At 42.5% G+C, this 115,343-nt stretch carries 112 protein-coding genes, 1 pseudogene and 2 riboswitches (1 of these 115 cut by a window edge); of the genes and pseudogenes, 49 read left to right on the forward strand and 64 right to left on the reverse strand.

Translation table 11 applies throughout. The features are described 5' to 3' along the window. The 5 genes in view from HMPREF1536_RS21755 to HMPREF1536_RS21775 are tightly spaced (at most 54 nt apart) and all read right to left on the reverse strand, a layout consistent with a single transcriptional unit that may run on beyond the window. A protein-coding gene (locus tag HMPREF1536_RS21755; RefSeq protein ID WP_028729052.1) for a GtrA family protein crosses the window boundary here: on the reverse strand, positions 1 to 254 show its 5' portion. Its footprint begins 130 nt before the window's first position; 254 of the gene's 384 nt are visible here — the first part of the coding sequence; the start codon lies at positions 252 to 254; its stop codon lies off the left edge, out of view. A 35-nt stretch (positions 255 to 289) separates the two neighbouring features. After that, complete coding sequence (locus tag HMPREF1536_RS21760; protein WP_028729051.1) at positions 290 to 1,012, reverse strand: LytR/AlgR family response regulator transcription factor; 723 nt, start codon at positions 1,010 to 1,012, stop codon at positions 290 to 292. 8 nt (positions 1,013 to 1,020) lie between these two features. Next, positions 1,021 to 2,064 (reverse strand): sensor histidine kinase, encoded by a 1,044-nt coding sequence (locus HMPREF1536_RS21765; protein WP_028729050.1) that lies wholly within the window; start codon positions 2,062 to 2,064, stop codon positions 1,021 to 1,023. Next, positions 2,061 to 3,152, reverse strand: coding sequence for a histidine kinase (locus HMPREF1536_RS21770; RefSeq protein ID WP_225608040.1), 1,092 nt, complete (start codon positions 3,150 to 3,152; stop codon positions 2,061 to 2,063). Before HMPREF1536_RS21770 ends, HMPREF1536_RS21765 begins: the two co-directional genes overlap by 4 nt. A 54-nt stretch (positions 3,153 to 3,206) precedes the next feature. Further along, entirely contained in the window at positions 3,207 to 4,112 is a 906-nt protein-coding gene (locus tag HMPREF1536_RS21775) for a DUF6268 family outer membrane beta-barrel protein (protein WP_028729048.1), read from the reverse strand. A gap of 211 nt (positions 4,113 to 4,323) precedes the next feature. On the opposite strand from HMPREF1536_RS21775, the gene HMPREF1536_RS21780 reads away from it, so the two are divergent. Then, positions 4,324 to 5,565: an Hsp70 family protein gene (locus HMPREF1536_RS21780; protein WP_028729047.1), complete on the forward strand. Its 1,242-nt coding sequence runs from the start codon at positions 4,324 to 4,326 to the stop codon at positions 5,563 to 5,565. A 37-nt stretch (positions 5,566 to 5,602) separates the two neighbouring features. Here HMPREF1536_RS21780 and HMPREF1536_RS21785 read toward each other — a convergent pair whose 3' ends face one another. The 5 genes from HMPREF1536_RS21785 to aspT all read right to left on the reverse strand — a co-directional run bounded on the left by HMPREF1536_RS21785 (position 5,603) and on the right by aspT (position 14,178). Then, a complete protein-coding gene (locus tag HMPREF1536_RS21785; protein WP_028729046.1) occupies positions 5,603 to 6,949 on the reverse strand; it encodes a citrate/2-methylcitrate synthase in 1,347 nt (448 codons plus the stop codon). A 19-nt stretch (positions 6,950 to 6,968) separates the two neighbouring features. Next, positions 6,969 to 8,228: an NADP-dependent isocitrate dehydrogenase gene (icd, locus tag HMPREF1536_RS21790; RefSeq protein WP_028729045.1), complete on the reverse strand. Its 1,260-nt coding sequence runs from the start codon at positions 8,226 to 8,228 to the stop codon at positions 6,969 to 6,971. A 34-nt stretch (positions 8,229 to 8,262) separates the two neighbouring features. Next, on the reverse strand, positions 8,263 to 10,509 hold the full coding sequence (locus tag HMPREF1536_RS21795) for an aconitate hydratase (RefSeq protein ID WP_028729044.1): 2,247 nt from the start codon (positions 10,507 to 10,509) through the stop codon (positions 8,263 to 8,265). 266 nt (positions 10,510 to 10,775) lie between these two features. Then, positions 10,776 to 12,440 (reverse strand): bifunctional aspartate transaminase/aspartate 4-decarboxylase, encoded by a 1,665-nt coding sequence (locus HMPREF1536_RS21800; protein ID WP_028729043.1) that lies wholly within the window; start codon positions 12,438 to 12,440, stop codon positions 10,776 to 10,778. A gap of 37 nt (positions 12,441 to 12,477) precedes the next feature. After that, positions 12,478 to 14,178, reverse strand: a complete 1,701-nt coding sequence (gene aspT, locus HMPREF1536_RS21805) for an aspartate-alanine antiporter (RefSeq protein WP_028729042.1) — start codon at positions 14,176 to 14,178, stop codon at positions 12,478 to 12,480. A 143-nt stretch (positions 14,179 to 14,321) separates the two neighbouring features. Further along, positions 14,322 to 14,516: riboswitch (cobalamin riboswitch) on the forward strand. Positions 14,517 to 14,625: 109 nt separating this feature from the next. Here aspT and HMPREF1536_RS21810 point away from each other — a divergent pair. From HMPREF1536_RS21810 to cbiD, 7 genes are read left to right on the forward strand one after another with little or no spacing between them, the layout of a single operon-like run. Further along, entirely contained in the window at positions 14,626 to 15,510 is an 885-nt protein-coding gene (locus tag HMPREF1536_RS21810; RefSeq protein ID WP_225608090.1) for a sirohydrochlorin cobaltochelatase, read from the forward strand. 4 nt (positions 15,511 to 15,514) lie between these two features. After that, a complete protein-coding gene (locus HMPREF1536_RS21815) occupies positions 15,515 to 17,902 on the forward strand; it encodes a TonB-dependent receptor (protein WP_028729040.1) in 2,388 nt (795 codons plus the stop codon). Next, complete coding sequence (locus HMPREF1536_RS21820; protein WP_028729039.1) at positions 17,899 to 19,365, forward strand: PepSY domain-containing protein; 1,467 nt, start codon at positions 17,899 to 17,901, stop codon at positions 19,363 to 19,365. The genes HMPREF1536_RS21815 and HMPREF1536_RS21820 overlap by 4 nt, the downstream gene beginning before the upstream one ends. Positions 19,366 to 19,412: 47 nt before the next feature. Next, positions 19,413 to 20,825, forward strand: coding sequence for a precorrin-3B C(17)-methyltransferase (gene cobJ / locus HMPREF1536_RS21825; protein WP_028729038.1), 1,413 nt, complete (start codon positions 19,413 to 19,415; stop codon positions 20,823 to 20,825). Beyond that, a complete protein-coding gene (locus tag HMPREF1536_RS21830; RefSeq protein WP_028729037.1) occupies positions 20,822 to 22,030 on the forward strand; it encodes a bifunctional cobalt-precorrin-7 (C(5))-methyltransferase/cobalt-precorrin-6B (C(15))-methyltransferase in 1,209 nt (402 codons plus the stop codon). Before cobJ ends, HMPREF1536_RS21830 begins: the two co-directional genes overlap by 4 nt. 7 nt (positions 22,031 to 22,037) lie before the next feature. Beyond that, complete coding sequence (gene cobM, locus HMPREF1536_RS21835) at positions 22,038 to 23,882, forward strand: precorrin-4 C(11)-methyltransferase (protein WP_028729036.1); 1,845 nt, start codon at positions 22,038 to 22,040, stop codon at positions 23,880 to 23,882. A 7-nt stretch (positions 23,883 to 23,889) separates the two neighbouring features. Further along, positions 23,890 to 25,707 carry a cobalt-precorrin-5B (C(1))-methyltransferase CbiD gene (cbiD, locus tag HMPREF1536_RS21840; RefSeq protein ID WP_028729035.1) on the forward strand — a complete coding sequence of 606 codons (1,818 nt, stop codon included), beginning with the start codon at positions 23,890 to 23,892 and terminating at the stop codon, positions 25,705 to 25,707. Here cbiD and HMPREF1536_RS21845 read toward each other — a convergent pair. From HMPREF1536_RS21845 to HMPREF1536_RS21865, 5 genes are all read right to left on the reverse strand, one after another. Continuing rightward, complete coding sequence (locus tag HMPREF1536_RS21845; protein ID WP_028729034.1) at positions 25,694 to 27,250, reverse strand: ATP-binding protein; 1,557 nt, start codon at positions 27,248 to 27,250, stop codon at positions 25,694 to 25,696. The two genes, cbiD and HMPREF1536_RS21845, sit on opposite strands and share 14 nt — an antisense overlap. 458 nt (positions 27,251 to 27,708) lie before the next feature. Further along, positions 27,709 to 28,386 carry a hypothetical protein gene (locus HMPREF1536_RS21850; RefSeq protein ID WP_028729033.1) on the reverse strand — a complete coding sequence of 226 codons (678 nt, stop codon included), beginning with the start codon at positions 28,384 to 28,386 and terminating at the stop codon, positions 27,709 to 27,711. 72 nt (positions 28,387 to 28,458) lie between these two features. Continuing rightward, the gene (locus HMPREF1536_RS21855; protein ID WP_028729032.1) at positions 28,459 to 29,463 is read right to left on the reverse strand and encodes an ABC transporter ATP-binding protein; all 1,005 of its coding nucleotides are present in this window, start codon (positions 29,461 to 29,463) and stop codon (positions 28,459 to 28,461) included. Positions 29,464 to 29,465: 2 nt separating this feature from the next. Next, positions 29,466 to 30,503 (reverse strand): iron ABC transporter permease, encoded by a 1,038-nt coding sequence (locus tag HMPREF1536_RS21860; protein ID WP_028729031.1) that lies wholly within the window; start codon positions 30,501 to 30,503, stop codon positions 29,466 to 29,468. Positions 30,504 to 30,512: 9 nt separating this feature from the next. Next, positions 30,513 to 31,673, reverse strand: a complete 1,161-nt coding sequence (locus HMPREF1536_RS21865) for an ABC transporter substrate-binding protein (RefSeq protein WP_028729030.1) — start codon at positions 31,671 to 31,673, stop codon at positions 30,513 to 30,515. A 48-nt stretch (positions 31,674 to 31,721) separates the two neighbouring features. Next, positions 31,722 to 31,926: riboswitch (cobalamin riboswitch) on the reverse strand. A 59-nt stretch (positions 31,927 to 31,985) separates the two neighbouring features. Here HMPREF1536_RS21865 and HMPREF1536_RS21870 point away from each other — a divergent pair. Continuing rightward, a complete protein-coding gene (locus HMPREF1536_RS21870) occupies positions 31,986 to 32,390 on the forward strand; it encodes an HsmA family protein (protein ID WP_028729029.1) in 405 nt (134 codons plus the stop codon). A 73-nt stretch (positions 32,391 to 32,463) separates the two neighbouring features. After that, the gene (locus tag HMPREF1536_RS21875) at positions 32,464 to 33,168 is read left to right on the forward strand and encodes a precorrin-2 C(20)-methyltransferase (RefSeq protein WP_028729028.1); all 705 of its coding nucleotides are present in this window, start codon (positions 32,464 to 32,466) and stop codon (positions 33,166 to 33,168) included. On the opposite strand, the gene HMPREF1536_RS21880 is transcribed toward HMPREF1536_RS21875, so the two are convergent. After that, positions 33,152 to 33,604 carry a hypothetical protein gene (locus HMPREF1536_RS21880; RefSeq protein WP_028729027.1) on the reverse strand — a complete coding sequence of 151 codons (453 nt, stop codon included), beginning with the start codon at positions 33,602 to 33,604 and terminating at the stop codon, positions 33,152 to 33,154. The two genes, HMPREF1536_RS21875 and HMPREF1536_RS21880, sit on opposite strands and share 17 nt — an antisense overlap. Positions 33,605 to 33,996: 392 nt before the next feature. Here HMPREF1536_RS21880 and HMPREF1536_RS21885 point away from each other — a divergent pair, with 392 nt between their 5' ends. Continuing rightward, on the forward strand, positions 33,997 to 35,664 hold the full coding sequence (locus HMPREF1536_RS21885) for a formate--tetrahydrofolate ligase (RefSeq protein ID WP_028729026.1): 1,668 nt from the start codon (positions 33,997 to 33,999) through the stop codon (positions 35,662 to 35,664). 57 nt (positions 35,665 to 35,721) lie between these two features. Here the strand turns inward: HMPREF1536_RS21885 and HMPREF1536_RS21890 are convergent, their stop codons facing one another. Together HMPREF1536_RS21890 and HMPREF1536_RS21895 are read right to left on the reverse strand one after the other, a co-directional pair. Further along, complete coding sequence (locus HMPREF1536_RS21890; protein WP_028729025.1) at positions 35,722 to 36,531, reverse strand: alpha/beta hydrolase; 810 nt, start codon at positions 36,529 to 36,531, stop codon at positions 35,722 to 35,724. 48 nt (positions 36,532 to 36,579) lie between these two features. Next, the gene (locus HMPREF1536_RS21895) at positions 36,580 to 38,319 is read right to left on the reverse strand and encodes a thiamine pyrophosphate-dependent enzyme (protein WP_028729024.1); all 1,740 of its coding nucleotides are present in this window, start codon (positions 38,317 to 38,319) and stop codon (positions 36,580 to 36,582) included. A 166-nt stretch (positions 38,320 to 38,485) separates the two neighbouring features. Here HMPREF1536_RS21895 and HMPREF1536_RS21900 point away from each other — a divergent pair, with 166 nt between their 5' ends. After that, complete coding sequence (locus tag HMPREF1536_RS21900) at positions 38,486 to 39,847, forward strand: MATE family efflux transporter (RefSeq protein WP_028729023.1); 1,362 nt, start codon at positions 38,486 to 38,488, stop codon at positions 39,845 to 39,847. Positions 39,848 to 39,908: 61 nt separating this feature from the next. After that, entirely contained in the window at positions 39,909 to 40,364 is a 456-nt protein-coding gene (locus tag HMPREF1536_RS21905; protein WP_028729022.1) for a cupin domain-containing protein, read from the forward strand. Between the two features lie 7 nt (positions 40,365 to 40,371). On the opposite strand, the gene HMPREF1536_RS21910 is transcribed toward HMPREF1536_RS21905, so the two are convergent. Together HMPREF1536_RS21910 and HMPREF1536_RS21915 are read right to left on the reverse strand one after the other, a co-directional pair. Continuing rightward, on the reverse strand, positions 40,372 to 41,085 hold the full coding sequence (locus HMPREF1536_RS21910) for a CPBP family intramembrane glutamic endopeptidase (protein WP_044193088.1): 714 nt from the start codon (positions 41,083 to 41,085) through the stop codon (positions 40,372 to 40,374). 344 nt (positions 41,086 to 41,429) lie between these two features. Further along, entirely contained in the window at positions 41,430 to 41,891 is a 462-nt protein-coding gene (locus HMPREF1536_RS21915) for an Lrp/AsnC family transcriptional regulator (protein WP_028729020.1), read from the reverse strand. A gap of 176 nt (positions 41,892 to 42,067) precedes the next feature. On the opposite strand from HMPREF1536_RS21915, the gene HMPREF1536_RS21920 reads away from it, so the two are divergent. Then, positions 42,068 to 43,360, forward strand: coding sequence for an O-acetylhomoserine aminocarboxypropyltransferase/cysteine synthase family protein (locus HMPREF1536_RS21920; protein WP_028729019.1), 1,293 nt, complete (start codon positions 42,068 to 42,070; stop codon positions 43,358 to 43,360). On the opposite strand, the gene HMPREF1536_RS21925 is transcribed toward HMPREF1536_RS21920, so the two are convergent. The 3 genes from HMPREF1536_RS21925 to HMPREF1536_RS21940 form a co-directional block, all read right to left on the reverse strand. Beyond that, the gene (locus tag HMPREF1536_RS21925) at positions 43,361 to 44,320 is read right to left on the reverse strand and encodes a ketopantoate reductase family protein (RefSeq protein WP_028729018.1); all 960 of its coding nucleotides are present in this window, start codon (positions 44,318 to 44,320) and stop codon (positions 43,361 to 43,363) included. It abuts the gene before it with no gap. A 20-nt stretch (positions 44,321 to 44,340) separates the two neighbouring features. Further along, complete coding sequence (locus tag HMPREF1536_RS21930) at positions 44,341 to 45,174, reverse strand: helix-turn-helix domain-containing protein (RefSeq protein ID WP_028729017.1); 834 nt, start codon at positions 45,172 to 45,174, stop codon at positions 44,341 to 44,343. A gap of 408 nt (positions 45,175 to 45,582) precedes the next feature. After that, a complete protein-coding gene (locus tag HMPREF1536_RS21940) occupies positions 45,583 to 46,797 on the reverse strand; it encodes a M28 family metallopeptidase (RefSeq protein WP_028729016.1) in 1,215 nt (404 codons plus the stop codon). An 82-nt stretch (positions 46,798 to 46,879) separates the two neighbouring features. On the opposite strand from HMPREF1536_RS21940, the gene HMPREF1536_RS21945 reads away from it, so the two are divergent. Together HMPREF1536_RS21945 and HMPREF1536_RS21950 are read left to right on the forward strand one after the other, a co-directional pair. Next, the gene (locus HMPREF1536_RS21945; RefSeq protein ID WP_028729015.1) at positions 46,880 to 47,581 is read left to right on the forward strand and encodes an alpha/beta hydrolase; all 702 of its coding nucleotides are present in this window, start codon (positions 46,880 to 46,882) and stop codon (positions 47,579 to 47,581) included. A gap of 122 nt (positions 47,582 to 47,703) precedes the next feature. Continuing rightward, the gene (locus tag HMPREF1536_RS21950) at positions 47,704 to 48,657 is read left to right on the forward strand and encodes a bifunctional helix-turn-helix transcriptional regulator/GNAT family N-acetyltransferase (protein WP_028729014.1); all 954 of its coding nucleotides are present in this window, start codon (positions 47,704 to 47,706) and stop codon (positions 48,655 to 48,657) included. Here HMPREF1536_RS21950 and HMPREF1536_RS21955 read toward each other — a convergent pair. The 8 genes from HMPREF1536_RS21955 to HMPREF1536_RS21990 form a co-directional block, all read right to left on the reverse strand. Next, a complete protein-coding gene (locus tag HMPREF1536_RS21955) occupies positions 48,643 to 49,098 on the reverse strand; it encodes a hypothetical protein (protein WP_147337534.1) in 456 nt (151 codons plus the stop codon). The two genes, HMPREF1536_RS21950 and HMPREF1536_RS21955, sit on opposite strands and share 15 nt — an antisense overlap. Before the next feature lie 328 nt (positions 49,099 to 49,426). Beyond that, the gene (locus tag HMPREF1536_RS21960) at positions 49,427 to 49,795 is read right to left on the reverse strand and encodes a DUF6463 family protein (RefSeq protein WP_028729012.1); all 369 of its coding nucleotides are present in this window, start codon (positions 49,793 to 49,795) and stop codon (positions 49,427 to 49,429) included. A 64-nt stretch (positions 49,796 to 49,859) separates the two neighbouring features. Next, entirely contained in the window at positions 49,860 to 50,657 is a 798-nt protein-coding gene (locus HMPREF1536_RS21965; RefSeq protein ID WP_028729011.1) for a helix-turn-helix domain-containing protein, read from the reverse strand. A 2-nt stretch (positions 50,658 to 50,659) separates the two neighbouring features. Continuing rightward, the gene (locus HMPREF1536_RS21970) at positions 50,660 to 51,592 is read right to left on the reverse strand and encodes a hypothetical protein (protein WP_028729010.1); all 933 of its coding nucleotides are present in this window, start codon (positions 51,590 to 51,592) and stop codon (positions 50,660 to 50,662) included. A 46-nt stretch (positions 51,593 to 51,638) separates the two neighbouring features. Continuing rightward, complete coding sequence (locus tag HMPREF1536_RS21975; protein ID WP_052349885.1) at positions 51,639 to 52,070, reverse strand: GNAT family N-acetyltransferase; 432 nt, start codon at positions 52,068 to 52,070, stop codon at positions 51,639 to 51,641. Between the two features lie 119 nt (positions 52,071 to 52,189). Next, positions 52,190 to 52,462: a TfoX/Sxy family protein gene (locus HMPREF1536_RS21980; protein WP_008777585.1), complete on the reverse strand. Its 273-nt coding sequence runs from the start codon at positions 52,460 to 52,462 to the stop codon at positions 52,190 to 52,192. Between the two features lie 75 nt (positions 52,463 to 52,537). Beyond that, positions 52,538 to 52,750: an SH3 domain-containing protein gene (locus HMPREF1536_RS21985; RefSeq protein ID WP_044193193.1), complete on the reverse strand. Its 213-nt coding sequence runs from the start codon at positions 52,748 to 52,750 to the stop codon at positions 52,538 to 52,540. Positions 52,751 to 52,980: 230 nt separating this feature from the next. Continuing rightward, complete coding sequence (locus tag HMPREF1536_RS21990; protein ID WP_225608041.1) at positions 52,981 to 53,721, reverse strand: DUF6597 domain-containing transcriptional factor; 741 nt, start codon at positions 53,719 to 53,721, stop codon at positions 52,981 to 52,983. A 384-nt stretch (positions 53,722 to 54,105) separates the two neighbouring features. Between HMPREF1536_RS21990 and HMPREF1536_RS27260 the strand changes: the two genes are divergently transcribed. The 5 genes from HMPREF1536_RS27260 (at position 54,106) to HMPREF1536_RS22010 (ending at position 57,399) form a co-directional block, all read left to right on the forward strand. Further along, positions 54,106 to 54,420, forward strand: coding sequence for a helix-turn-helix domain-containing protein (locus tag HMPREF1536_RS27260; protein WP_081693383.1), 315 nt, complete (start codon positions 54,106 to 54,108; stop codon positions 54,418 to 54,420). Next, complete coding sequence (locus tag HMPREF1536_RS21995; protein WP_028729009.1) at positions 54,407 to 54,700, forward strand: DUF3876 domain-containing protein; 294 nt, start codon at positions 54,407 to 54,409, stop codon at positions 54,698 to 54,700. The genes HMPREF1536_RS27260 and HMPREF1536_RS21995 overlap by 14 nt, the downstream gene beginning before the upstream one ends. Positions 54,701 to 54,737: 37 nt before the next feature. Further along, entirely contained in the window at positions 54,738 to 55,031 is a 294-nt protein-coding gene (locus tag HMPREF1536_RS22000) for a helix-turn-helix domain-containing protein (RefSeq protein WP_005778546.1), read from the forward strand. Positions 55,032 to 55,123: 92 nt separating this feature from the next. Continuing rightward, on the forward strand, positions 55,124 to 55,651 hold the full coding sequence (locus HMPREF1536_RS22005) for a GNAT family N-acetyltransferase (protein ID WP_028729008.1): 528 nt from the start codon (positions 55,124 to 55,126) through the stop codon (positions 55,649 to 55,651). A 332-nt stretch (positions 55,652 to 55,983) separates the two neighbouring features. Next, a complete protein-coding gene (locus HMPREF1536_RS22010; protein ID WP_028729007.1) occupies positions 55,984 to 57,399 on the forward strand; it encodes a KAP family P-loop NTPase fold protein in 1,416 nt (471 codons plus the stop codon). A gap of 74 nt (positions 57,400 to 57,473) precedes the next feature. Here the strand turns inward: HMPREF1536_RS22010 and HMPREF1536_RS22015 are convergent, their stop codons facing one another. The 13 genes from HMPREF1536_RS22015 to HMPREF1536_RS22075 all read right to left on the reverse strand — a co-directional run bounded on the left by HMPREF1536_RS22015 (position 57,474) and on the right by HMPREF1536_RS22075 (position 67,488). Further along, positions 57,474 to 58,700 carry a site-specific integrase gene (locus HMPREF1536_RS22015; protein WP_028729006.1) on the reverse strand — a complete coding sequence of 409 codons (1,227 nt, stop codon included), beginning with the start codon at positions 58,698 to 58,700 and terminating at the stop codon, positions 57,474 to 57,476. Positions 58,701 to 59,106: 406 nt separating this feature from the next. After that, on the reverse strand, positions 59,107 to 59,817 hold the full coding sequence (locus tag HMPREF1536_RS22020) for a TatD family hydrolase (RefSeq protein WP_028729005.1): 711 nt from the start codon (positions 59,815 to 59,817) through the stop codon (positions 59,107 to 59,109). Continuing rightward, complete coding sequence (gene qatC / locus HMPREF1536_RS22025) at positions 59,814 to 61,145, reverse strand: Qat anti-phage system QueC-like protein QatC (RefSeq protein WP_150115644.1); 1,332 nt, start codon at positions 61,143 to 61,145, stop codon at positions 59,814 to 59,816. The genes HMPREF1536_RS22020 and qatC overlap by 4 nt, the downstream gene beginning before the upstream one ends. After that, entirely contained in the window at positions 61,135 to 61,869 is a 735-nt protein-coding gene (locus tag HMPREF1536_RS22030) for a hypothetical protein (RefSeq protein WP_028729003.1), read from the reverse strand. Before HMPREF1536_RS22030 ends, qatC begins: the two co-directional genes overlap by 11 nt. Continuing rightward, a complete protein-coding gene (locus HMPREF1536_RS22035) occupies positions 61,869 to 62,492 on the reverse strand; it encodes a hypothetical protein (RefSeq protein ID WP_028729002.1) in 624 nt (207 codons plus the stop codon). Before HMPREF1536_RS22035 ends, HMPREF1536_RS22030 begins: the two co-directional genes overlap by 1 nt. After that, a complete protein-coding gene (locus HMPREF1536_RS22040) occupies positions 62,486 to 63,649 on the reverse strand; it encodes a KAP family P-loop NTPase fold protein (protein WP_028729001.1) in 1,164 nt (387 codons plus the stop codon). The genes HMPREF1536_RS22035 and HMPREF1536_RS22040 overlap by 7 nt, the downstream gene beginning before the upstream one ends. Before the next feature lie 122 nt (positions 63,650 to 63,771). Further along, positions 63,772 to 64,737, reverse strand: a complete 966-nt coding sequence (locus HMPREF1536_RS22045; protein ID WP_028729000.1) for a DUF5712 family protein — start codon at positions 64,735 to 64,737, stop codon at positions 63,772 to 63,774. Between the two features lie 4 nt (positions 64,738 to 64,741). Then, positions 64,742 to 65,326, reverse strand: coding sequence for a BfmA/BtgA family mobilization protein (locus HMPREF1536_RS22050; protein WP_028728999.1), 585 nt, complete (start codon positions 65,324 to 65,326; stop codon positions 64,742 to 64,744). A 239-nt stretch (positions 65,327 to 65,565) separates the two neighbouring features. After that, positions 65,566 to 65,931, reverse strand: coding sequence for a helix-turn-helix domain-containing protein (locus tag HMPREF1536_RS22055; RefSeq protein WP_028728998.1), 366 nt, complete (start codon positions 65,929 to 65,931; stop codon positions 65,566 to 65,568). Positions 65,932 to 66,060: 129 nt separating this feature from the next. After that, complete coding sequence (locus HMPREF1536_RS22060; protein ID WP_028728997.1) at positions 66,061 to 66,492, reverse strand: RteC domain-containing protein; 432 nt, start codon at positions 66,490 to 66,492, stop codon at positions 66,061 to 66,063. Beyond that, positions 66,449 to 66,679: a hypothetical protein gene (locus HMPREF1536_RS22065; protein ID WP_028728996.1), complete on the reverse strand. Its 231-nt coding sequence runs from the start codon at positions 66,677 to 66,679 to the stop codon at positions 66,449 to 66,451. Before HMPREF1536_RS22065 ends, HMPREF1536_RS22060 begins: the two co-directional genes overlap by 44 nt. 86 nt (positions 66,680 to 66,765) lie before the next feature. Then, complete coding sequence (locus HMPREF1536_RS22070) at positions 66,766 to 67,002, reverse strand: hypothetical protein (RefSeq protein WP_028728995.1); 237 nt, start codon at positions 67,000 to 67,002, stop codon at positions 66,766 to 66,768. Positions 67,003 to 67,005: 3 nt separating this feature from the next. Beyond that, positions 67,006 to 67,488 carry a flavodoxin domain-containing protein gene (locus HMPREF1536_RS22075; protein WP_028728994.1) on the reverse strand — a complete coding sequence of 161 codons (483 nt, stop codon included), beginning with the start codon at positions 67,486 to 67,488 and terminating at the stop codon, positions 67,006 to 67,008. A 92-nt stretch (positions 67,489 to 67,580) separates the two neighbouring features. Here HMPREF1536_RS22075 and HMPREF1536_RS22080 point away from each other — a divergent pair, with 92 nt between their 5' ends. From HMPREF1536_RS22080 to HMPREF1536_RS22095, 4 genes are all read left to right on the forward strand, one after another. Further along, positions 67,581 to 68,273: a LuxR C-terminal-related transcriptional regulator gene (locus HMPREF1536_RS22080; protein ID WP_028728993.1), complete on the forward strand. Its 693-nt coding sequence runs from the start codon at positions 67,581 to 67,583 to the stop codon at positions 68,271 to 68,273. A 401-nt stretch (positions 68,274 to 68,674) separates the two neighbouring features. Continuing rightward, on the forward strand, positions 68,675 to 68,989 hold the full coding sequence (locus HMPREF1536_RS22085) for a helix-turn-helix domain-containing protein (RefSeq protein ID WP_028728992.1): 315 nt from the start codon (positions 68,675 to 68,677) through the stop codon (positions 68,987 to 68,989). Then, a complete protein-coding gene (locus tag HMPREF1536_RS22090) occupies positions 68,976 to 69,269 on the forward strand; it encodes a DUF3876 domain-containing protein (RefSeq protein ID WP_028728991.1) in 294 nt (97 codons plus the stop codon). The genes HMPREF1536_RS22085 and HMPREF1536_RS22090 overlap by 14 nt, the downstream gene beginning before the upstream one ends. Before the next feature lie 53 nt (positions 69,270 to 69,322). Beyond that, complete coding sequence (locus HMPREF1536_RS22095; protein WP_028728990.1) at positions 69,323 to 69,616, forward strand: helix-turn-helix domain-containing protein; 294 nt, start codon at positions 69,323 to 69,325, stop codon at positions 69,614 to 69,616. A gap of 284 nt (positions 69,617 to 69,900) precedes the next feature. Here HMPREF1536_RS22095 and HMPREF1536_RS22100 read toward each other — a convergent pair. Next, positions 69,901 to 70,095: pseudogene (locus tag HMPREF1536_RS22100) on the reverse strand (tyrosine-type recombinase/integrase); the annotation flags it as partial. Positions 70,096 to 70,389: 294 nt separating this feature from the next. Between HMPREF1536_RS22100 and HMPREF1536_RS22105 the strand changes: the two are divergent. From HMPREF1536_RS22105 to rhuM, 4 genes are read left to right on the forward strand one after another with little or no spacing between them, the layout of a single operon-like run. Further along, positions 70,390 to 71,619, forward strand: a complete 1,230-nt coding sequence (locus tag HMPREF1536_RS22105) for a site-specific integrase (RefSeq protein WP_028728989.1) — start codon at positions 70,390 to 70,392, stop codon at positions 71,617 to 71,619. Between the two features lie 11 nt (positions 71,620 to 71,630). Further along, positions 71,631 to 72,827: a site-specific integrase gene (locus tag HMPREF1536_RS22110; RefSeq protein ID WP_028728988.1), complete on the forward strand. Its 1,197-nt coding sequence runs from the start codon at positions 71,631 to 71,633 to the stop codon at positions 72,825 to 72,827. Between the two features lie 3 nt (positions 72,828 to 72,830). Next, entirely contained in the window at positions 72,831 to 73,199 is a 369-nt protein-coding gene (locus tag HMPREF1536_RS22115) for a virulence RhuM family protein (protein ID WP_028728987.1), read from the forward strand. Between the two features lie 28 nt (positions 73,200 to 73,227). Further along, the gene (gene rhuM / locus HMPREF1536_RS22120; RefSeq protein WP_028728986.1) at positions 73,228 to 74,199 is read left to right on the forward strand and encodes a virulence RhuM family protein/type II toxin-antitoxin system death-on-curing family toxin; all 972 of its coding nucleotides are present in this window, start codon (positions 73,228 to 73,230) and stop codon (positions 74,197 to 74,199) included. Positions 74,200 to 74,604: 405 nt separating this feature from the next. Here rhuM and HMPREF1536_RS22125 read toward each other — a convergent pair whose 3' ends face one another. Both HMPREF1536_RS22125 and HMPREF1536_RS22130 read right to left on the reverse strand, forming a co-directional pair. Next, positions 74,605 to 74,898 carry a helix-turn-helix domain-containing protein gene (locus HMPREF1536_RS22125; protein WP_028728985.1) on the reverse strand — a complete coding sequence of 98 codons (294 nt, stop codon included), beginning with the start codon at positions 74,896 to 74,898 and terminating at the stop codon, positions 74,605 to 74,607. Between the two features lie 2 nt (positions 74,899 to 74,900). After that, complete coding sequence (locus tag HMPREF1536_RS22130; RefSeq protein ID WP_028728984.1) at positions 74,901 to 75,179, reverse strand: helix-turn-helix domain-containing protein; 279 nt, start codon at positions 75,177 to 75,179, stop codon at positions 74,901 to 74,903. A 523-nt stretch (positions 75,180 to 75,702) separates the two neighbouring features. Between HMPREF1536_RS22130 and HMPREF1536_RS22135 the strand changes: the two genes are divergently transcribed. From HMPREF1536_RS22135 to HMPREF1536_RS22160, 5 genes are all read left to right on the forward strand, one after another. Next, on the forward strand, positions 75,703 to 76,074 hold the full coding sequence (locus HMPREF1536_RS22135; protein WP_225608042.1) for a DUF3408 domain-containing protein: 372 nt from the start codon (positions 75,703 to 75,705) through the stop codon (positions 76,072 to 76,074). Between the two features lie 168 nt (positions 76,075 to 76,242). Next, positions 76,243 to 76,605: a plasmid mobilization protein gene (locus HMPREF1536_RS22140; RefSeq protein ID WP_028728982.1), complete on the forward strand. Its 363-nt coding sequence runs from the start codon at positions 76,243 to 76,245 to the stop codon at positions 76,603 to 76,605. Next, on the forward strand, positions 76,595 to 77,521 hold the full coding sequence (locus tag HMPREF1536_RS22145) for a relaxase/mobilization nuclease domain-containing protein (RefSeq protein WP_028728981.1): 927 nt from the start codon (positions 76,595 to 76,597) through the stop codon (positions 77,519 to 77,521). Before HMPREF1536_RS22140 ends, HMPREF1536_RS22145 begins: the two co-directional genes overlap by 11 nt. Positions 77,522 to 77,549: 28 nt before the next feature. Then, positions 77,550 to 78,125: a hypothetical protein gene (locus HMPREF1536_RS28285; protein ID WP_052349883.1), complete on the forward strand. Its 576-nt coding sequence runs from the start codon at positions 77,550 to 77,552 to the stop codon at positions 78,123 to 78,125. A 365-nt stretch (positions 78,126 to 78,490) separates the two neighbouring features. Then, complete coding sequence (locus HMPREF1536_RS22160; RefSeq protein WP_028728979.1) at positions 78,491 to 78,748, forward strand: TolC family protein; 258 nt, start codon at positions 78,491 to 78,493, stop codon at positions 78,746 to 78,748. Between the two features lie 64 nt (positions 78,749 to 78,812). Here the strand turns inward: HMPREF1536_RS22160 and HMPREF1536_RS22165 are convergent, their stop codons facing one another. Beyond that, positions 78,813 to 80,624 carry a reverse transcriptase/maturase family protein gene (locus tag HMPREF1536_RS22165; protein ID WP_046151773.1) on the reverse strand — a complete coding sequence of 604 codons (1,812 nt, stop codon included), beginning with the start codon at positions 80,622 to 80,624 and terminating at the stop codon, positions 78,813 to 78,815. Positions 80,625 to 81,208: 584 nt separating this feature from the next. On the opposite strand from HMPREF1536_RS22165, the gene HMPREF1536_RS22170 reads away from it, so the two are divergent. The 7 genes from HMPREF1536_RS22170 to HMPREF1536_RS22200 all read left to right on the forward strand — a co-directional run bounded on the left by HMPREF1536_RS22170 (position 81,209) and on the right by HMPREF1536_RS22200 (position 89,527). After that, entirely contained in the window at positions 81,209 to 82,273 is a 1,065-nt protein-coding gene (locus HMPREF1536_RS22170; RefSeq protein ID WP_028728125.1) for a TolC family protein, read from the forward strand. Positions 82,274 to 82,294: 21 nt separating this feature from the next. After that, entirely contained in the window at positions 82,295 to 83,332 is a 1,038-nt protein-coding gene (locus tag HMPREF1536_RS22175) for an efflux RND transporter periplasmic adaptor subunit (RefSeq protein WP_028728126.1), read from the forward strand. Beyond that, entirely contained in the window at positions 83,329 to 86,385 is a 3,057-nt protein-coding gene (locus tag HMPREF1536_RS22180; RefSeq protein WP_028728127.1) for an efflux RND transporter permease subunit, read from the forward strand. Before HMPREF1536_RS22175 ends, HMPREF1536_RS22180 begins: the two co-directional genes overlap by 4 nt. A gap of 81 nt (positions 86,386 to 86,466) precedes the next feature. Continuing rightward, complete coding sequence (locus HMPREF1536_RS22185) at positions 86,467 to 86,679, forward strand: winged helix-turn-helix domain-containing protein (RefSeq protein WP_028728128.1); 213 nt, start codon at positions 86,467 to 86,469, stop codon at positions 86,677 to 86,679. A 10-nt stretch (positions 86,680 to 86,689) separates the two neighbouring features. After that, a complete protein-coding gene (locus HMPREF1536_RS26760) occupies positions 86,690 to 87,751 on the forward strand; it encodes a sensor histidine kinase (protein WP_052349845.1) in 1,062 nt (353 codons plus the stop codon). Between the two features lie 3 nt (positions 87,752 to 87,754). Then, entirely contained in the window at positions 87,755 to 88,522 is a 768-nt protein-coding gene (locus HMPREF1536_RS22195) for a LytR/AlgR family response regulator transcription factor (RefSeq protein ID WP_028728129.1), read from the forward strand. Positions 88,523 to 88,663: 141 nt separating this feature from the next. Then, positions 88,664 to 89,527, forward strand: a complete 864-nt coding sequence (locus HMPREF1536_RS22200; protein ID WP_028728130.1) for an RteC domain-containing protein — start codon at positions 88,664 to 88,666, stop codon at positions 89,525 to 89,527. A gap of 152 nt (positions 89,528 to 89,679) precedes the next feature. Here HMPREF1536_RS22200 and HMPREF1536_RS22205 read toward each other — a convergent pair whose 3' ends face one another. The 3 genes from HMPREF1536_RS22205 to HMPREF1536_RS22215 all read right to left on the reverse strand — a co-directional run bounded on the left by HMPREF1536_RS22205 (position 89,680) and on the right by HMPREF1536_RS22215 (position 92,997). After that, positions 89,680 to 90,786 carry a site-specific integrase gene (locus HMPREF1536_RS22205; RefSeq protein WP_044192405.1) on the reverse strand — a complete coding sequence of 369 codons (1,107 nt, stop codon included), beginning with the start codon at positions 90,784 to 90,786 and terminating at the stop codon, positions 89,680 to 89,682. An 808-nt stretch (positions 90,787 to 91,594) separates the two neighbouring features. After that, positions 91,595 to 92,383, reverse strand: coding sequence for a nucleotidyl transferase AbiEii/AbiGii toxin family protein (locus tag HMPREF1536_RS22210; protein WP_005862063.1), 789 nt, complete (start codon positions 92,381 to 92,383; stop codon positions 91,595 to 91,597). Continuing rightward, positions 92,380 to 92,997 (reverse strand): type IV toxin-antitoxin system AbiEi family antitoxin domain-containing protein, encoded by a 618-nt coding sequence (locus tag HMPREF1536_RS22215; RefSeq protein WP_028728131.1) that lies wholly within the window; start codon positions 92,995 to 92,997, stop codon positions 92,380 to 92,382. Before HMPREF1536_RS22215 ends, HMPREF1536_RS22210 begins: the two co-directional genes overlap by 4 nt. Positions 92,998 to 93,369: 372 nt before the next feature. Between HMPREF1536_RS22215 and HMPREF1536_RS22220 the strand changes: the two genes are divergently transcribed. The 8 genes from HMPREF1536_RS22220 to HMPREF1536_RS22255 are packed head-to-tail and all read left to right on the forward strand — an operon-like array spanning position 93,370 to position 102,970. Further along, complete coding sequence (locus tag HMPREF1536_RS22220; RefSeq protein ID WP_005862061.1) at positions 93,370 to 93,720, forward strand: hypothetical protein; 351 nt, start codon at positions 93,370 to 93,372, stop codon at positions 93,718 to 93,720. After that, positions 93,717 to 94,766 (forward strand): DUF4917 family protein, encoded by a 1,050-nt coding sequence (locus tag HMPREF1536_RS22225; RefSeq protein ID WP_028728132.1) that lies wholly within the window; start codon positions 93,717 to 93,719, stop codon positions 94,764 to 94,766. Before HMPREF1536_RS22220 ends, HMPREF1536_RS22225 begins: the two co-directional genes overlap by 4 nt. A gap of 27 nt (positions 94,767 to 94,793) precedes the next feature. Further along, complete coding sequence (locus HMPREF1536_RS22230; RefSeq protein WP_005862059.1) at positions 94,794 to 96,104, forward strand: hypothetical protein; 1,311 nt, start codon at positions 94,794 to 94,796, stop codon at positions 96,102 to 96,104. Next, positions 96,074 to 96,739 (forward strand): condensin complex protein MksE, encoded by a 666-nt coding sequence (locus HMPREF1536_RS22235; protein ID WP_005862058.1) that lies wholly within the window; start codon positions 96,074 to 96,076, stop codon positions 96,737 to 96,739. The genes HMPREF1536_RS22230 and HMPREF1536_RS22235 overlap by 31 nt, the downstream gene beginning before the upstream one ends. Next, positions 96,732 to 100,028, forward strand: coding sequence for a dihydrolipoyllysine-residue succinyltransferase component of 2-oxoglutarate dehydrogenase complex (locus HMPREF1536_RS22240; RefSeq protein WP_025866445.1), 3,297 nt, complete (start codon positions 96,732 to 96,734; stop codon positions 100,026 to 100,028). The genes HMPREF1536_RS22235 and HMPREF1536_RS22240 overlap by 8 nt, the downstream gene beginning before the upstream one ends. Further along, positions 100,025 to 101,011 (forward strand): hypothetical protein, encoded by a 987-nt coding sequence (locus tag HMPREF1536_RS22245; protein ID WP_008778330.1) that lies wholly within the window; start codon positions 100,025 to 100,027, stop codon positions 101,009 to 101,011. The genes HMPREF1536_RS22240 and HMPREF1536_RS22245 overlap by 4 nt, the downstream gene beginning before the upstream one ends. A gap of 19 nt (positions 101,012 to 101,030) precedes the next feature. Beyond that, on the forward strand, positions 101,031 to 102,524 hold the full coding sequence (locus tag HMPREF1536_RS22250) for an LA2681 family HEPN domain-containing protein (protein ID WP_005868436.1): 1,494 nt from the start codon (positions 101,031 to 101,033) through the stop codon (positions 102,522 to 102,524). Positions 102,525 to 102,532: 8 nt separating this feature from the next. After that, a complete protein-coding gene (locus HMPREF1536_RS22255; RefSeq protein ID WP_223382230.1) occupies positions 102,533 to 102,970 on the forward strand; it encodes a hypothetical protein in 438 nt (145 codons plus the stop codon). 185 nt (positions 102,971 to 103,155) lie between these two features. On the opposite strand, the gene HMPREF1536_RS22260 is transcribed toward HMPREF1536_RS22255, so the two are convergent. From HMPREF1536_RS22260 to HMPREF1536_RS22320, 13 genes are all read right to left on the reverse strand, one after another. Next, positions 103,156 to 104,091, reverse strand: a complete 936-nt coding sequence (locus tag HMPREF1536_RS22260; RefSeq protein WP_005868432.1) for a DUF5712 family protein — start codon at positions 104,089 to 104,091, stop codon at positions 103,156 to 103,158. A gap of 6 nt (positions 104,092 to 104,097) precedes the next feature. After that, positions 104,098 to 104,682, reverse strand: coding sequence for a BfmA/BtgA family mobilization protein (locus HMPREF1536_RS22265; RefSeq protein WP_028728133.1), 585 nt, complete (start codon positions 104,680 to 104,682; stop codon positions 104,098 to 104,100). A 255-nt stretch (positions 104,683 to 104,937) separates the two neighbouring features. Continuing rightward, on the reverse strand, positions 104,938 to 105,288 hold the full coding sequence (locus tag HMPREF1536_RS22270; RefSeq protein WP_005868427.1) for a helix-turn-helix domain-containing protein: 351 nt from the start codon (positions 105,286 to 105,288) through the stop codon (positions 104,938 to 104,940). A gap of 129 nt (positions 105,289 to 105,417) precedes the next feature. Beyond that, a complete protein-coding gene (locus HMPREF1536_RS22275) occupies positions 105,418 to 105,801 on the reverse strand; it encodes an RteC domain-containing protein (RefSeq protein WP_008778329.1) in 384 nt (127 codons plus the stop codon). Continuing rightward, complete coding sequence (locus HMPREF1536_RS22280; RefSeq protein WP_002560578.1) at positions 105,791 to 106,030, reverse strand: hypothetical protein; 240 nt, start codon at positions 106,028 to 106,030, stop codon at positions 105,791 to 105,793. Before HMPREF1536_RS22280 ends, HMPREF1536_RS22275 begins: the two co-directional genes overlap by 11 nt. 118 nt (positions 106,031 to 106,148) lie before the next feature. Further along, positions 106,149 to 107,948 (reverse strand): ABC transporter ATP-binding protein, encoded by a 1,800-nt coding sequence (locus HMPREF1536_RS22285; protein WP_005868423.1) that lies wholly within the window; start codon positions 107,946 to 107,948, stop codon positions 106,149 to 106,151. 4 nt (positions 107,949 to 107,952) lie between these two features. Beyond that, positions 107,953 to 109,773: an ABC transporter ATP-binding protein gene (locus tag HMPREF1536_RS22290; protein ID WP_309296717.1), complete on the reverse strand. Its 1,821-nt coding sequence runs from the start codon at positions 109,771 to 109,773 to the stop codon at positions 107,953 to 107,955. After that, complete coding sequence (locus tag HMPREF1536_RS22295; RefSeq protein WP_005868419.1) at positions 109,727 to 110,290, reverse strand: methyltransferase family protein; 564 nt, start codon at positions 110,288 to 110,290, stop codon at positions 109,727 to 109,729. The genes HMPREF1536_RS22290 and HMPREF1536_RS22295 overlap by 47 nt, the downstream gene beginning before the upstream one ends. 158 nt (positions 110,291 to 110,448) lie before the next feature. Beyond that, complete coding sequence (locus tag HMPREF1536_RS22300) at positions 110,449 to 111,690, reverse strand: YncE family protein (RefSeq protein ID WP_013611617.1); 1,242 nt, start codon at positions 111,688 to 111,690, stop codon at positions 110,449 to 110,451. A 48-nt stretch (positions 111,691 to 111,738) separates the two neighbouring features. Beyond that, positions 111,739 to 114,078, reverse strand: coding sequence for a TonB-dependent receptor (locus HMPREF1536_RS22305; RefSeq protein WP_005868415.1), 2,340 nt, complete (start codon positions 114,076 to 114,078; stop codon positions 111,739 to 111,741). A 29-nt stretch (positions 114,079 to 114,107) separates the two neighbouring features. Then, positions 114,108 to 114,383: a hypothetical protein gene (locus HMPREF1536_RS22310; protein ID WP_005868413.1), complete on the reverse strand. Its 276-nt coding sequence runs from the start codon at positions 114,381 to 114,383 to the stop codon at positions 114,108 to 114,110. Positions 114,384 to 114,431: 48 nt separating this feature from the next. Then, a complete protein-coding gene (locus tag HMPREF1536_RS22315) occupies positions 114,432 to 114,716 on the reverse strand; it encodes a DUF1858 domain-containing protein (RefSeq protein WP_008778327.1) in 285 nt (94 codons plus the stop codon). Next, positions 114,668 to 115,321 (reverse strand): class I SAM-dependent methyltransferase, encoded by a 654-nt coding sequence (locus HMPREF1536_RS22320; RefSeq protein ID WP_005868409.1) that lies wholly within the window; start codon positions 115,319 to 115,321, stop codon positions 114,668 to 114,670. Before HMPREF1536_RS22320 ends, HMPREF1536_RS22315 begins: the two co-directional genes overlap by 49 nt. Positions 115,322 to 115,343 lie beyond the last annotated feature (22 nt).

Here is a 115,343-nt window from a genome sequence, read left to right on the forward strand (position 1 = left end):
TGAAGCCCGTAGGCACAACCGAAAGCGATCAGGAAAAGAGGAATCTCGCGCTGGAATTTTCCGCTACGGGCTGAGAATATCCAGTACTTGCTCCAAAAGAAGTTATTGATAAGGGCTGCAACGTATCCTGCGACATTCGACCAGAGGTAATTACAGTCCAGCCCTTCCATCAATACCCATATAACAAGGGCGGTAATAAGGGCATTCAACGTTCCCACGATGATAAAACGAAGTATCCGTACACTCTCTTTCATGCGGCAAATATACATGATTTTCGAAACAACTGGTTCTAATCCGCCGGATTATTCTTCATAAAGAACGTATCGAAGAAGGCGTCCCGATAGCTATTGCCTATCGATATCTCATATTTTCCGATAAACACGTCGTTATTGTCGAACGAGTCAATATGATCGGTATTAACGATATACGACTTATTGGTACGGAGAAAGATATCCTTCGGAAGCATCTCATGGATAGACTTCAGATTCATCTTCGTCACGATCCGCTGATCGGGCGTCTGGATCACCACATAGTCCTTCAATCCTTCGATAAAGAGGATATTCCTGAACTGTATCTTAAAATAACGCCGTTCGGCTTTCACGAAGATATGGTCGGCGGCGACCGACTCGACGAGGTTCTTGCTGTTGTCCGTCTTTAAGAGGGTGTGATAGACATTGGCTTTCACAACGGCACGTTTGAAGCGTTCTATCTCGATCGGTTTCACCAGGTAGTCGATCGCATCCACTTCGTAACTGTCGAGGGCATATTCCGCATAGGCGGTCACAAAGATCACCAGTGTTTCAGAAGGGATCATCCGGGCAAACTCCAGGCCGTTCACGCCGGGCATCTTGATATCCAGAAAAACAAGGTCGACCGGGCTGGCCTGCATGAACTTTCCGGCCGAAACGGCGTCTCCGAAACTTCCGCATAAGGATAACAACGGAGTATCCTGTACCAATAGCTGGATGGCCTTGCGCCCCAGTGGTTCATCATCTACAATTATGCAATTCATACAACTATTCATTTTATGTTTAAACGGAGATTGATCGTATATGTTATATCGGTGTCGTCTATTTGCAGCGAATGATCGGTATCGTACAACAGTTCGAGCCGTCGGCGGATATTGGCAAGTCCTATCCCTCCGTCTGTGCGCCGTTCCCGCTGTTCGGCCGGTTTGGAGTTGATACAGATAAAGGTGAGACACTTCTCCTCCACTTTGAAATAAAGGTGTACGTACGAGAGCTTCTTATTATCGTTGTTATGCTTCACGGCATTCTCCACAAAGGGAATAAACAGTAAAGGTGGCAGGGTAACATCCTCCGTATTCCCCTCTGTCGATACGATGAAATCGAAGTTATCGCGCCGTATCTTCTCCATATTCAGATAATCGTTCAGAAAAGAGATGTCGTCTTTCAGGCGGACTTTTTCCGAAACGCTGTCTTTCAACTGGTACTTCAGCAGGTCTTTCAGTTTGGAAAGGACAAGGACGGCCTCTGCCGGACTTTCTTTTATCAGCACATTCGCGTTATTCAGCATGTTAAAAAGGAAATGCGGGTTGATCTGGTTCTTCAGCTGTTCCAGTTCGGATTGTATGGTGGCATTTTCCAACTGGCCGATGCGCTGCCCGTTCTTTATGTAATCTTGGAAGACGATCACGGCAGATGCTCCGGCAATAATCAGACTCAACTGGATAACAGACGAAATGATCAGGAAGGAACCCATCCAAAATTGATAAATTTGATACTCTTGTCGGATCGACTCGTTACGCAACAGAAACGAAAAGAGCAGGCTTAGCCCTATACACAAATAAACAGAGAGTATATAAGTACCAATCTTATTTCGCAGCAGAAAACGAGGGGTCAGCACAAAGACACTCAAATAAATGGGAACAAGCAAAAAGACGCTTTGCGCAAAATCTTCTGTCAAGTTCTTTCGTTCTACCAGATCCATGTAATAGTTTAGGCCGATCGTTATCATACTGAAAACAAACAACAGGAGATGTCTGTAAATCCTATAACGAGGATCTACCAACAAACGCAACAGGAAACCGGGGGCATTTATCATAACTTAATATACAGATTTGTTTTATAAAGCGGGCCATCGCCCACCATCGTTAAAGTATAGCTGCCGGCAAATAACAGGTCGAAACGATATTTTACATCTGTCAGTTCCCGGCTGTTTTCAATATCCGCCAGCGATATCCCGGGAGAAAAACAGATACAGGAGAATAATACCCCAGCCTCTTCCACCCGGAAGAAGATCTGAAGATCCATCTGCATTGTCTTTTCCGTCAATAACTTTACATAGCAAATAGCAAAGGGAATAAACAATAAGGGAGGCACCAGTTTACGGTTGACATTTCCTTCCCATGTCAATGCAAAGCTCAGGTTTATATAACGCATCTGAGCCAAAATCAGGAAATTCTCAATAAAGGAGATCTCCGAGATCAGCAACACTTTCTCTCTATTCCCGTCATACAACTGGTAGCGCAATAGCTTACTCAACTTCATCAAGACCTTTGATGCCTGTTCCGGATTACCGACTGTTTGCTCACCGGCTTCATCCAGCATACTGAAAAGGAACTCCGGGTTTATCTGATCTTTCAAACGTTCCAGTTCTGTTTTCAGATTTACCTTTTCCAATTCGTTCTTTCGCATGCTGAATTGCAGCCACTGGCGCAATAACACAGTAAGCGAAGTTCCTGCTATCAGCAAAGCGAACAGAAAGAAATTCCCTATAATTTCTACTGCCATGATCCGGTTTTCATAGAAAAAAGAATAATGGCCCGGCTTCTGTTGATAATAATTATTTATCCAATAATCCACTCCGAAAGAAATTGCCAATATCAATAAAATAAGCAACGATATAGATCCTATGTATAGCTGATATTTATTCTTCAGCAGTAGTTTGGGTAATAAAACATACATATGCAGATAAAGCCCGGTTAAATAAGCCACCAGTAAAAATAGGCCGGCATACAGCACCATGTTATCTATCTTGTCCAGATACTCAGAGCAAATTATATACGGCATATTGAATGACACAAACACAAAGAACAGCACAAGCAACACATGTCTGCCAACCCTGTATTTGGGGGCGATCAGGAAATCGATCAGAAAACTATTATATGTAACTTCCGGTTGGGACATCATTTATTGTTTATCAGTTTTGAACTATCCAAAGAACAAAGATAGTAATATCCCTATTCAGAAACCATACTTAATGGCAACGCTGGCATAGAAGGAAGGCGAGAAATGCGGGTCATAATCTCCCTCCACCTTGAACATGGCCTTCAGCGTACGGTCGTCGTAAAAGGCGGCCCGGTAAGCAGACAGGCCGATCGTGACAGGGACAGACAGCGACTTCGTGATCATAAGCTCCGGTTGCAACCCGGCTATCACATACTGCTGCGTAAATATCTTATCCTTGCCGTCACGTTCAACAAAGGCCAGCATTCCGTTCATCGAGCCGACCAGCTTCAAACGAAACAGCTTATGCAGTTGGATACCGCCCGAAACCTCCACCCCGTCCATCATCGAGACATTGACCATATAACGTCCTTCGATCCGCCAGTCCACAAAAAGCGCCGGGAAGACCATCGGATAACCGAAGCTGGTATTCAATGCCAGCCCCATCCCCAGGTCGAGGTTATCCCGCAGATGCCAGATAGCCGCAGCCATTCCTATACCCATCACATTCTTCCAACGGGCATAAGACAAGCTTCCGGTATCCATAAAGATCCCCGCTTCCACACTAGCCAGTAACGACCACTTCTTACTAAGCGGACGAATATACGAAACAGCCAGCTGCGCATTAAATATCTGTGGGATATCCACATATCCCGACAAATTCTTATTATCCATCGAAGCATAGGAAGCGCCCAGGCCTACCATCCAGGCTGTCGGATGATTGTTCTCATCCATCTTCATCGATACGGGGATATTGACACCTCCCTGTATCACCTTCATATCGCCCTTTCCGTCAACCTTTTTATTATCGACATCCCTAAACCCGGAAGATCCGATATATTCAGCCTTCAGCCAGACCTGTGCGTTTGCTCCCTGGAATACAAAAACCACCAACAAAATCAACAGCAACCATCCTGTTTTCATATCATGCTTCTTTAATTATAATTGAACTTGATGCAAAACTAGGCAAACAGACAATGGCAGAACAGGTTAGTATACGAAGCGGCTGTAATAATATACGAAACGAGGTTTTTCGTAGACATCCGGTAACAGTAATAAAAACTACCGGATGTTTGGTTGCTACATCCGCATTTTATATCTTTGCGCCCCATTTTTCATTAAACAAAAGGCAAAGATGAACATGAACGAGTTGACATGCGGTTTAGATTTCGGAACCTCCAATTCCATTATATCCCTTACGGACAAATCGACACAAAAAGAAGTATTCTCCTATAGCGCCAGTTCGATCCTCTATTTCCCGGACACGAACGAAATGACCTGGTATGTGGGAAAAGAAGCCCACGACAAATATATAGAAGAAGAAATGACCGGCCGCCTGCTGAAATCGGTCAAGACACTGCTCCGGCAAGACAAATTCCTTTCGACCTGGATATTCGGCAAGCGGATGACACCGGATCAGCTCGTTACCTGCATCATCCGCCACCTGAAAGAAAAAGCGGAAGCCTTTACGGGTACGGAGATCACCGACGTGGTGTTGGGAAGGCCGGCTATCTTCTCGGAAGATCCCAAACAGGAAAACCTGGCCGTCAGCCGCCTGACACTTGCCGCCCGCAACGCCGGTTTCCGAAGCATCAAGCTGCAACTGGAACCGATTGCCGCCGCCCTCTCCTACGAGCAACGGCTCGACCACAGCGAGAATGTCCTGGTAGCCGACCTCGGTGGGGGTACTTCCGACTTTACGATCATGAACCTCTCACCCGATAAAGTCAGGAAGGAAGACCGGAAAGACGATATCATCGCACATGGCGGTGTCTATATCGGCGGTGACTTGTTCGACTCGGAGATCATGTGGTATAAAGTGACTCCGCACCTGGGACGGGGCGTGAAATACCAGTCGTACGACAAGGAGATAGAAGTGCCTTCCATCCTCTACCGCGAACTGAAGAATTGGGAAAGGACATTTATGCTGAAGGAAAGTAAGTTGCGCCGTTCGATGGATAACTATTATCACCTTTCGGGCAATAACCCCAAGATCGATAATGTCAGGGTACTGATCGACAACAACTATGTTTTCTCGCTGTTCAAAGGAATCGAACAGTCCAAGATAAACCTGTCGGGGGGAGAAGAGACAACGATCGACTTTGAGAAAGAGACAATCCGCATACACGAGCCATTCACGCCTGCCGAGTTTGCCACGATCATCGAACGGCATACCAGCGAGATCGAACGGTATATCCTTAAATTACTGGAAACAGCGAAATACAGTGCCGACAATATCGACTCCGTCTTTATCACAGGCGGTAGCAGCCTTGTCATTCCGGTAAGGGAGATCCTTTACCGTATCTTTGGAAAGGATAAAATACGTACGGGGAATACGTTTAACAGTGTGGCTTACGGGTTGTCGCTAAGTTATTAAAATAGTAAAGGGCGGTTCACGAACCGCCCCTACGTTGTCAACGTTCCGCAATCGGAACATAAGTCGTTTCTTCCAGCACATTCTTGTAGGCAGGACGGATGATACGTTTGCCGTCGAAATGAAGTTCTTCGATACGGTGGGCAGTCCAGCCGACGATACGGGCCATGGCAAACAACGGTGTATAGATTTCCTGCGGCAGGCCGATCATTTCATATACGAAACCGGAATAGAAGTCTACGTTCGAAGAAACACGTTTCTTCGTTCCTTTATGCTTGGCGAAACATTCGATAGCACGCTCTTCCAACAGTTCGAGGAAAGCAAATTCTTCTTCGCGTCCCTTTTCCTTCGCCAGGTCACGAGCCAGTTCTTTCAGTACGATCGCACGCGGATCGGAGATCGTGTAAACGGCATGGCCGATACCATAGATCAGACCTGTTTTATTATAAGCCTCCTTATTCAGCATACGCATAAAGTAAGTATCGATCTCATCCACATTCTTCCAATCACCGATATTCTCTTTCAGGTGGTTGAACATATCGACTACCTGGATATTGGCACCTCCGTGCAACGGGCCTTTCAGCGAACCGATACCGGCTGCGATGGAAGAATAGGTATCCGTCCCGGTCGAGCTAGTCACGCGAACGGTAAAGGTAGAGTTGTTACCACCCCCGTGTTCGGCCTGCAGGACAAGCAGCAAGTCCAGTGTACGGGCATCCAGTTCCGTGAAGTCTTTCTTCAGCATGTGCAGGAAGTTTTCCGCCAGCGAAAGGTTTTCGTGCGGGTGACGGATATGCAGCGAACGTCCGTGTGTGCTGTGACGGAAGATATTATAGGCATAGGCGATGATAGTCGGGAAACGGGAGATCAGTTCGATAGACTGACGCATCAGGTTGTCGCGGGAAGTATCGTCCGGGTTCGGGTCGAACGTGTACATTTCCAGTACGCTACGGGCAAGGATATTCATGATATTCTGTCCTTCGAGATCCAGGATATTCATCTTTGTTTTCTGTTCAAGCGGCATATTGTCGCAGATCAGGCCTTTGAAAGAGGCCAGTTCTTCCTTGTCGGGCAACTTACCGGAAAGCAACAGATAAGCCACTTCCTCGAAACCGAAACGTTTCTCCTTGATCAGGGCATGAGCCAGGTCTTCCACATCGTACCCCCTGTAAAACAGTTTGCCCGGAATGGCTTTCAGACCCCCGTTATCCGGCAGGCGTTCGTAGCCCACCACGTTACCGATCTTGGTCAGGCCGACCAATACACCGCTGCCGTCTTCATTACGCAGACCGCGTTTCACGTTATACATCGGGAACAGTTCATTATCGATCTTACAGGCATCCTTCGATGCATCCGACAGCTTATAAATAAGATATTCTTTCTTCATGACTATTTGTTTTATGAGGTTACAATAAAGATATGATACAATCACCAAATTCCTTGGTGCCAAGAGATTTTCCTTCCGGCATGAAACGCGCCAGGTCATTCGTCGCTTCTCCTTTCGAGAACGCTTTTTCCATAGCGGCAGTGATCAGGTCGGCCGCTTCATTCCACCCCATATATTCGAGCATCATCACGGACGAGAGCAAGAGCGACGACGGGTTGACGACGTTCTTTCCGGCAATGTTGGGTGCCGTGCCATGTGTCGCTTCGAAGATGGCATAACCGCTGTCGTAATTGATATTGGCACCCGGGGCTATTCCGATACCGCCTACCATAGCCGCCAGCTGGTCGGAGATATAATCGCCGTTCAGGTTGAGCGTGGCAATCACGGAATATTCTTCCGGGATCAGCAGGGTGTTTTGCAGGAAAGCGTCGGCAATGACATCCTTGATGATGACTTTTCCGGCAGCGGATGCTTCGAACATCACCTTAACGGCTTCGGCTTCCCCTTTTTCCTTTTTGATCTTTTCGTATTGCGGCCAGGTGAATGTCTTGTCGCCGAATTCGCGTTCTGCCAGCGCATACCCCCAGAGCTTAAAGCCACCTTCGGTAAACTTCATGATATTGCCTTTATGCACCAGCGTCACGCTCGGCAGTTTGTTTGTCAGGGCAAACTCGATGGCGGCACGTACCAGGCGTTCGGTTCCTTCCACGGAAACGGGTTTTACACCAAATGAAGAGGTTTCAGGGAAGCGCACTTTGGTCACTCCCATCTCTTCGGTCAGGAACTTAAGGAATTTACGGGCTTCGGGTGTGCCCTGCTGCCATTCGATGCCGGCATAGATATCTTCGGTATTCTCACGGAAGATATACATATCCACCTTCTGCGGTTCGCGTACCGGAGAGACAACGCCTTTGAACCAGCGGACGGGACGCAGGCAGACATACAGGTCGAGCGTTTGCCGCAAAGCGACGTTCAGGGAACGGATGCCACCGCCGATCGGGGTGGTAAGCGGGCCTTTGATACCGACCATATATTCGCGGAAAGCATCCATCGTTTCATCGGGAAGCCAGCTTCCGGTCTTATGAAATGCTTTCTCACCGGCCAGTACTTCTTTCCATTCGATGGCACGGCGGCCACCATACGCCTTTTCAATAGCGGCGTTCACTATCTTCTGGCTGACCGGAGTAATCTCAGCCCCTACGCCATCCCCCTCGATAAAAGGGATCGTTACCTTGTCGGGAACGATCAGATGGTCGTTTTGTTTTGTTATTTTATGCATGTTACTAGCTTATTAGTTGTTTTAAATGTCCCTGTTAATGTGCCATATTCAATGCCGATCCGGCCTTAAACCATTGTATCTGCAAATCATTGTAAGTGTGATTTACGGGGAACGACTCCTGTGTGCCGTCGGCATGCGTAAGGACTGCCGTCAACGGCTTGTCGGGTGCAAAGTCTTTCAGGCCGGTGATCGAGATATGGTCGTTTTCACGGATCTTATTATAATCGTCCTTATCTGCGAAGGTCAGGGCAAGCATTCCCTGTTTCTTCAGGTTCGTTTCGTGGATACGGGCGAAACTCTTGGCCAGGATCACCTTTACATTCAGGAAGCGGGGTTCCATAGCGGCATGCTCACGGGAAGAACCTTCACCATAATTTTCTTCGGCAACCACGATGGAAGAAATGCCCTTTGCCTTGTATTGTTTGGCTACGGCAGAAACGGCTTCATACTCGTTATTGAGCTGGTTCAATACTGCATTCGCTTTCCCGTTGAACGCATTTATCGCACCCATCAGCATATTGTCGGAGATATTTTCCAGATGACCGCGGAAACGAAGCCACGGGCCGGCCATCGAAATATGGTCTGTCGTACATTTGCCTTCCGCTTTGATCAGCAGCGGCATATCCAACAAATCGCCGCCGTCCCACGGGGCGAAAGGATGCAACACCTGCAAACGGCTGGACTCGGGATTGATCTTCACATCCGCATTCTTTCCGGTCGGAGCCAGATAGCCATTATCCTTTACATCGAAGCCATTGGGCGGGAAGTCGGTACCCTGCGGTTCACGGAGCTTCACTTCGCGGCCGTCGGCAGTCTTTAACGTATCGGTCAGCGGATTGAAACACAGGTCGCCGGCGATGGTCAATGCCAGCGTCAGTTCCGGGGAAGCGACAAAGGCGTGGGTATTCGGATTACCGTCCGCACGCTTGGCGAAGTTACGGTTGAAGGAAGTCACGATCGAGTTCTTGCGCGTGTTGTCGTCGGTATGGCGTTTCCATTGGCCGATACACGGGCCGCAGGCGTTAGCCATGATCGTGGCGCCCACTTTTTCAAAGTCGCCGATGATGCCGTCTCGTTCGGCGGTATAGCGTATCTGTTCCGATCCCGGATTGATGATCAGCGGGGCGGCGACAGGTATCTTGTCTTCAAAAGCTTGGCGGGCGATGGATACGGCACGGCTCAGATCCTGGTAGGATGAGTTCGTACACGAACCGATCAGGCCTACTTCCATCTTACGGGGATAGCCGTTGGCTTTTACCTTGGCGGCAAACTCGGAGATAGGAGTTGCGGCATCCGGGGTGAACGGTCCATTGATATGCGGTTCCAATTCGGAGAGGTTGATAACGATCACACGGTCGTAATACTCATCCGGCTGTGCCCTCACTTCCATATCGGCCTCCAGGTAATCCTGGATAGCATCGGCCCAGGCGGCAATGGTATCGCGTCCGGTAGCACGCAGGTAAGTAGCCATATTCAGGTCGTAAGGGAATAAAGAAGTGGTTGCGCCTACCTCGGCTCCCATGTTACAGATCGTCGCCTTTCCGGTGGCAGAGATAGAAGAAGCACCCTCGCCGAAATATTCGATGATGGCATTCGTTCCGCCTTTCACCGTCAGGATACCGGCCAGCTTCAGGATCACATCCTTCGGAGAAGCCCAGCCGCTGAGACGGCCTGTCAGCTTGACACCGATCAGTTTCGGCATCTTCAGTTCCCATTCCATGCCGGTCATTACATCGACGGCATCGGCACCGCCTACTCCGATGGCTACCATTCCCAGACCACCGGCATTCGGTGTGTGGGAGTCTGTTCCGACCATCATTCCGCCGGGGAAAGCATAGTTTTCCAAAACCACCTGGTGGATAATACCGGCTCCCGGTTTCCAGAAACCGATACCGAACTTATCGGACACGGAATGCAGGAAATCGTAGACTTCGCTATTCCCTTTCGTAGCCGTTTCTATATCGGCTTTCGCACCGATATTCGCCTGGATCAGGTGATCGCAGTGGACGGTTGCCGGAACAGCGGATTTATCTTTACCCGCATTCATAAATTGCAGCAAAGCCATCTGTGCCGTTGCATCCTGCATGGCTACACGGTCGGGACGGAAGTTCACATAATCGTCTCCACGCCGGAACAGGCGCAGGGCATCTTCGTCATATAAATGAGCATATAAGATCTTTTCGGCCAATGTCATCGGGCGGCCAATCTTTTCGCGGGCAGTATCTACCCTTTTCGGGAAACTGGAATAAAAGCTTCTCAGCATTTCAATGTCGTACACCATATCGTAATCTTATTAGTTGTTGTTTGTCAGAATGTTTTCATGCAAATATACCGGTCTGTCATCGAACGGAATGTAATATATAAGACACTTCTCTCTGTTAGCATATTTGATTTAATTCCTAACAAATATATATTTTATTAAAACATCTCTCATTCGATAATTTCTATGGACGGATAGAGGATGTCTATCATAAAAGAAAGTTCGCCTTACGTCTACTTATAGAACGCAAGGCGAACTCGTTTTGTTCAGCGATTACTGCTGTTTATTTAATTATTGTTTTTATTTCTTTCCGACTCTTTCCATTTATCGGCATAGCTATGAAGAATAGAGGCTATCCCCTCTCCAATCCGTGCATAATCTTCCGCTTTCAGGTTGGCCAGCGACGCGCGGATAGACCATTCGGGAGCATCGAAACCGCCGCCGTTGAGAAGAACCAGCGAAGTCTCCTGCGCCAGACGGAACACCACGTCGACCGGTTCGTAGTTGGCTTTCAGGTATTCCACGAAATCGTCGCCGTAGAATTTCTTTGCCCATACTTCCATATCGATCTCGCTGTAATAACCGGCACGAAGCGGGTCGTCCAGCAAGGTAAACCCGGTGCTTTCCCAAAGCGTATGCAGGCGTTCGTGGATGATCTCGACCATGCGCGACTGATACAGGTTCTCGGTATCCAGCAGGGAGAAAGCGGCAAACAAGGCCATTTGTGTCTGTTGCGGCAGGGATAGTCCGGCAGTATGGTTAAGTGCCACCTGACGGCTGTCGGCCACCATACGGTCGATGAACTTCATCTTCGACGGATCGAGCATGATGCTGCCGTACCGTTTTGTCAACAGGGCTTTCTTGTCATCCGGCAGGCCGGCAATCATCCGGTCGTAAATATTATCTTCGTGCAATGAAACCACCGCCAGACGCCAGCCTGTCGCCCCGAAATATTTGGAGAAAGAATAAACACATAAAGTATTGGCGGGCAAGTCGGCCATCAGCGAACGGAAGCCGGGAACGTAAGTGGCATAGACATCATCGGTAATGATCATCAGGTTTGGATTATCGTTCGTGACGATGTCGACAATACGTTCCGTTAATCCCTGTGTCAACGCATAAGAAGGCGGATTGCTCGGATTAACGATAAAGGCCGCTTTGACGGAAGGGTCTTTCAACACATCCAGGTCTTTTTCCTGATACTGCCAGGTGTGATAACCGTCGCCCGTCATCTTCAGGGCATGGATCTCGGTTACGTCAAACTGGTAACGGATCTGTTCGGGTATTTCGATATAGGGAGTGAAGACCGGAGCGAAAAGGACGATCTTATCCCCTTTGTTCAGCAGGAAGTTTTGTTGCAGGGAGTCGAAAACATAACACATACCGGCTGTACCCCCTTCGGTGGCGAACAGGTCGAACTTGCCTTCAGGCGGAAGATTGTTGCATAAGGCCTGCTTCAGATAGTCTTCGACCAGCACTTCCGTATATTTCAGTATGCGGTCGGGAACAGGATACTGGTCGCCGATCACGCCCTCGGCCCATTCATGCACCAGGTCGTTTTCATCGACACCTTTCTCGTGTACCATATAATTATAGGTATCGCGTAAAAGCCGGGAACCGGGTGTTCCTTCATGTTTGTCGAGGAACTCCCTGAAACGGTAGGCGATACCCGGTTTCTGAGGGATACCGGCCAGGCCGACCATCCCGTCTTCCAGCTTCGTTCCCCGGCGGCATTCTTCCATTCCGAACTGGCCGAGCAGAAAGAAAGCTTCGCGTGGCGTGGTGGCGATCCAGTTAGGATTACCCCGTCCGGCATTCAACATGATATGAGTACTTTTGCGGGCACTCTCGTCGGCCAGTTCAATCAGGATGTTCTTCAGTTCGAAAGGACTGATCTCCGACATTTTCTTTTCGTATTCACGGGTGACTACGATTTTCTTGTTTTCTTCCATATTATATATAATGTATAAGTAATTAGTATCAGGATCGTCAGCTCATCAACAAGACGATGACCACTCCCCAGATGATCAGCAGGGTATTACCTACTGCGTATGTAACGGTATATCCCAGGGCAGGCGTCTGGCTTTCAACGGCATCTTCCACAGCTCCGAGGGCGGCGGTCGTTGTCCGTGCACCGGAAGTACAGCCGAGTGTTATTGCCGGATGGAACTTAAAGAGATAGCGCCCCATCAGGACACCTACGATCAGTGGCAGGGTCGTTGCCAGCGCACCGATCACGAACAGGCTCACGCCCACTTCCTTAAAACCGGTTACGAAACTCGGCCCGGCAGTAATGCCGACAACGGCAATGAACATATTCAACCCAACGTTATTCAGAACCCAAAGCGATGGTTCCGGAATACGCCCGAAGGTAGGATGTTTGGAACGAAGCCACCCGAACACCAGTCCGGCTATCAGGGCACCGCCGCTGGTACTGAGGCTGACAGGTATATCTCCGAAATGAAGTGCCAGCGAACCGATCACACCCCCCAGGAAGATACCCAACCCTACGAAGACCATATCCGTCTGATTGGTCGGACGGTCGGCATAACCTAAAGTGGTTGCCGCTTCATTCACTTCCATCTTGGTTCCGACCAGTTCGAGCATATCCCCCGGATCGATGGTTGTCGCAGCGAGGACGGGAATACTGATGCCCGCCCGTTTAATACTTTTAATGCTGACGCCATGCATCACTTTCTCCTTACGCAGACGGGCAACCGTCATACCGGCAAATTTCTTGCGCGAGATCAGGACGGGCAATGTCTCGGCCGGGAAGTCCAGCAATTCGATATCGTTCACCTCTTCCCCGATCCAGTTTTCCTCACCGATCACAAACTCACGACGGCCGCTCAGTACGACTTCATTCCCTTTCATAAGCATCAGATCGGGTTTTACCTCATAAACGATATTATTGATACGGACACGTTCGACAAACAAACGCCGTCCCTCTGCTTCCAGGTAATCTTCCAGTTCCTGTACCGTTTTACCGGCACCGAACCAGTCGTTACTGATCTTATAGGCACGGAAGGTGATCGGACGGGCGGCCGGCATAAAGCCCGGTTGATCGCTCTCGTCGTCAGTTCCCATCTTAGCTTCCAGCTCTTTGCAGGCTTTCTTCACGGAAGCTAATCCCCCCAGAAAACGCGGGGCGATATCACTCATGATCCAGGCGGAACCGGCCGTACCGAAAATATAGGAAACGGCATAAGCCACAGGCATCACGTTTATCATCGAGGTTTTATCCGCTGCACTCAATCCGCCCTGATTGATCGTATCTTCCGCCACGCCCAATACGGCGGAGATGGTCTGCGAACCGGCCAGTAACCCGGCTGCTTCCCCTGCATTGTATCCCATCAGCTTAGCCAACAGAAAAGGAACGAACAGGCAGAACAGGCACATCAGTGCGGCAAAAAGCACCTGCGGAAGTCCTTCTTTCTTCAATCCACGGAAGAACTGGGGCCCTACACTGTAGCCTACGGCAAAGAGGAACAGCAGAAAGAATACTGATTTGATAGGTGCCCCGATATCGATATGCAGCTGTCCGATCAAAACTCCGACCAGCAGGACACTGGTGACGGTACCCAACGAAAATTTCCCGATTTTAAACTTCCCGATCCAGAAGCCGAAAGCCAGTGTGAGAAAGATGGCCAGCTCCGGATAGTGTTTGAGTAAATCTACAAACCATTCCATATATAAATTGTTTGGCGTTAATACTAAACAGACATTTTATGTCCGGTTTTTTATTTGTTGTAATGAAACAGGAGCTATTACATAGTTGTTCCGAGAGAACCAATTAAGATAGTATAAAATCCCGTTCTTTTTAAATAATTTTCTATCTTTGCCCCCGCTTAGGTGATACGACGACTTCCGGTTGTCGTATAAAAGGGAATCCGGTGTGAATCCGGAACAGTGCCCGCTACTGTGAAGCCCATTATAAAAGGAAAGCATTCTTACACCACTGTCCGCATCAGGACGGGAAGGTCGCTTTCCGGGCAAGTCAGGAAACCTGCCAGGCATATAGTTAATTCGTTCTCCCGGGGTCAGGAGGGCTATTATGAACATACAAACAAATCTCTTTTAATGAAAAAGAAAAATCTGCTGGCAGCCCTTCTTGTAGGCTGTTTGATGAGTATCTCTATGGTACATGCAGGCGTTCCCCACGATGAAGAAGGCAACTTCAAGTCATCCGACTTCTTTGCCTCCATGCAAACCGGCGACAAAGCCGCTGTCCTGATGGTTCATTTCGGAACCACTTACGACGAAACCCGTGCGCTTACTATCGACGCCATCAACGAGAAGGCACGTGAGGCCTTCGAAGGCACGGAAGTGCGGGAAGCCTACACCTCACGGATCATTATGCGCCGCCTCAAAGCACGCGGCATTGAAAAGCTAAACCCGGCCGAAGCACTGAAACAACTGAAAGCGGAAGGCTTCACCCACATCCTTATCCAGTCGACCAACATCATCGAAGGGGTGGAAATGGAATCGCTGCGTAAAGATGTAGCCTCCCTGGAAAAGGAATTCAAAGACGTACGCATCGGCAATCCGCTGCTTTACATGCCTGAAGATTACGAAGCTGTCATTGCCGCCATTGCAAAGAAAGGAGCCAAAGAAGGCGCTACCGTCCTGGTCGGTCACGGAACATACACTCCTTCCACCGCCCAATATGCCATGACCGATTATATGCTGAAAGACAAAGGATATACCAACTTCCACGTCGGGACGATCGAAGGTTATCCTTCATTCGACAACATGCTTGCCAAACTGAAAGCCAGCGGTGTGAAGAAGGTTATGCTCATGCCTTTTATGTTCGTTGCGGGCGACCATGCCAACAACGACATTGCCGGCGACTGGAAGAAAGAGCTGGAAGACAATGGCTACGAAGTTTCCGTCCTGATGGAAGGTCTCGGACAGAATCCCGATATACAGAACATTTTCATCGAACACGCCCGCTTTGTTGCAAAGCATAAGATGATCGACATCATGGATAAAAAGAAAGCATACGCAACTGATAAGGATTGAAAAGATGAAAAAGGTTTTGACATTATTACCGTTGACTGCCCTCTGCATCAATTCGATTCAGGCTCAACAGAAAAAAGAATATACCAATTTCTCGGACACCACATTCAGCATCCAGGAAGTTGTCGTACAAACGGCCAAAAGAAACATTCCGCAGGTAACGAAGCTGAATGTTCCGATGAAATATTTGCCTGTTTCAGTTAATAAAGTATCCGGAAGCAGCCTGGAATTACGGGGTATCCGCGATATTCAGGAAGCTGTGCGCTTTATGCCCGGTGTGCGTATGCAAACCAGTTACGGGGCATTCCAGCAACTGTCGGTACGTGGTTTCGACCATTCCGTATTGATGATAGACGGAGTGCGCGACGAGCGTTCGGCCATCAATAACTCCTACCCTTTCCCCGACCTGTCGGCCATCGAATCGATTGAGTTACTGAAAGGGCCGGCTTCGGTTCTCTACGGACACTCTGCCGTCGGCGGTATATTAAACGTTGTCCGTATTTCCCCGAAAGCGGAACAGACAGTCAATGCACGTGTCAGCTACGGTAGCTACGATAACAAGCAGGCCACAGTAGGTATGGGCGGCCGCCTGATCGGGCCGGTCAACTATTATGCGAACGTGAACTTCTCAGATCAGGACGGCTGGCGCGATAACCAGAACAAACGTTTCTCCGGCTACCTGGCTTTGAGCGCCGATCTGACAGCTAAGGATGTGCTGGACGTACGCGGTGCTTTCAACCGTGACTTTTACGGCACGGAGATCGGTTTGCCCGACCTGATGCCGGGGGATATTTTCGATACGAAAACAAATCAGAAATATCTGAGCGCCCAACAGCAACTACCGGGATTGAACCGTGAAGCCCGCTACAACAACGAATCGGACTTCATGAAGAACCATGCCTGGAATGTGACTGCCCAATACACGCACACCTTCGACAACGGCTTCAAGCTGATCGACAAACTGGCTTACTACAACGATGACATCAACTATTTCGGTACGGAAGCACTGGATTATCTGGAAAGCGAAGATCCGATCTACGATCATTATTATATGAAAAGCGGCAAGAAAAAATATATTTGCCTGGACACCGTATATCTGTCTTACCCGCTCCGCTTCTCGCATATATCGAAAACAGTAAGCAACAGCCTGGAATTAAGCGGCAAGCTGAATACAGGGGAAGTCACTCACAATTTCATAGGCGGTTATTCTTTCTCGCTGATGAACCGTGTAAGCTATACCGGCTATGGACAAGGCACAGACGTTCAGGGCCCCGGATGGCAATCGCATGTATCGGTATACGATCCGCACAGTATGGGATATATGACCAGCAAAATGTCGAAAGCAATCCCATCGCATAATTACTCCAATAGCATTTATGTGCAGGATATGCTGGATATCAACGAACATTGGAAAGCCCTGGTTGCCTTGCGCGGCGATTTCTTCCGTTATTTGCAAGCCAATGCTCCGACACCGACAGGAAAACGGGAATATGACGATGCAGACCGCACAATCTACAACCGCTTGCATAATGCCGCGTTCACCTATCGCCTCGGAGCCGTTTACCTACCTCGTCCGAATACTTCCATCTATGCTTCATTCGCTACCTTCTTCAAGCCGATCCGTACATTCTATCAGGACAACGTGATCTATGTCGATGGTGACGGCTTACGTTCCTATCCGAAAAACAACGAGGAAATATTCAAACCGGAGAGTGGTTACCAGGCAGAAGCCGGTGTAAAATACACATTGAACAAATGGCTGGAAGCAAATGCCAGCATGTTCTACATCCGTAAGTCGAATGCGACACAGACATTGGCAACAAACGTGGAACAGGAGATAAACGGAGTTGCAACCAAAATGTCGATCATCGGACAACTTGGTGTGATGGACTCCAAAGGCTTCGACCTGGAAGCAACTTTTACCCCGGTCGGCTCACTGGCCTTCACTCTCGGCTATGGTTACACCGATGCGCGCATCCGGGAAATGAAAGAGGTTAAAGACCCGGAACTGGCTGAGATCATCTATTCGGAAGCAAACAAAGATCAACTGGAGAAATCGACCAGCCTGGAAGGGAACTACCAGAACAACGTTCCCAAAAACACCTTCTATGCATACGGTAGTTACACGATCCCGAAGGGTATCCTGAAGAATCTCAGTTTCAATCTTAGCACAAGCTATACGGATAAAGTGTACCGGAATACGGCCAACAGCAAATGGTTCGACAGTTACTGGATCACAGACCTCGGTGCCTCTTACGTACTGAACCATCGCATCCGCCTGTCGGTCAACATCAACAACCTGTTCAGTAAAGAATATACCAACCAGGCATTGGGCGACCAGATCGTACCGAGCATGCCGCGCAATTATCAGGTAGCAATATCCTACAACTTATGATACGGATAACCAAACTCATGTTAACAATTCACAGGATACTGGGCTCGCTGCTCAGTATCCTGTTTCTCGTTTGGTTCCTGTCGGGACTGGTAATGATCTATCACACCTTCCCACGCGCCGACCGGGCAGACAAACGGGCAAAGATGGATTATCTGCAGGCAGCGGATCTTCCTTCCCTACACACCATAAAAGATCGCCTACCCAAAGGAGAACCGATAAAGAATATCACCCTCAACAGCTATCTGGGACAAACCGTTTTCCATATCCGCACGGATAAAAACAGTTATGATATTCCCGCAGACTCTACGGAAACGCTGCCGGTCATCGACGGAAAACGTATACGGGAAACGGCCTCGCTCTGGTGCACCGCCCCTGTGGAAAAGGTCGATACCCTGTATACCCTCGACCAATGGATCCCTTTCGGTAACCTAAAGAAGGAGTTCCCTATTTACAAGTTCCATTTCGCCGATCAGGAACGGCACCAATTATATATTTCGTCGAAGTCGGGCGAAGTTTTACAATACACGGATAAAGACAGCCGGCTCTGGGCATGGCTGGGTGCAATCCCGCATTGGGTTTATTTTACCTCTTTACGTCAGGATGCCGAACTATGGATAAAGGTCGTTGTCTGGCTATCGGGCATCGGGTGCATCATGTGTATTGCCGGTATTTATCTGGGTGTCCGCGATTTCCGGCTGGCACGCAAGCGCAAACTGGCTTCTCCCTATAAGAAGTTCTGGTATAAATGGCATCATATCATAGGAACGGTATTCGGTTTGTTCGTCCTTACGTTCACTTTCAGCGGTATGATGTCGCTGGCACGTGTGCAGGACTGGGGGCTTCGTGCCAAGCTGGATATAAACCCGGCACAGGAACTTCAGAAGCTGGCTCCTTCCCCACTCGATTATCCGCTGGATTACCGGGACGTTATACAGGCTTATCCCGGTCAGATCCGCCAATTGGAATGGGGCTGTTTCGGAGATATCCCTTTCTACACGATACTGGCAGATGCAAACGATATCGTTGTAAATGCTAATTCGGAGCACACCGTATCTTCTTTAAAACTGGATACCGAAGATATCCATTCCGTGCTGGCACAAGTTCACGGGACAGAGTGCGCGATGGACATCAGGCTTTTGGAGGAGTACGACACCTATTATATTTCACGTAAAAGAAAACTGGATCTGCCTGTCTGGAAGGTCACCATTGAAGATATAGACAAGAGTTGCTATTACATCAATCCCGGTAACGGGCAATATCGTTATGTGAATACGCCCGCCCGTTGGAACCACTGGATATATCCGGCCTTGCATAGTTTAAACATCAAGATTCTGGTAGACCATCCAATCTTATGGAATATAGTGATGTGGGGGCTGATGCTCGGCGGTACATTCGTTTCCCTGTCAGGAGTTTGGCTGGGAATAAAATTCTTACGCCGGAAAATACATCGTCTAACAAATTAAATACATTATCTTTTTAAATACATTATCTTTGTTGTAAAATCTAAAAGATGAGCACAGGAAAAATAATCGTAGCCGGGATCGGGCCCGGTAGCGAATCAGATATTACTCCGGCAGTTCTCTCTGCCATCCGCCAGTCGGATGTCATTGTCGGGTATAAGTATTACTTTCAGTTTGTAGAATCTGCGATCCGTCCCGATGCAATCTGTATCGACTCGGGGATGAAACGCGAAAAGGTTCGTGCGGAAGAAGCTTACAATTACGCTACCGAGGGCAATGTGGTAACCGTTATCAGCTCCGGCGACTCCGGTATCTATGGCATGGCGCCGCTGATCTACGAGATGAAGCGCGAGAAGGGAAGCGATATTTCCATCGAGGTACTTCCGGGGATCAGCGCTTTTCAGAAAGCCGCCTCGCTGCTGGGAGCCCCGGTAGGACACGATTTCTGCGTGATCTCCCTCTCCGACCTGATGACGCCCTGGGAAATGATAGAGAAACGGATCAAGGCCGCCGCTTCGGCCGACTTTATCACGGCTATCTACAATCCGAAAAGCGAAGGCCGCTACTGGCAGCTCCATCGCCTGATCGAATTATTCCGGCAGGAACGCGATCCGCAGACCCCTATCGGCTTCGTCCGCCAGGCCGGACGGGAGGAAGAAAACGTGACGATCACCACGCTGGCAGATTTCGATCCGGAGCAAGTGGATATGTTCACCGTTATCATCATCGGCAACTCACAGACGTACCGGTTCGAGAATCACATGATCACTCCCCGCGGTTATTATGGGGAGATAAAGATGGGGAAGAAAGAGACAGGTATCGGGCAGGACATCATGATACGCAGTTTCCGGACAATCGAAAAAGAACTGAAGAACAAAGATATTCCGTTAGATAAGAAATGGGCGTTGCTGCATGCGATCCATACGACAGCCGACTTCGACATGGAGAACGTACTGCGTATAGACGACAATGCCGTAGCAACCCTTTACGAGTCGCTCAGTAGCGGCAAAGTACGTACCATCATCACCGACGTAACGATGGCGGCATCCGGCATCCGCAAGGGAGCCTTGCAGCGCATGGGGATTGAGGTGAAATGCTATCTGTCCGACGAAAAAGCCGTGGCGCTGGCTGCCGATAAAGGGATTACCCGCACGCAGGCCGGTATCCGTGTCGCCGTAAGCGAACATCCGGATGCCTTATACGTATTCGGTAATGCGCCGACCGCCCTGATGGAGTTGTGCGACCTGATACGGAAAGGGAAAGCAACCCCGGCCGGCATCATTGCCGCCCCTGTCGGCTTTGTGCATGTGCAGGAATCCAAACATATGGTAAAACCGTTCGCCTCGATCCCCAAACTGATCGTTGAAGGACGGAAAGGCGGCAGTAACCTGGCAGCTACACTAGTAAATTCTATACTTTGTTATAACGACGCTATTAATTTAAAACCCGGAAGAGACGTATGAGAACACAATTTATCGTTATCGGCATGCCCGATAACCAGTGCTATATAAGCAAGAACAAGGAAATATTGGATATAATCAACAGTAACACCCACTTTTCGGGAGGGAAACGGCACTATGAACTTCTTCGTCCGTTCCTTCCTGTCGATGCCGTATGGATCGATATAAAAGTGCCTTTAGCGGATGTTTTCGACGAATACGAATACCACCGGAAGATCGTCGTGTTCGCTTCGGGAGATCCTTTATTCTCCGGATTTGCATCAACCATCTTGAAGCGTATGCCGGAAGCGGAGGTTACGATAATGCCTTCATTCAATTCGTTGCAGATGCTTTCGCACGAATTGAAAATGTCTTATGAAGATATGCTGATGGTGCCCCTTACCGGCCGGCCGTGGCATGAACTGGATCGTGCACTGATAGAGAACAGGATGAAGATCGGCATACTGACCGATCATGTACATACACCGGCCGCCATTGCCATGCGCCTGCTGAAATACGGCTTCACACAATATAAAATGTATATCGGCGAACATCTGGGCAACCCGGAGAAGCAGCGTGTATCGCGTTCGCTCGCCCTGTCGGAAGTGGAAGAGCATTCGATCGAAAGCCCGAACTGCGTTATCCTGCAACGGATGTACAACGATACCACCTACCGGCCGCTGGGAATACCCGACAAGATGTTCGAACTTCTCGACGGCAGGGAACGGATGATCACCAAAGCGCCTGTCCGCGTGCTCGATATGAGTGCACTGATGTTGCCGATGTGCAACCACTTCTGGGATATCGGTTTCTGTACCGGTTCCATATCCATCGAAGCCAAACGGCAATATCCGCACCTGCATATCCATGCCTTCGAGATACGCAAGGAATGCTGGAGACTGATGGAGGAGAACAGTTGCCGCCTGGGAGCTCCCGGCATCGACGTACATATCGGTGATTTCATGGAGGAAGAAGTATCCGACCTGCCTGCACCCGACGCTGTTTTCATCGGGGGACACGGAGGGAAATTAAAGGAGATCGTTGCCAAAGTAGCCCGTTATCTGGCTCCCGACGGCCTACTGGTATTCAATTCCGTATCCGAAGAGAGCGAGAGGCTGTTTATCGATGCGGTGCAGGAAGCCGGACTGAAACTGGATGATCCTTTACATATAACTGTCGGCGATTATAACCCGATAGTGATATTGAAGGCTTTTAAAGAAGCAAAATAAAAGAACTATGAATAAGCGAACTTTAGCCATTGTGGTGGTATCGGCCAGCAGCCTGCCACTGGCACGACAGATAAAAAAGCAGTTTCCCGATGCTGTTATTTACAGCAAGGAATCACAGGAAGAAACAGTCTTGATGGAGTCGATCGACAGCATTATGGGAGATCTTTTCCTGAAAGCGGAGGCCATCGTCTTTATCGGGGCGATGGGGATCTGCGTCCGCTGCATCGCACCTTATGTGATGGACAAGCATACCGACCCGGCTGTCGTCTGCATTGACAGTACGGGTAAATATATCATCCCTGTCCTGTCGGGACATATCGGAGGGGCGAATGAACTCAGCACCGAACTGGCACAACTCCTGGGTGGCAACGCCATTGTGACGACCCAAAGCGACAACACGGGGTTGTGGGCGCTCGATACGCTGGCCGAAAAGTTCGGCTGGTCTGTCGTGGCCGATGACCTGACCGACAACGAGAACGCGATGAATGCCTGTATCGCCGCATTCGTCAATAAGAAACCGACGGCTTTGCTGCTCAATGTGCGCGACAAGGGTACGGATTATTTGGAAAGCTCTCTCCCCGCCCATGTGCAGCAATTCAATAAATTCTCGGATATACCGCTCGATCAGTTCGAATTGGTTATCACCGTAGGGCCGTTCATCTACGAGGCCGACGTGATGATGGTTTCCTACTTCCCGAAGGTCTTGCATATCGGTATCGGTTGCCGGAAAGATATAAAAGGCGATCCGGTGGAACTTCACCAGCATATCATCGGAACGCTGATCGACAACAACATCTGCCCGGAGTCGATCGTCGATATTTCATCCATCGACATCAAGAAGGACGAAGCGATGCTTGCCCTGCTGGCTTACGGCATTATGAACTGTCCGTTCAAGACCTATCCGGCAGAGATATTGAACAAAATACCGGTTCCCAACCCGTCCCCCCGTGTAAAAGAGGCGACGGCATCGGCCAGCGTTTCCGAAGCCGCAGCCATTCACAGTGCCGGAGGCGGTTGGTTGCTACTGGAAAAACAAAAGGGAAGCTTGGGCGAAGGCAACGAATATACTTTCGCCGTGGCCATGGATAAATCCGTACGCCGCCAAGGACATATCGAGATAGTCGGAGCCGGGCCGGGCGATCCGGAACTGGTTTCCATCCGCGGTCGCCGGATGCTGGAGAAGGCAGACCTGATCCTTTATGCCGGCAGCCTCGTTCCGAAAGAGCTGACTTACTGCGCCAAGCCGGGAGCTACCGTGCGCAGTTCGGCCGATATGAATCTCGATGAGCAGTTCGCCCTGATGAAAGAGTTTTACGACAGGGGCAAGTTCATTGTCCGCCTACATACCGGCGATCCCTGTATCTACGGAGCGATACAGGAACAGATGAATTTCTTCGACCGGTACGATATGAGCTATCATATCACCCCGGGAATATCCTCTTTCCAGGCTGCCGCAGCCGCCTTGCGTTCGCAGTTCACCATCCCGGAAAAGGTACAGACAATCATCCTTACCCGTGGCGAAGGCCGTACGCCGATGCCCGAAAAAGAGCAGTTGCACAAACTGGCCGCCAGCCAGAGTACCATGTGTATCTACCTGAGTGCAGGCATAGCCGACAAGGTGCAGGAAGAACTCCTGCAACACTACGCCCCCACTACACCGGTAGCCGCCTGCTACAAGCTGACATGGAAAGACGAGCGTATTTATCGCGGGGAATTGAAAGACCTGGCTCAAATAGTGAAAGAAAACAACCTTACACTGACAACGCTGCTGGTTGTAGGGGATGCTATCGACAACCGCGAAGGCCTTTCCCGGTTGTATGCCGACGAGTTCAAACATCTGTTCCGCAAATAACCGGACAATGATACTGATACTGGGTGGAACAACGGAAGGACGCGCCGCCGTCCGCATAGCCGACGAAGGAAGTGCCCCTTATTTCTATTCGACAAAAGGGTCGCTTCAGGAGATAGACTGTGCGCACGGCATCCGCCTGACCGGTGGGATGGATGCTGCATCTATGGAAACATGCTGCCGCGAAAACAATATCCGCCTGCTGATCGATGCCGCACATCCCTTTGCTTCCGCCCTGCACCGAACGGTAGCGGAAGTCGCCTCCTCCCTCCAACTGCCGGTTATCCGCTATGAGCGGCGTTATCCTCCGCGCAACAACGAGCTGATCTGGTGCGACGATTACCACGATGCCATCGACAAGTTAAACGAGCACGGCATCCGTAACCTGCTTGCCCTGACCGGAGTAAACACCATCGCCCCGCTCCGCCTCTGGTGGGAAAAGCATCCGGCATGGTTCCGCATCCTCGAACGCGAAGAGTCGCTTACCATCGCTATCCGGCAGGGTTTTCCCCCCGACCGACTGTGTTTCTATCGCGATGAAGAGGATGCCGGGGAGTTGATGGATCAGCTTCAGCCGGATGCCGTCATCACGAAAGAAAGCGGACAGTCGGGATATTTCAACGAGAAAGTGGCTGCCGCCCGCAGCCGGTCTATTCCGGTGTTCGTTGTAAAACGTCCGGCATTGCCCGAAACATTCTATATCGTTTACGGGGAAGACGGATTGCGCAAGCAGATTGAACGGCTGCTACCCGAATTTTTCCCCTTGCATCATGGCTATACCACCGGCGCCTGTGCCACTGCTGCTGCTAAGGCTGCCTTACTAGCCCTACTAACGCGGAAAGAGCAAGCCGACTCTCCCATCACCTTGCCCTCGGGTGAAATGATCACCTTGCCAATCGCCGATACCGCCTGGAACGATAACAGTGCCACCTGCGCAGTCGTCAAAGATGCCGGGGACGACCCGGACGTAACGAACGGTTGCCGGATCGTTGCTACGGTTGCTTTCTCTACGGATATTGCCCTGTCAGGCATCCGCTTTCTTGCCGGAAAAGGGGTCGGCACCGTTACCCTTCCGGGATTGGGTCTGGAAGTAGGCGGCCCGGCTATCAACGCCACTCCCCGAAAAATGATAACGGAAGAGCTGACTGCCGTCTTACAGGATTTCCGGCAGGAGAAGTCAGCCGGGTTAACCGTTACGATCTCCGTGCCCGGTGGAGAAGAGATTGCAGCCAGGACATTCAACCCGAAACTGGGTATCGTCGGCGGGATCTCCATTATCGGGACATCCGGCATCGTTCGCCCTTTCTCCACGGATGCGTTTATCGCCTCTATCCGCAAGGAAACGGAAGTTGCCAAAGCCATCGTCTGTACGACGCTGGTAATCAACTCCGGTGCCAAAAGCGAGCGATACCTGAAAGCCCGTTACCCCGAACTCCCTCCACAGGCATTCGTACATTACGGCAACTTTATTGGCGAGACACTAAAGATAGCTTCATCGCTCGGCTTTCAGCAGGTTGTTATGGGTATAATGATCGGAAAAGCGGTTAAACTGGCCGAAGGTTTCCTCGATACACATAGTAAAAAGGTAGTGATGAATAAAGACTTCCTGAAGGAATTGGCCCGTCAATCCGGCTGTCCCGAAACGACCATCCAAAAGATCGACGGCATCACGCTGGCCCGGGAGTTATGGCAGTTGTTCCCCGTGGAAGAACAAGAAGCATTCTTCAATCTCTTATTGAAAAGATGCCATGAACATTGTACTCCACTCCTGCCTAAAGGTGATTTATCTATCTTATTGATAACGGAAGAAGGAGTTATTTGGAAATAACCAACCACTTTTCAATGTTGCGAGTCTTTGCGCTGAAATTCACACCGATACGGAACAACGTACGCGGGTCGGAAGCGAACGGAAGAGCATACCCCTTGTCTTCGATTTGTTGCAATGCCTCTTCTGCTGTACCGTCGAGTTTGAACTCCATGACATAGATAAAACGGTCGGTCTGCAAAATCAGATCTACACGACCTTCGGAGGTATGGTATTCCGCTTTTACATAGAAACCCAACAGCTTAAAGACGATAAAGAGCACATTCTGGTAATGCAATTCCAGGTCACGAACCAACTCATAAGGCGTATCGGCAAAGAAGCTTTGCAGTCGCCGAAAGAAAGCATCATAATCGCCGTCATAAACCTCCCGGGCAAACTTCTTGATCTGGAAAGCAGTATCGACCTGGCTCACCGGAGTATAATAAGGTAGAAGATATTTGATAAACCCTTCTTCTACCTCTTTATTGGGAAATCCCAACCGATAGAGCCCGAAGGTTTTGTCGTACCCTTTGATCGTCAGATAACCGCTTTGATAGATTACAGGTATGGGATTTCTCGAAATGGCATCGATGCTGTTCAAAACATCGGCATCCGTTTCTGTATGTGCCATCCGATAAAGGTCGTAATTTGATTTTTGCAATAACTTTACCAGATAGGTTGGAGTACCGGTTTCGAACCAGTAATTATCGAATTGCCGGTATTTAAATGTATTGAGCAAGCTGAACGGGTTGTAGATTCCGGGAGAGTTTTCAACGAAGTGATAACCATCAAAACTCATTTTCAACTCTGTACAGGTTTCTTCATATGTTATACCGAGCACAGAAGCCAATGTATGAATATCACCATCGAAATCACGATGTAATTCCTCTTCGCTGATACCACAAATAGCTACATATGGCCTTCTCATCGAAAGGTCGTCCAGATTATTTAAATCGCTGAACACGCTCACTTTGCCAAACTTGGTCACGCCTGTGAGGAAAGCAAACTGGATATACCTGTCCATACTCTTCATCACTCCGTAAAAGGCTTTCAGGGTATTGCGGTATTCGTTTTGCAGCTCCTCATTGTCGATAGCTTGCAACATAGGTTTGTCGTATTCGTCAATCAGAATGACTACACGCCGTCCCGCCTGCATGCTGGCCCGTTCAATGACACCGGCAAACCGCAAAGCCTGGCCTTTTTCTGCCGGATCGGAACCATATAATTCTTCCCAGGCAGATAGCTTGCGGTTCAGCATGTCGTCCAAATCGCTTACCTGATCATATTTCGCGGCATTCAGGTCGAGATGAAACACCGGATAAGTCAGCCAATCTTTTTCCAACTGTTCGACAGCTAATCCTTCGAAGAGTTCTTTTTTACCTTTAAAATAAGCTTCAAATGTGGATATCAGGAGACTTTTACCAAAACGACGGGGACGGCTCAAGAAATAGTAGCTACCGGTTTTTACCAATCGATACATCAATTCGGTCTTATCTATATACAGATAACCTTCTTTTCTTATTTTCTCGAAATCCTGTATCCCTATCGGGTATTTTCTGGCATACATTGTTTCCATATATCCACGTGTTTAAAAAGTACAGATACAAAGATAGAAATAATGTAGCAATTAAATACTCTTTCTTCATAGCCAAGATAATTTTATGGTTAAAGCCCATCATCATCTTAATAACGATGGGATAGTAATTGATAGTTCATATTTTGGCAGAAGTGAGTCTTTGATAATAGCGACTGATAGTAACTGGCTCCCCTCTTGAGAGGGGGAAGGGGGTGTGTTATAATCCCGCCTATAAACGGGCCTTAATTAATAACACATTAATATATTTAAGCCATCCCTATGTTTTTTACCGGTTTTATTTACTGGCATTTACACACCCCCTACCCCCTCTCAAAGAGGGGAGCCGGTTACTATCAGTCACTAATCAGATAGCTCAATTTTTTCTAGCTTCGGCATATTGGATCATTATTTTCTAAACATAATCCTATCAGGTATGTATTAGATTTCCTTTACTCCAAGCGTACCTCCTTACTCTGTATATAAGAAACATCCAGTTGCCCGCCGGCATTTCCATTGCTTTCCTGCAAAGGATGAGTCTTGGCACGACTGAGGGATAAGGTGGCTTTGGAAGCGGTCACCTGGTTACCGAGCGTGATACTGATCGATTGGCTGCCTTTATCACGGTTGTAGAGGGTGGTCACTCCGCCATCGTATGAAATGGCAGCTTCCACCATTTCATCGTCCCCGACAGGATCGCCCTCCCAGGTCAGCGTGGTTGAAGTTTTACGGTTGATTGAAGTAAAAGACTCCGGGATGGCAATCGGCTTCACGTCTTTCAGGGTGGCTACATTCGTGAAAACGCTGTCCTTTGCCCGTGTAAAGACGAAAGTCATATCATCCAGTCCGGAGAATGAATAGGTGTAAAAGTAAACACCGACGTTGGCAAAGTTCGGGGTCTTGCCGTTAATCAGGATAGAGGCAGGGCCGTTCAATTTAATGTTTACTCCTGCGCTGTCGTACTTGTTGAAATTCGCTCCGACACGTGTCGTATTATTAGTGATATCGTAAGCGACACCCAGGTTTTGATAGAAAGGAACATCTGCTTCTATATCAGATGAGTCGTCACTGCTGCAAGCGGTAAATGCGGCAGCGGAAATCAGAATGGCGTATAAGAAATACTTTTTCATGTCGTTTGTTTTTAAAATTACTCCTATATAACAAACGAACAGGAAAAAGTTTAATCAGTTTAACATTATCTTTCAGGATTCCAGTTGCAGCAGCAGCTCTTCGATGGTTGCCGCACGCCGGATCTGCCCGTCAGAATCGTGGAGAACGAATGAAGTAGAGGACGGATCACCGGCGTCTATCCAACGCGCCGACTCGATCCCGCTATCCGCATGGATACCGTTCCGTTGAAGAGCCTTCCGTGCCATAGCATATTTCTGCCCCTCACCGACAAGGCGTATTTCGGATTTATACTGGTTGTTGATACGGAACAAGCCGGTTTCGGTATCGAAGATAATCCCCTTGCGGGAGAAGAAACCGCTCAGGTGCCCGCTCAGCGCCAGGTCTTCCGGAGTCCCGGTACTTATGCCTTTGTCGCGATCCATCAGCCAGATCTTATCGGCGATCTGGAGAGCCAGTTCGAGGTCGTGTGTAGAGAGGAAGATCGTTTTATCGGTGGTGCGGGTAAGTTGATGCAGAAGTTGCATGATCTCTACCTTGCTGGGGAAATCGAGGAAGGCGGTCGGCTCGTCCAGGTAGATCACTGGTGTTTCCTGTGCGAGGGCTTTCGCGATCATCACCTTTTGCCGCTCCCCGTCGGAGAGGGTGTGCACCATCCGGGAAGCCAGGTTTTCGATGCGGACGAGGGCGATCGCCTCTTCCACCACCCGCTTGTCTTCCTTTCCCAGGCGTCCCCAAAAGCCGGTGTACGGACTGCGCCCCATCTCTATGAGTTCCCGGACAGACATGTTACGGATGTCACACTTATCTGTCAGCACCACTCCCACTATAGTGCTAAGCTCCTTATCACTATAGTCCTGTATATCGTGACCCAGTAGTGCTATTTCGCCGGACAAACGGGGCTGAAAAGCGGAGAGCGTACGCAATAAAGTAGACTTTCCCACCCCGTTGGCACCCAGCAGGCAAGTTAATTCTCCACTGTATATCGTAGTGGTTATATTGCTTGCTACCAGCCTTGTATCATTCTTGGAACGATAGCCGATAGAAAGGTTGTTTATCCGGATAGTTGCCTCTTTCATACTCATTCGTTCAGTTCGTTTTTGCGTTTGCGGAATAATACGGATGCAACAACGGGAGCACCGACCAAGGCAGTAACCGAGTTGACGGGCAAGGCTCCTTCAAATCCCGGCATACGTGCAATCAGGTTACAGGCCAGCGCCAGGGCGGCACCGACAAACAGGACACCGGGCATCAGCACCCGGTGGTCGGATGTCTGGAAAATAGCCCGGCAGAGATGCGGCACAGCCAATCCCAGAAAGACGATCGGGCCGCAATAGGCGGTAACGATCGCGGTCAGGACACCGGCAGAGGTGATGACGAGCAGGCGTGCCCGTTTAATATTCAGTCCCAGGTTGCGGGCATAGCCGTCACCGAGGAGCATCAGGTTCAATGTCTTTATCAATAGGAACGAAAGAGGGATCAGGATCGCCATAATGATCACGAAAAGCATCATCTGATTACCCGAGACGCGCGAGAAACTCCCCAGTCCCCAGATGACATAGGCCCGTATATCTTCTTCCACACTAAAGAATTTCAATACACCGATCACGGCATTTGCCACGTAGCCGATCATCACACCGATAATCAGCAGCGTCACATTCCCTTTTACCTTCTGTGAGACATAGACGATCAGTGCCATGACAGACAAGGAACCGACTATCGCTGCAACAGACAAAGCGATCTCCCCCATAAAGCCGAGCTTGCTAAGCGCCACACCTCCCAGGCTTCCGCTCAGCAAAACGACAAAGGCCACTCCCATACTTGCACCGGAACTGATCCCCAGCACAGAGGGCCCGGCCAACGGGTTGCGGAAGACGGTTTGCATCTGAAGCCCGCTGATAGCCAATCCGGCTCCGGCAACCAGTGCTGTCAATGCTTGCGGGAAACGTGATTTCCAGATAATATTCTGCCAGGTGACCGGTTCATCGCCATTGCCACATATAATATTCCAGACCGAGTTGAACGGGATGGATACGGAACCCAACACCAGATTAAGGAACAGCAGTACAACGATCGAAACGACGACCAAAAGCATCAGGACAGTGTTAGAATACTTCATCGGCCCTATTTATTTAAGTAGATCATAATAGACAGGGGTGTGATCCGGCAGCAGGTTCGGATGGAAGATATGCAGCAGGTCGCCCAGCACCACTTCCGGTTCGGTCGGCATACTTTCGTAAAAAGGTTTCTCCCGCATATTGCAATAGATCACTCCTTTTTCCTTGAAAGCACGGAAGTCGGCATAACGCGGATCCTGGTCTTTCAGGGCTTTATAGTCATATGTTCCCGGATAGCTGTTCACGATACGCCAGTAGTCGGCCTCGTCAGCCTGGTTATAAACGGTTTCAAAGTCGAGGGTGACACCTCCCGAACGGTCGTCGTCCTTCAGGAAATAGTCGGCACCGGCATCTTTGAATAGTTGCGCCAGGAAGCTCTTCCCTCCTACCGCATACCAGTTACCGCCATGAATCTCACCACTAAAGACGATGGGACGCCGGGTTACCTTACCTTCGGCAGTCAGCTCCTTCAGTTCATTATAGCGGTGCTCGATAGCCGAGAACTTATCATTGGCCTCCTGTTCCATTCCGAGTAACAGACCGACAAATTTGATCCACTCGGCCTGTCCCAGCGGGGTCATTTCCTTATATCCCAGATGCGGGATCAGCGGGATACCGATATCTTTCATTGTCTCATAGCCGCCACGCTTAAAGGGTGAGATCAGGATCAGGTCGGGATTGATACTCATAATCACCTCATTATCGAAGTTGCCTTCGATCCCGATCTTTGCCGTCTTTCCTTCCTTCAACTGGTCGTTGATCGTCCGGTTAAACAGGTGGCGGGTACTGGTGATGCCTACTACTTTATCCTCTGCGCCCAACTTGATGAAATTGGATAGTTGCAGGGAAGTCATACAAATGGCACTACGTACAGGTGTTTCAATCACCATATAATCGGCTGGAATACCTTCCGGCTTCGTCCCACGGGGAACCAACGCATACAGGAAATGAGTGCTTTCTTCATTCTGAGGGTCATGTATATCCATCAGGATATAACCGTCGGCATAGGTCAACTGAAAACCTTCGGCATATTCAGGTGTGATCTGGACCTTACTATCCACCGTAATCGTTTGTTGCGACGATGCATTCTCTTTCTCCTGCTGATTTCCTTTCGATGCGCACGATGCAGCCAATAACGCAAACAGGCAGCAACCTGCCAAATACTTATTCATATTCTATTTGTTTTTATCCGACACAAACCGTCCAAACCCACGAGGACAATCGTTATGCAAAAAATGGCAGGTCTTCTGACTTACTTCCATCCTGAAAGCCTTCCCGATCTCTCCCGGATCAGTGGCAAAAGGTGTTATCAGGATGTTTATAAAGCTTCACAGCAGCGTGGACTGTCCGGGATTTACACCCGGTTCCCTTTTAATCTGTCTCCATGAACAGGAGTTTGACAGAACCTATTTCGATCGCAAAAGTAATAAGAAAAACTGAACCATTCGCATACGGAACTGTTATTTACAGAAAATGGCAGCAATATGGCACTCAATCAGATCGACACTCATTTCTTAATCGCAGCTATCTGCGTAATTTCATCGGCATTAGTGTTTTATACAATCGGTGTTTGGGGCGAACGTATCCAGAAGAAGCTGAAAGCCTGGCACGTGGCCTTCTTTGTTGCCGGACTATTCGCCGATGCGGTCGGAACCGGACTCATGGAACAGATTGCACAGATGACCGGATTGCAGGATAACCTGCACACTATCACCGGAATAATAGCGATCGTCCTGATGTTTATCCATGCCTTATGGGCATTGTGGACTTACTTCAAGGGTTCGCGCAAAGCGAAAGCGCATTTCAACCGTTTCAGCATAGTAGTCTGGTGTATCTGGCTAATTCCCTATTGCATAGGTATCTATCTGGGAATGTCGCTTCATCCGTAATATTGGGCGGCTATTTGTTTGGAGACTTCCGTTATTTTCATCACTTTTGCCCTCCGAATAAAAGCAAAAGCAAATGACACATCCGATCAGTTTCGTTTCATTAGGCCCCGGAGAGCCGGAACTTATTACCGTTAAAGGACTTAAGCAACTTCAGCAGGCAGATATCATCTATTGTCCGGCAACCCGGAATAAACAAGGTACTTCCCTATCGCGTGCGGCAGATATTGTTCGCGCCCTGGAAATCGACGAGACTGCCATCCACTGTTTCATGCTGCCCATGAGCAAAGACCGTACAGAGGCCTGGAAGGTTTACGATACCCTTTACTACGAAGCCGCAGACCGCTACCGGAACGGGCAACGGATCGTTATCGTGGCCGAAGGAGATGCCGGCTTTTATTCTTCTATTCAATATATCTACGACAAATTTACAAAGGCCGGTATTGCCGTACAACGTACCGCAGGAATACCAGCCTTTATAGCAGCCGGCGCATTGGCCGGATTACATATTGTCAAACAGGAAGAGGAAATAGTCGTAATCCCCGGTACACCTTCTGCGGATGAACTGTCAGAAAAGATAAACGCAGGATATGTGATCGTTATCATGAAACTATCCCAATGCGTAGAAGCTGTATATGAATGTATCCGCAGGCATCCGCAAGCCCAGTTCCACTACTTTGAAAACGTTGGAACGGATAAAGAATATTATACTTCCGATAAGCAAATCATCACACAGAAATCGTTTCCCTATTTCTCACTAATGATCATACAGGCTGTATGATACTGCTCAAGCGGTTAATATGATAGCGAAGTGACTGGACAGACTCCCAGTTCTGGTGTCCTGACTTACATAATTCACGTGCACTAACCAACACACCCGATATATGGCTGTTAATCTCTTCGATCTTTTTATTCGTTCCACTGTAAAGAGAATCAAGCTCTTCCGGTGAATAGATGGAAGCAGACTGTGCCAACGATTCAAGCAAGTTCATCTGATAAACTCCGGCCTTGGGGATTAAGTTGCGGATAGCATAATGATGAAGATCCTGTATTTCCTTCTGCTTGGTGGTGTCCCAACCTACATTATTCATACCTCCCGAAGGATTCATCTTCGAAAACATATGGATTCCCAAACAATCTGCGATTGTCCTGATCCATGAACTTGTTTCTGTCTCTCTCAATGCTACTCCTGCAAAACTAAATCTCATTGTTGCCATAATCAAATCTCCTTAATTACATAAACCGAAGTTTTTAAAATTGTTATATACTTTCTTTTTATTGCCAGAAACTTGCTGTTAGTTTCATTTTGTTATTGACATGATGCAAAATTAGGCAAATTATCATGCACCACAACCCTTTACCTGTATTTTAAAGTTCTTTAATACAACTTCTATCCAAATGCTATTATTTTGCCAACTGAAGATTACAAATAAATTGAAAAACGCACAGTTTACTTAACAAAGATACCTCCATGCGCTCTTTTTTGTAACTTTTACCAATATAACACAAAACATGGGGAATAATAGGGTTCCACAACCTTTCATTCTGACATTTTGTTATTTAATTAAAAATAGTATACTTTTGTTCCTTCTTAAACTTACATAAGCACATGAAATCGGATATAGAAATTGCTAGAGAAGTCTCCCTGCGTAAAATAAAGGAAGTTGCTACAGGTTTGGGCATTCCTCGCGAGGAAGTTCAGAACTATGGTCGTTACATCGCCAAAGTGCCTCTTCACCTCATCGATGAAGAAAAAATAAAAGAACACAACCTGATCCTGGTAACGGCCATCACTCCGACCAAAGCAGGTATCGGAAAAACAACGGTTTCTATCGGACTGGCTCTCGGTCTGAACAAGATCGGTAAAAAAGCGGTGGCTGCGCTGCGCGAACCTTCACTCGGCCCGTGCTTCGGTATGAAAGGTGGAGCTGCCGGAGGTGGCTATGCCCAGGTATTACCGATGGAAAATATCAACCTGCATTTCACCGGCGATTTCCATGCCGTTACTTCTGCCCACAACATGATCACTGCACTGCTGGATAATTATATCTATCAGACACGCAATACATGTGAAGGACTGAAAGAGATCAAATGGAAACGTGTACTCGACGTAAACGACCGCAGCCTGCGCAACATCGTATCGGGCTTGGGAGGTTCTGCCAATGGCATACCGACTGAGACAGGATTTGATATCACTCCTGCTTCCGAAATGATGGCTATCCTTTGTCTGGCGACCGACCTGGAAGACTTGAAACGCCGTATCGGTAACATCTTACTGGGTTACACCTACGACGATCAGCCGTTCACGGTAAAAGACCTGGGAGTTGCCGGAGCTATCACCGTACTGTTGAAAGATGCTTTGCTGCCCAACCTGGTGCAGACAACTGAGAATACGCCTGCTTTCGTTCACGGTGGCCCGTTCGCCAACATCGCACATGGATGTAACTCTATAATCGCAACCAAGATGGCGCTTACCTATGGTGACTATGTGATCACGGAAGCCGGTTTCGGTGCCGATCTGGGTGCAGAAAAGTTCTTCGACATCAAATGCCGTAAAGCGGGACTGACTCCGAAACTGACAGTTATCGTTGCTACTGCACAGAGCTTGAAGCTGCACGGCGGCGTGCCTGAAGCACTGATCAAGGAACAGAATATCGAAGGCTTACGCAACGGTTTTGCCAACTTGGACAAGCATGTGGCCAATATGAAACGTTTCGGCCAGGAAGTGATCGTTACTTTCAACCGGTATGCAACCGATACGGACGAAGAGATCGCTCTGGTTGCCGAACATTGTAAGGAACTGGGCGTCGGCTTTGCGATGAACAGTGTATTTGCAGAAGGTGGCGAAGGTGGCGTTGAACTGGCTAAACTGGTTGTCGATACGATCGAAAACAAACCGTCGGCTCCACTGAAAATGGTTTACGAAGATACTGATCCGGTACGCGAAAAGATCAAGAAGGTTTCTGAAGAAATCTATGGCGCAGCATCGGTTACTTACACGACTCTTGCCGACAAAAAGATCAAACAGATCGAAAGCCTGGGTATCTCCCACTATCCGATCTGCATTGCTAAAACCCAGTATTCATTCTCTTCCGACCCGAAAGCGTACGGCGTTGCCAAAGATTTTGAATTGAAGGTGCGCGACGTTGTTATCAACAATGGTGCGGAAATGATCGTTGTTATCATGGGTGAGATCATGCGTATGCCGGGACTTCCCAAAGATCCGCAAGCTAAACGGATTGACATCGTAAACGGATTGGTTGAAGGATTGAGCTGATCTTTCAAAAGATATAGAACAGGAAAGGCGACCTTTATAAGGATCGCCTTTTTTATTTCATTTGCGTTTATCGAAATAATTCTTGAAGAACAATATCTGATAATCTATTGAATTACGCCAGTAATCCCCATTATGCGCTCCGGGGCGAACAAGGAAATCATGGTCTATTTTATACTTCAGCAGTTTCTTGTGGAAATCGTTGTTCACTTCAAAAAAGAAATCACTATATCCGCAATCGATGATGAGTGCCAGGTCGCCATTCTTCAGGCGGTCGATCTGGTTGATGGCCGTATGGTTATCCCAAACTTCCTGGTTTTCGCTTTCTTTTCCTAACCAGTCACTCATATGCCAGTTATTCGGGAAAGGGCGGATATCCACACCACCGCTTGTACTCCCAGCCGCTCCGAAGATATCTTTATGGCGGAACGACAACCACATAGCGCCGTGACCGCCCATACTCAATCCGGTAATGGCACGCCCTGTGCGGTTTTTAATAGTCGGATAACTGGCATCTATATAATCGATAAGCTCTTTCGATACAAATGTCTCATAGCGATAAGACGGATCGACCGGGCTATCCCAGTACCAACTGTTCTTGCCATCCGGACAAACGAACATAATTCCATACTGATCGGCAATCTCCGGTAAATTGGGTTTTACGGAAATCCATGTTTTCGCATTTCCTCCATGCCCATGCAATAAGTAAATAACAGGAGCTGTCGTTTTTCCTTTTCCCGGCGAAATAACGATTGTCTGAATATCTTTATTCATGGCATCACTATGCACATAGATAGTATCGACTACTGCCGCCTGCAGAGACAGGGCAAAAAACGCTATAAGCGATAAAAAGAACACCTTTGCTTTCATAAATCAGATTAGAATTTTAATATTGAAAGCAAAGGTATTTATTTTTATTTAAAACACCTCTTTCCAGTGCTTCAGGTTTGTATCGATCGTATCCATAACTTCTTTGGAACGTCCCTGCATCAGGAGCTTGTACATTGTCTGTGCAAACCCGAGCATCTGGGTAAACTCTATTTTCGGAGGCATAGCGAGCGCGTTCGGATCAGTCATAATATTGACCAGGACAGGGCCGTCCGAAACGAAAGCCTTTGTTAATGTCGGCAACACATCATCCGGATTGCATACATTGTAGCCTGCCATTCCCATCGAAAGAGCCACCCGTGCGAAATCAGGATTCAACATCGTAGTTTGCCAGTCGGGTAATCCGGCTACTTCCATTTCGAGTTTGACCATTCCGAGCGAACGGTTATTGAACACAACCAGTTTGATAGGTAATTTATATTGTACGATCGTCGCCAGGTCGCCCAGTGACATGGAAAGCCCACCGTCGCCACATAAGGCAACCGCCTGACGTCCCGGATAAGCCAGTGCCGCCCCGATAGCCTGAGGCATGGCATTCGCCATAGAGCCATGATTGAAGGAGCCCAACATCTTGCGCTTTCCGGTAGCCTGCAAATAACGTGCTCCCCATACGCAGGTCATCCCTGTGTCGACGGTAAAGATGGCATCGTCCGAAGCCAGTTCATTGATAACGGAGATCACATATTCCGGTTGGATCTTTTCTTCTTTGCCCTTCACTTTCGCTGCCGATCTCAAGTTGTCTTTCACCTTTTCATAATGCGCCAGTTGTTCGCGGAGAAAGGAATCGTTTTTCTTCTGCTGAATAAGGGGAAGTAGTTCCGTCAAAGTATCTTTCACATCACCGCAGAGTCCCATTTTTATTTTGGCACGACGTCCGAGACGGTTGGCTTTGATATCCACCTGCACGATCGTATTGTTTTGCGGCATAAAGGCTTCATAAGGGAAATCCGTTCCGAGCAAAAGCAATACTTCGGCTTCATGCATACTATAGTAACCGGAAGGCATTCCCAGCAAGCCTGTCATACCTACCTCGTTCGGATTATCATATTGTATTTCCATCTTGCTTTTAAAGGAATAAGCGACAGGAGCATTCAGAAGCCGGGATAATTCTACCAATTCCTTATGCGCGTCTTTGGCTCCTATTCCACAGAAGAGGGTAACCTTTTCCGCTTTGTTCAGCAAGTCAGCCAGTTTACCGATCTCTTCAGCGGAAGGGCAAACACGTTGCCGGGTCGGAAACGGAAGCAGGGAAGACTCTCCTTCGCTGGCTGTCATCGAAGTCAGGTCGCCGGGTAAGCCGATCACGCCTACTCCACGAAATGAGAGAGCGGCTTGTATGGCACCCTGCAACATACGGGGGAATTGTTCGGGCGTGGTCGCCACCTGATTATAATGGCTGCAATCTTCAAACAATTTGATTGTATTGGTCTCCTGAAAATACTCCGTTCCAAACTCATGAGTCGGCAATGTGGATGCGATGGCAAGCACAGGAGCCCCCGAGCGCTGAGCATCATAAAGTCCATTGATCAGGTGCACATGCCCCGGGCCGCTACTTCCGGCACAACAGGCCAGTTCACCATTCAATTGCGCTTCAGCCGCAGCGGCATAAGCACCGGTTTCTTCGTGACGGACATGAATCCATTTGATCTTTCCATTTTTTCGTACAGCTTCGTTTACTTCATTCAAACTGTCACCCGTGACGGCGTAAATACGTTTGACACCTGCCTTTTCCAGTGTGTCTACTAATTGTTCTGCTACATTCTTTGCCATATTGATATTTACTTTTTCTTTTATGTTTTGTTTATAAAAGAACTATGGCAGAAAGCAAAATGTTTTGAGAATACAGTTTATAAATTTAAGAAAATAATTTTAAGTGTATACCAGTCCTTTTTCATTACAAAATACTACCTTTGCAGCGATTGTTTAGGGAAATAGTATGGGAACATCCAAAGAAATGACTTCCGGACGGGCACTTCCGCTGATCTTCAGTTTTGCCATGCCGGTACTTTTAGCAAATCTGCTTCAACAAACTTACTCTTTAATCGATGCGGCTATCGTTGGTAAATTTTTAGGGATCGGCGCTTTCTCCGCAGTTGGGGCAAGTACGTCCGTTATCTTCCTTATCATCGGATTCTGTAACGGCTGTTGTGCGGGTTTCGGAATTCCGGTGGCACAAAAGTTCGGTGCGCGGGATTACAATACGATGCGGCGTTATGTGGCTATCAGCTTACAACTGGCAGCTATCATGTCGGTAATCATTGCCGTCGTGACGTGTATTTACTGCAAGGATATTTTAAAGATCATGCAGACACCGGAGAACATCTTTACAGATGCTTATTTTTATCTGTTGGTAACTTTTATCGGTGTGCCGTGTACCTTCTTCTATAACTTACTTTCCAGCATTATCCGTGCCCTGGGCGATAGTAAGACGCCCTTCTGGTTCCTGCTCTTTTCAACGATTCTCAATGTGATCCTCGATCTGGTTTGTATCCTGATCTTCAAATGGGGAGTTGCCGGAGCAGCGATTGCAACACTTCTTTCGCAAGGTATTTCGGCTGTCCTTTGTTTTATCTATATGTACCGCCGCTTCGAGATCTTGCAGGGAACGCGTGACGAACGGAAGTTCAACGCGCGGTTGGCAGGCAATCTGCTTTGGATAGGCGTTCCGATGGGGCTTCAGTTTTCTATTACAGCGATCGGCAGCATCATGTTGCAAAGTGCGAATAATGCACTCGGGTCGGCCAGTGTCGCAGCGTTTGCTTCCGCAGTTCGAATAAAGTCATTTTTCATGTGTCCTTTCGAGAGTCTGGGTATCGCAATGGCAACCTACACCGGACAGAACTATGGTGCAGGAAAGCCCAAACGTATCTGGCAAGGAATCAAGGCCAGTGGCCTGATGATGATCGTTTATGCCGCCTTCGCCTTTATCGTCCTGATGCTGACGTCAGAACGGCTCACATTGATATTCGTCGATTCCACTGAGTCAGAGGTTATTTCTAAAGCTGTTCAATATATGCATGTGTCATGTTCCTTCTTTCCTATCCTTGGTACTCTTTGCATACTGCGATATACGATTCAGGGAGCAGGATTCACTAATCTGGCTATGCTTTCGGGGGTTTCGGAGATGGTTGCCCGTACACTGGTCAGTATTTATGCAGTACCGGCTTTCGGCTTCCTGGCAGTCTGTTTCGGCGATGCAACAGCCTGGGTTGCAGCCGATCTATTTTTAATTCCGGCATTTATATATGTATATAAGAAGATAAAAGAGATAAAAAGAGTAGAGATAGATGGAATTTGACTAATATTGCACTATCGTAAAGAAAAGGATCATGAATATAAACTAAAAGCATTCCGGAACAATGAAACAGGTAGAAATTATTTCAGAAAACCAAGTCTACACCGCACTTAATATCGGCAGTTTAGATAAATTGACAGAACATTCCCTGATCCATCCGAAGACAGGACAGGAAATAGTAGGAAAAGTATTCCTTAAAGACAGCACAAAAGCTACCGGAACAGAAATTTCATTTTCTACACTTCCACCTAAAACGGAACTCTCCTATTTTCATATTCATAAGGAAAACGAGGAAACATATATCATCCTTAAAGGATCGGGTGATTTTCAGGTTGATGATGAATGTTTCCCTATAACAGAGGGAAGTGTGATCCGTGTAGCTCCAGCTGCTAAACGAGGCATGAGAAATTCGTCTGATGAAACCATGATTTATATGGTCATTCAGTCACGGGAAGGTTCATTGAATCAATATTCTTCCGAAGACGGGGAAAGAGTTCCCTGTGAGAAGAAGTGGAAATAAACAGTTATCAGATTGCTCCCAATGCTATCGCAATAAAGCTCGGGCCATTAATTACTCCGTGAATGATAACGCCCGTCCAGGTGTTTCGTGTTTTCTGGACGATATAGGGCTGGATAAACATCATAGGTAATAAGATAACCCAGAGCTGCCAACCGAAGGCCAGATGAAAAAGGCTCCATCCTGTCCCTTGAACGACCCATGTATATCGACCGAAGATCAGTTCCTGGCGTGGCTGCATAACACCTCGCCAGAGTATTTCTTCTCCCATTATATTAAATATCCAAAAGACGAACCAGACAGCCAGTAACCAGTAACGCCCGGCACTCAACGGTTCAAACTCCATAAATGAAGGCGTATAATCGAGTTTGTCTACAAATAAGGTAATTATACCCATAACTACAACCATCCCTATTCCGGTAATCAGTATCCCGAAAATACTCCACATCCAATCCGGCCCGGTCATTCTGACAAACCGCATTCTTTTATACCACGTCCGGGAGTTCAGCTTATACCTTTCCGATTTAAGTATTGCCATTGCTAGAAGAATAAGAGGCAGGAAAATACCGAGCGCACCAATAACAAACCAAAACAAGATCGGTTCCAGACCGGTCTTTTCTCTTAAATAGGGTATCGTATAATGAGTTTGAAGCCACATAAGCAATGCGGCAATGATATATATGGAAAATGAATAAAATAATTTCATTCCTGAAAGTGGTTTCATACGCATAGAGTTTTGGCAAATATAACATTTATATATCTGATTATGAAACCATAATGGATAATATAGGATATTTTGACAGCAATTTCTTATGTTTAAAGGAGTCGTAAGTAGCATCCGGTCAGTTTACTTTTACCGGGAAAAACAAGAAAAAAAACGAATTATCAAAAAAAACAGGTATTCATAGTGCTAGTTCAAAAAATAGTTGTACATTTGCTATTGAAAAACGTAAATTTTTTCATAGTTAAGGTTTTGGTTAAGAAATGGCCCACTTGTGAAAGTTAGCCATTTCGTTTTTTATATACCTACCTGTTCTTGTATTTCTTCCCTGCTCAAACACACGATATTTAGATATGAATCCCATAATCATGCTTAACTTCATCCATTACGAAAGTGCTTTCCAGAGAACCCAGACTATCGATCGTTCCCAACACATTCAGAATGAACTCCTGATAATACTTCATACTCGGCGCATGGATTTTTAAGAGATAATCATAACGTCCGGATATATTATAACATTCGGTCACCTGGGGAATGTCCTGTATAATTCGTGTGAACTCCGCTGCAATGTCCCGATTCAGCTTACTTAACTTCACACTACAAAATACGACAAATCCCTGGTTCAGCTTCTCTGCATCCAATACGGCAATATACTTCTTTATATATCCTCCATTTTCAAGACGTTTGAGACGCTCAAACACGGGTGTCGACGAAAGACTTACGCGGGAAGCCAACTCTTTTGTCGTCAGCCGGGCGTTCTCTTGCAGCGTACGAAGAATCTGCAAATCTGTTTTGTCCAAAGTATCCATAGAATAAAATTCTTTACAAGAGGCTTTTTTAATATTCTCTCAGTTTATATTTTCTTTATTAAGATACAAAAATAGTGTTATTATCCATATTTACAGTAAATATTGTTTGATATATCTACATACAATAATTTTGCAAGAAAATAATTCAAAAACAAATCAATTAAAAATAGACAGTTATGGCAACAAAGAATTTGCATTTCGAGACATTACAACTTCATGTAGGACAAGAGCAAGCCGATCCGGCAACAGATGCACGTGCAGTTCCTATCTACCAAACTACTTCATACGTGTTCCACAACTCCGCACATGCAGCAGCTCGCTTCAGCTTACAGGATCCCGGAAATATTTACGGGCGCCTGACCAATTCCACACAGGGCGTTTTTGAACAGCGCGTAGCTGTACTTGAAGGCGGCGTAGCCGGACTTGCTGTTGCTTCAGGAGCCGCAGCTATCACATACGCATTTGAGAACATCACCCGTGCAGGCGACCACATTGTTGCCGCCAAAACCATTTACGGAGGAAGCTACAACCTGCTGGCACATACGCTGCCCGCTTACGGCATAACAGCAACATTTGTCGATCCCACCGATTTATCTAACTTTGAAAAGGCTATCCAAGAGAATACAAAAGCCATTTTCATCGAGACGCTGGGTAATCCCAATTCCAATATTATTGACATTAAAAAAGTTGCCGATATCGCCCACCGCCATAAAATACCACTGATCGTCGACAATACATTCGGCACACCTTATCTGATCCGCCCCATTGAGCACGGTGCAGATATTGTTGTACATTCTGCCACGAAGTTTATCGGCGGACATGGCTCTTCACTGGGTGGTGTAATCGTCGACTCCGGGAAATTCGACTGGGTGGCATCCGGCAAGTTCCCTCAACTAACCGAGCCCGATCCCAGTTACCACGGCGTACGCTTTGTCGATGCTGCGGGCCCGGCTGCATATGCGATCCGCATTCGTGCCATCCTGCTGCGTGATACGGGAGCAACCATTAGCCCGTTCAATGCATTCATTCTGCTGCAAGGATTGGAAACGCTCTCCCTGCGTGTGGAACGCCACGTAGAAAATGCGCTGAAAGTAGTAAATTATCTGAAAAATCATCCGAAAGTAAAGAAGGTGAACCATCCGGCATTGCCCGATCATCCCGACCATGCGCTCTACGAACAGTATTTCCCCAACGGAGCAGGTTCCATCTTTACATTCGAAATAAAAGGAGGACAAGAAGAGGCACACCGTTTTATCGACAGCCTGGAGATTTTCTCTCTGCTGGCAAATGTTGCTGACGTGAAATCACTGGTTATCCATCCGGCCAGCACCACACATTCGCAACTCAACGCACAGGAACTGGCCGAACAGGAGATTTATCCGGGAACAATCCGCCTGTCGATCGGCACGGAACATATCGAAGATCTGTTGGCAGACTTAGACCAGGCGTTTGCAAAAATTCATGTGTAATCAATCAGCCAGAAACTTTTCATATCCTTTCAAATATGGTGTTTGAAGGCATTGTTTCTCGCCCGATGAAATAATGTCTTTAAGCATCTTCCCCACTTCGTCCTGCGAATTAGCCAGATAGCCATCAAACATAGCCTGCATGGCTTCATCACGAAACACTTTTCTTACAATCGGATAGCAAATAAACAGAGGCAAATAATACAGTTTATTCACTTTCTCCTTCTTAGGATCGATTCCTAATGCGGAACAAACATGGAAACCCTCTCTGATAGCCTTTATCGTCTCTTTGGCGATGGATGGGCTTTTCAGAAATGCTTCCGTTTTGCCTCCTGCTCTAATGATCCCGGCCGAAAGTGCGGCAATAAAAGCACAATGAGGAAGAAGCCATGTGATGATCTGGTTGGAAACAAATGGCTTCATTCCGGCATCTTCCATCACTCTTGCTATTTCCCGAACACGAGGAGTTATTTCGCCAGTCGGTTCGCCAAGCATTGTCTTTGAATATTTCGAGCCGGAAATAACCGTGTTATTGCCTTCCCGGTCTTTTCCTCCTCCTGCCATAAAAGGGAAACCGAATAAATATTGTCCCGGAGCCAGATATTTGCTTATCTTATCAAGATCATCATACCATATATTCTGGAAAAAGAGAATATGGGCGTTTCCCGCCGATTCCTTAAGGACAGGCAAGATTTCTTCCAGATGGAGACTGTTTGTCGTAACAATAATATATTCAAAATCATTGTCGGCAGAAAGTGTTTCAATGGCTCCGGGACGAAAAACTGCTTCTTTGATCGTCCCCGTCCCATTCCTGAAATCCGTACAACGGATACTTATCCCCTTCTCTTCAATCGGTTGCTTCTTACCTTTTCTGACCAGAACACTGACATCATAGCCCGACTCAGCCAATTGCCAGCCATAAGTAGAACCGATCACACCTGCTCCGTAAATTAGAATCTTCATAATAAAATATATTTGTTTATTCACTCGGAAGGAAGGTCTACAAAAGCCGAACGGAACGCCCCATGATATTCCGAATACGTGGGATCGCAGGCTCTCATCAGTCCGGCCGGTGTGAATCCGGAGAAATCTTTCAATTCCTTTATCAGGTGCGACTTATCATAATAGCCACATTCGCAAGCCAGTTCAGCGACCGTCATATCGGTATGCAGCTGTAGGAAACGATGCAATTTCTGAAAACGTACGATCTGTAGGAAATCCTTTGGATTGATCCCTATATTTTCAAGAAAAAGACGTTTAAACTGTTTGTAGCACAGGCAGGCTGTCTGTGCCAGACGGTTAACATCCGTATCTCCGCAGCAGATAGAGTCGATTACCGCACTGATCCGTTTATCTTCCTGTTTATCTAACCGGTAAATACGGCTGATCAGAAACTGCTCGATCAATCCGACACAGGCTGGATCATCTGTTGCTTCATTCAAACGTTGCTCCAATTCAAGCCAATCCAGATCGCTCAATGCATCCAGCGAAGCGTAACTGTTATTCAACTCGTAGAGAGGCGTTTTGAAAAACAGATTCGCTCCCGCCGGTTTAAAGACAATACAGATTAAATCAACCGTTCCTGAAAAGACGAGGTCTGTATACCCTGTTGTCATGCCGTAAAGATGTGACTCAGGCAGAAAACCTTTTGCTTGTGACGAATAGGTACGATTCCCCCGGTGAAAACTTAAAGCCATGCAACCGAACGGAACCAGACGCTGTGAACTTTGCACAACCTCTTCCATCCGCAAGAACCAATATTGCTTCACATACGGAGCAAGCAACACAGAGGGCTGTATGACTTTAAACCTATCCATTTCGGGGACAAAGTTATAGTATTGCCGGACTCATCAGGTGTAAAAAAGGGACATTCGACTAACTTGGCGATATTTATGATTTATCACTACGAGCAAGAGCAAGAGTCAGTGCCCGAAAGACATGTGAATAATCTTCTGAGTGACTCATCTTTACAATGTGTCTGATTAACTCTCCGTGAATGTTCTGTATTTCCATATTGTTCACTTTCTGTGAATTCTCAGGTAATACACCACTTAGTTTCATTTTTGATAAATTATTCATCTGTACAATTTTAATCTGACTCTTACTCATTATATTATTCCGGCATAAAGGTAGACTTTACCATATTTCTGTAAAGCGTTAATAGACCAACCTCTCTATTCCGGGGATGAAACAGGGAATAAAGTCGATAAACGACTGAATAACATTTATAATTTCCCTATCAGTTCTGCAATACCGAGAGCGCATTCTACAACTCGTTCACAGTTGACTATGCTGAGATTATCCTTTGCCGTATGTGTGATGTCCTGGCACTCCATATGCTCAATAAACCAGTTGGAACTTACAGCAATCGCCGGACGGTCATTCTGCAGAAAAATGCTGTGATCTCCCTGATACCAGGGAAGTCCTTCCACAATCTCCGGAGTATTCCGGATTACCCCATCCATAGCCTGCTGCATATCTGCAGAAAGCCCGAATGCAGAGAAACAAGAATAGCCTTCTTTATATCCGGCTCCATCAATATTAATGTTCAACAATATATCATCAAAATGAGCTATATTCTGTTCAATATAATTGACTTGTCCGGGAGCGGCATAATAATCTTCCCCATTGAAAAGAACCAATTCGACCGGATATCGAGTGTCGCTATCTTTCAGCAACTCCGCAAGCAGCAGAACAGCCGTAACTCCTGTCGCATTATCTATTGCTCCCGGGGTTCCGATTTTTGTATCAATATGGGCAGTGATAATGATCCTGTCTTTCGTCCGGCTGTCTTTTCGCGCAATCACGTTAAATGCAGTCTCCGGGATTCGCACCGCCCCTGAGACGAGTTCCACCATTTGCCCTGTGCAGGCCAACAACTTTTCACCTTCGGTATCTTTCATGTAGACTGACGGAATATCGAAGTCTCCATCCTCGAACAACGGGAAAGGATACACACCGCCGGCCGTTGCCGAATTACGTTCCGTTGCACTGATCAACGCTTTAGGGGCGCCATTCTCCAACACCGAAACCAGATGTTGATGTTCTTCCGGATTCCAGAAAGGAAAGTTTTTAGGAGCGATCTGTTGGGAAGCGATTTCTCCGTACAACAGTACGATTTTATCTTTGATATCTGCTTTTTCCAATTTGCCGACTGTATCCACCGCTATTAATTCTCCTTTTACGGAACATCCCAATGAATAATGGGAGGAAAAAACATCGAACGATTGTTTCCCGCAGGTCAGTGACGCCCCTTCCGTTTTCCAGTCTATCACGGAGAGCTCAGTCTCTTCAACCTGCCACCCCGACAATTGTAATACTTTTTTTGCATAGGTCGTGGCCTGCCGATTCTCTTCACTTCCTACACGGCGTTCACCGATTTCCGAACATAAAACCTGCAAGTGTGCTTCCACTTTGTCTCTTAATGCTTTTTTATCCATATCTTTGTTTGTTTATTATGTGCCGACAAAGGTAGAACCCCTAAAATCATTGGTATTGGAAAAAAGAGACAAAACATCGATCATGCAAAAAACAATCTTCAGTATAAATAATATACCTGCCATCTTGTGGGGTGAAGTCTCTGAAAAAGTCGTTCTTGCCATTCATGGGAATATGTCGGACAAAGCGGATGTCCCGATCAGGATCGTAGCTGAAAATGCGTTGGCAAATGGCTGGCAGGTTTTGAGTTTTGACCTGCCGGAACATGGAGATAGAATAAATGAAGATACACCCTGCAAAGTTCAGTACTGCGTTGAAGATTTAAGGGTCGTCATGCAATACACTAAAATGAACTGGAAACATATCCGTTTATTTGCCAACAGCATGGGTGCTTATTTCAGTCTTTTGGCCTATCCAAACGAGCCGATAGAAAAAGCCTGGTTCCTCTCCCCGATCGTCGACATGCAACGTCTTATCCAAAATATGATGATGTGGTTTTCCGTCACGGAAAAAGAGTTGGAAAGCAAACAGACAATTTCCACTCCCATCGGACAAAATTTGTATTGGGATTATTATTGCTTTGTAAGGGAACATCCTGTTTCCCGTTGGGAAATACCGACACATATCCTGTATGGCAGCAAGGATGAACTCTGTGAAAGGGATATTATATCTAAGTTTACAGAATTATTCGCTTGCCAACTGGAGATTGTACAGGGATCAGAACATTATTTCCATACACAAGAGCAATTGATGATATTGGATGAATGGCTGAAACGTACGGTATAAAAGGGATTTGAATATATTTACGTAACTGGTTACATATTTTTCGCGAAATATTTGCCAGTATTATTTAAAGCCCATATATTTGCGTAATCAATTACGTATCTAATAACACAAATTCTACATATATGGACTTTTTTAATCAGACAGGCAAGATGGCTATCGGTAGCAGACTACGTATGTTAACCGATAAAATAACAATGGATGCAGCTTCGATCTACGAAATGTTCGGGGTAGACCTCAAACCAAAATGGTTTCCCGTATTCTTCGTTTTATCCCAAGGAGAAGCAAAAACAATCACCTCGATAGCAAAAGAGATCGGACACTCCCACCCTTCGGTAAGTAACATTATTAAAGAAATGGTAGCCAAAGGACTGGTAAAAGAAACCAAAGACCAGTCTGACGGAAGAAGAAATGTAGTTGCATTATCTGCTAAAGGGAAAAAGATGTCAGATTCGTTTACAGAACAATGTGTGGATGTTGCTGCCGCCATCGAACAAATCACCCGACAAACAAAGAATGACTTATGGAAAGCAATTGAAGAATGGGAAAATCTCCTATCGGATAAATCCTTGCTGCAACGGGTAAAGGAAGAAAAACGGGTAAGAGAAAGTAAAGATGTAAAAATAGTTGCATACGAACCGTGCTACCAGATTGCTTTCCGTTCGCTTAACGAAGAATGGATAACGGCCCATTGGAACATGGAAGAAGCCGATTACAAGGCATTGGATCATCCGCAAGAATACATTCTGGATAAAGGTGGTCACATTTTTATCGCCCTTTACAAAGGCGAACCGGTCGGTACATGTGCTTTATACAAAATGGAAGATCCGCTTTATGATTACGAACTGGCCAAACTGGCTGTCAGTCCTAAAGTGCAGGGTAAAGGCATCGGTGTGATATTATGCGAAACAGTTATAAACAAAGCGATAGAATTCGGAGCAAAAAGACTTTTTCTGGAAAGTAATACAATTCTGAAGCCTGCCATTCATCTATACAGGAAGTTGGGTTTTAAAGAACTGGCAGAATTGCACCCTGCTTACGAAAGAGGTGATATACAAATGGAATTAATCGTGGAATAACGAATGGTGTCTCCATCCGAAGATAATACAAACAAGGAAAAGTAAAACAATGATCCCAACACAGGCACGCGGACTTTGGGATTTTTCGGTTTGGCTGTTTTCCAGCCGGGCATGCAGTTGTTCGTTTTGTTCTTCGTATTGATAAACCAGGGCTTGCAGGCTGTCGCAGGTGGCGGAGACAAACAAGGTGTCGTGCAGGAAACGGATTTCAGCGGTTGCCTGCCCGCTTTTCTGCACAAAAGCGGCTCCGGAAGGCAGTTCTTTCAGCCTGCCGACAGGGATCGTTAAGCGGGCACGGCTTTCAGGGATTTTAGTTGTCCAGACAGATAACCGGCTGGTTTGCCGTAAACTATCGGTTTGTTGCCGGGATGAATTGGTTTGTTTGCGGGTCGAACAGTTTGCAAAAAATAGGATGATGAAAAAGAATAGGCTGAATTTCATGGGATAATAGAATAATTTATAGGTTGTAAAAAAGTATCCTGTTCCCGTGCTTGACACGGGAACGCATAATAAACGGCCGTATAACCACTGATTGATAAGGCCTGTCCTTTTGCGACCCCGTGTCAAGTACGGGGACAAGAAGCTCTATTTGTAAAGTACCTGCCTGCGGTTAAACTTTTCTTGAACAAATATCCGAATGTCGGATGCTCGATAGTAAGTCTTATGGCTAATCATAAAGTAGGGAAGTTTACCTGCTGTAAATACGCTATAATTTGTTGGGTGTATTGAGATTGTTCTCTTACTGATATTATATTCATAATGTTGTCTATTATATGTTCCTTTTTCTATTTGCAGCAATTATAACTAATGCTTGCGGCAAAAACAGCCAAAAATCGGAAATCGGCTCTATGATACATCCAACCACAGCAAACGCCAAAATACAATACCCCAAAACCAGAGGTGCGGGTTTCTGCTCTTTTTTGATATAGCATTGGAGTGTTAGCCCCCAAAGAATAACTATAATCCCACATATTAAAAAACAAAGGGCGAAAGCACGGCTGTAACTGTCATCTGTGGAGTTTATTAATCCATCTTTTATCATGTCCGTAAAGTCCTCTTTCCCAAGTAATAGTGCATATACTGTGTGGATTACTCCTGTTATAACAAGAAATGTCCTACTGTATTTCCAAAGTTTCATATTTTCATTCATTGTCATAGATAATATTTTATTAATGTGCTTTTATAGTCTTTATTACTTTTTCTTATAGTTCTGATGGAGTTGTGTTTGCCAAATTTTTAGCTTCTTTTACAAAATGGGAAAAGTCGGTATATCCCAATTCGTCGTATAAATCATAACTACCATTTGCACGATAGTTCTTCAATGCAGTTTTAAAGCGTAAAGCTTTAAAGCATTGTTTGGGTGATATACCTAATACTTCTTTGAAATATCTATTGAGTGTAGGATTTGACACACCAACTTCCTTACTTACTGTGTTCAATTTGTAATTACGGTTAGTATTGATATAGTAAATTGTTTTTATTACAGTGTTGAGTTTGAAATCAGAACTAAAGATTTTCATATTACTTAAAATCCAATTCTCTACAAACTGAACTCGCTCGGCAAAAGAGCTTTGCAATTTTAGTTCGTCTATTACTTTTTGATTTAGATACTTTTGCAGAGACAAATGATTATCCACCAAAGTTGAAATATCTTTAGATAAACAGGAGTACAAAACTCCCGGCTTGAATTTTATTGAAAATTCATGGGTTCCGGGAGCGTGTATTACAGTGATCGCTTCTGTTAAGCTACCAGATATCTTATCACCCGATGTATCAATTATACCATGTTCACGATGTACTTTGAATGTCTGACTACTATCGGAGATATAAATTGAAACTAAGATATTAGCATTGGGCAAAGCCACAAGTGAAAATGGAGTTATAGAATTGTTAGGAGTACATATTTCAAAATAATACTCAACAATATCCTTTAATTCAAAACAAGGATATTTAATTTCTACTTGTTCTTCATCTTCAAATATGACTTTACTCTTTACCATGTTTATTTAGTTAGGTGATATAATACCTGAATACCAAGCCCGAATGTCATCATTCGCTCTTTTTTGTTGGTTAATAGCTGTTGTGTCCAATCAAGCAATCCACCGTCAGCAATTTCAATAGTATTGCCGCCGATCACTATTTGCTGCTTTATTCTGAAACCATGATAATAGTTATTATCATGTTCCGGTGCTATAACCAAGACCTCAAGATTACTATTTTTTTCCCGGACATACGATATTGATTCCATTATTAGTGGGCTTTGACTGTCATAACCTTTGCATGGAATAATCTCATAATATATTTTCTCCACACCGTAACTTTTACATATTTCATATGATGTAGTTAAATGTTTTAATAGTTCTTCTTTCTCAAAATTAAAGCTACCAGTATCTCTGCCGCATGAAATAAGGGCGAGAACAGTAAAATGAGGAGTGAAATTAGGATTATTAAATACCTGTGTCCTTATTACCCGTGAAATGTTGCTGTAATTATAGGTTTTGTTATCTAATTCTCCTTTTTTCTTTAACGATGCGTAATGTAATGCTATTGCATTCGTCGGGTCTGCCTGTACTTCTGTGTTTCTTAAAGAAGTAAGGACTTTTTTTTGATCTACTGTTGCTATAACACTACTTGTCCCAAATTGAGCGACCGGGGAAAGTTCTATGGGTTCAAATCCTCTACCTGCCATTAATTTATAGCACCGTAATTCATTTTCTTTATATTCTAAAACATCTTCTAATAAGGCGGGCTTAACAAGCTTGTTGCCCTCATATTTACTTAGTAAAGATGAGGGAGTTTCCTGTTGAACACGCTTGTTAAAAACGTCCAGTAAAACAGTGTTCAGTTCCGACCCGCTTAATTCATCGGACAACACTTTAACTATATCTTGCAAATCTAATTTACTAATAATGTGATCGCCTATATCTTTTTTCATTTTTTCCTAATACTATATAAATGTTCATCAACTATTTGTCCCTCTTTTATAACCGAGGACTTAATAATGGCTTCCTTTTCAAAACTTTCATTGAGCCTATATTATACTCGTAAATTTTCGCATAAATCCTCAATAAGTTAAGTTCTTCAAAAGCAAATTTTATCAATAACCTTACCGCTTCGGTGGCATATCCTTTGCCCCAATAAGGTTCTCCAATCCAATATCCAATTTCTGCATTAATACGATATACGCCATACTGTGGTATTAGGCTGCAACAACCAACGAATGTATTATTCTCATATATCCCGAAGACGTTTCCTAATGATCCATTTGTAGCTAAATCAAGAAATGTAGTAGCATCTTCAATCTTATAAGGATATGGAAAGGTGTCCCGTAAGTTTACAGCGATAGCGTGATTATTTGCTAATTGCTGTATATCCTCAGGTGGAGTTAGGTTTATATTTTGTAATCGTATCATTTTAATGTACTTATTGTTTTTGCAAAGGTAATCTCATATGTCATATTAATAAGTGTAAAAATGAATCAATCTGCTAATTCTTTTAATAGCCTAATCATTAATCAAATTTGTTCTAATAGTTAATCCTGAATTTTATCTTTTAGTTCTTTTTTTAATTCTGATGGAATATCATTCCAGTGTAAGTTTAATAGAGCTCCTTCTAAAGAATAGAGATAATAGCACACAGGTATAGTCTTTTCAGGATGTTGTTCACGTATCTTTATAAAAGCTTTGACAGAGGTTGTTTCTGCAAGATCGGCTAAAGTGAATATACCAATTTCATTAAGGTATTTCTCGATAGTTGCACCTATGTTCTTCGCATTTCTTAAATTGTTGTCTATTTTTGATTTCATTTTTACTATGGACTACGTAATATAATCTTCTTTCTACAAATTCGGTAATATTTTATCATTTCGGCAATACTTATTCTACAATAATTCAATAGATCGCTTTAAACATCTAATCGGTACCCAACCTGTCATTCCATTGCCCGCTATACACCAAACCCAATTTACCCATTCTGGATCAGTTTCTTTTATAGCTAAATTGACTACAACTTTTTCATCTTTCTTTAATATAATAGGATTTTCATAGCTCTCAACCCATTTGCACACAACAATATATTTATCTAAATATTTCATTATCTTGTTATTAAGTTGTTTTCAATAGTTGCTTTTATATTTTTAGCGATTTCTTTAATCACCGTTTATCTTTAACTTCATCCTTACTGGTTATTACATAAAGTATTGACAGTTGCTTTATGCTATATAATTCCATGCCGCAAAGTTAAAACATAGAGTTTTTCAAAAATAGGAAAAATCGGACATTTTATTCAGCGGCGATCTTTGAGGGCGTTTTACCGTAAAATAATTTAAACTCTTTTATGAAATGATTTTTCGGATTTTATTAATTTAACTGAAGGGTCAATCTTTAAAAGATTCTGAAAACGAACAATTCGGCAAAAAGACTTGGCTGTATCTCCTATGTAAAAATTAAAAAGTCGTTGTAAATGACGACTACTTATTCCACCATTCAAATCTTTCTCAATAATAATCGATCCTTTGCTTTTTAAAATAGTTTCTAATGCACAGAAAAATCTATTATCAAAAGGTTTATCTATTTTATTAATATGCTTAATAAAATAGATATTGAGTTCATCGCACAAATCCTGAAGGCATAAGCATCTATCTTTCGATTGTTGAATTACATTGTATATACGAGGTTGCACGGTATTTAAACGTTCGTAATGATTGCTTAATTCTGACGCATCTATATTAAATAGTAATGGAAATATACCCGGAAGAAACCGTATTCCGAAATAATTGAATTCTTTATCAATGCCAATCTTCACAAAAGAATTGCAGTACCCCATTATATATGTTTCATCATAATTTGTACAATTAAAAACGATATCAATACACCCATCAGCAACTACACGATAATTGTATATATCATCTAGTGGCTTAATAGTCTTTAGATTCCAATAACAATAAATAAAGTCTTGTAGTTGTGCGTCAGATGGCAACTCAATATATGAGACCTCGCCATTAGTACCTATTACTGCTGGCTGTACTGGAGTGTACAGGCTTCTTATGTTGTATTCCAATTTCAAATTACGAGTGCTAACTTAGATTACTACTTTATCAACTTTATATATCGGCTACCTCTCACTATGAATCAAAAGCTGACATAGCTTTAAAATATTCGGTGTAGAAATCTATGCATTCCTTTACTTTATTTGTATGGAACGTAATTGAAAGGTCTTTGAACTTCATGCTGACTACATTTATAAATTGTTGCAATATAGTAAAATTTGGAGTGTGCTCATGGTATTTCTCATGAAGATTTAAGTGTTATTTGGGAAACTAGCTCGTAGAGACAGTAGTGGTTTTATTATGCCATCCTTGGACAGTTTTGAAAACGGCTCCTGATTCTTCTTTCATTTGCCGATGAAAGTTAGATCAACACGTTTTATAAACCTTTTAAAATTGAAAGTATGGAAGTAGTAACCATTGAAAAGAGAACCTTTTCGTATGTCTGCGAACGGTTCACTGAGTTTGCCAAACGAATAGAAAGTTTGTGCAGCACTCATACCCAGAAAGTAGAAAACTGGCTGGATAGTCAGAAAGTGTGCCTGTTGTTAGGTTTTAGTAAACGAACGCTGCAATATTACCGAAGTAGTGGACGACTGGCTCATTCTCAAATCGGCAGCAAGATTTATTATAAGTCTTCCGATATTGAAAGAATTATTGTGGACAGTGAAACACAAAATCAATCACCCAAACAAACCACGCCTTATGAAAAGAACTAAAGAAGATTATCCGTCCTTCAATCTGTTTTCCATTGTAGGCACATGGGAAAGCATTAATCTGAATCCTACGGTTATCATCTATCGGAGCGACAAAGAGTATCTCCTTTCTATTATATATATATCAGAAACTACTAAACAGGCTTCACCCGCTACTTATGAGATACAGCAGGATAGTAGCCTGTATTTTATTGCCACTGCATCCAAACGGCTCTATATTGATTATGATCCGGCAAAAGATGTACTTAGCATTTCATCACTTGGTGACTATCTGCGCAACTAATCAGCCATATAGCAATCTTGAAATCAATCTTTCAATCATGGAACTAATAAATAAAGATACCCCGCAAATTAAAGAGTTTATTTCTTCGCTTGATTCGATGCTGAATGGTATTGAATCTATAGTCAAGCATTACAAGCCCCACCTGAACGGGGAGCGTTTTCTTTCTAACAATGAAGTTTCCAAGAAACTGAATGTCAGTTTGCGAACCCTGCAAGAATGGCGAGATACAGGTCTAATCCCCTTTATCCAGATAAAAGGTAAAATCATTTATCGCCAAAGCGATATTGATAAGCTGCTCCAAAAGCACTACTTTGAAAGCTGGAAAGAATAACTACCTAAAAGAGTATGATTTCCACTATCTTAAAAGGAAACCTCTTTTATTAAGGTGGAAATTATACCTTTGCATTCCAAACAGTTACAATTATGAAGTTTGTAATAGAATCCGGCACACCTGCCGATATTGACGAATTAGAAAAGTTGTATGATGATCTGAATGATTATCTATCAGCTACCACCAACTATCCCGGATGGATAAAAGGCATTTATCCTATTCGTGAAGATGCGATTGCTGGCATAGAAAATAATACTCTTTTTGTTGTCAGGTATGAGGGAAAAATAGCTGGCTCTATTATCTTAGACCATCACCCCGATGAAGCCTATAATAATGTAAGGTGGAAAATAGAAGCTGACTACAGTCGTATCTTTGTGATACGCACTTTTGTGGTGCATCCCTCATTCTTGAAAATGGGTATCGGTCGTGTTTTGATGGATTATTCGTTTGAACTGGCTCAACAATCAGGTATAAAATCCATCCGTTTGGATGTGTATGAAAATAATCTTCCGGCAATCTCCCTCTATGAGAAATGCGGTTTTGAATACATTGATACCGTAGATTTAGGCTTTGGCAACTATGGGCTGGACTGGTTCAAACTATATGAGAAACTTGTTTAAACTCTATTCAAGTGGAAGTTGCTTACCTCATTGCCAGCCCCGAAAACATTGTTTTTCGGAATTTAATTTGAATCATTGACTTTTCCAGTGAAGTATTTAGTCTGTGCAAGTCTTTAGATGAAAATACGCTCGAAATGTAATGAGAGGAAGATTTTCATCTAAACCGAAGGCTCGGACTTGAACAGGCTAAATATGGAACTTACCTTTGTCAATGTTCATATTAAGTTCTGGAAAACTTATGCTACTTAAAATTAAATCATTAAAATGCGCTATATTTGCTGTGATATTTATAGATCTTGAATATTTATTTCTAACAATATAATAATACGTTTATGAAATGTAAACTGCAAAAACTAGATATACCAGATGAGAATCCTTTCTTAAACTGTAAGTTGGGCAGAGAAAAATATGCAGATATATTGAAAGCAATTGTTTTGACTTACAATGAGGGTTGTGTATTAGCTATAAATGGAAAGTGGGGAACCGGGAAGACTACGTTTGTTGAGATGTGGGCAAAATATTTGAAACTAGATGATTTTCATACATTATATTTTAATGCATGGGAAAATGATTTTATTTCAGATCCGATTGTTGGTTTATTAGGTGAACTAAAAAAGGTAAGTTCACAAAAGAAGAAAGAAGATGCACTTTTATCAGTTATAAGCACAGCAGGAAAAATAGTTCTGAAAGCAGCTCCTGCAATAGCTAAAGGAATACTAAAAAAATATGCAGGTGAAGATGTTGTTGATATTTACTCCGATAGTATAGAAGAAGGAGCTTCTTTATTAAAGGAAGAAATTGAAAGCTATGAGAAGCAGAAATTATGTTTAGAGCAATTCCATGCCGAATTATCGAATTTTGTGTTAGATATTTGCAACGACAAACCTTTGGTTTTCATTGTTGATGAACTAGACAGGTGTAATCCTTATTATGCTGTAAAGGTATTGGAAAGGATAAAACATCTTTTCAATATACCTAATATTGTATTTGTTATATCCATAGATAAACAACAATTAAGTAATTCTATACGAGGATATTATGGTAGTGATTTAATAGATGCAGATGAATACTTAAAGAGATTTATTGATATTGAATATACCTTACCAGATCCTGATGTAGATAAATTCAGTAGCTATTTATATGAATTTTATGATTTTGATGCATTCTTTGGAACAGAAGAAAGGGGGCAATATTTTAAACGAGATAATGAACAGGATAACTTTCTCAAAATCGCTCAAGCTCTTTTTAAACATAAGAATTTAACTTTAAGGCAAATAGAGAAAATTTTCACAAATACTCGGTTGTCATTAAAAATGTTTTCGCATAATGAATATGTTTGTCCTGATGTACTTTTCTTGCTAACTTATTTTCATATATGCGAATCGGACTTATATGAGAAGATATGCCATAAGAATTATGATATTCAAGGTTTGGTAGATCAGCTAGAAAATAGTATTCCTCAATGCATATTTAAAGTAGATGAATCATATAATAAGTATCGCAATCGTTTTTTCTTATTTACTATTGCTCAGTTAATAGCATGTTATGCGGTCGAAGGATATGCTCACGTTTCATTGATAACAGACAAAGAACCAAATAAAAATCGTGAACTTTTATTTACTACAAAATTTATGGATAATAAGACTTTAGTTGAAGCTCTAGAATGGACAGAACATCAATATAGAGGAATTTTTGCTTTATCACATATTACAAATAAGATAAGCCTATTAGAAAATTTTAAAAACTGAGGTTGTATTTATTTTGTATAATGGCAGTCCATCCTTTTGTTTTGAAGTGTGAAAGGACAGACTGCCAGATAATATTATATAGCCAATTCCGACAGGCAGCTATTTACTTTTTTCATATCCTTGAAAATATTCTGATCCAGTACTCGTGCATAGTGTTTAGTCACGCTTGTATCTGCGTGTCCCAACATCTTAGCAACATTTTCCATACTCACGCCATTCGCTAGGCATATAGAGGTGGCGTAGGAGTGGCGGGCTGAATGCGTGCTCAGCGTCTTTTGAATTCCGCATATATCAGCTATTTCTTTGAGATAACTATTCATTCGTTGATTACAGGGAACAGGCATCACAACACCTTTTCGAACACATTCGGGATGATTTTGATATTTATGAATTAGCTTCATAGGAAGATCGAGTAAAGGTATATTGCACATATTATCTGTCTTTTCCCTTGTTTTGCGAATCCAATAACTACCGTCCATGTCGCGGAAGATATGCTCCGGTTTCAGATGTTGCACATCCGTGAAAGCGAGTCCGGTCAGGCTACAAAAGACGAAAATATCACGGACTACTTCCATTCTTGGAATTGTGAATTCTTTTTCAATCAGTTTATTTAATTCTTCTTCCGTCAAAAACTCACGGTTACTGGCAGTCTGGTGGAAACGGATTTCAACAAACGGGTCATCATCCATCCACTTGTTCACGAGAGCATTCCGGATTATCTTTTTCAGATTTTTCAGATACTTGACTGTCGCATTCTGGGCGCAGTCTTTCTCCGTCTTGATAAAATGCTCGAACTCTTTCACAAACTCCTGATTAATATTCTTCAATGGAATATCAGAGAAACGATATTTCTCTTTCATGAATTCTTCAAGATAGCGGACCGTTCTCTCATACCGTAAAACCGTACCCAATACCACATCTTTATCCAAAAGCTCACGGTATTTCTTATTATGTTCCCTGAAAACTTCCAGCAACATTTTTGGAGATTCACCTTCACCATAGAAATGGCGTTTCAGGATTTCGGCAGTAATGGGTTTGCCGTCTTGCTCCAATTCTCTGTGGATACGTAGTACTTTTGTCCGAACCGTTTCAAGATAGTGGTTGAGTTCCTGATGCTTCCGTTCCTTCCCAATCGCACATTCCTTATTACTATTCCACAGGGAAACCTCGACACTGCGTTTGATTTGAACTTCCGCACGTTGGCCGTTGATTGTGATGCGTAGGCAAATCGGTGCCTCGCCATTCTTTAATAACTTACTCTTCTTGATGAAAAAGAGGATTGAAAAATAGTTTCTGTCCATACTTTTAAGTTTAAATTTTAATGGTTCAAAAATACTATTTCAAGCCTGAAATCCTGTTACGCAAAACACAGTGAATCAAAGAGTAAAGTTCAATTCGGTGGACTAAAATCGGACCTAAACAAAGTCCACCTATTTCACCTGTATTTCTTGCTGTAATCTGCCTAAAATGGTGGACTGAGGGAAAAAAGAAATCCCCAATAGTGATTGACTATCAGGGATTTACTTTATTTTTCATCTTGTTTCAGTGATCCGCCTGGGATTCTCCTTGCAGAGTTACCACGCTGATATTTAAAACTTTATATTTTTAGCTTCAAGCATATCCCATGAATTATCCCACTAATTTGCTACATGCTTTTGCGGTAGTTTGCTCATGGAGAATACTGAGGGCAAAGATAATGATTTTATTTTATTGTACATTATTGATTAATGAATAGAAGTTTGTTTTAATTGTACTTTCAATTTCCACTATACTTAGATTGTGTTCTTTTGCCAAATAAGCAATTACGTTATTAATATTACATTTTTTATTGAATGGAGCGTCTGTTTCTGTTAAGATTCTATTCAATGGCATATATGATATTAGCTTTTTACCATTACTACTTTCGATCATAGCTTCATTTAAGGAAAAGTAATAATTACATTCTAATATTTTGTTTAGCGTAGATAGATTTCCACTGTACCAATGAAATATTGCATTTGAGATATGATATTTTTTCAATAATTCTAAAACAGTCTCTTCTGCTCTTTTGGAATGGATACTGAGTAACTTATTTTTATTAACTATACATTGAAGAACATATTCAAAATTTTTAATCTGCTTTTCTTTTATTGAATAACCATCTCTAGAAAAGTCAAGCCCAACTTCTCCTATATATGATGTTTGTGGTAATAGTCGCTTAAAAAGCTCCAACTCATTATCTTGTTCACTTGCTAATAAAGGGTGTAATCCTAAAGCAAGTCTAATATGCTTGTATTTTTTAACAAAAGGAACTCCCATCTTAAAATGACTTGGCATATTGGTCATACCAATAACTATGTCCCCTTTATTCTCTATTTCTTGAATATATGATTCAGGGGATTTCATCATATCAAAATGGCAATGGGTATCAATAATCATATATGAATTCTATGTTTTATTTCTTCATTTCCTTTATCTTCAATCCATTGTTTTAGCTCTTCTCTTACTCTAACTACAACATCTGCATAATTTGAAAGTTCATCCAAAGGAAGTGAACCATTGCAAAGCAGATTAGCTTCTATTTCTTTTTTTGAAAGATCATGTGCTAAAAAGTCCAAGAATGCAGGCATATCAGGTATATGCATTAAATCCCTTATTAAGTCATTTGGATTTAAAGCGTTTGTACCTATATCTTCAGTATCTAGCCCTATTTTATGTAAAGCTGCTCTTCTATATATACAAGGCATACATATTCCACAGTTAATAGCATGAGGATTTTCACGAATATCCTTTCTTGTCCCCCTTTTTGCGCATGAACAAGATAAAGGAGATGTTATTTTAAATAATTCTTTATCTACGCACTCTTCCACCATCTCACCTTTTGTTTTAAACTCATATGGATTCATTATATTATTAGGTAAACCTAATATTTGAGCTATCTCATTCAATTCTTTTATGACATAAGGATGAGCCGTACGAGTACTACAAGTGCTGTATCTAGATGCTGTTAAAGGATGGTTTAGTGCTATTGTTCCATTTTCTGGTAGTATAATTTCTATATTAGGGGCAAGATTACTAGCTGCATATATAGCCTGACTTAAAAACATAAAAGAACGACTTCTTAATGTAGTTTCTCTAGAACTTCCTTTAATATCTATTCGGGTCTGTATATGATCAAATGATTTAGGGAAATTTTCTTTTAAAATAGGAATAATTTTGTCTTGGTCAGCTTTTGCTCCTTTAAAAATACTGTCATAATGAGATATAAATAAAATTTTATCTTTATTATCATGTAGCAAATCAATAGCTCCAATCAAAGAATCCATACCACCAGAAAATAAGCATACTTTTTTATAAGAATCTACGGATATATTTTTTATTTCATAGATCGGTATATTAAGTTCTTGCTCTCGTTTTACAAAATCAATATTCCAATAGTCTGCTGTTAGAAAATGTAATAGTTGATTTACTTTATCATGTACATTTCCCCATTTGTCTGGATCTGCTACAGGAAACGTAAACTCTAAATCTCTACTCCATTTATCAGAAGCAATATATTCTCTTTTTACTAGTATGTCAATTCCGTAAACTGTTGATGCGAGTAAGAGTAAATCGAATGCTTCTCCTTCAACAGTACCTGCGTATGCATATAAATCTTTCAATGCAATTGTTAAAAGACCATTAAAAGAACGATTTTCATTTATTGCTGAAAGTCGAAATTGGATTTTACCATTGTATGATTCAATGTTTTCTATATTAATTCTCATAATCTGCAAATGCATTTAAAGTTTCATTAAATATACGTTCTTCTATATCAAGCCCCTCAGCATTATTCCAATTAACTCTTTGTAAATCATGTTGAGCAGAAACATCTATGACACATTCTTTAATATAATCTTTTATATCTTGAAATAATCTTCCGGCATTGTCTTTCCCCTTTTTTCTCACCAAACTTTCATAGAACCTTTGACTTAAATGCGTGAAGAGATAATATGTGAAATATCTTACAAGCAACTGAATATCTGAATACTGTTGAAGTGTTTCTTGAAACTTGTCTTGTAGATCTTGGATTGACTCTGCATCAAGACAAATTTCTTCTAATAACATTTTTTCAGCTTGTTTTGCAGCAACTTCGTCTAAAGAAGAAGCACTACCACATACATGTTCAAGTAGAAAGTTAATGACATCTTTGGGCTGAGAATGTTCGTTCAGAAGCATCCCCCATGAGGCTAATGATTGACTTAGCCCTGTTTGGCGAATTGAAGAAAATGTAGATTGTAGTTTCTTGGCAGCTTTAGTTCCTGCATGTCCTACTCCACTTCCCCCTCCATGATTTCCCCTTCTATTCTCTCTGACAAAGCTCGCATGTTTACAGAAAGCTCTTTGAGCTGCATTATCTTTACTGCTTCCACACGAAGATGTAACAGTAGTACTTAATTCTCTCCATCCGGGAGTTCCTTTCAAGCCTTTGTAACTAGTTGATGTTCCCATTATTTTTTAGGATTTAAAAGACGTTCATATGCTTTTTTTGCTGCAGGTGGAACTTTTGATCCACATGTTGATATTGTTGTTTGATAGGATGATTTACAGGTTTCAAGATCTATTGTATATTCAAATAAATGATACAACCCTCTTTTACTAGGATCTTCTATTATTTTATTCGATAGAAGTGTGTAAAAGGAAAGTTGTTTCTCTTTATCTAAAATTCTGAGTTTTTCATCCACTATCTTTTTTATGACAGGTTCTGGAAGATCTGGAGCTGATAGTTCAATAAACAAACTTCTAATTTCAGGATCGGTCATATACAAGGAAGATAAAGAACTTAGTTTATCTCTTGATAACCAAAAATAATCCAATAAATTAAATTCTGCTAATTTGGGACTTGACTGTAACCATTGTATTGTAGACTCGTCCTTCCAATTTTGCGGCAAATCTTTAGTTTCTGCTTTTTCATATTTCTTGATTTTTGAAGATTTACCAGTTTTAGGATTTAAGTCTTGATATATTTCTCCAAATAGTGATGGAGATTTATATTCCAATATCATTAGTTTAGCTAGCACAGTTTCATTTATATCTTTCATTTGTGCAGCATCTTTAATTTTTTTTCTTAACATAACATGTTTAGAAAACGCTTTATTTGTCTTGGATTTCCTTTTAAACAAGTTGCAATTAGACCTGATAATTGGCAGATTAGCAAGCAATCATCATCTAACTTTTTTATAATTTCCTCACCTAATCGACTTTTGATTATTTTAATATCATAAGCAGAGTATCTCTTTTTTTCTTTAAAATTCAAAAAATCAAGGTAAACTGATTCAAATTCTTCATGCGAAAATGCATTCTCGCAGAAAAGTAAAGTAATATAAGTGTTTACTTCTGTATCAGATAATTTAGGAAGATTATAAGGGACTTGTATCAGCTTTTCTAAATAATCTCTAACAATTTTTTTATCCATAGCATCTTCTCCATCTGACATACTGGGGTTTAGTGGAAACTTATCTTTGTATCGATGTGTTATTGCACTTTCTACTATTCTAGGATCAGCTCCTATTATGAATGCTGTATTATCAACGTTTAAGAATAATTTTATAGCTTCTAAATTATCTATAATTCTTTCTGGCAGACAACGATCTAAATCATCAATTATAACGACTAATTCTTTTATATTTGATTTGGCTAATAATTCCGTCATATCTTTTCTGAATTCGCGTATAGATTGACTTTCTTGACTAGGAGTGTCTGGGTTCTCTTTTATAAATTCCTTTATTTTATCCTCAGCTTTATCACTACAAAGTAAGTCTATTATTTTTTGAGGAGTATCTTTAAATTCTTTTAAATTAGATATTATCTGAGGAATGATAGAAGCTCCACCTGTAAAATAGGCAGTAGCTATAGGAACTGTTACCTTTGCTACACGCATCCAGTTTATTGACTTGTATAGTCTTTTAGCAACAGATTTTACTTCCTCAATAGTTTTAAATTCGTCTTCTATCTTTTTTACTATTGCTTCCATTAAGGCGGCTTTTGCGTCATCATAGCCTTCAAAAGTCCATCCGTTAAACTGAATTGTAAAGATTCCTTTGTCTTGGAAAGACTTTGTTTTTAATTCTTCATATATTTTTTCAAGAATGCTGGATTTTCCACTTCCCCAGTCTCCAAAAACGCCCAAAGTTAGTGGTAACATTTTTTGCTCTTGTAAAAGGGCAATTATGATTCGAGCATGTAAATCGAATCCAAGCATATCGTTCTTTGAAATATTATCTTGCCACATAGTCGTAGATTTTCTATATTTACCTTAGTTTACTCTCACTTTTACAAATTTATAAAATAAGATTAACTTATAAGCTCTATAGGAGTGTTTTTTTTGAATAAAAGTAATTTTGATTGATTTCATCATCTTCGCTTATATTTTCTTCTCTTTTTATATTTTTCTTTTTCCTCTTCTGATATGCTAGAAGATGATAATAAATTACTTTGGGTAGAAAAAAAGGATATTGACGAATTAAACAATTGACTGTTAGTTTGATGGGATGATTGTTTGTCGGAATTGTTTATCTTTTGGTTGGTAGTAATATAAGTATCTGTATTGAGAGTTTGATTTCTAGCTTCCAAAGTTTCAAGAGTGGTAAGAAGCAAGTTTTTTTGATTGATTCCTATTTTTCTTTCATTGGATTGAAATTCTTGCTCTTGCTGTTTAAGCTGTTCGGAGATAGAACCGTTCTTCATAGTGTTGTGGTAATCAAACGATTCTATTTTTTTGCGGTTGTAGCCAAACAGTCTATCAAAACCCTGTTCTACTTGTTGGAATAAATTCACACGATTGAAGCTACCTTTAATTACTCCGTTCTTGGTGTTCTTGTGATTGGTAAGTGGAGATAGCTTCTTTTTATTTGCTTGGTCTTTCCGGCTCACAATCAAATGACAATGCATATTCAGTTCGTTATTAGAACGACTACGGTTAAAATGAATCTTACCATAGAACTTTATATCCAAAGCGGACAATTCTTTATTGAAGTTCTTGGCATATTCAGGAATAAGCACCTCACGGATGTAGCGTTTCATTGCATCTACTTGTTCCCGCTCTGTATTACCCATTGCTTGGAGTTCTTTTTCCGATGGGCTGACATGAATAGCATAAAACTTAGCATCCGTTTTTAATAGTTGTCCGATATTAGAATCTATATCTTTTATGACCTTTGATTTATAGATGTTATCATCTGTCAGATTGAAAAAGCCTTCGGTATAAATACCTTTCTCCATCCGTTCCAAGTCCTCATGCTCTAAATAATTGGCTAACTGTCGGCTACTTCCTGCATTATTATACGTTCCGTTCGATGGTGGAGCAAAATCAATATGCATAGCTTTATGTGTTTATCTGATTGCTGATTTCAGCTTTCAGGTTCTCTTTTCTTTTGCTATCCATCACACCACAAGCAGAAAGTTCCGAATAGAGTTGTATCAGTTGAAGTAGCTTTTTATAATCCCGTTGGTGTATCTGGTATAGTGCATTTATCTGTTTGGATTGGTTGTTTATTACATCGGCATGATTACAGAACTGTTCACTTAACTTTTTCAATATGGCTGTGTGTCTCTCTTGGCTGGCTTCCAGTTGAGAGAGAATTAGAGTTTCTAAAGTTTTGCCGATAGCATCGAAACGCAAAGCAATAGAATTTGTTGCTCGTATCATGGGATTCAGCTGTTCTTCCTCATAGTGACGAATGAAGCGGATAATATCATCCTGCCTCTTATTTATTTTCGCCAGTTCCGATTTTACGGATTCAGGTGCTTCGGATGGGTTGATATGTGCCTTATCGATATACCCGAACGCCAGTTTTACAACTTCACTCTTTTTCAGTGAATAGCGTTTGCATATCTTCTCTACCAAAGCTGCCGTTTCCTTGTCTATGGAAATGGTAGTGAATATCGTTTTTCGACTGCTATTTGGCATGGTAATTACTTTTTTTATAGAAATATGAATAGATAAATGCTTGATAATAAGCATTGAAAAGGAAATGCTTATTACAGGTGTCATTACAGCGTGTTCTTGTAACACGCTAAAGCCGAAGGCTTTGCCCCGCAGGGCAAGAGGGAAGAACAGGACTTGTCCAGTTCCCTCTTGCTTCATTTAGCGAAATGAGCCGAGCCACAGAGCGAGGTGGTTTCTGCTAAATGGGGCGTGATGGCACTTTACAGAACGGATGAATTATCCGCCTTTTTTGCTTCGGTTTGCTTATCGAGTTGATTTTCCTTTTTAAATCGTTCATAGGTTTTACAATCGGCATTTTCCTGAACGAATGCCCGAATGTCGGATGCCCGATAATAGGTTTTATGACTAATCATAAAGAAAGGTAGTTTACCACTTGCCCGATAACGCTGCAAGGTTCGGAAAGATACTTTCAGCAGGAAAGCTAAATCCTGATTGTCTAACAGTCGGTCGTTTTCATCCAGCACTTTATCGGTATTGATAAGCGATTGCAGGTTTTGACCTATCTCCCCAAGTTTTTTCGATAGCCTTTCCATCCACTTATCGAAATTTTCGTTGTCTATATACATTTTGCTTCAATTTTTAGTTCAACATTATTGTTCTCAATCGATTGATGAAGCAAAGTTCGGCAAATGGGTGCAAATAAGTTAGGGGAGTAGATATACTACACCCCTAACATTTGTTGGTAAGTTACTGATTTATAGATAGCCTTTCTTTTGATTTTCTTTAGTAATAGCTTTGCGAAGTATATCCAAAAATTCGATTCGTTTATTGGCTTGCCGACAAATTACACTTTCATGCTTTTTGTGGATGTCCCCAAATTTGATATTGAAGAGATGTTCAAACGCTCGTCCGATTTCTGTTAATGGTGCTTCTTTTCCGGCATGGTTTATCACTCTCTTGGATAGGAATAATCCGCTAACCAGTTCCATGATTTCAACAAGGTTAGTTTCATCTGTCAGATAGAGTGGCGATTGTGGATTACCATTTTTTTTGTTTTGAAACGGGGCTGGATATTGAATTTTTAGATTCAATAGCTCCAGTTCTGAATTGATAATAGCCAATGTCTTTTGTAGAAACTGCTTTTTAAGCGCATTTTCCCCCCTGCCCGTAAAGAGGTATTGTTTCAAGTGAAGCTATCTCAATACGGGTAGCTACAAGAATACGATAAGTAGTTGAATAATCATTTTCATTACTTATGTCTCTAATTTTTTCGATAAACTCGTCATAGGCATTTTGCATTACATTGTTATTGACTTCCTCTTTAGACTTTTCAATCAAAAGGTTGAAAAGTTCTGTTCTTAATAATTTGTTCATAAGCATAATTTTAAATGGTGAATAAAACCAATAAATATATTGTCTACATTTAATATGCTTATTTGCGATAATGTTTTATAATCAAACTATTCTAGTTCTGATATATAAATATTGATTGTTTGCAATATATTTATAACATCAGTTTCTGTAATACCGTGGCTCTCTATGCGTAATACTTTTTCCCAATCTTCAAAATCCACATTCCATTTATGAATCTGCGAGTATTGAGCAAATAGTATGTTTATTCTTTCTATTTCTAATTCGGTCGTAATAGAAGTCCGAAAAATCAAAATATCTCTTTTATTGTTACTGACTTTCATCATATATCACTTCCTTATATTATTCATTTTATCTAAAAATACCGTTATTGCATCATATCGTAGATTTGAAACAGAACACACTACTTTGCTAATCTTTCTCGTAATAAACTTTTCTATGAAATTCATTTTGTCAAACAGAAACTCACCACCTAAGATTGCTTCGGCGACAGCATTTGAGTGTAGATATTCGGGGAAAGCTTTTTTAAGTTGCTCAACTTCTTGAGTATCGTTCATTCCGCAAATAAATAATGCTATAATCTTCTGTTCTAACTGAGCGCGATTCTTATTGCAGAATTTACTCATTAATCTTCCTGGGTACCCAGCGTAAATAGAAGTTCCAAGAATAATTCTATCATAACCTTGAATATCAGGATTATGGAACTCTTTCAATGATATATATTCTAGTTCAGGACTTAATTTTTCTCCTATAAGATGTGCAACTCTTTCAGTTGTTCCATGCTTTGAATAGTAGATTATTGCAGTTTTCATAAATTCTCTCCTTTCATTTAGTTACCTTTGCAAAGGTAGAGTAGTCAAGGGCTATTATCAATAGTGAATTATCATCATATTTGGGAACATTCATGAGCTTAGAAAAATATAAATCGTATGTAGAGCTATTGTCAAGAGTGAACAATAGTTGTGTGTTTCTTATAGAATATAATAATAGATTTTTATATACATCTCCAAATTTCAATACATTTTTTGGATACGACATCGAAAAACTTAAAGACCCTTCGATTGAACACAACTACTTAGAGAAATATATTCATCCTGATGATTTTATGATCTTTAGCACTATTCAAAAAAGGTTACTTGGCTTTTACTATAGCCAGCCTATTGAATGTAGAAAAGATTACAAGCATATCTTTGAATTTAGAATTTTAAATGCAAAGAAAAAATATGTAAGAGTGATTAGTCAGCATCAGGTTTTAGAAATAGATGAAATTGGTAATCCCTTTTTGGTTTTAGGGGTAGTTGATTTATCCCCTGACCAAAAAGATATGGATGAGATAAAATTTCGGCTTGTCAATAATAAAACAGGAGAAATGACACCTTTCCCTTTGACCGAAGAAACAAATATAAAGTTAACTAAACGAGAAGTGGAAATACTGAAACTGGTAAATAAAGGCATGTTCAGTAAAGAAATATCGGATAGTCTTTCGATAAGTATTCATACAGTAAACAATCACAGACAAAATATTCTTCAAAAAATGAATACAGACAATGTTGTTGAGGCTATTAATTATGCCCGAAAACTTGGACTATTGGATTAATTCAAAAATAGTTCTTACTGTGTAGTAAGGTTATTTGAAACAATGGAAAACCACAGTAAACTAAAGTAGTTCGCTCGTTTCTACCCATCTACCCATTCCCTATTTTGTTTTTATATTGTAAAAGCTGATAATCAGAATTCTATTTTGATACACTATAGTAGTAGCAAATAATTGAATCGCTTATTGAATAGTGCTTCAAACAATTAGTTCATAATTTTTTTCATGAACTGGTGAGTTTACTATTTTAACTTCCATAGATTCTTATGTATAACTTTAGAAGTTAGACATTAGTAGCTTTACCATGCCACTTTCAGACAGTTTTGAAAACGACTCTTGATTCTTCTTTCATTTGCTGGTGAAATAGAATCAACACGTTTTATAAACCATTAAAAATTAAATGTATGGAAGTAGTAACCATTGAGAAAAGAACATTTTCGTATGTCTGCGAAAGGTTCACGGAGTTTGCCAAGCGGATAGAGAGTTTATGCAGTACTCATACTCAGAAGGTAGAAAACTGGCTAGATAGCCAGGAAGTGTGCCTGTTGTTAGGTTTTAGTAAGCGAACGCTGCAATATTACCGAAGTAGTGGACGGCTGGCTTATTCTCAAATCGGCAGCAAGATTTATTATAAATCTTCCGATATCGAAAGAATTATTGCGGACAGTGAAACACAGAATCAATCACCCAAACAAATCACGCCTTATGAAAAGAACTAAAGAAAATTATCCATTCTTCAACCTGTTTTCCATTGTCGGTACATGGGAAAGCATTAATCTGAATCCTACAGTTATCATCTACCGAAACGACAAGGACTATCTTCTTTCTATTATATATGTATCAGAAACGACCAAACAGGCTTTACCCGCAACTTATGAGATACAGCAAGATGGTAGCCAATATTTTATTGCCATTACATCCAAACGGTTCTATATAGATTATGATCCGGCAAAAGACGTACTTAGCATTTCATCGCTGGGGGACTATCTGCGCAACTAGTCTGCCATCTAGCTATCTTGAAATCAATATTTCAATAAAACAATCTTTCAATCATGGAACTAATAAATAAAGATACCCCACAAGTCAAAGAATTTATTTCTTCGCTCGATTCGATGCTGAACGGCATTGAATCCATTGTAAAGCATTACAAGCCCCACCTGAATGGAGAACGCTTTCTTTCCAACCTTGAAGTTTCCAAGAAACTGAATGTCAGTTTGCGAACCCTGCAAGAATGGCGAGATACAGGTCTAATCCCCTTTATCCAGATAAAAGGTAAAATCATCTACCGTCAGAGTGATATTGATAAACTGCTCCAAAAGCACTACTTTGAAAGTTGGAAAGAGTAACCTGCCAAGCCCAAAACATTGTTTTTCGGAATTTAATTTGAATCATTGACTTTTCCAGTGAAGTATTTAGTCTGTGCAAGTCTTTGGATAAAAATACGCTCGGAATGAAATGGAGAGGAAGATTTTTATTCAAACCGAAGGCTCGGACTTGAACAGGCTAAATGCGGAACTTACCTTTGTCAATGCTTCATATTGAGTTCTGGAAAACTTACAATAAAAGAAAAGGATTGAGAAAGTAATATTCATTATTCCCAATCCTTTTTCAATATTAGCTACTACCTTTATTATATAGCCAGTTCTGATAAACAGTTATTTACTTTCTGCATATCTTTTAGAATATTCTGATCCAGTACCCGTGCGTAGTGTTTCGTCACGTTGGTATCTGCATGACCTAACATCTTGGCTACATTTTCCATACTCACGCCATTTGCAAGGCAAATGCTTGTGGCATAGCTATGACGGGCTGAATGGATAATCAGCAGCAAAGCAGGCAGTTTCAGAACGAAGCGATATAATAGATAACTGATTTGAGATGAGGTGATTTGCTCTAATTTGCTAAGAAGTGAAAATTCAGAATAAAGCGGAATTAGGCAGCTTTTCAGTTACCAAACCGTTAGCCGCTGAGTTACCGAATGAAAATAGGTAACTGAGGGCAGATAAAAGAATCTGAATCTTAATTTTGTTTCGCTGATACACAGTATTTTGCATATCAAAGAGCGCTTATAAACCCGGTAACTTTGCCTTCTGGCAAAGTCCACAAAAGTTATAAGCGTATGAAAGAAGAAAAATTCAAGGTGTTGCTCTACCTGAAAAAGAGCACGCCCGACAAATCGGGTAAAACCCCAATCATGGGGCGCATAACTGTAGGCAAATCCATGTCACAGTTCAGTTGTAAAATCTCGTGTACCCCCGACCTCTGGAATCCACGAGAAAGTCGTTTGAATGGCAAAAGCCGTGAAGCGGTTGAAGTCAATCAGAAGATAGAAAAACTATTGTTAGGCGTTCATTCGGCGTTTGACAGACTGGTGGAGCATAAGAAGCCATTTGATGCGGAAGCAGTCAAGAATATGTATCAAGGGAGTATGAACACACAAATAAGCTTGCTCGCTCTGCTTACCCGACACATGGAAGAGCTGAAAGCCCGTATCGGTATTGACGTTGCTCCAACCACATTAAGCACCTACGTCTATACACACCGTTCATTAGGTAAGTTCATTAAAAAGAAGTTCAAGACAGGCGATGTCGCTTTCGGACAATTGAACGAACAGTTCATTCGAGAGTATCAAGATTTCGTTTTGCTCGAACAGGGCTACGCAATGGACGGTGTCCGCCACTTTCTGGCAATTCTAAAGAAAATCTGCAAGATAGCGTTCAAGGAAGGGCATTCCGAGAGGTTACATTTCGCTCACTACAAACTACCTAAACAGAAAGAAACTACCCCAAAAGCACTAAGTAGAGAGAGTTTTGAAAAAATCCGGGATCTTGAAATTCCCGAAAACCGCCGCTCTCACAAACTTACAAGGGATTTGTTTCTCTTCGCCTGCTATACGGGCACTTCGTATGCCGATATAGTCCGCATTACGGTTGAGAACCTTTATACGGACGAGAAGGGAAGCCTTTGGCTTAAATACCGCAGAAAGAAAACGGATTTTCAAGCCCGTGTCAAACTGTTGCCCGAAGCCATGGCCTTGTTGGATAAATACAGGGATGAAAGCAGGGAATCTTTATTTCCCATACAATCGCCCGAAGTGGTGCAACTCAATATGCGAGGCTTGCGGATTATGGCGGATATAAAACAGCCAATCTCCTATCATTCAGGGCGGCACAGCTTCGCCTCTCTTATTGCTCTGGAAGAGGGCGTACCGATAGAAACAATCAGCCAAATGCTTGGACATAGCAATATTAAGACTACCCAAGTCTATGCGAGAGTGACCCCGAAAAAGCTGTTCGATGATATGGATAAGTTCATAGAATCAACACAAGATCTAATATTAATCCTATAAATACCAACCAAATGAGAAGTACCTTCAAACAACTATTCTATATCAACCGGGCAAAAGTGAAAACGAATGGCACAACAGCCGTTCTTTGCCGTATCAGTATCGACGGCAAGCAAACGGTTCTGACAACGGGTATCTATTGCCAGCCTTGCGATTGGAACGCCAAGAAAGGAACAATCAAGATAGAGAGGGAGAACAATCGCTTGATAGAATTTCGTAACCGTGTAGAACAGACCTACGAGCATATCCTCAAAGAAACAGGTGTAGTCAGTAGCGAGCTGCTTAAAAATACGATTGTCGGCATAAACTCCACTCCGACCATGCTATTACAGGCTGGCGAAGTGGAACGGGAACGCTTGCGGATTCGTTCGATAGAGATAAACTCCAGAACAAGCTACCGCCAATCGGGAATATCACAGCGGAACCTGCAAGAATATCTTCTTTCAAGAGGCATGGAAGATATAGACTTTTCGGATATTACCGAAGAGTTCGGCCAGTCGTTCAAGGTGTTTTTGAAAACCGTAGGGGAACGCAGGGCTGGCTATATCAACAAATGTATCACATGGCTCAATAGGTTGATTTATATCGCTATTGACCAAGAGATATTGAGAAGCAATCCACTTGAAGAGGTTCGTTACGAAAGAAAAGAGCCACCTAAGCACAAGCATATCGGTAAAGAGAATTTGAAACGGTTGATGGCAACCCCGATGCCTGATGCACGGTTAGAACTGATTCGCAGAGCGTTTATTTTCTCTTCACTGACGGCACTTGCTTATGTGGATATGCACCGCCTTTATCCGCACCATATCGGCAAAACATCGGATGGCAGGCTCTATATACGCAAACAGCGTGTAAAAACAAATGTGGAAGCCTTTATACCCCTACACCCGATAGCGGAGCAGATACTTATGCTGTATAATACCACTGACGACAGCCAGCCTGTATTTCCCTTGCCTGAGCGTGATAGAATTTGGTATGACATAAATCAGATAGGTGTATTAATGGGATTAAAAGAGAATCTCTCCTACCATGACGCACGCCACGGATTCGGCACGCTGGCAATTTCGGCAGGGCTTTCTATTGAGAGTATTGCTAAGATGATGGGCCATGCGAATATCAACACGACGCAGGTCTACGCCCAAATCACAGATCAGAAGATTTCGGAGGATATGGATAAACTTATAGAACGAAGAAAACAATTAAACAGCTAACCGATGAAAAGAGAAATAATAACAATCACAGAGAACGGAAAAGTGTCCGTTCCTGATACCGTCCAGATGCGAGATTTTGAGATAGCCGAACTGTTCGAGGTAATGATCCCGACAGTACGTTCCAATATACGTGCGATTATAAAAACAGGTATTGCAACAGTTGACTTGACCAATGGCGCAACGTTGGTTGGTTGCAACGTTGTGCCGGACTATCACGGGCTGGATATGGTGGTGGCTCTCGCTTTTCGGATTCAATCGTTTAAAGCGAAGCTGTTTCGGGAATGGATAATGCTCAAGTGTATCGCTAATGAACGGCAACCGATTGTATTACAATACAATTGCTATTCAAATAGCTTGAGAGAACAAAATTAATCATTAACTTTACAGAAATTTAGTCGTTATGAATACAGGAGAAATTATACTATACACCACCTCGGACGGGGCTACTGCTTTGGATGTAAGGTTGGAACAAGACAATATCTGGATTAACCGTCAGCAGATGGCAGAGCTATTCGATAGAGATATTAAGACCATTGGTAAACACATTAACAATGCTCTAAAAGAAGAATTAAAAGATATTTCAGTTGTCGCAAAATTTGCGACAACTGCTAGCGATGGGAAAACGTATCAGGTAGAACACTATAACATAGAGATGATTACCTCTGTTGGCTATCGAGTAAAATCACAACGAGGCACCCAATTTCGTATCTGGGCAAACAAAGTTTTGAAGGAGTATTTGATAAAAGGGTATGCCGTTAAGGATAACATCAAGTTGGAACAATACGAGGATTTGAAGCAGACCATCAAAGTATTGGCAAAAGTCCTTGACAATAAAACGTTGGAATACTCCGAAACTACAGGCTTACTCAGAGTAGTGACAGATTATGCCTATGCGCTTGATACGCTTGACAGATACGATTATCAACAACTGGAAATAGATAAGACCACCAACAATGAGCAATTCCGAGCCACTTACGAGAATGCGATGTCGGCTATTGATGAACTTCGGGATAAATTTGGGGGAAGCTCGCTTTTCGGAAACGAAAAGGATGAATCGTTTAAAGGCTCCATTGGTGCAATATATCAGACTTTTGGCGAGCAGGATCTCTACCCAAGTGTAGAGGAGAAAGCGGCTATGCTGCTCTATTTGGTTACCAAGAATCACTCGTTCAGCGATGGAAACAAGCGGATTGCAGCATTTCTATTCCTCTGGTTTATGGAGCAGAACGGCATTTTATACCATCCCGATGGGAGCAAACGCATTGGAAACAATACGCTGGTGGCTCTCACGCTGATGATTGCCGAGAGCCGCACTGAAGAGATGGAGACGATGGTTAAGGTGATTGTCAATCTGATTAATAAGAATAATTGAGATGAGTTGTAAAACTCTGAATTGATACGACAACACATATTGAAGTCATTAAACCAGTACAACAGTACGTCTATAAGTCAGTAATGAATTATTGTAATTCGTGTCAGTCATTTCCGTTACAGGGGCAAAGATAGTTTCGGGCGAGTGAATATTCAAGCTCAAGCCCTGCGGGTTACGGCTGAAATCTCCACCCTAAAGGGTAGTATTTAAGCCGTAAAGCCTGCCTACTCCCTCTCCCTGCACAAGAAAAGCCCCTGCAACAAAAACGACCGACCCGATAATGACGCATAGCACCCTAACCAGAAAGAGGCACAGCCGGATTTATCTGGCTGTGCCTCTTTTGATTTAATGCGTTTTTAAATTTAAATTAGCAACAAAAACTCCCTCACCTCAAAATATGCATAGCTATTGCCACGCCTTTTGGTGGTATTTTTCCAGCATTTTCTGGATTTCTGACTCCTTGTAAAGCACTTTGCCACCCAACGAGATATAAGCAATCTGCCCGTTGGTGCGCCACTCCTGCAAAGTCCTACGGCTAACTTTCAACCGTATTGATACCTCTTTGTCGGTCAAGAAACGTTCCCCGTTTAATGTCGGTCGATGGTTGGCAACCAACCGTTCAATGCCCGATAGCATACGTTCTAATGAACCGAATAGGCGTGTAACACGCTCGTTGTCTTTTGTAATAATCTCACTCATTGTTATTTGGTTTTAAGTTTATTGATCAGCGATTCCACATCTTCGGGACGGTAGTACATCTTGTGCCCAATTTGGGTATGGGCTAAGACTCCATTATCCCGATATGTTTGGAGGGTACGCTTCGATATATTAAGAATCTCGCATACCTCCTGATTGTCGAGCCACTTTTGCAGGGCTTTATCACCACTGACACCACATAGTGTTTCTACTCTTTGAGCAAAGGTTTCAAGCCTTGCCATCATCATTTCCCATGTACGGGATTCTACATTGATTATTTCCATAAGTCTATCATTTTTAAATGTTATTTTCTCGTTTTGCCAGCAAAGAAAAGACAATCCTTTTGTATCTCAATGGATTTCAGCTTAGTGGCAGCTTGTGGCGCCTGAATTGTCGCTTCTGACACTCTCGGATTACAGGTTTTTCTTCTTTCGTTCTGCAAATAAATAGCAAACTTTTCAGGCTACAATGGATTTTAGCTTAGTGGCAGTGTTTGGCGTTCGGTTGGCGGTGATTGGCGGTTTCCTCTACTTAATGAGGGAACTACACTGAGCGATTATTCTCGATTGACTGATAATATATAGTCCATTGGCAGAACTCGGCAAACTAAACCGACTCACCACACTTGACAAATAGAAGTTTGCAGCACAACATGGCATAAGCATCGCAATGAGCTGACTAGTTGTATTATACGAATTTAATCTTCTTTCTTTGCTGCGTGTAGTCAGCTAAATAGACACACATAGTATTCACAATTAAAAACCAAGAAAGAAGATGAAAGAAAAGAATGTAGATGTCCCCTTTGATGTGAGGGACTTCGTTCCTGAGGTAGCTCCATTTAACAAGAGCAGCCAACAACCTATTCAGAACAATAAGCCACCTCTGTTTAATGAATTGGGTAAACCAAGTGTACCAACCGAATCGACAGAACCCACCCGTCGAACCTCCTCCAAACAACGCAAGGCATCGTTGGATGAGTATCGGGAGCAGTTTCTCCGAACTCCGAAGATTACCGACCGCCAACCCGTATTCGTTAGCCGTGCCACCCGTGACAGCATCGATGAACTTGTCCGCAGACTCGGAGAACGAAGGATGAGCGTATCGGGATTTTTGGAGAACATTGCTCTCCACCATTTAGAAACATACCGAGAGGAGGTGGAACAATGGAAACGACTGTAAATAAACTATGTATAGCCAGCAAACTGAGTACTCAGTTACTCGAAATTACCTCACTTATGAGGTTTTGGGGAGCAAGTTTGTGTTTCGGTCAGACCGAAACAACTTGCTCCGTCCCTCTGCGGACGGAGACAGAGAAATCCCGATGGTCTAATCACTAATTTTAAGTTGATGAGAATAATCAAAAACAGGAACAACGATGGGCGTCCCAAGTTGCCCCTTACCGAGAAGAAAGGATATAAGGTAACGGTAAAATTTGCCACTTCCGAGTATTACGCCCTCAAATCAAAAGCGAAGGAAGCAGGAATGAATCTAAGTATGTTTATCCGAAACGCCTTGCAAGGTTGCGAAATACGACAGCGGTTTTCTGCCGAGCAGTTGCGTTATATCCTGCAACTGACAGGAATGGCGAACAACCTGAATCAGATTGCCCGAAAAGCTAATGCCGGAGGTTATACCAATGCCCGAAGCGAGTATTTAAACCTTGCCATGCGAATAGACACCCTATTAACTACGATGGAAGATGATTGCTAAAATCGTTCAGGGAAGAGGGTTTAAGGGTGTGGTAAACTATGTTCTTGATAAAAACAAGGCGGAACTTTTAGCTGCTGATGGCTTGCGATTGAATACAAAGGATTCGGTAGTGAGGAGTTTTATTATCCAAAGTAGCCTCAATCCCATTGCCAAGCCTGTGGCTCATATCTCGCTCGACTTCTCCGCACAGGACAAGGAAAAACTAACTAATGGCAAGATGATAGAAATAGCCAAGCAGTATATGGCAAAGATGGGTTACAGCAATACGCAATACCTTATCGCCCGGCACAACGATACTGACCATCCGCATTTACATCTTATTCTGAATCGGATAGATAGTGATGGTAAGCGTATTTCCGACCAAAATGAGCGAATCCGCAGCACACAAGTGTGCAAAGAGCTTACCATTAAGCACGGACTTTACTTCGCCAGTGGCAAAGAAAACGTCAAACGCCACCGTTTGCGTGAGCCAGATAAGGCGAAATACGAGATTTATGATGCGCTTAAATTAGCAGTGCCAAGAGCTAATAATTGGCAAGAACTTGCGACTATATTGGCAAAAGAGGATATTAAAATAGAATTTAAAACTAAAGGGACAACCTCACAAATAGAGGGTGTGAGGTTCACCAAGAATGGCTATTCGTTCTCCGGCTCTAAGGTGGATAAGCAGTTTAGCTACTCAAAGATTGACTTCGCCTTACGACAGAATAGTTGTGTAGAGCAACAGTCGAACGCTCGTGTGACACCTATTCAACTACAAACACAGCAATCGGTTTCAACGGATTCGGATGGTATCGGTCTCGGTGGCTTATTTGATGATTTACTAACTCCGAACCCTGCTAATGATGCTGAAGAAGATGAGTTTCGCAGACGGATGCAACGCAAGAAAAAGAAGAAACGAGGCTTTAGTCTCTAATGTATAATAATCTAAAATCAATCAATTTATGGCAACAGAAGACAAATGCGATATTATTATCGCCATGCTGGAAGAGCTAAAATCCGGCAATAAAAATCAGAAGTCCCAGCAAATGGACTTTTCAAAAATAGAATCACTTTCCGAACGGTTGGAAGGTAGTATTAACGCCACCTCCGATGCTACGGCAAAGATGGAGCGTATCACAGATGAGGTTCGCAAACCCGTAATCCGTGAACGACGCATCACCATTGACATCGTATCGAAAGAAATTGCTTTTCTTCTCATCGGGATGGGATTGGCTATTTCGGTATTGGGTTCGGCGCTCTATTTCTCCGCCCGCCCAAACTACGACCGCATCGACAATGATTTGAAATATCGCTACATCAAAATGAAGGGTGAAGCTACCCCTGAGCGTATCTCCGAACTTGAAAACTTGTTTGAAATTAACCGAGACAACACCAAAATCCGCCAAATGAGCAAAGATGTGGAGGATTACGAACGAGCGGTTAAACAACGTGCCACTATTGAAGAGCAAGCACGTCGCAAAGCCCTTGAAACTGAGAAATTGAACAATAAGATGCAGAGAATAAAAAAAAGGTTGTAGGAACTCAGTATAGATATGCTTAATTAAAATGAGTCCGATATAAGTGTTTTTTGCATGAGTATAATGAACTGACATTTAAGGTGTAAAAAAGGGTGGGTTTCTTTTCGACGAAAGGAGCATACCCTTTTTTTAATACGAATGTTCTTCAGTTGCCCACCGTCCATTTGTTTTTTTGCAAATAACGCGGAATAAACAAAACATCTAACGTCGAGCGCATGCTTATTGATGTTCTTAATGTAGAGTTGACAGCTCATTTCCATTATCTGCAACTCATCAGTCAAATATAACAGCTTACTCTGCCTCATCTATCTATTTGTTGCCATGCACGTAATTTTGCATCAGAATAAACTAATTATAGATTTCTGATGAAAAAAGTTTTAATCTTACTGCTTGTACTTGTCCCGTTTGCAGGGAAAGCTCAAGAATATTCTCTGGAGCAATATCTGGAGAGAGTGGAACGGGAAAATGTGAGTATCAAAAAGGCAGAAAATGATACTAAACAAAGTGCGGAAGATATAAAAATGGCTCGTTCCGAATATCTTCCCAATATCAGTGCGAATCTGGGTTATCGACGTGATTTAAGTAGGCTAAGCACCCAGCGCCTTGTCATATTTCTATGGTAGGTTTCCAAATGCTCGCCCCCGAACCGGACTTACACCTCTCAGCGTATCCGGCTCTCCACTAATTTTAGTCTATCTTTCCGTCATGTATCTTTTTGTGACAACTCCTGCACACGGCAATCGTTTTGCGTTTGCGGGCAATCATGTGTCGTTCCCAGCTTTCCTTACCCTGCAAGTTCTTTAGTTTCCTTACATGGTGCATAACAAGGTCGTCTGTCGCTCCACATAATTCACACTCATGGGCTTTCAGCCTTTCAACAAGACTTGTCCGCCCCGCAGTATAAATTGTTCGTGGCATGGTGTCACATTCCGATTTATAGGTGGGCTTCTTGCGTTTGAAGCCACCGTCGTAAAAGTATCTTTCCTTTACACCTGTTTTAGTCATGTGCTTTATGATAAACCTACCGTTCTTACGATATTTCTTGTTTACCTTGCGTGTGCGGCACTTATATTTGCCTGCAAACGTTTTGTACATGCTGTATTCCATGATGTACTTGAAATTATTCAAGGCATGGGCACAGTTGTTGGCTATGGAGTAGTAATTATAGAAACCCACGATTTCCCGATTATAGCTATCAAGGATTTCAAGGTCGTCATTGAATATCAGTCCCGATTTACATTTCGGTTTCCATATTTCCTTTCCGTTACGGTTTGTCATTTCCAAGACTCCCCAATCGAACAGTTTTTTACGGACAGTTTCCATACTGACATTCAAGCAGACCCTTTTACCATAGGTTCTTCTTAATCTACCCCGTTTATCACGTCTTTGGTCGTTGGACTTTCTTACAGTAATTTCATATCCGAGAAACTTGGCAGGTCTTTCGGTATGGGTGACAAGTGTCTTTTCATCAGACAGTTCCAATGCCAGTTTATCAGCAAGGAAGTTTTTAATATCTCCCTTTATCTGTTGCGCATCTTGCTTACTTCCGATAATTCCCACGAGAAAATCATCTGCATATCTCGCATATTTCATTCTCCTGTAATCGGCATCCATTTCTTCGCCATTGGGATATTTAGCCCGTCCTTGTTCTATTGCTTTCAGTTCAAGGATTAGCTTTACCCTTTGCCTTTCGTCTTTTACGGACTTCAATCTTCGCACAATACGTTTTCTTGCATTGCCGAAGTCCAAACTTTCTCTACTGAATTTTCGTTTCTTCCCTTTATCGAATTTGGCTATGTATTCCTTTATATACTTATCCAGCTTGTCAAGGTATATATTAGCCAATATCGGGCTGATGATACCCCCTTGCGGTGTGCCACTGTAAGTATTGTGGAATTGCCATTCTTCGATATATCCCGCTTTCAAAAACTTGCGTACTAAGCGTATGAAGCGTTCGTCCGCAATGCGCTCCTTGAGTATGTTTATTAATACATCATGGCTTATATTATCAAAGAAACCTTTTATATCTCCCTCTACAAACCACTTTGCACCGCTAAACTCCTTTTGGATGTGAGTTAATGCAGTATGGCAGCTTCGATTGGGTCGAAACCCATGCGAGGTGTATTCAAAATTTCCCTCGTATATGGCTTCCAATACCATTCTTACTACTTCTTGTATTAACTTGTCATTGAAAGTCGGTACGCCAAGAGGTCTTTTCTTACCGTTTTTCTTCGGTATGTACACCCTCTTTGACGGTTGGGGCTGGTACGTTTCATCTTTTAACGTATCAATCAACTTTTCAATTCGTTTCAGGCTCATGTTGTCAATGGTCTGACCGTCCGAACCTTTAGTCATGTTGCCCTCTTTGGCGTAGATGTGCTGATAGGCAACATAGAACATTTCCTCATTGAACAAAATTCTGTAAAGACGTTCAAACTTGTAGCTTACATCCTTACTGTGTTCTGATAGACTGTTTAATACTCTTTCTGGACTTCTCATAATGTCTCTCACATTTTCCGTTAATTGTATTAATAATTAGCTGCTTCCCTTCGCCATGTACAAGGCGTTACCTTGCTCGGACTACTATGGAAGCTCCGTTACCACTCCGAATTTTCATAGGTCAAACCTAATAGCCTTTCGGCACTTCGGGATAGGTAATCCCCGTTTATTACATCGTAACTGTTGGCATGATAGATTGTCGGATACGACTTCCGTCCTTCACTCGCTTACTGCGGTTGTGTCGTGATAAGTTCTTGCTACATTCATACCTATACACTGAAGTAGTATCACGATATGGCGATTGATAGTTACCTTACGCCATAGCCTAAAGGGGAACCACTCGGACTATCGTTTAATCAATTCGGACTTTATCCTCATATCTATCTTTTCATCTCGCCATTCAGTCGCAGTTTGGTAACTAACTGACTTATGACTTTTCCGACATGCTACACTCCCTGCTCGGTTAAGTTTTCCCGAAAACAGATAAGTCGGCTGATGATAGGTTATTTTCAAAGAACACTTTCCTAATCTCTTGCCAAAGAGATGTTTACGATGCAACCTTTACGGGCGCACATAGAAATTACATGTATATCAATGGCGATCAGGAGGGGGAGCAAGGAATTCCCAATAAATTTCCTGTGAACTTCAAAAACGCACTCAACGGAGGAGTTACACTGGAACAATCCATCTATAACGCCCCTGCCCTTGCGAACCAGAAAATAGCGAAGTTGGCAAATGCCTATGCAAAATTGTCGCAGGCAGACCAGACCAATGAGGTGGTTAAGCAAGGCACGCTTCTTTTTTATCAAGTGCTCTATGCGAAGGAGTCGCTTGTAATTTTAGAGGAGAATAGCGCATTGGCACAAAATCAATTCCAACAAGTCAGTGAGATGTTTACTAACGGACTTGCCAGCGAGTTTGCCATGAAGCAGTCCGAACTCTACTATCAGCAGACATTCCCTGATATCGAGAATGCCCGAAAAACAGTAGAAAACCTGATGCGTGAACTCCGACTGCTTGCCAATATAGCAGAAGACGAGCCTTTTGAGGTAAAAGGCAGGATTGTCGTGCCTGAAGATATTACAGAGACAGAAGAGCAAAACATCTCACTTGAAAACACCTTGAAAATGGAGCAGGGCGCCAAGCGGGTGGATTTGGCAAAGCAGGAAATAGCACTATCTAAGGCCGCCTATCTTCCCAAAGTCACTCTTGGACTGGGTTACAGTTTGGATGCTTATGACGATAAGTTTCAATTCAAGAACAGAAACGGAGTCGGACACGGAGCAATTAATGTTAGCGTTCCCATCTTCTCCGGCGGATACAACCGATCGAAAGTACGGAAATCAACTCTTGCATACGAAAAGAGTCAAATGGAATATATTGATTTGGGTAATCAGTTGGAGACGGAGTATCGAAACCTGCTGGCAGACAAGAGGCTTGCTTTAACCCAAATCAGCACCAACCGGAAGTTGGTGGAACTGGCAGATAAGGAGATACAGGCTTCGGAGGAGAAACTCCGTCTGGGGCTGGTTACCAATCTTGAACTTCGAGAAACTCGTGTTTCCTATATTCAGGCAAAACTGCAATTGCTCAACGCTGCCCTGGATTATCAGGCGGCTGTGGTGAATATCGATAACTTACTGAAATAACAAATTAAAACAGATTATAGCATGAGAAAGATTGGAATGATTGCAGGAGCGATAATCCCCTTACTGGGATTAGTCGCCTGCGGCTCAAAGGCAGCATCGGAGAAAACGGCGGATAAATCACAAGACACGGCGGTCATTGTCTCTACGGCTCGCATAGCGTTTGATGACGGCAGTGAGGAAAAACTCTATCACGCAGAGGTACAATATGGACGTTCTTTCAAGTTTGCACCACAGGCAGACGGCATTGCCACCCGAGTGATGATTCGTCCCGGGCAGAAAGTATCTGAGGGGCAGGCGCTCATCGCTTACCCGGCCCAAAATCATCAACTTCAAGTGGAGCAACAACAAGCCATCTACAAAGATATGCAAGGCAAACTGGAAAAACAACAGGCTTTGCTTGCCAAAGGCTTCGTAGCTCGTCAAACGGTGGAAGACCTCGAACTGGAAGTAAAAAACAAAGCGAAAGAGATACGGATACTGGAAGAACAATATGTGGTAAAAGCCCCTTTTTCGGGCACTATAACGGATGTGTCTGTAACACAAGGAGACCATGTAGTGGTTGGTACACAACTTTTTATCCTGTCCGAAACGGACAAACTCTCTGCGGAGTTCTTTGCTTCGATGGACGAAGCGTTACGAATCAAGGAGGGAGATGATGTGGCTCTTGAATTAGGTTCGTTGCCGGAGTTACAAGGCAAAGTAACCCAGAAAAGCACCATCATGGATGACACACGCAAGGCATATCGAATCAGAGCAGAATTCAATAATCAGCAAGCCGTTGCAGCCGGAGGAGTTACAGCTAATGTCAGGATGAAGCTGACGGGAAGTAGTAATTCCATTCGTGTGCCACTGACGGCAGTGGCTTCTGTCGAGGGCAAGGATTTGATTTACAAGTGCATTCACGGTCAAGCCACCGCCACCCCTGTGCGGATCGTTCGCATCGTAGGGCAACAGGCTGTGGTCGAAGGCAGTGTGGAGCCGGGGGATGAATACGTCATTGTGGGCGTAGAAAAAATATCAGATAAATCCGCAATTAAATCTATGACTTCCAACTTATGAAAATTACGAAATTTGCAATAGATCGTCCCGTTACCACCACGATGATTGTCGTAGCATTGGCATTCTTCGGAGTAATGGCTTATTTGAACGTAGGTGTCAATATGATGCCGAAAGTGAACAGTCCTTCCATTATGGTGACCACCGTTCTACCCGGAGCAACACCCGAAGAGCTGGAAAAGAGTGTGACCGAAAAAATAGAGAAAGAGGTTTCCGGATTGAGCAATCTGAAACGGGTTATCTCCTATTCGATGGAAAATGTGTCGACCGTACAAGCGGAGTTTCGTTCCAGCAAGAACGAAAACGAAGCGATGAACGAAGTCAAGGAGAAGGTGGAGTTGGCTATGGCTGAGATGCCGCAGTCTATTGAACGCCCGGTGATACAAAAATCAAATATCAGCGACGCTCCAGTACTGACCATCGTGATGAGCGGCAACAAATCCGGTAAAGAACTATACGACCTTGCCGACAACAAACTGAAAAACCTCTTTACCCGTATCAACGGAGTCACGAAAGTGAATATTATCGGTGGTGAAAAACGTGAGATCAAAATACTGGCAGATATGCGCCGTGCCGCCGAATTGGGTTTAAACCTCACTCAGGCGGGTCAAGCCATTCAGGCTGCCAACACCAAGCTGCCCGGTGGCACGTACGACTACGACGGCATGAATTTTTCTGTCGAAACCGGACAGGAAGTATCTTCTGTGCAAGCTATCAGCGAACTGATGATTTCGCACAAAGGGTATCCGCTGTCTGTCCGTGAGTTTGCCGTAGTGTGCGACAGCATCGAACGCCCTACGAATAAATCGACTTTCCACGACTTGCAAAATGACCGATATTACAGCAATGTTGTTACACTTAATATCCTCAAAGAACCTAATGCCAACGAGGTGAAACTGGCACGTGCCATCAAGGAAAAACTACCTGAATTTGAGCAAGAACTGCCCGAAGGCATCACCCTGAGTATTCCGTTCGACAACTCCGCCTACACGGAAAGTGCCGTGCACGATGCTTTGCTGAACGTCATTCTCGGCATTATTCTTACCGGAGCGATCCTCTATCTCTTCATCGGCGACTATCGTACGGTGATTATTGTAAGTATCTCTATTCCTATCTCGCTCATTGCCAGTTTTATCGTATTGAAGCAGTTTAATGCCACGCTCAATATGATGACCCTGATGAGCTTTGCCGTCTCCATCGGAGCCCTTATTTCCAACTCCATTGTGGTGATTGAGAATATTATCCGTCTGAAAAATGAAGGAATGCCCATCAAGCAGGCAGCCATAGAGGGTACGTCCGAGGTGACGATGGCGGTGATTGCATCAACGGGAACCAATCTGGTGGTTTTCCTGCCGATGGCGATGATGTCGTCCATGATAGGGGTGTATTTTGTGGAGTATGCACTGACTATCTCGGTGGCCACCGTCTTCTCGCTGCTCGTCTCATTCACACTGACACCGATGCTTGCCAGCATTCTGTTGAAGAAAGATTTGAAGGCAACCAAGTTCAATCATTTTCTCGACCGTTTCTTCAATCGCCTCTCCGAACGCTACGGGCGTTCGTTGGATGTGCTGCTTGCTAAAAAACGTCGTGGGGTTCTGCTTTTTGTTGGGATGATGTTTATCTTCATTGCGTCTTTCGGTCTATTGAATTTTATTGACTTCAATTTTATGCCGAAAGAGGATATGAACCGTGTATATGCGGAGGTTGAGCTTCCGGCGGGTTCCTCGCTGGAGACCTCAGGCGAATATGCCAAAAAATTAGAGCAGATTATCATGCAATACCCCGAAGTAAAAGCACTTCAAACGGTAATTGGCGAAAAAGGCATCATGCCCAAGGGTCCGAACCTGCTCAAAATAGTGGCACACTTATACCCGGCAGCCGAACGCAATCGGAGCAATATACAACTGTCGGAAATGTTGAAGGTGCAACTCGACAGCATCCCGTCGGTCAAATCATTGGTATCTGCCAACGGCATTGAAGGCGGTCTGCCGATTTCATTTATGTTGCAGTCGGAAAACGTAGAAGAGCTCAAAGCTACGAGTGCCAGAGTAGAAGCTGCGTTGCAGGAGATGGACGGAATCTCGGGCTACGAGGCAAACAACCGCAACGGAAACCGTCTTATACGTGTTATTCCAAGACAGGAAATTGTTTCGAGGCTGAACTTGACCGTATTTGATGTGGCAACTGCTATCAACAGCGGCATAAATGGCTCCAAAGTAGGTGTGTATAAAGAGAGTGGAAAGGAATATGACATCCGTATCAGCTACAACGAGCAAGACATCAGCGACATAGCACGCATCAAGAATATTCCGGTTCTGGTGAATGGAGAGCTCTATACGGTGGAGCGGTTGGCTGACATCACCTACGATATATCGCAGGCACAAATCTATCACGTCAACAAGCTCCCGACAGTGGAATTCGGTATTATGCCCAAAGATAATGTGTCGGATATGGAGATGCAGGGCAAAATCACTCAGTTGATGGACGAACTTCAGGCTCCGAAATCTGTGACCGTGAAATGGGCGGGTATGGCGGAAGACATGGACGAGTCGCTGGCTGAACTTGCGTTTACCTTGATTCTATCTATCGTACTGCTCTATATGCTGATGGCCTCGCTGCTGGAAAACTTCTGGCATCCGTTCCTACTGCTCACCACACTGCCGATGGCTATGATCGGAGTATTGGTACTTGTATTCCTGAGCGGAACATCCTTGAATATGCTTTCGCTGATTGCCATCATCACCCTGTTGGGGTTGGCGGTAAACGACAGTATTTTGATATACGATTACAACCGTCAACTGCTCTCTCGAGGTCTGTCGCTCCACCAAGCAACCGTCCAATCGGCAAAAACCAAGCTCAAAACGGTCATCATGACCAGCGTGGCTATCGCTATCGGCACACTTCCTAATGCACTTGAATTCGGAGGAGGAGCCGGAGCCGCATTTCGCACACCGATGGCACTGGTCACGATTGGCGGAATCATTACCTCGACCATCCTGACACTTTATGTAGTTCCTTCGCTGTTCTATATGGTGAAAAAGCGTAAGAATTAATATGATGACAATTTATGCCGATAAGTATAAATATCTGATTATATTTGCATTACAATAAAAGTAAAACGTAAAAAACCAAATATGAGGAATAAAAATGAAATTGTAGTTCATGCAGGCATGATACTACAACTCATGCACAATACACACGGACTAACCTATACCGAGTTGAAAGAGAAAAGCCAATTCTCGGACAAAGAACTGAGTATGGCCATAGGCTGGTTAGCGTGTGAAAACAAGATTTTGTTCTCATCGGATGATGAGAAATTGTGTCTGAATGGTTACTTTTACTTCTAAAAACAAAATTATGCAGCAAAAAAGCTATATGAACTGGCAGACAGCAGCATGCCTTGCCGCCTTTATCACCCTTATATTCGTGTTGCCGATGGTTTCGCCCTTGTACGTCAAGATGATGGGGGGAGAGATGTACGGTTTTGTAGTCAATGTGCCCAAATATATATCTGTGCTTTACAGCGCAGGAAGTTTCTTTATTCTTTTGTTTTTACTCTTTGTCTTCGATTTTCGGCTGTTGAAGGGGACATATACGGCGGCAAAGCGAAACGGATACCTTATAGGTGGAGTACTTCTGATCACACTACTATTCAGTTTCCTTCAGTTGCTTCTGTACAACAGTCTGTTCACCCCGGAGAGTAGTTGGTCTCTTTCTTCTGAGGTATTCGTCGCAATCATTCTGATTAACATATCGCTTGCTTTAACCGCAATCACTTTCTCGTACATCATCTACCTGTCTGAAAGGCGACAGCAGTTGGCTCTTCAGTACGAAACGCTCAAAGTGGAGAATATGCAGGTACGCTACCAGGCACTCAAGAATCAGGTTGATCCGCATTTCTTGTTCAATACGATGAGCATCCTCGACTCGCTGGTTGACGAGGATAGGCAGAAAACTCATGAATATATTCAGCGCTTTTCTTCCGTCTACCGTTATATTCTGCAAACCAAAGAGACCGTGACTCTGGATGAAGAACTCCGGTTCGTGGACGACTATTTCGGACTGCTGCAAGTTCGTTTTGGGGAATGCCTTACGCTCGACATGGAGATCAATCCCAGTCTGAAAAGTTACTGCATTGTTCCTTTGGGACTGCAAACACTGGTGGAGAACGCCGTGCAGCATAACATCGTATCCCGCCAGCATCCGCTCCGCATAACGATCTGCACTACTTCTGACCATAATGTGATGGTCAGCAATAATCTTCAACCCAAAAATGTTTTGACTGGTTACGGTATCGGGCTTGCCAATCTTTCGGAACGTTGTATGCTCCGGTGGCAGAAAGAGGTCACGATCGAACAGACCAAAGATACATTCAGAGTTACCATACCATTAGTCCGTGAATCCAATAAAAGTGAATAAGTTATGCGAATACTGATTATAGAAGACGAACAACTCACCGCCAAAAAACTGGTAGGTTTGTTAAATGAATTAATGCCGGATGCGGTTGTCATGGGAGTGTTGCAATCCGTGAGCGAAAGTATCGAATGGTTCGGGAATAACCTGATGCCCGATCTCGTTTTTATGGATATACAATTGGCTGATGATATATCCTTTTCCATATTTGATAGTGTCGAATTAACGTGTCCCATTATCTTTACTACCGCATACGATGAATATGCCCTGAAAGCGTTCGAAGTAAACAGCATTGATTATCTGCTGAAACCCGTCAGTCGTACTTCTCTGCAACGGTCATTGGACAAACTGCAACGGTTTTCTGCTGCCTATCAACCACAGGAGAGCATGGAGTTGATTCGAAAGGTGGCGGATACGTTGTTGCGAGAAAATACCATTTATAAATCGTCTCTGCTCGTCTCCGTCCGAGACAAATTGATTCCGGTGAAAGTAGACGATATCGCGTATATCTATTTAGAAGACAAAAATTCAGTAGTAGTCCGGCATGATGGTACAAAATGTCGATTGGGTGGATTACTCGATGAAGTGATGCGACAGCTCAATCCGGTACAGTTTTACCGTGCTAATCGCCAGTTTATCATCTCTAAAGCAGCTGTAATCGACATCACTACATGGTTCGGAAACCGGGTGGTAGTCAATCTTGGTGTAAATACCCCAGAAAAGATTATTGTGAGCCGAACCAATGTGCAGGAACTCAAGAAATGGCTGACGGAGTAATTTTAAAAACTATTCTGGAGATATTTTATATTACACCATGCTTTAGACTAGTTTTTCACAAAGTGAATTATTCAGCGAACCCTAATTATTGGATGAATAGGAAGTTGTTTTATTTAGCAGAAAGTTAAAACGGGGATTTGTATGCAGAAAAAATATGATGAAATTATGCAGGAGATAGATAGCCGGATGGCTGGTCTTGATCTGAACAAAAAGAATATCGTCACGGATTGTAGAGCGATGATCCATCTGTTAAAAGAAAAGTTGGCGGAAATGAAAGTATTTCTACAGTCTCATTCGTTCAAGAATGAAGTAGATGAAATTATCTTCTTCAAATATCAGAAACCCACTTTGTTGGGACGACTTATCTATTTCTATAAAATTCTACGCATTGAGAGCCAACGCCCATTGGAGACAGAGGAGTTGGACAAATATTACGAGAAACAACAGTTAGAGCAAAAGTTATTTTTCGATCGTCATGTATCCTTTTTTCAGTATTATCGCAGCGGTAGCACCTATCAAGATACACACTATTTTTTACGAGGACGGCAATACGATGTAATTGATGTAGATATATGTCCTTTTGATGAGAATTTTGAGTTTTCCACCGGGTATGATCAGCTGGTGGCACGTATTATTGCAATGGAGCTACTATATGCATTTCTCTCCTTTCGGCGAACATATCTGCAAAACGGCAATGATGGAGTATTGATGAGGTTGTTAAAAATGAGAGGTTCCTATCAATGGACTGGCTCTGTCGTCGAACTAGTAGAGTTGATGTATTCACTGGACGAGGTTAAGTGTATCAATAATGGAGAGATTACCATCAATGAGCTAACTGCCTTTTTCGGAACGCTCTTTGATATAGATATTCGGGATAGTTACGGTGCTTTTTCAGATATAAAGAAACGCAAAGACGAAAGCCGCACTTATTTTCTTGACAAGTTGAGAGAACGGTTGAATAAGCGTATGGAGCGAGATGATGACAAAGAGCGGAAGCGAAGATAGTAATTGAAGCTGAAAGGTCTTGTTTTTGAAAATGAGAGATATTTTGTCGATTAATAAAATAAATGTTGTATCTTCGTATCTGTTAAGTTGCTCTTTGAGATATATGCAGAATAAAGCGAAGTACAGCTTCTTGCTCGTTTCTTATCTGTTACCTATTGAAAACGAATTGGTTGCAAATCATTCATTTTCAATAAGAAGCAAAATTTATAGTGTCTTGCAAGGTGGAACGTGATATTTTTGTCGATACCACATAGAACGGCAATTTCTTTCAAATAATCATTCATCTTTTGATTGCTGATAACAGGTAACAACTGACCGTTTTTCAGTTTTCCCTCGTATTTGTTCAGGATAGCTTTAGGAATATCCAGCAAGCGGATGTTTGATGTTACTTTAGTCTTGTGACGTTTCTTTATAATCCATAGATTATCATCAAATGCCAAACGTATGTCGTTACTGGTTAATTCGCATATATCCACGTATGAAAGTCCCGTATAGCAGCTAAAAATGAAAATATCCCGTACCTGCTCCAATCGCTTTGAAGCAAAATCCTTATTGCATATCCTGCTTATCTCGTCCTTGTCAAGATACCCTCTTTCTATATACTCGAATTTCAGTTTATAATTGGCGAACGGGTCGGCTGTTATCAATCCTGTACCCTGTGCAAAGTTTACCACCGTGCGGAAACGCTGTATAAACTTCATTGCCGTATTGGGTGAACAATCGTGGTTCTTTATTATATACAGGTAGAAATTCTCAATAAATACTTTGTTGATTTGACGTATCGGCAAATCCGATACACGATATTCATCTTTCATGTATTGGGTTAAGCGTAACTTTGTCAGTTCGTATCTGCTGTACGTTTTTGGTGTGGCTTCTCCTGCTTCGACCTTTTTCTTGTATTGGTCGTTGTGCTGGGGGAAAAAAGAAATAATAGTATTTGCTTCTTCCTCTTTTCCCAATAGTGCATTTTTCACGCTTTCGGGTGTAACATAGCTATCCCGCATTAATTGATTGTGGAAGTGGGAACGGATATTTGCTTTGATGTCGTCCAGCATGGAATTAAGCCTTTGTATCTCCATTGATTTACCTATGGCTCTGCCGGATTTCCAGTTAGTTTCTAATACTTCTAACTTGGTATTGAATTGGGTCTGTTTGCCGTTGATTGTGATACGGGCATGAATGGGTACTAAACCATTCTTTTTCATCTTGTCTTTTTTCAGGTAAAACAATACGCTGAAAGTACTTTTTTCATTCTTCATAATCTCACTTTTTTTAGATTGCAAAACTAATTTTAATCACTGTAAATGAGATAAATAGAGTATAGACAAATCACGTCAAAAGTAAGCCATTTTCCGACAATCGTACCCCCTAATCGTTTTTTGGGGAAGGGGGTACGATTTGGATACTCAACCGTGTCTTTTCGTGCCCCTTTTTTGTCTTTTAGGCAAGACTGAAACAATAAAAAAAGTCCTACAATACGTTGATATTGTAGGACTTGTCTCTTTTTTGTCGCCGTTTGGCTTTGTTCTTATGTGATCCGCCTGGGATTCTCCTTACAGAGTTACCACGCTGATATTTAAAACTTTATATTTTTAGCTTCAAGCATATCCCATGATTTAACCCACTAATTTGCTACGTGCTTTTGCGATAGTTTGCTCATGGAGAATACTGAAAGCAAAGATAAGTACTTTCTTTAAATCTACAAAATTAGGGGTAATATGCATTTGTTTCCACCAGAAAGTGAACGCTTTACGTATCACCATTGACAATCACCGACTTATCTTTTCTTTCATCGGAAAATCCACACGATTTAGCACACGATTATTTCTCATCGTTTTGCCCGTGATTTAACACGATTGTTACTGCAAAGTTAAGAAAGAATATTAAATTAATCCATTGTTTGACCGAAAAGTTGAAATAATTAGTCTTTTTACTTCTCTTGTGCAGCAAAAATAGGGCATAACAGAAATAGAAGGTAATTTTTATGGCGGTAAAATTTACGGCTGTTTAATTTGCCTTTCCATTGTTCCGAAACGGTCATTTCCGAAATGTGCATTTCGCATCGAATTATTCTGTAAGCGAATTAACGAAATCCCCAAACCTCAAAATCTTCTCACTATTCGCTTTATTGAAAAGCAAGTGCTCAAAATCCTTTTGCTTCTTCTTCAAATCGACTGTTTTCAGCAATTCGCCTGCTGCCTGTTTGAACTCCTGCAAATTATGTACTCCGCAACGCTTTGAAAGAAAATCGTAATCGGGTTTTGACTGCGAAAGCAAAAACATCAGGTCGTAAAAATCACGTCCTTTGGCGCGGGCTAACATGGCGGCAATTTTCATACTGCACAATACACCATCAGAAGGAACGGGAAACGGGAAAAAGAATCCGTACCCTTTGATATTTGTGATAACAGGGGGATAAGCAATTCCTTGGTATTGGCTTTCGACCTTTATCAAAAAGCGTTCTTCCTTATGTCCGCTCAATCCCAAATCGAATAACAGTTCAGGAAAATGAATATTACGCCGGAAGGCTGTTAGCTTTGGATTTTTTTTATCTTTTGCCTCCACGCGTAATCCTGAACGTTCCAGAAACTGAATTACGCCGTTTGTCATTTCAATAAACTCGTCTTTCGACAGGTTTTTGCAGTCAAAATCCAAATCTTCAGAAAACCGGTCTATCCCTTTTACTAAACGCAGGTTTGTCCCACCGATAAAAGCCATCTTTTGGATGTTTGGCGTAGAAGAAAGGTAATCCAGAATCATCAACTGTAAATACTCTTTTAGTATGTGCTTATCGAACCCCGAATTTCCACGGATTTGAACCGGAAAATAATTTCTTATCTGTTCAATCTGTATCATAAATCGTAAGTTTTAAGAAGTAACTTTACACGATGATCAAGTGCCTTGCTTTGAAACATGTCGCAGTAGTCCATCAGTAAATCCTTGTTTAAATCATCGTGCAGGTAATCTTCATCCAAGCGCAATTCTTCCAATTCCTGCTCACTATCATAGAACGGATAAAGATACAGCAAATCAAGTAATGCCTTCTCGGGTGTGGCAAACTGTATGGTACGATTGTCTGCCATTGGCTTCAACTCGTACCCGAACATCAGGTTTTCTTTGACGTTCTTATAAGAGTATTCGCCGAAGTCATTGACGAAAGATGCTGTTTTTAGGGTTGTCACACTGGTAATCTGTACCACCGCTTCCGGTATCATCCCATAGAACGACAATGCTGTATGCAAGCTGATATAGGACGGACGGTAAATCCTGTTGGCAAAATAAAGGAAATAATCCGGTTTGCTCTTATATTCAGAGAAAGCAAAGTATCCCTGCCGTAACCGGATAAGATATCCTTTCTTCACCCAGCGAGTAAGGCTATTACGGTCAAAATCCGATTGCCATGCATATACCTGATAGATATTGAAGCATGCCAAATCGAATAGCTGATTCTTAAATTCCAAAAATGTCATTTCTTGATTTTGTTTCTATTATGCTGCAAATATAATGCATTTTAGAAACAAAACAAAATATCAGGATTAGTTAGGGGTATTCTTGTTCTGTCGATAAGACGAAAATAAGCTGTTTTTGTTTTGTCGATAAAACAAAAAAGACTTTGCCCTGCTATTTTGCAACTGCTGAAGTAGTGGTAACAGAGATGTCATAAGCAACTTTATTCGAATAAAAACAGCTTGTTTATTGTGAATGGTGAAGCAAAACAACTAATTCCTAGTATTAATACCATAGATTTCATTCTTAAAATGAAAAAGTTAGTGACAATGTTAAAAGATTTGCTAACTTTGCCATTAACGAAAGTTTGAAGTAGAAATCTTAAAGAAAATATCATGATAAAGATTAAGTTAGCAGATAGCATTATTAAAAGTCACCTTGTGGACAGCAAGGGCAATTCTTATTGTTCAATTCCTATTAGTGTAGATAAGAAGTTAAATGTTGAAGGGTTATTTGACAAGCTTGTTGCCATAGACCCAAAACTTAAAAGTTATGACCAATCTACCAGTCCTTACTATACTATATTTGTGAATGTCCCCATAGATATGGAATTAGAAGCAAAGGAAGCTAATTCCCAAGTTGGAGAAAATACATATGAAATCATGTGGGGCTTACCTCAGGATATTATTTTGAGTAAATTGCCTTGTTTTGTTCCCAAACATCATTGGAAAAAAGTTGAAGTATGAAAGTTGAAGAACTTCAAACCTATCAAGAGGTTGTTCAATCCCTACGCAAAAAAGGAAGGGCTAAGCATTTGCTGTTGGGAAATGGATTCAGTATGGCTTATGATGCCAAAATATTCTCATATAATGCGCTTAGTGCATTTATAGAAAACTCGGAAGATGAATTATTGAAACAGCTATTCAACAGCATAAATACAAAGAACTTTGAGATAATCATGCAGCAATTAGACCTTTTCGCTAATGTTACTCAAGTTTTCAATGCAGACAAAGAACTGATTGATAAAATCAAGCATACAAGTGAAACCCTGAAAAATAGCTTGATTGATGCTGTTAAAGCAATGCACCCTGAACATGTGTTTAAGATACCTGAAGAAAAAAATGCCGCTTGCTGTACTTTTTTAGAAGATTACTTAGTTAATGACGGATATGTTTTTTCGTCGAATTATGACTTGCTTCTTTATTGGGTATTAATGCGCAACACTTGTAAAAATGCAGGAGATGGCTTTGGAAGAGAAGTCGAAAACCCATTAGGAGATGAGTATGTTCCGGATTATGAACCGGAATATTCTGAACTTCGTTGGGGTAAAAATAAGGATAGCCAATCCGTATTTTATTTGCATGGTGCGCTTCCTCTATTTGATACAGGAATAGATATAATCAAAGAAGAATATAACGGTGACTACTTATTAGATAACATTAAAGCAAGAATGGAAAAGAAAGAATATCCCATTTTTGTGACAGCAGGCAATGCAAATGAAAAACTTACGCACATTATGCATAACAAATACCTGTCGTTTTGCTTTGATAAGTTTTCTTCGATAAAAGGCTCATTAATAACATTTGGTTTCAACTTTGGCGACAATGATACACATATCATAGAAGCCATAAACATCGCGGCTAATCAAGGGAAGAAGGCACAAGACAAATTATGGAGTGTGTATATCGGTGTATACTCAGATGCCGATTTGATGCATATTGAGAAAATAAAAACTAAATTTAAATGTAAGGTTAATCTTTATAATGCTAAAACAACCAATGTTTGGCAATAAGGTTAACTTTTTTGTATTGTTAAAGTTATGTCCTTATTCAATCTATACAATGAAATAGAAAAAGAATATGAAAATCTTATTCCTCTTAAGCAGGAAGGATTGGTGCTGTTTCATCTGTATCAGAAACAAAAGGACGGAGACATTGGGAAAGAGTTTTCAGAAGAAGAAATCATCAAATCGTTGAGGGAGATCCGATATGATTTGAAAACCAATCAGAAAATACAGTTTAATAATATAGTCAAGTATTTTCAAAAGTATTTTTTATGGCGCGATGAAAAGAATCGGCTATACCGTCTCAAACCTTTTACCAAAAAGTGGTGCAAACTGATTGAAAATATTCTTGAAGAGACATTCAATCCCACTCAGCTACAAAAAGAGTTTTTATACCTTTCTAACACCTTTAGCGAACAATCCTTCACAGAGTGGTACTCTACTACATTCGAAAGCTATAGCCAAAGAGTAGATACACAAATTAATACCCTATATATCCAAATTGACCGATTAGTCATTGATTTCAGACGACAGATATCAAATGAGCATGCTTACGATTTGAATGCTTTAAAATCAATAGTTAACACATTGGAAGATATTCGTTCCAAAACAGAAGAGTTGAATAATGCCTTTAGTGGAGCGCACGATATTCAAAACAAGCTATTGAAGAGTAATATCATTACAGAAGATATTCTTCTGAACAGACAACGGGCAAATGTGCTATCCTTCTTTCAGGAAGTTCGAGGTAATCTGAAAATCATCAGCAAGCGTATAGACAGCGTTAAACCTCGACTAAATGAATATATCAGAAATATCAATAGGCACGATTTCTACATTCGGTTCAAACGCTTCTTTAATCAACTACTTGAAAAAAGCACTTTGGAAAAAGGCAAAATCCGTTTCCCTGATGGCATACCAAGTATCCCGATACGTTATACTCAGCAACCAAGGTTTATTATCGTTAAAGAAAATTTTGATGGAGCTTCCCTTAGTCGGTTCAAAACAGCGAAATCAAAAATTCCCGTAACCAACGCCACTGAAACAGAGAATCGCTTTTTATTGGAAAAAGAAAGGATTGAAATTCAAAAAAGGATTAACCTTTATATGCTTGATTTGGAAAATCGACTAAAAGCATATCAAGAAGTTGATTTTTCTGCTTTCTTTTATGAAGTGCTCAAAAAAGAAAATGGGAATATCCGTATTTGTGTGAAGTTAGCTCACAAAACCATGTCTAAATATTACCGTGACATTAATTCATTCGGGATATCTATTTCAACTGAAATAGTTGGCATCCCCGAATATCCAATGATAAAAATATGGAAGACGATTATTTACAAGAAAATGTAGGCTATGCATTTTTAACGACACAAGAAGCAATATCAATATTTGCAGATGTCGATTATGCTTTGAAAAGTGGAAAACATATTCAAAAATGTCCTTCACAGGGTAAGCAGTTTGCTTTTGTCGGAAAATATTACGACAAACTAAAATCTTATTATGACAATTTGTTTGATATCCATTTGAATCGTGAGGGCGAAGGTGATTTAGAATACTTTTTCATTGATTTCTTCAAAGATGGAAACGGATACTACCAACGGGGTAATATTCCTGTAGAAAATCGTGAATATCTTGCGGAATCGCATCTAATCATAGCCTTTCTATTAATTCGCATGTATGTTCTTGAACCAAGAGCAGAAAGCCGTATACTAATCCAAGATTTTAAAGTACAAGTATTGTCGGAGTATGAAGAATATAAACCGCACTTATTACGGCTATTTGCAAAATCGGAAGATACAGAAGAAACGGATTATGAGCTAAAATCTATTGAAGATGAGATGGACAAAGCGCTTAAAAAATTCAACGATTTATGTTGGATTATGATAGACAAAAGCACGGAAACTTTTGAAATCATGCCGTCTCTCAATCGTTTACTGAATATGTTTGAAAACTACATCATCAATACACCGATTAGCAATGAGTAATAAAAAATTTCCTCGTATATATAGCCTTTCAACAGTAGGCATTCGTAATCATTATAATTCAGATTATCGTTTTCATCCGTTTCGGACAGATTTTGCAGGTGACAGCGGTGTCGGAAAATCTATTATTGCAGATGTGTTACAACTGATATTAGTCGGAGAAAGGGAATTTAAATCTGCCACAGATTCAAGTTCAGAGCGGGAAGCAAGAAAGTTAATCATTGAACGATATGGATATGTATTTCTAAACATTGCAATAGATACGGACAAATTTATTGTCATCGGGATGTACATATCAACTACTTCCATTGACCCTTTTATTATTCAAGCAAATATAGGATTAGACGTATTTGAGCCTCTTTCTTCACCTCTTATATCAAAAGATTTTATGTTGGGTGACGAGATTATAGATATAACTAATCTTCCTGAAAGGATGAAAGAAAATAAACAGGCTTATGCTGCAAAACTGTCTTTGAATAAATATCATGAATTACTTGAACAAAACAAAATCCTTCCCATTGACCTGAAGACAGAAGGAAACTTAAAGAATTTTGCACAAATCATTCGCGCATTTTCTCGTGGTAAAGGATTTAAAAACAATTCGAAATGGTTGAAAGAGTTTTTCCTTAATGACGATAGGGAAAATATCATCAAAGTTCGTTTTGACGAACAACTTGCAGATATAGCACAAGAATTAAGAGACCACAAAGAAAATAAAGACACATTAGAAAAAGTGCGAATCAAATACGAAAAGTTCAAACGTCTTTTCGATTTAAAACAAGCACGGGATGCAGCACAGGAAGACTATTTGAAAACAAAAACCATATTTCATTATCAAAACAAGAATACGGCAGAAGAAAAATGTATTCAGCTTCAGTATGACATAAAAAGTATCAATCATAAAGTAGCCAATTCCTTTTTGCGTTTATTTTCAGCAGAAGCTGAGGAGCAACGGAAAAACGTAAATCTTTTAGCAGATAAATTATCCATCATTGAAAATGCTCAAGAAAATATAACAGCGTATCTGACTAAAGAGTCCGTTGCATTTCAGAAATACCCCAAACTCGACGAACAGTACATTCAAGTGCAAAAAGTAGAAAAATTACTTGATGCTTATAAAACATGCGAAAAATTACGAGATAGGCACTCAAAACAATTGAGTGAGAAGGCTGAAAAGGAACACTTGAAAAATTTGGGTGATGAATTGATGAAGCAAAAGTTATATGAAGAATGGACAAAATCTCCTTGGGCGAGAGGAGCAGTTGATGGCTCTGCTTTTTACAAGAAGAGAACAGAAGAAATCAACACCGAAATAAAGAGACTTACTACTTTAAAGGACTTTTCAGATGTCACCAATACTAAATCTTTAGCATATTGGACAATACAGAACAAACCATCATTATCACATGAGGAAGAAAGTGTCTTGTTCAACTTAGATATGATACTTATTGAGAAACCTGCAAGTATTGAAAAGAATACACAATATATACCAAATCCGGAAACTTTTTTTGGCAACTTGGAAATCGGGGAAAAAGAAAGCAATCCGAATGGTTTTTGGGTTGATTGGGGCAGCATTAGGAGATTTGTACCTTACATACCCGAACGATTTTTCACAACGAAGAATAGTGACGAAATTACGGGATACTTCAACGAAAAATACAAAGATGCAGCAGAAATCATCAATTCATTAAGAGAAGAGAAAGAAACTATAGAGGCTATGCAAAAAGTGGCGTCTAAACATGGCGAGAATGCAGTTAACGCTTTTGTTCGTAGAGATGAAATATCAGCATATATCATTGATGAAAATTTAGATATTACTGCCACACAATTAGATGAATTGTTGAAAGTCCATTTTAATGGAGAAGACATTAAGCAAACCAAATCGGAACTTGATGCTGCCAAAATCCTGAAAATAAAGGGAGAAACGGAGCAAGAGCAAGTAAAAAAAGATATACAACAAGCCTGCCAAATAGAATTCTCAAAGAATTTCTCTTTTCTTGAAGTTCAAACCGCTATCAGACAACTTCAAGAAAAAGCAAACAGACTGCTTATATATAAACAAAATAGAGCAACTCGATTTCGACAATTATTTTCAACTTATATACAAATCCCTGAGGATTTAGATACGACAAGCATATTAAATCTTCGCTCAGAACTAAATGATAATCTAAAGAAAAAACACAGTTGCAAAGAAGAAATAAAAGTTCTGAAAACTAAGATTCAAGAAGAAGACAGCCTTTATCATCAGGCAAAGTTAGATTATCAAGCACAGTCAGACCAACAGATAAACTTAAAAATTAATATTGTAGCCAAACCCGAAGAAAAAGAACAATTATTCTATTCAGCAAGGAATGCTTATAAGCAAGCATATGATGATATTGTTATCGAGTTTTTAAGCGAAAAAATGTATCAACGATTCATGGGGTCTGAAGATTATTTGGCATTAACAAGGGAAGTTGTTAATGAGATTCCCGCAAAACAATTGACGTCAAATGAGACAGATGCTTTACAGCAAATGTTAGACTTTCTCAAACAGTTAAATGACACACATATCCATATCGGAAATCGGAAACTGAATTTGCTCAAGGAAATTTTTCAGGATGTTAGAGATGCTGTCAGCGATTATGTTGCAAAAATGTATGAGATTGGAGCCTATTTTAAAGGCTCGGATAAAGAAATATCACAAGGATTTAAGTTAAGTCTTACTTGTCCGTTTTCTTTAATTTATCCAATCGATTGGATTGATATGTTTTTGGAAAAGCTTAATGATTCGATAAAACAAGAAAGCATTCATCAAGATTTATTTGCAGCATTAAGAGAAAAAATTGATATTCCTGACATGATGGCTACAGCTTTTGAAAAATGTGGTGGATTCAAGAATGCGAAAATAGAAGACTTATTAAATCCCAAGAACTATTTTGATATAAAATTCGAAATGGAGTCGGATGATGGAGAAAAGAATGTCGGGAGCGCAGGTCAGACCTATGCCGTTACTGCCATGTTATGCGTTGCCCGTCTTTCCTTAGTTGAGAAAAAAGAAAAGGGGAGACAACACAGTGGATTACGTTTTATGCCTATTGACGAGGCTGAAGGAATTGGTAGTAATTTCGATTTACTTGAACGAATTGCCGAAGCCAAAGATTATCAGCTAATATCAATGTCAATCAATCCCCTTGATGATTTCAGGGACGGTGAACAATATTTATACATCCTCAACGGCAGTAAAAAGCGGAAAGAACGAGTGAGTACTTTTGCTATATTTAGTAATGCCGATGAAATTCAGAAGATATGATAAATAAACAATTAACATGGCCTGAGTTTAAAGCGCTGTATCAATTATACCACGAACGCAAAACCAATTTGAAAGTACAGGAACGCCCATACTTCAAATATCTAAAACGAGAAGGGTATATTAAGAAGAAAATCGGTTCAACTAAAACCATAGAGCCATACAGTAAATTCGACGATGAATATGAGCGGGAAAATATAGAAGGTCTATTTCACAAGTATTATTCCTTTCTGTCGGAAAATCAGATTTTGACGCCCCACACTCCATTTTCGGAATTTGAAATCAAGAGCCTAATGAACATCAAGCAATGTGAGAATGTCTTGGTCGATAGTGGGCAAACACTATTATCCGAAATGCGAAGTAAAATAGAGGCAGGAAAAGACGGACGAAAAGGAATTTCAAAATCGTTCTTCAAATCGGCCAAACATATTGAAAAGGGTTCTGCATTGGAAGATGCTGTGTTAAAAATAATAGGGATAGATAAGTTTCCCCAGAACGAAGGTCAGTGGATTTATCGTGTTCCATGCAAAAATCCAACATGTATAATCCTATGTGAAAATCGTTATTTTCTTACCCTTGACATTGCCCCAAAAAGGAATGTTGAATTATGGCACGTTGGCGGCAATAATACCTTGCCGATTGAAAATTTACCGAAAATTGAATATCCGATATATTACCTGTGTGATTGGGACTTGATGGGATTACAAATTTATGAGCGGATTTATCATCGGGTTGAAATGATTAAGGACAAAGCCTCTTCGTTACAACTTCTAAATCCCAACGGTAAACCCGAACGAATCAAAGATACAGAAGATTATCACCGTAGCGAATGGGATAAAACTACAGAATTATCATCATTAACCGCTAACCTATATTCTTCTGAACAACTGGCAATACTACAAAACCTCATAAAAACTGATGAGTGGATTGAGGAAGAAGGGAACGATATAGGTCGAATAATCGACGAGATAGGAAAAGTAAAATAACATAAATCTACAAATAAACATGAATATAACCCCTACTAATATAAATACATATTCGCCTAATGAGATACTAAATAATTTTGCCAATATTTTTGAGAAATCCAGAAGTATAAATGACCTTGTATCTATAAAAAACGGTTTAAATCTATCTGTGGACGTGGATTTGCAGCGTTTCAATGATGAGCAAAAAAGTACATTTCATTATTTTTTGGCAAATGGTTGGAGTTATGTATTACAACTAAAATATCTAAACTCTTACGAAGTTCCCATTAGTTCCAAAGAGTTTGAAAAACAAGTATATCATTTACGTTGTGCTTTGCAACTCATTGGCAAAAGAGAAGATATTAATGTTTGTCAAATCCTAACTAATCTGGGATGTGCTTTTGACCATATCGGGCGTTTCTCAGAAGCGCAGGACTATTTCAATAAAGCACTTTTGATAAATCCCAATTTTGGCATGGCTTTGGGGAATAAGGGTTTTGGATTATACCGATATGCAAGGGAAGTTTTTGACGGGGTACATCAATTTATATTTTTGCAATATGCCCGAAAGCATTTACTGGAAGCATGTGATAAAAAAGATGTTTACGAAGAAGCCCGTTCAGGGTTTAATAGTTTGGCGGAACACATTGCCACAAGGTATCCATTAAAAGACTTGAATGATTTCAAGCAATATGACGATTTCTTTCATGGATTATCAACGGATGAAATTGACTATAGACAGTGGTGCATTGATAATGTATTATTTCTAAATCCACTAAATGATGTTATAGCCCAAAATGTTGTTGCACACGATATTCTGCATACTCCAACAATGGTCTTGAAAAGAGAAGAAAAACCAATATGCCAATCGATGTATAATCAAATGAAGCAGGAATTTGTTTCAGCAAGGTTTCTGTTCTATGAAGGCGTAAATACTGACAAACCTCATTATTCAGACAGAGATGTTGTCCTTTATACTGCTTTTGATTGTCCGGTCTATGCCATTTCCATTGAAAAAATAAAAATATCCTTTCGCGTTTGCTATTCTATTTTTGATAAGATAGCCTATCTTATGAATATATATTTAAACTTGGGAATTGATAAAAATCGAGTTTCTTTTAGAAATATATGGCATAAAAGAGGAAATAGGAATAATCCGATAAATGAGGAAATGTTTACCTCTCAAAATTTGGCTTTGCAGGGCTTATTTTGGTTGAGCAAGGATTTGGACGAAGGAGTAGATTCACCAATAGAACCGGAAGCGAAGGAAATAGCGATAATGAGAAATTTTATGGAGCATAAATCATTTAAAATTGTTGAAGGGAAAAATATTTGTTGGAACGAATCACCGGAAACATATGAAATTGAAAGGCTTGATTTTTATGATAAAGCATTTAAAATTCTGAAACTTACGAGGTCTGCATTAATCTATCTTTCATCTCTTATTTACGAAGAAGAAAGCTCCCGAAAGCCTTTAGAGGGTTTAACCAAAACAATAGATATGCCGATAATAAACGATAATTCTAAGATATAATGAATAATATGGATAATCTTGATGGAGATAAAATAATCGAAGAAGCGGAGAAGTCTTTGGAACGCCTTTCACGTAAAATAGAACAATTGGAATACGATTCCAAAAGATATGTGTTAAAATATTTCGATAGGTTGCATGATAAGTTGTTCATGTTCAATACAATTTTTATTACAGGATATTTTGCTTTATGTCAGATAAATAAAGAATTTAATAGTCTGATATTGTTGTTGCCATTTTGTTCTCTTTCAATGCTGATTTATATTGAGCATTTTATGAAAGAAATCGCTCGCAAGCAGTCATACGGTATGTTTGAAGTAAATTTATCTGAGCATTTAAATAAAGCAGAAAAGAAATATGGTCAGGTCACCATATTGTCGTTACTTATTATAATTGTTTCAGCCATAGAACTGTTGTACACAATATATATTTGCATCTTTAGATTTTAGTATCAAAAATAAACTGTATTAATAAAAGCGGCTATGCCGCCGTTAAACTGGCAAAAGTTATTCTCGGACAATCGGTTATTCTCGCGGGGCTTCCGCCCTCCAAAACGGGCAGGGAAGCCATGAGCGGGAAATAACCGAAGTTGGACGGGAAATAACTTTTGGCACAATATAAATCTAATATTTTATCAGCTTAATCTTGGTCTCCGTTTCTTCTTTTTCTTGGGTTTCAGCGGTTGTTGCTCATCCATTGGATTGACATCCGCAGCCGATGGAAGTATGGAAAATAAAGAAGATAAACCGCTTTCATCTGTTTGCGTATTGGTTGGAATATTTGAAAACGTTTTTACATTTTTATTTATTTGTGTTTTTATATTTTCATCTGTTTGAACATAGACAATTTTTTTCTTTTCACCAGCAAAATCTTGTTCGGGGGCTTTCAGTTCCCGTTCCTGCATCCATAGTTTATCCGTGACAGTGCCGTTCTTCATAGTGTTGCAGTATTCAAAAGTTTCGGGTAGTTGCCGATTATAACCGAATAGATTATCAAAACCTTTCTCCACGTTCTCAAATAAGGCGATACGGTCAAAACCGCCTGTAATAACGCCTTTTTGGGTGTTTCGATGATTGGTAAGCGGGCTTATCTTGACTTTGTTCGATTGGTCTTTACGGCTCACAATCAAATGGCAGTGTATATTCAGACGGTTGTCGGAACAGTTTCGGTCGAAATGGATTTTGCCGTAAAATTTGATGTTTTCGGCTGATAATCCTTTATTGAAATTCTTGGCATATTCGGGAATGAACACTTCGCGGATATACCGCTTCATGGCTTCGGCTTGTTCCTGTTCCGTGCTTCCCATCGCTTGCAGTTCCTTTTCGGACGGGCTGACGTGAACGGCGTAAAACTTGGCATCAGTCTTTAAGAGTTGCCCGATATTCCCGTCAATGTCTTTAATCACATGGGATTTATAGACATTATCATCCGTAAGGTTGAAAAAGCCTTCGGTATAGATTCCCTGCTCCATCCGTTGCAAATCTTCATGCTCGCAATAGTTGGCTAACTGTCGGCTGCTGCCTGCATTGTTATACACTCCGTTGGACGGTGGCGGGAAATCGATGTTCATTGTTTGCTATTCGTTTATCAGGTTCGTTATCTCGGCTTTCAGGCTCTCTTTGCGCTTGCCGTCCATCACTCCGCAAGCTGCCAACTCCGCATAAAGGCTAATCAACTTCAAAAGTTTTGCATTGTCTTTTTTCTGCGTCTCTTTTAACGCGCCGATATGTTTACCCTGACTGTTTATCACGTCGGCATGTTCGCCGAATTTGTCACTGATTCTTTGCAGCACGGCATTGTGTTTCTCTTGGTTCTTCTCCAACTGCGAAAGAACAAGTGTTTCCAATGCTTTCACAATACTATCGAAGCGGACGGCTATCGAATTGGTCGCCCGTATCATCGGGTTAAGTTCCTTTTCCTCGTAGTTACGGATAAAACGTATAATAGCATCCTGCCGTTTGTTGATTTTGGCAAGTTCGGCTTTGACCGATTCGGGGGCATCGGCGGGATTGATATTTGCCTTGTCGATATACCGAAAAGCCAGTTTCACTACTTCCGCCTTTTTCAGCGAATAGTGTTTACATATCTTTTCTACTAAGCCGCCCGTTTCCTTGTCTATGGAAACGGTGGTGAATATGGTTTTCCTGCTGTTATTTTGCATGAGTAATTACAATTTTATAGAAATTCGCTCTATTAATCACCTGATAATAAGCAATAAACTAAAATTGATTATTACAGGTGTCATTACAGCGGTTTCACTTAAACCGCTAAAGCCGAAGGCTTTGCCCCGCAGGGCAAGAAGGAAGAACAGGACTTGTCCAGTTCCCTCTTGCTTCATTTAGCGAAACGAGCCGAGCCACAAGGTGAGGCCGTTTCTGCTAAATGGGGAGCGATAGCTTTTCATCAGGCGGTAATATTACCCACCTTGGTTTGCCTCAGTTTGCTTATCGAGTTGGTTTTCCTTTTTGAACCGTTCGTATGTTTTACAGTCGGCATTTTCTTGAATAAATACCCGAATATCAGCAGCACGATAATAGGTTTTATGACTTATCATAAAGTAAGGAAGTTTGCCACTTGCCCGATAGCGTTGCAGGGTTCGGAAAGATACTTTCAGCAGGAAAGCTAAATCCTGATTATCCAATATCTTGTCGCTAGGATCTAATATCTTGTCGGTATTGATAAGGGATTTTAGGTCTTGTCCGATTTCGGAGAGCTTTTTTGATAGCCGTTCCATCCACTTGTCGAAGTTTTCGTTGTCTATATACATTTTGCTTCATTTTTAAGTTTAACATTATTGGTTTCAATCGATTGATGAAGCAAAGTTCGGCAAATGGATGAAAATAAGTTAGGGGTGTACCACTGGTACACCCCTATAAATAGTTGTTAAATAGTTGATTTATAGATAGCCTTTCTTTTTGCTTTCTTCATTAATGGCTTTACGAAGCGTATCTAAAAATTCGGTTATTTTTGATGGTTTACGACTAACGACACTTTCATGCTTCTTATGCACATCGCCCAATTTAATATTGAAAAGGTATTCAAAGGCTCTTCCGATTTCTGTAAGTGGTGCTTCTGTACCACTGCGCGTTACCACTCTTTTAGATAGGAACAATCCACTAACTATCTCCATAATCTCAATAAGATAGGTTTCGTCTGTAAGGTAGAGCGGCGAGAGTGGAAGTTTATTCTTCCGGTTTTGGAATTGAACCGGATATTTAATTTGCATATTGAGTATGCGGATTTCCGTATTTACAAGTCCTATCGCTTCATCAATAAGCAATGACAAGGCGTTTTTCCCCCTGCTCAAATTGTACTCGATACGACTTGAGCCTGTTTAGTCCAAAAGAGAAGTAACGTAATAATACAGCGTAGTCCTGTTCCTTTATAGCAATACTTACTAAGTGATTGGCAAGTTCTTGCAATGCGGCCGTAAAATCATTTACGGCAAACTCTTTCTGTGAGTGTTCCGATAATAGTCGGAAAAATCTCAAATCTGATAAGTCTTTCATAATTAATACATTTACATATTGATAAATTGCGTTGCTTTGCTGAGGATTGCGTTGATACAATTCTCCCGTAGCCAGCGGTTTGAATGAGTTTTTTCATACCGGTTATATTTTGTTGTATTTATAATTTACGGTTATTTTTTCCACCAATCGTCCACCTCTTTGCTCGGTTGTAGGTTTCCCACATACGAGCGTATTCTCCTTTAAGAGCAAGTAGCTGCTCATGTGTTCCCTGCTCGGCTATCACACCCTTATCTACATACAGAATTCGGTCGGCATTGGTGATTGTAGACAATCGGTGAGCGATGACCAATACCGTCTTTCCTTTGATGAGATGAGAGAATGCTGCCAGAATCTTACCTTCGTTTTCGGGGTCGGCAAAGGCGGTGGCTTCGTCCAGCAAGATAATAGGGGAGTCTTTTAATATGGCGCGAGCCAAGGCTATGCGTTGTGCTTCACCACCAGAGAGGTAGATGCCTCCTTCGCCTACCAATGTCTGATAACCATTGGGCAAGGATTCTATAAACTCATGGCATTGAGCGGCACAGGCAGCCCGTGCCACTTCCTCAAAGGTTGCAGTCTTGTTACCCATACGGATATTCTCCTCGATGGTATCGAAGAAGAGCATATTATCCTGAAAGACAAAAGCGACGTTGTCCATCAACACCGAAGTGGGAATCTCTTTGACTGGCACTCCTCCTATTAAGATTTCTCCGCTTTGAACGTCCCAAAAGCGGGCGGCAAGCATAGCAACGGTACTTTTACCGGCTCCCGAAGGACCGACTAATGCAGTTATCGTACCGGGATGGGAGATGAAAGATATCGCTTTGAGTATCGGCGTGGTGTCGTAGGCAAAAGAGACGTTGCGAAATTCCACTGAAGCGTCTTTGGGGTGTCGGGGAATGTCAGGCTCTTCGATTTCGTCCATATAGAGAATGTCATCAATCTTCTGTACACCCATGTTGTTCTGATTCAGAAAGCTGCCTATCCACAAGAGTTTAAGCACGGGAAAGAAAACAGCCACGCCGAAAAACAGGAACATGAGTAGCACCGGCACGAAAGTGGCATACGAGGCACTCCCCACAAACAGCCACACTGCCACGGGAATGATGAAGAGCAGTGCCGAAGAGAGTATGGTAAGGAAACCTACATATGTGGGTTGGTATTGTACGTTTACCTCGTTGGCAAATTTGCGGTACTCCTTGATGTCGTCATTGAGTTTGCGATAGGCATTAGTCGATTCGGTGAAGGTCTTCACCACCTGAATACCGCGAATATATTCCACAATACTAGCATTCATTCTGCCTAAGGTCTCCACATACCGTTTGGAAACCTCCCGGATTTTTTTGCCGGTGTACATTCTTCCCATCACATAGAATGCCATCGCCAGCACAGCCAATACTACGATAGCCAACCGCCAGTCTACGGCAAACATATAGCTGACGAGAATCAGCGGAAAAAGTAGGGCAGTTACGATGTCAGGGATATGGTGGGCAATAAACAGTTCGATGCGCTCCACGTCGTCGCTCATTATTTTCTTCAGTTCTCCCGAAGCCCGGCGGGAAAAGAACCCCAAGGGCAAACGAACCATTTTTTGTACTAGCTGCATTCGTATTTCATACAGAATGTTGAAAGCGGCAATGTGCGAGAGCATGAGGGAAGCAAACGTGAGCACTCCGAAAGCGAAGAAAGCTCCCAAGGCGATATAGCTCCACAGCCAGATGTATGCCTTGTCAATTAATGAGGGATCAAGCGCATGCTCTGCCAACTCGATGAGAATATTGTACACCGCTATGATCGGCACAAACTGCACGATGGCGGTGATAACTGCCAACAACATCGCCCCGATGAGCAGCCGACGTTTAGTGCCGGCTATTTCTATCAACCGTGCCAGCCCGGTCTTGCGTTTATTTGTATCCATAGCCTTACTGTTTATTCGATTGTTTGAACTTCCATCCTTTTACCCGTTGTTGTTCCTCCCAAAGATTGCGATACAGTCCTTCCTCTGCCAAAAGAGCTTGATGCTTGCCTTGCTGCACCACCCGTCCTTGGTCTATCACTACAATATTATTGGCACCTATCACCGTGCCCAAGCGATGAGCGATGATGACTACAGTCTTTTCTTTCACCAAGTCGTTGATAGCATCTTGGATGTGAACCTCGTTTTCGGGATCGAGCGAAGCGGTTGCCTCGTCAAGCAACACGATGGGCGCATCTTTCAAAATGGCACGGGCAATAGAGATACGCTGTTTCTCTCCACCGGATAGTGTGCTACCTCCTTCACCCACCATCGTTTCGTAGCCATCAGGCATAGCGGTGATGAAGTTGTGGCATTGCGCCTTGCGTGCGGCAACTTCTATCTCTTCGCGGGTAGCTGTCTCACGTCCCACGCGGATGTTGTTATAAATGGTATCGTTGAAGAGATACACATCCTGAAAGACGATGGAAACTTGTTGCATCAGTGTATGCACGGTGTAGTCTTTGATGTTTCGTCCGCCAAATAGGATTTCCCCCTCGCTTACATCCCAGAAACGGGCAATGAGTCGTGTCAATGTCGTTTTGCCCGAACCCGATGGTCCCACAAAAGCGGTCAGTTCCTTTTCGGGAATGGTAAGCGATACATCCCGAAGTACGGGAATATCGGCATTATAGCTGAAGCTGACGTGACGGAACTCTATCTCTGAGTTGACAACATCTTCTATTATACCCTCCGGAAGTACGGGCGTTTTGCAAAGAGCATCAATGCGTTCGGCTCCCAGCTTCATGTAGTTGATGAGGGCGATAAAGGTCAAGGCGTTGATGAGTGGGGCATAGATAGCCGATCCTGCCAGCAGGAACATGATGTAAACGGGCATGGAGACTTTGGCATTTAACAACATCGAGAAGCCAAGTAGCATAATAAGAACCAGGCCGCCATTGAGCAGAGTGGAAGCCAGCGTGATGCTGGGTGCGGGAGCCGCTTCCAAACGGATGCTCTCCCGCTTTAGATCACGGAAAGCTCGTTCCAAGCGTTCAAACTTATTGCCGCTCAGGTTGAAAGCCTTAATCAGGCGGATACCTTGTATATACTCGATCATGCGCGAAGCGGCATTGGTCTTTATTTTTTGATGCCTCTTGCCCAAGGTTGCCACAAAGTGATTGGTGAGCCACATCATGGGGTATGCCAATGGAATGACAGCTGCTGCCGCCAAAGCTAATTGCCAGTTGAAGAATGAGAGCGAAACCAAAGCGACGATGGGCATCGCCAGCCCGCCAAAGAACTGACCGATAAGGTGAGTAGTGAGCATCTCCACGTTGTTATAGTCGCTGACAATGTATGCCCCGATGTCGCCGGGATCACGACTATTGAAGAAACTCATCGGCAGTTGGCGCAGGTGATTGACCACTTCCAAACGACCATCGCAACAAATGTCGTAGCCGTCTTTATAGGCTACAAGGTATGCCTTTTTGCTAATGAGCCAAAGGCAAACGAGAGAAATTAGGAGCATTAGGCACGCCCAACCTATGTTCACGAGGTTGAGCGGTGTGCCGGGATTTTGCAGAGGTTTGAATACCTCCCACACCACGAGCAGCATTGCCCCATACGGTGCGCCACGAAAAAAGTACTCCGCAACCGTCCAGCCTATCAGCGGACGCAAGCGACGGGGCTGCCCCATCGTGGCGGAATTGAGTATTTGAGAGAGATTGTTCATAAGGTTGCTATTTGAGTAAGAAGTATCTGGGAGTTCTCGCTTTGTACCGCGCATAGTCTTCCCCATAAGTGGTCATGCAGTATCGCTCTTCACCCAAGATAACGCCATGCGTGACGAGGATCAAAGGAATTGTGGCAGGCAGCAACCACAACGATGCCGAGGCAATGCAAACCGCCAATGCTCCCACTTCATAGAAGAAGTACATCGGATTGCGCGACAGGCGGTAAACGCCTCGTACGACAGTTTCTCCTTTAGGCGTAGAGGCATAAGCATGAAAGGCTGCCATAAATCCGACAAGTGCAAAGGCAAACAAGACGCACCCCACCGTGAATAGCGGTGTACCTATGCGGAGAGGGACAAAGAGCGACACCAAAAGCAATGTTCCCTGAAACACAAAGCTTAAAGTGGCGTACCGCTTGTCCTTAGAGGTATACCAAGATGTATCTACGGCACGTTTGCCACCTTCTCGGTAAAGAATCATATACAAAAGTTGTATCAGCACCAATGCAAACGAAGGTATCCATGCATTGAGCCAACCGAAGTGAAATTGAATGAAATCGTTTATTGGCATACGAAATTTTATTTATTGTGTGTGATATTGAAACCCTTGAATAGCCATTTCTGAATGGAGAAACAAGATTAATAAATGTTTGGGCTAAAAAATGAGAGCAAAGGAAAGGCCGATAATTCAACTCTCACCTTTGCCTCTTCTGAGTGATTGATTATTACTTAGTTTTCAAACCAATGGAAATATGCAGGAGCTCCATCTACCTTTACTACGGCATCCGAGCTTGTTTCGCCGGTTGCAGGATTATGCGTATAAAAGCCCACATCATTTCTGCCATTAATAGCAAACACGATAAGATTCTTGTATTTCTCCACTGCTCCTCCAAAGCTTGACGTCATCGGTATCGGAAGTTTTTTTACCGTTTTATTGTAAATATCCATCTCTACACTGATGAGCGATTTATCCGTGAACCAGTTGGGAGATGTTGGGTTTGCCCAATAAGAAGGAATATCCATCGTGGCATACATTTTTCCGTTGCCGGCGTATTGTGATTGAAGCAGCCAAACGGTTTTGCCCGATTCGCCTTCGATTGTTTGATCGTTCAACACCCAATTATAGGTAGGGTCAAATTCGGTTTCGCCTTTCTTGATGCGCAAGATACCGGTCTTGTACTTAGGATTCATGCCGTATGCGCCCGTGCACATCAGATACATATCGCCTTTTTCATCGATAAAGGTTTGTTGCCCATAGGTATAAGCCCCGATACCGATACCACTCGCCTTTTCATAGATGACACGCTCCACCTTGTCCGTTTGAGTGTTGATTACCGCGAGTTCTATCTGAGGTTCGGTAGCCGGTTGGAATGTCATGTCTGTCTGATTCAGTGTTACATACAAACGTCCATTATGCACAAACGGAGATCCAAACATCGGTACGGCCAATCCCGGTGCAGCGTAAGAGGACAGATCAATCTCACCAGTTAGTTCCATCGTTTGAGGGTTGAATATAAATAACTTGCCGATAAGTGATATCAGATAGGCTTTTGTTGCATTAACAAAAGAGATGTGTCTTGGAACAGAATTAAGGGGAATAGGCATGGTTGCCGTTTTGGTGAGTTTAGTTCCCGAACGCCCCCATTTTGTTACTACATTTTCATCACCTTGTGCTCCGAACGCAGGAAAAGTGTACACATCATTACCGTTGCACACTGGCATCATTCCGTAACCGACTTGCACGGCATTTTTGTTTGTCAGTTTCTTGGGAGACACTCCATCTGCTAACTGCATCCAACCTGACCCGGTCTGTCCACCGGGATTCATAAGCATGGTGTAAACAAGTATATCGCCAACTTTTACTTCCGGATCGGTCGTGATTGGTTTCGTTTCCGGGTCTTTGCTACAAGCTGAAAACAGCATAGTGATACTCATTAGGAGGAGTAATACTCCGTTGATTCTCTTTTTCATTTTACTTTTTATTTTATTGTTGAATAATATATTGAATTGTGATTAGCTTTATTTCAGCACGTACCTGATACGTGCGGTAAAGGCTCTGCCGGGAAGCGGGTAATTAAACTCGCTGAACAGGCGGGCATTCGTAAGGTTGGATGCTTTTGCCGAGAAGGTAAGCCCACCGTTCATGATGGAGTATTCTAATCCCAAGTCGAGCTTGAAAGAGCGCGGAATGCGTTTCTCTTGATATTGACTTACTTCGAAATCGAAGAAATACTCTTCTACGAATGAAGCATCGGTAAATAGTCTTACATTCTGACCTTTCCCTCCGAAGAGATTCTCTTTGTGAAACTCTACCCCCGCATTTGCTAAGAAATAGGGAATATTAGGCATACGCAATCCCTTCGACGGATTGAGAACGTTACTCGTTGGTTCGTACTTACGTGTATCGCGAAGGTCTTGAAACGTGGCATTTACATATCCGTAAAGCCAGCGTGTAACATCTGCTTTGACTTCTGCCTCTACACCGAAGGTACGCATCTCACCGAAATTAGTGTATCTGCCCTGCACGAAGTTGCGCGTATAGCGTATCATATCTTGCAGGTAAGAGAAGAATCCGTTTACCTCCACCTGCAACAATCCGGAACCAATCTTTTTATCGTACATCAATCCGATGTTAGCGTTAGTTCCTCTTTCGGGTTTCAAGTCGCCCGAAGGAGCAATAAGGAAGCCGTCGCCAATGAGTTCGGCATCTGTCGGTAGTCGTACATCATAGCTTACGGAGGCTTTCCCCAACAACTCTTTGGTGAAGCGGTAGCGCAAGGCTTCACTTACACCCCAATCGTGCTGCTGCATATCCACTTCTTTGGGTACGGAATTCCAAACATCTCCTATTTTCGTATTCATGGAATAGTAATAATACTTACCCGTCAGCGAGTTGAGGAATTTGTCATTGGGGGATTTATAGTCGTAACCCAAGCCTAATACCCAGCTCGTCATGTGTGAGTCGAAGTTTATCTGTCGCCCCACCGCTTTATCCAACAACGGATCGGAGGGCTTCCCCAATGCCCATTTGAATAATGAGTTGAGGTTGATGGAGTGCCGGTCATTGATGATGTAATTGAGATTGGTCTTATTTCCCACGGTATGCTTACGCATTTTCATGTCAGAGGGTAAAACTCCTATTTCTCCTCCGTAAGCCGAAACAGGCGGATAAGGATTCATATCCCAGTCGTAGCGAAGCCTAGCTGTATCCACAAAGTTGTATTGAGAATAGGCATAGCCCGTGCCGCTACTGAAGTCAAGTCCATTGAGTAGGAAATTGTCTTTCTGTAAATCAATGGCGAAGTTGTAAGCTCCGGCACTACTTTCGGCAGAGCGTATGTTCTCTACCACGCCTTGTATCTGCTTGCTGTTTCGGATAAATTCAAGTTCAAACTCCATCTGATCGAACCACCATTTACGGGCTTTCATCGATATCCCTCCCCCCGATTGGTTGAATTTGTCATGGTCGCGTTTTATGAACTTACCTTTGTTCTGAGGCAATTCCATACGATAGTCATTATCAGAATGGGTGTATAACAACGCTGCCCCCAACTCTATTCCTTGTTTGACCAGATTCCGCTTGAAGACGCTACTTGCTTTATGTGTATTGAAGCTACCGAACGAATACGAAGCATCCAAGTAACGAGGTGGATACTCTTTAATCACGATATTTACAGCACCCCCCACGGCAGATCCACCGAACTTGGCTGGAACCACACCTTTATATATTTCAATGCGGTCAATCATGTCGATGGGTATATCGTTGATGTCGATGAAATCGGAATTATCGTTCATCGGTACTTCGTCTATAAAGAATCCAATACGCTTGCCTTCCAAGCCGCGAACAGAGATACGCGAGGCACTGCCTACTGCTCCCTGCGAACGAATGGTTACGCCTACGGTCTTAGTCAGAATATCTTCTACGCTATTTACTGTACCTTGTAACTGGCTCATACTGTAAACCGTTACCGGCATGGCTTGCTCCCGAATCTTGCGGGCTTCACTTTTGCCCATCACCACCACTTCGTCCAGCGATTTGACTTCGGCTTTCAGGCGGATAATAGTTTTCTTTACATTCTCTTTACTTACGGTTACTTTTTGGACTGCTGTTTGATAGCCCATAAACTTCACGGTGAATGTATAAGTACCGAAAGGAATGTCTGAAAAAGAGAACTCGCCATATTTGTTGGTTACATCGCCCTTTTTCAGTTCCTCAATAAAGAGGGTTGCTCCGGGCAGTGGATCTTCGTCAGTGTTGTCGATGACCACGCCCGCAATCCGCCCCCCACCTGTTTGGGCGGATACACTGATGCTCATGAGCATCAGTATCAATAGAGAAAATAGTACTTTCTGTTTCATTGTTTATTTATATGATTGTTGGTTTCTCCTTAAATGCTGGGATCGGGAGCTTCCGGCGTGGAAACGACTATAGGAGTTGTACCTGAAGAGTTTCCTTCGGTTACTTTTTGTGTAAGTACCTCAACATCCTTAAACTCTATTCTGGCGATCGCCTCTTTGGGGTTGAGTGTCGTTTTGTCAGCAATGAGTTTGGGCACTTCACGTTCTTTCAACATACCCGTAGAACGTAGCACGGGATACCATTTGGCAGCTTCCTTCGGCTTGGAAAGATTTTTGCGGGCTGCTTTGTTATAAAGTATAAGCATAAATCGATATTGTTTTGTGCCCTTTCGGGCAGTTATTAGTAGTAATTTTCAATATTTGAACTGTATATCTTCTCGTTCCATTTCTCCTTTGAGGTATGTGAGAAGAGTCTCCATATCGTCTCCTACTGTAAAGGCAATGCTCTCAATAGTAGTGCAATGCCCCAACGTACAAGTTGATACAGGATTGATTAAAGAAACATAACGACTGTCTCGTTTCACCAGTCGATGAATCAACTGCGGATAGGTAGTCAGAACCCGATGTATCGGGGTATATTTATTGATGCTCATCTGTCTATTGGTTTCATCATCGGTTGTTTTGTCGCTTGCACGCATATTCGTTGCGATTGGCTCTCCGGCGAGATGTCGTAGGTCACATTTATAAATCCCGCTTGTTCCAGCATTCTTTGTATTTCTATGGGTGAGTAAATGCGCAGGTCGATATTCCTCACCCACTTTTCATTGCCTTCCTCGCTGCATGCCTCGTTGCAGATGTAGAACCTTCCTTCGGGTTTCAATACACGCAATACTTCCTTGAAGTTTTCCACTATATCATTCCAAAAGTAGATAGTTTCGAAAGCGGTTACAATATCGAAGCGGTTATCGTCAAAAGGAATGTTTGAAACATTCGCCTCTACTATAGATGCTCGTCCCTGACTGATAGCCGCCTTGTTCTTGCGACTCGCAATGTCCACGCACGTGGGTGAATAATCCATGCCGCAAACTAATCCATGAGTTCGTTTGATGAAATTAGCTACGTTTTGCCCACCGCCACAACCGATATCGAGCACCGTTTCGCCACCGGAAAGTTTTACGAAGTTGTCAATGCACCAAAGAGAAATCCGGTTATGCCCTTGGTTCATCATTTTCACAATGCACCTGCCCATAAAGCTATTCTTGGGTTTGCGGAAGTTTTGAAAGATGTTTTTTATTATGCTCATAATTATTCTTTGTTTTTAAGTC

The sequence above is a fragment of the Parabacteroides gordonii MS-1 = DSM 23371 genome, assembly GCF_000969825.1.
GTDB lineage: Bacteria > Bacteroidota > Bacteroidia > Bacteroidales > Tannerellaceae > Parabacteroides > Parabacteroides gordonii.

Excerpts from the sequence above, each read along its gene's own strand:
- HMPREF1536_RS21760 (WP_028729051.1), bottom strand. The coding sequence starts at position 1,012 with ATGAATTGCATAATTGTAGATGATGAACCACTGGGGCGCAAGGCCATC.
- HMPREF1536_RS21965 (WP_028729011.1), bottom strand. The coding sequence starts at position 50,657 with ATGGTAAAGAGTAAAGTCATATTTGAAGATGAAGAACAAGTAGAAATT.
- HMPREF1536_RS21955 (WP_147337534.1), bottom strand. The coding sequence starts at position 49,098 with ATGAAATTCAGCCTATTCTTTTTCATCATCCTATTTTTTGCAAACTGT.
- HMPREF1536_RS26760 (WP_052349845.1), top strand. The coding sequence starts at position 86,690 with ATGCAGCAAAAAAGCTATATGAACTGGCAGACAGCAGCATGCCTTGCC.
- HMPREF1536_RS22300 (WP_013611617.1), bottom strand. The coding sequence starts at position 111,690 with ATGAAAAAGAGAATCAACGGAGTATTACTCCTCCTAATGAGTATCACT.
- HMPREF1536_RS21800 (WP_028729043.1), bottom strand. The coding sequence starts at position 12,440 with ATGGAAGAAAACAAGAAAATCGTAGTCACCCGTGAATACGAAAAGAAA.
- HMPREF1536_RS22205 (WP_044192405.1), bottom strand. The coding sequence starts at position 90,786 with ATGAAGAATGAAAAAAGTACTTTCAGCGTATTGTTTTACCTGAAAAAA.
- HMPREF1536_RS21940 (WP_028729016.1), bottom strand. The coding sequence starts at position 46,797 with ATGGATAAAAAAGCATTAAGAGACAAAGTGGAAGCACACTTGCAGGTT.
- HMPREF1536_RS21970 (WP_028729010.1), bottom strand. The coding sequence starts at position 51,592 with ATGAAAAAAGATATAGGCGATCACATTATTAGTAAATTAGATTTGCAA.
- HMPREF1536_RS21985 (WP_044193193.1), bottom strand. The coding sequence starts at position 52,750 with ATGAAATATTTAGATAAATATATTGTTGTGTGCAAATGGGTTGAGAGC.
- HMPREF1536_RS22020 (WP_028729005.1), bottom strand. The coding sequence starts at position 59,817 with ATGATTATTGATACCCATTGCCATTTTGATATGATGAAATCCCCTGAA.
- HMPREF1536_RS21910 (WP_044193088.1), bottom strand. The coding sequence starts at position 41,085 with ATGAAACCACTTTCAGGAATGAAATTATTTTATTCATTTTCCATATAT.
- HMPREF1536_RS21950 (WP_028729014.1), top strand. The coding sequence starts at position 47,704 with ATGGACTTTTTTAATCAGACAGGCAAGATGGCTATCGGTAGCAGACTA.
- HMPREF1536_RS22315 (WP_008778327.1), bottom strand. The coding sequence starts at position 114,716 with ATGCGTGCAAGCGACAAAACAACCGATGATGAAACCAATAGACAGATG.
- HMPREF1536_RS21920 (WP_028729019.1), top strand. The coding sequence starts at position 42,068 with ATGGCAACAAAGAATTTGCATTTCGAGACATTACAACTTCATGTAGGA.
- HMPREF1536_RS22235 (WP_005862058.1), top strand. The coding sequence starts at position 96,074 with ATGGAAGACGATTATTTACAAGAAAATGTAGGCTATGCATTTTTAACG.
- HMPREF1536_RS21765 (WP_028729050.1), bottom strand. The coding sequence starts at position 2,064 with ATGATAAATGCCCCCGGTTTCCTGTTGCGTTTGTTGGTAGATCCTCGT.
- HMPREF1536_RS22175 (WP_028728126.1), top strand. The coding sequence starts at position 82,295 with ATGAGAAAGATTGGAATGATTGCAGGAGCGATAATCCCCTTACTGGGA.
- HMPREF1536_RS21770 (WP_225608040.1), bottom strand. The coding sequence starts at position 3,152 with ATGATGTCCCAACCGGAAGTTACATATAATAGTTTTCTGATCGATTTC.
- HMPREF1536_RS22250 (WP_005868436.1), top strand. The coding sequence starts at position 101,031 with ATGAATATAACCCCTACTAATATAAATACATATTCGCCTAATGAGATA.
- HMPREF1536_RS21810 (WP_225608090.1), top strand. The coding sequence starts at position 14,626 with ATGGTACATGCAGGCGTTCCCCACGATGAAGAAGGCAACTTCAAGTCA.
- HMPREF1536_RS22240 (WP_025866445.1), top strand. The coding sequence starts at position 96,732 with ATGAGTAATAAAAAATTTCCTCGTATATATAGCCTTTCAACAGTAGGC.
- HMPREF1536_RS21855 (WP_028729032.1), bottom strand. The coding sequence starts at position 29,463 with ATGAAAGAGGCAACTATCCGGATAAACAACCTTTCTATCGGCTATCGT.
- HMPREF1536_RS21895 (WP_028729024.1), bottom strand. The coding sequence starts at position 38,319 with ATGGCAAAGAATGTAGCAGAACAATTAGTAGACACACTGGAAAAGGCA.
- HMPREF1536_RS21795 (WP_028729044.1), bottom strand. The coding sequence starts at position 10,509 with ATGGTGTACGACATTGAAATGCTGAGAAGCTTTTATTCCAGTTTCCCG.
- HMPREF1536_RS22075 (WP_028728994.1), bottom strand. The coding sequence starts at position 67,488 with ATGAAAACTGCAATAATCTACTATTCAAAGCATGGAACAACTGAAAGA.
- HMPREF1536_RS21860 (WP_028729031.1), bottom strand. The coding sequence starts at position 30,503 with ATGAAGTATTCTAACACTGTCCTGATGCTTTTGGTCGTCGTTTCGATC.
- HMPREF1536_RS22045 (WP_028729000.1), bottom strand. The coding sequence starts at position 64,737 with ATGCATATTGATTTTGCTCCACCATCGAACGGAACGTATAATAATGCA.
- HMPREF1536_RS21915 (WP_028729020.1), bottom strand. The coding sequence starts at position 41,891 with ATGGATACTTTGGACAAAACAGATTTGCAGATTCTTCGTACGCTGCAA.
- HMPREF1536_RS22200 (WP_028728130.1), top strand. The coding sequence starts at position 88,664 with ATGCAGAAAAAATATGATGAAATTATGCAGGAGATAGATAGCCGGATG.
- HMPREF1536_RS21845 (WP_028729034.1), bottom strand. The coding sequence starts at position 27,250 with ATGTATGCCAGAAAATACCCGATAGGGATACAGGATTTCGAGAAAATA.
- HMPREF1536_RS22295 (WP_005868419.1), bottom strand. The coding sequence starts at position 110,290 with ATGCCAATAAACGATTTCATTCAATTTCACTTCGGTTGGCTCAATGCA.
- HMPREF1536_RS22125 (WP_028728985.1), bottom strand. The coding sequence starts at position 74,898 with ATGAGTGAGATTATTACAAAAGACAACGAGCGTGTTACACGCCTATTC.
- HMPREF1536_RS22165 (WP_046151773.1), bottom strand. The coding sequence starts at position 80,624 with ATGAGAAGTCCAGAAAGAGTATTAAACAGTCTATCAGAACACAGTAAG.
- HMPREF1536_RS22170 (WP_028728125.1), top strand. The coding sequence starts at position 81,209 with ATGTATATCAATGGCGATCAGGAGGGGGAGCAAGGAATTCCCAATAAA.
- HMPREF1536_RS21850 (WP_028729033.1), bottom strand. The coding sequence starts at position 28,386 with ATGAAAAAGTATTTCTTATACGCCATTCTGATTTCCGCTGCCGCATTT.
- HMPREF1536_RS22005 (WP_028729008.1), top strand. The coding sequence starts at position 55,124 with ATGAAGTTTGTAATAGAATCCGGCACACCTGCCGATATTGACGAATTA.
- HMPREF1536_RS22265 (WP_028728133.1), bottom strand. The coding sequence starts at position 104,682 with ATGCAAAATAACAGCAGGAAAACCATATTCACCACCGTTTCCATAGAC.
- HMPREF1536_RS22305 (WP_005868415.1), bottom strand. The coding sequence starts at position 114,078 with ATGAAACAGAAAGTACTATTTTCTCTATTGATACTGATGCTCATGAGC.
- HMPREF1536_RS21830 (WP_028729037.1), top strand. The coding sequence starts at position 20,822 with ATGAGAACACAATTTATCGTTATCGGCATGCCCGATAACCAGTGCTAT.
- HMPREF1536_RS22215 (WP_028728131.1), bottom strand. The coding sequence starts at position 92,997 with ATGACATTTTTGGAATTTAAGAATCAGCTATTCGATTTGGCATGCTTC.
- HMPREF1536_RS21780 (WP_028729047.1), top strand. The coding sequence starts at position 4,324 with ATGAACATGAACGAGTTGACATGCGGTTTAGATTTCGGAACCTCCAAT.
- cobJ (WP_028729038.1), top strand. The coding sequence starts at position 19,413 with ATGAGCACAGGAAAAATAATCGTAGCCGGGATCGGGCCCGGTAGCGAA.
- HMPREF1536_RS22040 (WP_028729001.1), bottom strand. The coding sequence starts at position 63,649 with ATGTGGCAAGATAATATTTCAAAGAACGATATGCTTGGATTCGATTTA.
- HMPREF1536_RS21880 (WP_028729027.1), bottom strand. The coding sequence starts at position 33,604 with ATGGCAACAATGAGATTTAGTTTTGCAGGAGTAGCATTGAGAGAGACA.
- HMPREF1536_RS22070 (WP_028728995.1), bottom strand. The coding sequence starts at position 67,002 with ATGATGAAAGTCAGTAACAATAAAAGAGATATTTTGATTTTTCGGACT.
- HMPREF1536_RS22255 (WP_223382230.1), top strand. The coding sequence starts at position 102,533 with ATGGATAATCTTGATGGAGATAAAATAATCGAAGAAGCGGAGAAGTCT.
- HMPREF1536_RS22010 (WP_028729007.1), top strand. The coding sequence starts at position 55,984 with ATGAAATGTAAACTGCAAAAACTAGATATACCAGATGAGAATCCTTTC.
- HMPREF1536_RS21900 (WP_028729023.1), top strand. The coding sequence starts at position 38,486 with ATGGGAACATCCAAAGAAATGACTTCCGGACGGGCACTTCCGCTGATC.
- HMPREF1536_RS22055 (WP_028728998.1), bottom strand. The coding sequence starts at position 65,931 with ATGTATATAGACAACGAAAATTTCGATAAGTGGATGGAAAGGCTATCG.
- HMPREF1536_RS21820 (WP_028729039.1), top strand. The coding sequence starts at position 17,899 with ATGATACGGATAACCAAACTCATGTTAACAATTCACAGGATACTGGGC.
- HMPREF1536_RS21885 (WP_028729026.1), top strand. The coding sequence starts at position 33,997 with ATGAAATCGGATATAGAAATTGCTAGAGAAGTCTCCCTGCGTAAAATA.
- HMPREF1536_RS22105 (WP_028728989.1), top strand. The coding sequence starts at position 70,390 with ATGAAAGAAGAAAAATTCAAGGTGTTGCTCTACCTGAAAAAGAGCACG.
- HMPREF1536_RS22035 (WP_028729002.1), bottom strand. The coding sequence starts at position 62,492 with ATGTTAAGAAAAAAAATTAAAGATGCTGCACAAATGAAAGATATAAAT.
- HMPREF1536_RS22320 (WP_005868409.1), bottom strand. The coding sequence starts at position 115,321 with ATGAGCATAATAAAAAACATCTTTCAAAACTTCCGCAAACCCAAGAAT.
- HMPREF1536_RS22095 (WP_028728990.1), top strand. The coding sequence starts at position 69,323 with ATGGAACTAATAAATAAAGATACCCCACAAGTCAAAGAATTTATTTCT.
- HMPREF1536_RS22290 (WP_309296717.1), bottom strand. The coding sequence starts at position 109,773 with ATGCGCGGTACAAAGCGAGAACTCCCAGATACTTCTTACTCAAATAGC.
- HMPREF1536_RS21925 (WP_028729018.1), bottom strand. The coding sequence starts at position 44,320 with ATGAAGATTCTAATTTACGGAGCAGGTGTGATCGGTTCTACTTATGGC.
- cobM (WP_028729036.1), top strand. The coding sequence starts at position 22,038 with ATGAATAAGCGAACTTTAGCCATTGTGGTGGTATCGGCCAGCAGCCTG.
- HMPREF1536_RS22065 (WP_028728996.1), bottom strand. The coding sequence starts at position 66,679 with ATGAACAAATTATTAAGAACAGAACTTTTCAACCTTTTGATTGAAAAG.
- HMPREF1536_RS22195 (WP_028728129.1), top strand. The coding sequence starts at position 87,755 with ATGCGAATACTGATTATAGAAGACGAACAACTCACCGCCAAAAAACTG.
- cbiD (WP_028729035.1), top strand. The coding sequence starts at position 23,890 with ATGATACTGATACTGGGTGGAACAACGGAAGGACGCGCCGCCGTCCGC.
- HMPREF1536_RS22210 (WP_005862063.1), bottom strand. The coding sequence starts at position 92,383 with ATGATACAGATTGAACAGATAAGAAATTATTTTCCGGTTCAAATCCGT.
- HMPREF1536_RS21930 (WP_028729017.1), bottom strand. The coding sequence starts at position 45,174 with ATGGATAGGTTTAAAGTCATACAGCCCTCTGTGTTGCTTGCTCCGTAT.
- HMPREF1536_RS22000 (WP_005778546.1), top strand. The coding sequence starts at position 54,738 with ATGGAACTAATAAATAAAGATACCCCGCAAATTAAAGAGTTTATTTCT.
- HMPREF1536_RS21905 (WP_028729022.1), top strand. The coding sequence starts at position 39,909 with ATGAAACAGGTAGAAATTATTTCAGAAAACCAAGTCTACACCGCACTT.
- HMPREF1536_RS22015 (WP_028729006.1), bottom strand. The coding sequence starts at position 58,700 with ATGGACAGAAACTATTTTTCAATCCTCTTTTTCATCAAGAAGAGTAAG.
- HMPREF1536_RS21815 (WP_028729040.1), top strand. The coding sequence starts at position 15,515 with ATGAAAAAGGTTTTGACATTATTACCGTTGACTGCCCTCTGCATCAAT.
- HMPREF1536_RS21980 (WP_008777585.1), bottom strand. The coding sequence starts at position 52,462 with ATGAAATCAAAAATAGACAACAATTTAAGAAATGCGAAGAACATAGGT.
- HMPREF1536_RS21960 (WP_028729012.1), bottom strand. The coding sequence starts at position 49,795 with ATGAAACTTTGGAAATACAGTAGGACATTTCTTGTTATAACAGGAGTA.
- HMPREF1536_RS22140 (WP_028728982.1), top strand. The coding sequence starts at position 76,243 with ATGAGAATAATCAAAAACAGGAACAACGATGGGCGTCCCAAGTTGCCC.
- HMPREF1536_RS22160 (WP_028728979.1), top strand. The coding sequence starts at position 78,491 with ATGAAAAAAGTTTTAATCTTACTGCTTGTACTTGTCCCGTTTGCAGGG.
- HMPREF1536_RS22230 (WP_005862059.1), top strand. The coding sequence starts at position 94,794 with ATGTCCTTATTCAATCTATACAATGAAATAGAAAAAGAATATGAAAAT.
- HMPREF1536_RS22085 (WP_028728992.1), top strand. The coding sequence starts at position 68,675 with ATGGAAGTAGTAACCATTGAGAAAAGAACATTTTCGTATGTCTGCGAA.
- rhuM (WP_028728986.1), top strand. The coding sequence starts at position 73,228 with ATGAATACAGGAGAAATTATACTATACACCACCTCGGACGGGGCTACT.
- icd (WP_028729045.1), bottom strand. The coding sequence starts at position 8,228 with ATGCATAAAATAACAAAACAAAACGACCATCTGATCGTTCCCGACAAG.
- HMPREF1536_RS21785 (WP_028729046.1), bottom strand. The coding sequence starts at position 6,949 with ATGAAGAAAGAATATCTTATTTATAAGCTGTCGGATGCATCGAAGGAT.
- HMPREF1536_RS22260 (WP_005868432.1), bottom strand. The coding sequence starts at position 104,091 with ATGAACATCGATTTCCCGCCACCGTCCAACGGAGTGTATAACAATGCA.
- HMPREF1536_RS22220 (WP_005862061.1), top strand. The coding sequence starts at position 93,370 with ATGATAAAGATTAAGTTAGCAGATAGCATTATTAAAAGTCACCTTGTG.
- HMPREF1536_RS21890 (WP_028729025.1), bottom strand. The coding sequence starts at position 36,531 with ATGAAAGCAAAGGTGTTCTTTTTATCGCTTATAGCGTTTTTTGCCCTG.
- HMPREF1536_RS21870 (WP_028729029.1), top strand. The coding sequence starts at position 31,986 with ATGGCACTCAATCAGATCGACACTCATTTCTTAATCGCAGCTATCTGC.
- HMPREF1536_RS22180 (WP_028728127.1), top strand. The coding sequence starts at position 83,329 with ATGAAAATTACGAAATTTGCAATAGATCGTCCCGTTACCACCACGATG.
- HMPREF1536_RS21995 (WP_028729009.1), top strand. The coding sequence starts at position 54,407 with ATGAAAAGAACTAAAGAAGATTATCCGTCCTTCAATCTGTTTTCCATT.
- HMPREF1536_RS22185 (WP_028728128.1), top strand. The coding sequence starts at position 86,467 with ATGAGGAATAAAAATGAAATTGTAGTTCATGCAGGCATGATACTACAA.
- HMPREF1536_RS21975 (WP_052349885.1), bottom strand. The coding sequence starts at position 52,070 with ATGATACGATTACAAAATATAAACCTAACTCCACCTGAGGATATACAG.
- qatC (WP_150115644.1), bottom strand. The coding sequence starts at position 61,145 with ATGAGAATTAATATAGAAAACATTGAATCATACAATGGTAAAATCCAA.
- aspT (WP_028729042.1), bottom strand. The coding sequence starts at position 14,178 with ATGGAATGGTTTGTAGATTTACTCAAACACTATCCGGAGCTGGCCATC.
- HMPREF1536_RS22110 (WP_028728988.1), top strand. The coding sequence starts at position 71,631 with ATGAGAAGTACCTTCAAACAACTATTCTATATCAACCGGGCAAAAGTG.
- HMPREF1536_RS22245 (WP_008778330.1), top strand. The coding sequence starts at position 100,025 with ATGATAAATAAACAATTAACATGGCCTGAGTTTAAAGCGCTGTATCAA.
- HMPREF1536_RS27260 (WP_081693383.1), top strand. The coding sequence starts at position 54,106 with ATGGAAGTAGTAACCATTGAAAAGAGAACCTTTTCGTATGTCTGCGAA.
- HMPREF1536_RS22030 (WP_028729003.1), bottom strand. The coding sequence starts at position 61,869 with ATGGGAACATCAACTAGTTACAAAGGCTTGAAAGGAACTCCCGGATGG.
- HMPREF1536_RS22225 (WP_028728132.1), top strand. The coding sequence starts at position 93,717 with ATGAAAGTTGAAGAACTTCAAACCTATCAAGAGGTTGTTCAATCCCTA.
- HMPREF1536_RS22270 (WP_005868427.1), bottom strand. The coding sequence starts at position 105,288 with ATGTATATAGACAACGAAAACTTCGACAAGTGGATGGAACGGCTATCA.
- HMPREF1536_RS21945 (WP_028729015.1), top strand. The coding sequence starts at position 46,880 with ATGCAAAAAACAATCTTCAGTATAAATAATATACCTGCCATCTTGTGG.
- HMPREF1536_RS21875 (WP_028729028.1), top strand. The coding sequence starts at position 32,464 with ATGACACATCCGATCAGTTTCGTTTCATTAGGCCCCGGAGAGCCGGAA.
- HMPREF1536_RS22130 (WP_028728984.1), bottom strand. The coding sequence starts at position 75,179 with ATGGAAATAATCAATGTAGAATCCCGTACATGGGAAATGATGATGGCA.
- HMPREF1536_RS22090 (WP_028728991.1), top strand. The coding sequence starts at position 68,976 with ATGAAAAGAACTAAAGAAAATTATCCATTCTTCAACCTGTTTTCCATT.
- HMPREF1536_RS22145 (WP_028728981.1), top strand. The coding sequence starts at position 76,595 with ATGATTGCTAAAATCGTTCAGGGAAGAGGGTTTAAGGGTGTGGTAAAC.
- HMPREF1536_RS22050 (WP_028728999.1), bottom strand. The coding sequence starts at position 65,326 with ATGCCAAATAGCAGTCGAAAAACGATATTCACTACCATTTCCATAGAC.
- HMPREF1536_RS22280 (WP_002560578.1), bottom strand. The coding sequence starts at position 106,030 with ATGAAAGACTTATCAGATTTGAGATTTTTCCGACTATTATCGGAACAC.
- HMPREF1536_RS22080 (WP_028728993.1), top strand. The coding sequence starts at position 67,581 with ATGAGCTTAGAAAAATATAAATCGTATGTAGAGCTATTGTCAAGAGTG.
- HMPREF1536_RS22115 (WP_028728987.1), top strand. The coding sequence starts at position 72,831 with ATGAAAAGAGAAATAATAACAATCACAGAGAACGGAAAAGTGTCCGTT.
- HMPREF1536_RS22310 (WP_005868413.1), bottom strand. The coding sequence starts at position 114,383 with ATGCTTATACTTTATAACAAAGCAGCCCGCAAAAATCTTTCCAAGCCG.
- HMPREF1536_RS22285 (WP_005868423.1), bottom strand. The coding sequence starts at position 107,948 with ATGGATACAAATAAACGCAAGACCGGGCTGGCACGGTTGATAGAAATA.
- HMPREF1536_RS28285 (WP_052349883.1), top strand. The coding sequence starts at position 77,550 with ATGGCAACAGAAGACAAATGCGATATTATTATCGCCATGCTGGAAGAG.
- HMPREF1536_RS21775 (WP_028729048.1), bottom strand. The coding sequence starts at position 4,112 with ATGAAAACAGGATGGTTGCTGTTGATTTTGTTGGTGGTTTTTGTATTC.
- HMPREF1536_RS21865 (WP_028729030.1), bottom strand. The coding sequence starts at position 31,673 with ATGAATAAGTATTTGGCAGGTTGCTGCCTGTTTGCGTTATTGGCTGCA.